Here is a 110,321-nt window from a genome sequence, read left to right on the forward strand (position 1 = left end):
CTTCGACGAGGCCGACGGCGCTTCGGCGGAGGCGGACTACGACCGGCTCGTCGCCCAGTGGCAGTCGTCCCGGGCCGCGGTCGCCGACGCCTCCCTCGACGACGCCTTCGAGGACGAGCTGCGCGGCCCCATGTCCCTGCGCGCCGTCCACCTCCACCTGATCCAGGAGTACGCCCGCCACAACGGCCACGCCGACCTCCTCCGGCAGCGCATCGACGGCGAAACCGGCTGAGCCGCCGCATGCGGCAGCGGCGCGCGTCGAGCGCCGAACGGAGGGCGTGGACGTCACCGCATCCGCTCGATCACGTCCTCGATCGGGGCGGGAGTATGCGTCAGGGTTGAAGGGTCGACTTCGATCGCCGTCTCCCACCACACCGGCACCCACCCGCTGGCGTGCAGGTAGCACCGGCACGAGCTGCACCATTGCCACTGGCTCCCCTGCCCCCACCATGGCAGGCCGGCGATGATCCGCGGGTCGGCTCGATGGCGGTCGAACCAGCGATGCAACGTCGTCGCGCCGCACACCGGGCAGGGGGCCGACAGTGTCTCGCCTTCCTGGGAGGCGTCGAACACGTCTCCCCAGGCGCTCATCAGCGCATCCGGCACGCTACGCCATTGGCGGTCACCGTCACCGGCAGCCACGGACACGCTGCCTCAGGTCCCGGTGAGCGCGAGGCGCCGCTCGGCCTCGTCCTGTGCCAGCCACGGCAGTCCGTCCAGACTTGCCTTCTTCGTGTTGTACGCGGAGACCCACAGGCCCTCGGCCCAGATGCCTGGCACGTCGTGGTCCCAGGCGGTCCACGCGGGTGCCGGCGTGAGTGGGCCGGCCGCCTCCGGTCGCGGTGCGAGGGTGACGAGCCGGGCGAACAGCGCCGCGAACCGCCGCGCGGGCTCGGTGGCGGGCGCTGCCGCTCCCCCGGGCACGAGCGCCTCGGCGCTCACCGCGACGCCGTCCTCGACGACCGGACCGGCGAGGGGTTCGGGTGCGGGGAAGCCCGCCCGCCACAGCGACCGCTGCACCGCCGCGCACGCGTCGAGCCGTGGCGACGCCGGCCGCGTCTTGACGGCCACCGTGCGGGCGTCGGCGAGGCGGACGCCGTACACACGCGACAGATGCCCACCGCTGGACATGACCTCCACGACGGGTGCGCCGAGGTGCCGGCGGCACCATCGGTCGACGTCGAACGGCATCCACCCAAGATACGCGGACGGCAATCTTAAATCTTCCGATCATCTGGAGAGAAAGTTCGGGGATCGGCAGCGAAACATCTAGACATGAGAATGAAAGCCTCATAGATTGGCCGCGCCAGGCATCGGCGTGCCAGGCAACCCGCAGGACATCGACAGTGATGCCCGCCCGTTGCCCGAGTGCCGTCGTCGGCGGCCTGCCGCGCCCCGGGTGGAGCATCCCGCTCTCCCTGGAGGAACCGTGCCCGTCCCGCCCCGGCGCATGCGCATCCCGATCATGGGTGCGCTCGCCTCCACCCTCGTCGCCACGGCGCTGGTCCTGCCCTCGGCCGGCGCCGCCGCCGCGCCGCCGCCACAGGAGCCCGGCGTCACGATGCGCACCTTCGACCTGCAGACGCCGCTGAGCAACCTCTGCACGCTGAAGGCCGCGCAGACGCCGAACGTCGACAAGCTCATGCCGACCGTCGACTGGACCACCTCGGCCCAGTTCGGCCTGGAGGACAACTTCCTCACGCAGGTCATCGGCAACATCAACATCGCCACGGCCGGCAACTACACGTTCCGGCTGATCAGCGACGACGGCTCGCGTCTCGTGGTCGATGACAACGTTGTCACCAACCACGACGGGCTGCACGGCGCGACCGCCAAGGACGGCGCCGTCCAGCTGGGCACCGGCTACCACTCCCTGCGGATCGACTTCTTCGAGGCCGGCGGCGGGCAGCAGCTCACGCTGCAGTGGCAGACGCCGGGCTCGTCGTCGTTCGTGACCGTGCCGAACTCGGTGCTCAGCACCGACGCCGGGGTCGTGCGGGTCACCGCGCCCGGGCGCAAGGAGTGCGAGACGGCCGGCGACTCCCCCGGCGACGGCCTGCCGCTGACCTCGGTCCACCCGAACTTCACGCTGACGAACCTGCGGCCCAGCGGGTTCGAGCCGAAGGTCACCGGCATGGACTGGCTGCCCGACGGGCGCATGGTCATCTCGACCTGGGGCGGCAACGACCAGTCCGGCACCTCCCAGGCGGGCGAGGTCTGGATCCTCGGCAACACGGGCGGGGCGACCTCGCCGGGCAACGTCACCACGAAGCGCATCGGCAGCAACCTCAAGGAGCCGATGGGCCTGAAGGTCGTCGACGGCGTCGTGTACGTGTCGGAGAAGGCGCGGCTCACCCGGCTCGTCGACACCACCGGCGACGAGGTCGCCGACCAGTACCAGACCGTCGCGACCTGGCCGTACGACGGCAACTTCCACGAGTTCGCGTTCGGCCTGCTGTACCAGGACGGCTTCTTCTACGTGAACCTGTCGGTGTCCATCGACTACGGCGGCGCGACGACGAACCCGCAGGGCATCGCCAACCGCGGCACCACGATCAAGATCAACGCCAGCAACGGCCAGGTCACCTACGTCGCGGGCGGGCTGCGCACGCCGCACGGCATCGGCTGGGGGCCGGAGAACAGCATCTTCGTCACCGACAACCAGGGCGGCTACCAGCCCGCGTCGAAGCTGCTGCAGATCAAGCAGGGCCGCTTCTACAACCACTTCCTCAACCCGCAGGGCCCCTTCGACAACGCGCCGATCAGCCAGCCGGTGCTGTGGCTGCCGCAGAACGAGATCGGCAACTCCCCCAGCACCCCGATGCTGATGCAGAGCGGCCTGTACGCCGGGCAGTTCCTCATCGGTGACGTCACGTACGGCGGCCTGCAGCGCGCCTACGTGGAGAAGGTCAACGGCGAGTACCAGGGCGCCCTGTTCCGGCTCACCCAGGGCCTCGAGGCCGGCGTCTCCGAGGTCAACGTCGGCCCGGACGGCGCGGTCTACGTCGGCGGTCTCGGCGCCGGCGGCAACTGGGGGCAGTCCGGCAAGCTGCTGTACGGCCTGCAGAAGCTGACCCCGAACGGCAACAACGTCTTCGACATCCTCGCCACCCGGGCCACGCCGAACGGGTTCGAGCTCGAGTACACGCAGCCCCTGTCGGCCGCCACCGCCACCGCCCTGGCCGGCAAGTACCGGGTGAAGCAGTGGCGCTACGTGCCGACCGCCGCCTACGGCGGCCCGAAGATCGACGAGGAGACCCTGACGGTCTCCTCGGCGACGCTGTCCGCCGACGGCAAGAAGGTCACCCTGGTCGTCAACGGGCTGAAGGCCGGTCGCGTCGTGCACATCCGCTCGCCGAAGCCGTTCGCCGCCGCCAACGGCCAGTCGCTGTGGAGCACCGAGGTCTGGTACACGCTCAACGCGATCCCCGGCCAGGTCCCGCCGGTCAACCTCGCGCTGGGCAAGGCAGCCACCGCCGACAGCTCCTGCGGCACGTCGGAGAACCCGCAGCGGGCCGTCAACGGCACCACCACCAACGGCAACCTCGACAAGTGGTGCTCGCAGGGCGCCACGAAGTGGCTGCAGGTCGACCTCGGCGCGAACCAGAGCGTCAACAAAGTCGTGCTGCAGCACGCCGGTACCGGCGGCGAGAACACGGCGTGGAACACCCGCGACTTCAACGTCCAGGTGAGCACCAACGGCACGGCGTGGACCACGGTCGCGACCGTCACCGGCAACACCGCGAGCACCACCACGCACACCTTCGCCGCGACGCAGGCACGCTACATCCGGCTCAACGTCACCACCCCGGCCAGCGACGGCAACGCCGCGGCACGGATCTACGAGCTGGAGGCGTACGGCGGCACGGCACCGCCGGTGACCGGGAACCTGGCGCTGGGCAAGGCCGCCACGGCCGACAGCTCGTGCGCGACGACGGAGGCCGCGGACAAGGCGGTCAACGGCAGCGTGAACGGCGGCAACGCCGACAAGTGGTGCTCGCTCGGCGCCACGAAGTGGCTGCAGGTCGACCTCGGCGCGAACCAGAGCGTCGGCCGGATCGTGCTCAAGCACGCCGGCGCCGGCGGCGAGAACGGCGCCTGGAACACCCGCGACTTCAACCTGCAGGTGAGCACCAACGGCACCGCGTGGACCACGGTCGCGACGGTCACCGGCAACACCCTCGGCTCCACGACGCACGACTTCACCGCCGTGCAGGCGCGGTACCTCCGGCTGAACATCACGACCCCGGCCAGCGACGGCAACGGCGCCGCACGGATCTACGAGTTCGAGGCGTACGCGTCCGGCGGCGCCAACCCCGGCCGGGTGGTGCTGTTCGACGGCTCGAACATGAACAACTTCGAGGGCTCCGGCGGCGCCGCGGTGACGTGGCCGCTGGGCAACGGCGGGGTCGAGGTGCTCGGCGGCGACATCCGCAGTAAGGAGAGCTTCGGCGACTTCCGGCTGCACGTCGAGTTCTGGCTGCCCGCGCTGCCGCCCGAGGTGACCGGGCAGCAGCGCGCCAACAGCGGCATCTACCTGCAGGACCGCTACGAGCTGCAGGTGCTCGACTCGTTCGGTGACCCGAGCATCGGCATCGACGAGTGTGCGTCGATCTACAACAAGATCGCGCCGACCAGCAACGCCGCGACCGCCCCGCAGACGTGGCAGACGTACGACGTCACGTTCCGCGCGGCCCGGTTCGGCGCGTCGGGCACGAAGACGGAGAACGCCCGGGTCACGGTGGTGTGGAACGGCGTGACCGTGCACAACAACGTGGCGATCGACGGGCCGACCGGCAACGGCGCCGCCGAGGGCCCGTCCGCCGGCAAGATCCGCCTGCAGGACCACGGCGACCCCGGCGCGAACCTGTTCTACCGCAACATCTGGGTCGAGCCCATCGCCTGACCCCGCTCATGCACGAAGGGGGCGGCCCGGTGCCGCCCCCTTCTCATGTCGCCGTGAACACCACCGCGCGGCCCGCCGCGGCGGCGCGGTGGTAGAACGTACGGTCCGGTTGACGCAACCATGTGATTGCTATACGTTTGACGCAACTGAGTGGTTGCTACATGGAGGCGGACATGACATTCCCCGACCGGATCGAGCGCACCCTGCGGCTGGCCCACCCGCCGGAGAAGGTGTGGGCGGCGCTGACGACCGCCGAGGGCCTCGGCACCTGGTTCGGCAACCGGGCCGAGGTCGACCTGCGCGTCGGCGGCACGGCCAGGCTCATCTGGGACAGCGGCGACACCGCCACCCTCACGATCACGCGCGTCGACCCGCCGCACGTCTTCGCCTACACCTGGCCCATCTACGGCCTGCCCCAGGACGATCCGCGCCGCAACCAGGTGGAGTTCACGCTCACGCCCACCGCGGACGGCACCACGTTGACGATGGTCGAGAGCGGCTTCGCGCAGGTGCCGGACGAGACCGTGCACAACACCGCGTACACCGGCAACACCAAGGGCTGGACCAGCGAGCTCGGCGAGCTCGTCGCGTACCTCGATGGACAGGCCTGATCCGGAGGCGGTGGCACAGGAGGTCTTCGTCGCCCTGGCCGACCCGAGCCGGCGGGGGATCCTCGCCGCGCTCGCGGCCGGGGGGCCGGCCACCGCCACCCAGCTCGCCGGGCAGCTGCCGATCACCCGGCAGGCGATCGCCAAGCACCTGGGCCTGCTGGCCGAGGCGGGGCTGGTGGTCGCCGAGCCGGGCGAGCGGCGGCGGGTCCGGTTCCGCCTCGACTCGGCGTCGATGAAGGTGGCCCAGCAGTTCCTCGCCGCCCTGGCGCGGGACTGGGACGGGCCGCTCCTGGCCCTGCGCGACCGGCTCGACGACTGAGCGCCCCACCGGACAAAGACCACATTCGGCACCGAACGGCTTGGGTCGGAATCGTCCCCGGCCATGCGTGCGGGTGACTGGTAACGTCCAGACGTGGATCTGCTACGGGTGGAACACCGTCACGTGGAATTGGCCGATGTTGACTTCTCGGGCCGTTCGTTCGACACGTTCGGTGCCTATGGCGGAACTTTTCTTCGATGTAACTTCTCGGAAACTTCCTTTGAAACGTTCAGCGTCGGCCATCAGAGCCAGACGCGATTCGTCGACTGCGTGTTCCGGCGCACGAGGTTCCCGCTGGGCAACACGTACCTCGGCGACGTGCGCTTCGAGCGCTGCCTGTTCGACAACGCCCGGATCCGGGAGCTTAACACCGAATGCGCGGAGTTCGTGGAATGCGTGTTCCGCGGCCGGGTGTGGCACACCGTATTCAACGGCGCCACCGGCGCCATGGCCGGCACCCCTGGCCGCAGCCGCAACGAATGGCGCGGCAATGACTTCACCGACGCCGAGCTCGTCGACGTGGACTTCCGCGACATTGACCTGCGTGCGCAGCGCTGGCCCGCCGACGGGGCCGAGTACGCGCTGATCGACGACGTCGACTCGCGGGCCGCGGCGGCCGTCGCCGCCATCCAGGCCGCACCCGACGGCACGTGGCCGGAGCCGGCGCTCGCCGTGCAGGCGATCGAGTTCGTGTGCACCGGGCGCCCGCGCGACCCGAACGGGTTCGTGCTGGTGCGGCGCAAGGAGCTCGGCCACCGGCTGCCGCCGAAGGTCCGCGAGCAGCTGTGGACCCTGCTGGTGTCCGGCGCGCCGGGCGTGTCCGGCGTGTCCGGCCGCGCGGACGGCCAGCTCGGGTCCGGCCGCACGGACCAGCTCGGGTCCGGCCGCGCGGACGACCAGCTCGTGTCCGGCTACGCCGACGACCAGGAGTAGAGCGAGCGTCCCTGCGCGACCGCGGACCTGGCCAGCCCGGCGAGCGCGACGAGCCGCGCGGCCTCCCAGTCCTCCAGCAGGTACCGGTCCGCGTAGCCACGGATCTGCCCCTCCTCCAGCCGGGTGAGGGTGTCGACGAGCTCCGCGTTGATCCGCACCGTCCACGGCCCCAGGAACTCCGGGTCGTCGGCCCGGCGCAGCGGCTCGTCCCGGCCGAACTCGCTCGGGTCCCGCCCGTCGATCTCCGCGGCGAACTCCTCGACCTCGAGGATCCAGCCTTTGCAGTCGACGTACGGCCAGTCGTTGCCGGCCGGACCCAGCTCGAGGTCCAGCGCCGCCAGCTCCTGCTCGGTCGCGGCGAAGTAGTCCATCATCACGCCCACGGACCGACATTATCGCGGCCCGTCGATCCCGGCAGCGCTCGGCGCCGCTCACCCGCGAGCTATCCTGCCGGCATGGACGCGCTGCGGCTGCACCATGCGGAGCTGGAGAAGCTGGCCGGCGGGGAGGAGCTGCGGGCCGCCGTCCACTGCCGGACGGCGTTCGGCGGCGAGCGGCCGCGGCGCTCGCGGCACGAGCTGGAGCAGCTGGTGGCCGGCGCCCCGGCCGAGGTGCGGGACGCGGCGGTGGCGGCCCTGCGGGACACGCCGGACGCCGAGCCGGAGCAGGCGTGGGAGCGGGTCGTCGCGGTGCTCGTCGGCGCCGACTCGGTCATCCGGGTCGAGGTCGACAAGGCGATCGGCGGGTATGCGGTCACCGGGCCCGCCGACTCGTGCGCGGTGCAGCTGGACCGGAGCATCGGGGACGCGTCGATGGTCCACTGTGTCGTCACGGACCGGCGGCTGGTCCTCGCCGACATGGACGACGACCTGCGCGGCTTCCGGCTGCGGGCGGCAGTGCCGCGCACCGCGGTCCTGCGGGCCCGGCGCGACGGCAGGTTCCTCCAGCGCGGCCGGGTCGTCGTCGACTTCGCCGACCTGTCACAGCTGGCGCTGCTCACCGGCGTGTTCGGCACAGGCCGCGCCGACGCGCTCGTGGCCGCGCTCGCCGGATAGGGCCGGCCGCCACCAGGCGGAGGCCGCCGCGCATCCGGCGCGACGTCTCGTCCGGATGCCTGCTGCCGGTCGGCGGCGGATGGCGACGGTCGGGCCGAGCACGCGCACGCGGCAGCCGCGCCGGCTCGCAGGACGGCGCCGCCGCCGACAAGCACCACCCACGGGCGTCCACGCGGCATCCCGGGTCACGGGGCAGCAGCGGCAAGGCATCGGCTGCTATAAATGCGGCGTGAAGCGACGGCACATGGGGCTACTCGTCCGGATCGTCCTGGCGGGCGTCCTCCTGCTCGCCGGATGGCAGATGGTGGCGGCCGGCACGAGCACCGCCGCGCAGCGGCAGCAGGAGTCGGCGCAGCGCATCGCGGACTACACGCCGACCTGCGACGGCAAGACGATGCGGCCGCTCGACACGTGCCTGGTCTACGGCGGCACCCGTGACGATGGCGGCACCTACCAGCAGATGGTCGACCGGTACGCGAAGGAGAACTCCCCGGAGGCGATCGCCGGGCAGGACCGGGCGTGGCGGATCCTCGGGTCCGCGGCGCTGCTGCTCGGCGGGCTCGCCCTGCTGTTCTTCGTGCTGTCGCTGGTCGAGGTGGTCCGGTTCGGCGCCGACGAGCCGCTGGCGGTGATCGCCCCCTACCAGACCCGATGCTTCATCTTCGTCGTCGCCGGCGTGATCGCGGCGATCGCGTGGGGCGTGGCGTTCACCTCCGGTGGCACCGGCTCCTGGATCACGGGCGGGGTCGGCACGCTGTTCTGCCTGTTCGCCGGCGCCGGGGTCGTGTCGTCGCTGCGGACGCGCATCGGCCGGAAGCGGTGGGCGAAGCGGCGCGGCTACACGTTCGAGCGGTCCGACCCGGTCCTGGCGCTGCGGCTCGGCTGGTCGCAGTTGCAGCCGGCCGCGGGCGCCGTCGTCACCGGCACGTTCCGCGACCGGGCGTTCCACGTGTTCGACTTCGTCGAGAAGGACCGCCGGCACACGGCGCTCGTGCTCGCCCTGCCGGGTGAGGTGCCGAGCCTCTCGGTGCAGCCGAGGAACTCGGCCGGCGCGCGGCTGACCGGCGCCACCGGTCAGCACTGGGCGGATCACGGTCCGCAGGTCGCTGCCGCCGCGGACAAGCACTACCCGTGGGCGTTCACGGCGAACGGCAGGCTCATCCGGGCGAAGTACGCCGAGTTCCTCAGCCCGACCGGCGCGTCCCTCGACCGGCGGCTCGACGGCCTGCACAAGGTGGGTACCGATCTCGCCGCCCTCACCCCACCGAGAACTTGATCACCCTTGCGCCGGCCGCCGGCCACGCTGACCAGCGGCGCGGCGCGCGATTCTCGTGCCCGAATCGGCCGTTCGATTGACACGCTGGTACGCCGTCCGTACCGTCCGAAACGTACACGTGACAGTGAACGGAAGCCGGTGCAAGCCCGGCACGGTCGCGCCGCTGTAACCACGCAGGTGGGAGTCAGACCCGGGCACGGTCACGACAACGCTCGATGGGACGCGAAATCCCGCAGGAGGCTGCATCATGGCATCGATCTCGGCTCTTCCCACCCCGGCCACCGCACCGGCCCCGATCCCGCTGCGGCAGATCCTGCCGTGGGCCACGTTCGGCGTCGTGCTCGCCGTCGTGCTGCTGTACTTCGTCGGCGCCGAGCAGGGCATCACCTCGGTCGTGTCGGGTTCGACGGTGCACGAGTTCGTCCACGACGGCCGGCACCTGCTCGGCTTCCCCTGCCACTGAGCCGGGGCGCCAGCATGTTGAATGCGCGGACGCTCCTGGTCCGCGGCATGATCACCGGCCTGGTCGCCGGTGTGGCCGCGTTCCTGTTCGCCTACCTGTTCGGCGAGGGCCCGATCAACGACGCGATCGCGTTCGAGGAGGCCCACGCCGCCGACCATGAGCACGGGCCGGTCAGCCGGACCGTGCAGAGCACGCTCGGCCTGGCCACCGCGTCGGTCGTGTACGGCGTCGCGCTCGGCGGCCTGTTCGCCATCGCGGTCGCGGTCACGATCGGGCGCATCGGCCGGCTCAGCGCCCGCGCCACGGCCGCTGTCGTCGCCCTCGCCGGGTTCGTCGGGGTGGCGCTCGTGCCGTTCCTGAAGTACCCGGCCAACCCGCCCGCGACCGGCAACGCGGACACCCTGCAGCAGCGGACCGGCCTGTACTTCCTGATGATCGTCATCGGGGTCGCCGCCGTGCTCGGCGCGATCGTCGTCAGCCGGTCGCTGCAGCCGCGCTTCGGCACGTGGAACGCGACGACCCTCGCGGTCGTCGGCGCCGCGGCCGTCGTGGGGGTCGCGATCGCCCTGCTGCCGGCGGTCAACGAGGTGCCCGACGGGTTCTCCCCGGTGCTGCTGTGGCGGTTCCGGCTCGCGTCGCTCGGCACCCAGGCGGTCACCTGGGCCACGCTCGGCCTGCTGTTCGGCTACCTCACCGAGCGCAGCCAGCGCCCGGTCGTGTCGGACGCGCACCCGGTGGCTGTCTGACCGATTCGGTTCCTTGAAGGCGGCGGAGCGGTGTTCCGTCGCCTTCACCGTTTCCCAGGCCCGCGGCGTCAGCTCTCCCTTCGCCGAGGATGACCCGCACCGGCTCCTGTCAGCGGGCCACTGCGACGCCGCCGCCTCACCCGTTTCGCGGCGGCTTCCGGTGTGCGCGCGGATCCTCCGTCGCCGACGCCCCGATCAACCGGTCGACGGCCACCTTGAAGCAACCTTCGCGGGACAGCGGTAGGCCCGGCGCTGGGCGGCGCCTCCCGGCCTCGGGCCGCGACAGCCCGCTCGCGGATACGCCCGTCCGCGGCGGCAGCGGCTCTCTGGTCAGCCCTCGGCGGCGGCGCACTCCCGCGGCCGCGTGCCGGCCCCGTCGATGAGCCGCTCCACCTCGGCGCGGCGCACGCCCGACCACGGCCGTCGCTGGTGCACACCCGATTGCCGACTTCCGGTCGCCAGTTGCCGGTAGCCCACGAACCAGGCCGCCACGCCGCCGTTCAGCGGCCGTGCGCAAGGGCAGCCCTCGCGTGACCCACCCCACCACCGATCGCTGGTCCTTCCCAAACCAGCCGCACGCCCCCGCCCTCAGCGGCCGCATGCATGGGCGACCTTCGCGGTGCGTGCCTGGTTACCGATTGCCGGATTGCTGGCAATCGGTAAAGAATTCCTGGTCGTGATCGATGCGTCGGCGGTGCCGGCAGAGCACCGACGGGTCCGTGGCCGGCTGGGCTTCAGTGGATGTTGCCGGGGTCCACGTCGCGGGAGGTGCCGCAGGCGGTGCACTGGACGGTGTGCTTCACCCGCAGCGGGATCAGCGGGATGAAGAACAGCGACAGCTTCAGGACGCGCTTGTAGAGCGGGTGGGCGGCGGTGTTGCCGCAGTGAGGGCAGCGCAGGGTCAGGGTGCGCAGGTGGGTCGCGCGCCAGCCCCAGCCGAAGATCAGCACACGGCCATCGTAGCGGCGCGGCGTCGGGTCGTGACGGCGGCGGCCGTGAGGGTGAGGGCGGACAGGCAGGCGAGGAAGAGCATCGCCACGTATGGGTCCTGGACCTCGATGCGGCTGTTCGCGAGGTCGTCCGCGGGGGTCAGGGCGGCCGGGACGAGGTCGGGGATGAGACGGGGCGGGCCGTACACCGACAGCAGCACGACACCGCTGAACACCAGCAGCGGGGCGAGCACGCCGACGGACAGGGCCGCGAGGACGCCGCCGCGGGCGAGGAGGGTGGCGGCGACGCCGCAGCCGATCGTGAACAGGGCGCCGCCGAGGTTGGTGGGCAGCGGCGGGAACGCGACCTGCAGCGCCAGCCAGACCCCGGCGGCGGCGCACGCGGCGGCGACGCCGGCGGACAGGGCGCGGCCGGTGACGGCGGTGCGGGCGGCGGTCAGGGCGAGGAACCCGATCAGGTAGCTGGTCAGGAGCACCGCGAAGACCGGCACGACGGTGCGGGCCTGCTCGTCGGGTGGGCCGTGGTGGCCCGCGGCGGCGGCGAACATCGCGGTCATCGCGGCGACCAGCAGGCAGCCACCGGCCCGGACGGCGCGGGCGGTCCGGCCGGCGGCGACCGGGCCGAGCGCGCGGGCCGCCAGGGCGACGGCGAGCAGCAGCGCGATGACGCCGACGACGCCCCACCGCAGCGGCTGGTACGCGATGCCGGCCGACCACCGCAGCACCCCGGCGAGGACGGTGACCGCCGCGAGCGGGTGGGCGAGCGTCCGCAGCACCGCCGGCTGGCGGAGGACGGCGGCCGCGCACCCGAGGGCGTGGCCGCGCCGGTCGGGGCCGGGCGGGATCGCGGCGGACTCGGCCAGCATGGCGCGGCCCCAGTCGCGGCGGGACGCGGGCAGCAGCCGCACGACGATCGCGAGCAGGGCGGTGCTCACCAGGCGGCCCTCGGCTCGGTCCGGGCAGGCCGGACGGGCGCCGTGGAGGGCGCCGGTTCGAGCGAAGCGGCGGCCGTCACGCCCGCGCCGGTCAGCCGGTACAGGTGGCGCGGCGGCCGTCCGTGCGGCGGGTCGCTCTCCCAGGACGCCTCGAGCAGGCCACGGTCGGAGAGCCTGATGAGGATCGGGTAGAGGGAGCCGGCTTTGAGCCCGACCTCCTGGCCGAGCTCGTAGCCATACCGCCACTGGGCGGGGTCCGCGGCCAGCGCGCGCAGCACCGCCGCGGTCTGTGGGGATGGGCGCCTGGCTCGCTGCACGAGCTAACTCTACCTATGTAGTCAAGCGGCCGCGCGGGCCCGCCGTTCGGCGGCGTGGATCAGGACGGAGCACCACATCCGGTACGGCCTCCAGGCATCCGTCACGCGGGCCAGGTCCTCGTCGGTCGGGGCGGCCGGCAGGTCGTACCGGCGACGCATCCCGGACAGGGTCATCTCGTCGCCCGGCAGCGCGTCCACGAGCCCCGCGCCGCGCATCACGATCGCCGTGGCGAAGAAGTCGCCGACGCCGCGCAGCCGCCGCACGTCGGCGAGCGCCTGCCGGACGGGGAGGCTGCGCAGCCTGGCCCGGTCGAGCAGCCCGTCGAGGGCCGCCGCCGCGACGCCGTGCAGCCGCCGCAGCTTCTCGCCGTCGATGCCCGGGACCTCGGTGATGCGCAGCAGCCGCTGCGGCGACGGGAACGCGTGCACGGTGACGCCGCCGATCTCGAACGCCTCGCCGTGCTCGCGCGCCATCCGCTGCCGGATCGCGCGGCCCTGCTCGATGCGCATCCGGTGGGCGATGATGAACGCGCAGGCGGCCTCGTAGGGTGAGTGGAAGAGCACGGGGCGCAGGTGGGCGTGCTGCCGCTGCAGGGCGCCGATGACCGGGTCGCGCTCGCCGACCTGCGGGTAGCCGCTGCCGTCGACGTCCAGGGACAGCACGACGAGCGCCTGCCGCCACGCCTGCTCGGGCCCCCGCACCTCGCCCTCGACCCTGTCGGGTGCCGTCTGCCGCAGGAGCACGGCGGCGGAGTGGGTCCAGCCCTCGACGGGGAACGCCATGACGATCGTGCGGTCGTCGCCGACCGGCTGGGTCCATCCGCCGAAGTACTGGTTCTGCCTGGCCAGCTCGTAGGGGCCGGTGATGTCTGCGTGCATGCCGCTGAGGTTGCGCCCTTGAACCGGACACATGTTGTCATGTTTCGGCGGATATTCTCGGGCGGTGCGCGCCGATCGGCTGTTGTCCCTGGTCCTGCTGCTGCAGGCCCGCCCGTCCTCTGCGGCGCCGGAGCTGGCCGCGCGGCTCGGCGTGTCCGTGCGCACCGTCCTGCGCGACGTCGCGGCGCTCAGTTCCGCGGGGATTCCGGTGTACGCGGAGCGCGGGCGCGGCGGAGGGATCCGCATGCTGCCGACGTACCGGACGGGCCTCGCGCACCTGAACGCCGCGGAGGGCACCGGACTGGCGGTCGGGCAGTCACGCCTCGCCGGTGAGCTGGGCCTCGGCGACGCCCTCGACACCGCCATCGAGAAGATCATCGGGGCCGGTGGGCAGGCGCTGCGCGGCGGCCTGGCCCAGGGCCGCCGGCACGTGATCGTCGACGTCGACCCGTGGATGCGCTCCGGCGAGGCGGTGCCGCTGCTGCCCGCGATCCACGACGGCCTGCTCCGCGGGCGCTGCCTGTCGCTGGACTACCAGGACAGCGACGGCGCCCGCTCGCAGCGGTCAGTGATCCCCGCCGGCCTGGTGGCGAAGGCGGGCATCTGGTACCTGGTCACGTCGGAGCCGGCGCTGGTACGGGTGTCGCGCGTGCACGCGTGCACGGTGCTGCCCTCACCGGCGGTGCTGCCCGCGGGCTTCGACCTGGACGCGGCCTGGGCCCGGCTGCGCGACCGGGTCGAGGCGCGCCCTCGCCCGCTGGAGGTGCTGGTGTCGGTGTCGCCGGCCGCGGTCGCGCTGGTGCGCCGGGTGCTCGCCCGCCACCTGACCCCCTCCCCCGCGGACTCGCCGGAGCTGCTGCGGCTCGCGTTCGCCGGCGTGCCGCACGCGGTCGGCAGTCTGCTCGGCTTCGGCGCGCAGCTGACGGTGGTGGACCCGCCGGCGGTCCGCACCGCGATGCGGACCGCCGCGCAGGCCGTCGTTGCGCTGTACTCCGACCCTTAGTCCTGGACCGGCAGCTCGCTCAGCAGCGTGAACTCGTACTCGATCTGGCCCGCGTCCGCCCCGTCCTCGGACGCGGCGAGGTAGGACTCGACGCGGAAGCCGAGGTTGAGCACCTCCGCTGCCCGGATGCGCTCGACGAGGTCCTCGGCCGCCGTGAAGTACGTGGTGTAGATGACCGACGGGCCGTCGCTCGGCTCCTCGGCGGTCTCCTCGCTGGTGTCGTCGGCGAGGTCCTCGACGTCGGTGTATGTGTCGGCGGTCGCTGCTTCTGGGGTGATGTCGATGGTCACGGGCGGGAGCCTACGCGCCGCTGTGGTGAGTCTCATCTCGAGCGGAAAAATGTCAGAGGTCGCCTCTATGCTCTGCTCGCTTTGTCACCTCACTGGGGAGCACGACCCACCATGCAGTTGCGCCGCGCCATCCTTGCCCTGGCCCTGTCCACGGCGGTCGCCCTGACCGCTGCCTGCTCCTCCGAGGAGCCCTCGCCCGCCGGCCAGGGCTCGACGGCCGCCGCCGCTTCGGCCGCCGCAGGCTCCGCCGCCGCGGGTTCCACCGGCGCCACCACCGCCGCGGCCGCGCCGTCACAGTCCGTCGACCTGAAGGCCAACACGGAGGCTGTGTGCAAGGGGGTCGTCGCGGCGTACGACAAGGAGAAGGAAGCGGTCGTCACCGTCCTCACCGAGCTGCTCACCGCCGCCGCCAAGGACGACGCGGCCGCGATGGCCACCGCGAAGTCGAAGGGCAAGGTGGTCTTCGACCGGCTGACCGCCTCGGTCAACGCCGAGCTCGACAAGGCCGCCGACCCGCAGGCGAAGGCCGCCCTGCAGAACTTCGTGAAGGCCTTCTCGAAGGTCCTCGAGTCCGACAACCTGGAGAGCGACGCCTTCCAGGCCGAGATGGACAAGGCCGCCGCCGAGGCCACGAAGTACTGCCCCGCCCTGGACGCCTGACGGTCCCCTCCTCCGACCTGGTCCGGCTCCGCCGCGCGGCGCCACCGCTGGCCCCGGCCGGGGCGCCGCACGGCCGGGGCGCCGCACGGCCGGGGCGCCGCACGGCCGGGGCGCCGCACGGCCGGGGCGCCGCACGGCCGGGGCGCCGCACGGCCGGGGCGCATTCCTGACAGCCCCCGATTCGGGCAGCGCCCCGCGCGGAGCAGCCCCTGCGCGGGGCTGTTGTCTTGCCTGCTGAGCGGACGATACCCACCCATTCCGGGCAGCGTTCCGAGCGGCGCCGCCGCTGAACCCGGGCGGCGCCGCCGCTGGAGGCCGGGGCGGCACTGCTACCCGGATGGCGGGCGTCGCCGCCGGGTGTTGTCTCCGGCAGCCAGCCGGACGTTGTCTCAGGCACGAGGCGTCACGTCGCCATCGCGCACGAGTTCCGGCCGATGCGGATCGCTCGTGAGCACTCGACGCACTCACCCCGCTACCGCTCACGCCTCCCTGACTGCGGAGCGCGCCGCGCGGCGTCCGGTGGCCCGCTGGCCTCTGCGCGTGGCGGGCGTGCCGTCGGCAAAGATCGAAGGACGGATCCGGTCGTGGTGGCAGCCACCACTGTCCTTCGATCATGGTGGTCGCGGCACGGTGAGCACGAGCGGCGGGCCGGGGGCGGCGATGAGCATGGCGATGTGGGAGGCTCGGGGCGTGTCGGCTTCGAGAGGGCCTGCGGCATGGTCGATCACGACGTAGCGCTGGCGGCGTTCGCGGAGGAGTTGCGGGCGCTCGGGTGGGTCACTGAACTGCTGGTCGGCGGGTCGCTGGCGACGGGTGACTACGTGGCAGGGGTCAGCGACCTCGACCTCGTCGCAGTCGCTGACGGGCCCGTCGATGACGAGCGGCAGGCCCAGCTGACGGAGCTGCACCGGCGCCTGGATGCCACGGTGGCCGCGGGACTTGATCTCGGTTGTGCCTACGTCGACAGCGGCCGGCGCGAGGACGTCGCCGTCCAGCACCCGACGTGGACGCACGGGATGCTGGTGCAGCGCATCCTGTCGCTGGTGTCCAGGGCCGAACTGGCGCTTCACGGGTTCGCCGTGTTCGGGCGGGCGCCGCAGGCGTTGTTTCCCGCGGTGACCGGGGACGACGTACGGGAGGCAGCCCGTGCGGAGCTGCTCGGCTACTGGTCGTGGGCGTCGCGGCGGCCGTGGATCTTTCTGCAACGAGACATGGTCGACCTGGGGCTGACGTCGATGGCGCGGGGGCGGCACGCGGTGCGGACCGGTGAGCTGTTGACGAAGACCCTGGCGGTGGAGCGGGTGGCGGCGCCGGCGTGGCTGGCCGGGCAGGTGCGGGCCCGTCGCCGCGGGGACGTCGTCGCGTCGCCCCGGCTCCGGGCGGCCTGGCACGCCTGGCGGGACACCCGCCGCACCACCAACACCACCACCGCCGGGTAGCCGTCCTCCAGCAGGGCCTGTCGAGAGGCCTCCGCCGACGCTGTGGTGGCGAACGACGGCTCCTGGTAGCAATGGCTGGTCGGCCCGGCGACGGTCTTCAGGTCAGTGACGGTGGCGGCGCCGGCCAGTGCAGGTTCGGCGCGTCGCCCAGCGGGGCCAGCGTGACTGGGCGGCGCGCCGGGCCACAGGGTGAGGGTCCGCAGGGCCGGGTGAGCCGATCCGGATGGGTGCGATGGTCAGCGTGGTCGTGCCGTTGCTCGCGAGGGCGGCGGGATCCAGCCGGGGCGGCCCGTGGCGCGGCGTACCGTGTCGAACCGTTCGGCGTCGAACACGACCCGGTCCCAGCCGGTCGCCCAGGCGCCCGGCACCGACGCCGAGGTGAGGTCGGCGTTGCCGAGTTCCGCCGGCGTCAGCCACCGCAGGCCGTCCATGACGTCGCCGCCGCCGCCCGCGGCGCCGTACGGGGCGCGCAGGTCGGGAGGCAGCGGGAGCCGAGGGCCGCCTCCGCCGGCCCGTCCGTCCGGTGGGTCATCGACGGCTGGTGGATGCCGGTGCCGTCCGCACCGAAGTAGCGGACCCCTTCGCCGCCGTGGCCGTCGCGCGCGATGGCGGCCGACAGGACCGCTGTGTGCCTGCCGTCGGGCGCCTGCTCGTACATGCGGCGCGCGAACCGCTCGAACGTCGAAGCCCCGCCGGTCGCCCCGGCCGCCGCCATGGCACGAGGTTGTAGGGCTCCACCCGTCCGGGAAGGCGCCGGTCAGCTGTCGGGGTCGAACGCGCCGTCGAACTCGAACGCCGGGTTGGTCACGTCGTTGCCGCGGGTGTCGGTGATGGTGGCCAGGCCGACCAGCTTGGACGGGCCGCCGGCGACGTAGGTGGCGTCGGCGTTGGCCGTGACCTCGAACTTGCCCTCCTGGCGCTGGCCGGCGTCGTCGGTGAACGTGATCATGCAAATCCAGTTGGCGCCGGGCCCGGCGTCGGGCACCTTCGGGCCGCCGCGGTCGCAGGCGGCGTGCGCGTCGGTCGATGCGGCGGTGACGCCGGTCTTGCCGAGGATCGCGGAGCGCTGGACGTACAGGTTGGCGAACGTCGGGGCGATCGCGCGTTCGAGGCGGGCCTTGGTGATGTCCTCGCCGCCGCGGCCGGCGGTGGCCGCGAACACCGCGGCGACGGCGAGCACGGCGGCGGCCGGGGCGGCGAAGCGGGAGCGGATACGGATCATTGCGGTCAGCCTCCGGTGATGTCGCGGCGGCGCAGCGCCAGGTGGCCGATGAGCAGGCACACGGCTGCCCAGCCGGCGGCGACCGCTCCGGCCTGCACGATCGGGCCGGTGAACCGCTGCTGTGTGAACAGGCCGTGCCAGGCCTCGAAGCCCGTGGTGAGCAGCAGCCGCCGGGCCAGGTCGAGGCCGCCGAGCGTGGACAGCAGCTGCATGGCGAAGCCGAGCACGACCGGCGCGGCGACCCCGGCGGTGGGGTTCCGCGTCAGTACCGACAGCAGCAGGGCCAGCGCGGTGAAGCCGAGCAGCGGCGCGATCGCCGTCCCCCAGGCGGCGGCGACCAGGGGCAGCGCGGTCCCGGCCGGGATGAGCTGGCCGGACAGCCCGGGCAGCGGCTGGGTGCCGACGATGAGCAGGCTCCCCGCGATCGTGCTGGCCGCGAGGACGAGCAGCGCGAGGAGGTTGAACCCGGCGGCGGCGAGCGTCTTGGCGGCGAAGATCTGGCCGCGGCTCGCCGAGCGGGTCAGGATGGTCTTCCAGGTGCCGTGGCCGTCCTCGCCGGCGAAGATGTCCCCGGCGACCAGCGAGGCCATCAGCGGCAGCAGCCACTGGTGGGCGAAGGCGAGGATGAGCAGCGCGTCGGCGAAGCCGCTCGCGTGGATGTGCCGGCCGTAGATGGTGTCCGTCGGCGGCTGCTGGCCGGTGAACACGGCCACGACGACCGGCGGGACGACCAGGCAGCCCAGCAGAAGGTACCGGGCGCGGGCCTGCGCGGCGAGCTTCGCGACCTCCCAGCGCAGCACGGTCAGGACGCCGGGCCGGCGGGCCCGCGCATGGTGGCCGGCGGCGTGCGTCGCGATGGCGGCGGTGGGGGTCATCGGCGGGCTCCGGAGATGGCGGCGGCGCGGCTCAGGCCGGCGGTGGGCGCGTCGGGTGCGTGCTCGGTGAGCATGAAGAACAGCGCCTCCAGGGGCGTCTCGGACATGGCCAGGCCGCGCAGCCCGATCCCGGCGCCGACGAGGTCGGCGACGAGCGCGTCGAGCGCGTGCTCGTCGCCGCGGACCGCGAGGCCGCCGGCGGCCGGCTCGACCGCCAGGCCGCGAGCGCTCGCGAGGGCTGCGGCGCGGTCGTCGTCGGTGGTCGTCAGCCGGTGCGCCGGGGCCGGCGCCTGGTCGCGCAGGCCGGCGATGGAGCCGTGGTAGACGACCTGGCCGGCGCGCATGATGGTGACGTCGTCACAGATCTGCTCGACCTCGGCCATGTCGTGGCTGGACAGCAGGACCGTCATGCCGCTTCCGGCGAGGCGTTTGACGAGGGCGCGCATGTCGCGGATGCCGGCGGGATCGAGGCCGTTGGCGGGCTCGTCGAGGACCAGCAGCCGGGGCGCGCGGAGCAGGGCGGCGGCAACGCCGAGGCGCTGGCGCATGCCGAAGGAGTAGCCGCGGACCTTCTCCCGGTCCCGGCCGAGCAGGTCGACGGTGTCGAGGACCTCGTCGACCCGCCGGGTCGCGGCGGCGCCGTCCAGGCCGTCGAGGCCCGCGAGGAGCTGCAGGTTACGCCGTCCGGACAGGCCCGGGTACAGCCTCGGGCTTTCGATGAAGCCGGCCACCCCGTCCAGGGTCCGCACCCCGTCGCGGGGCCAGGAGCGGCCGGCCACGACACCGAGACCCGGTTCACCGGCCCGGACGGGCTGCTCGCCGCGGCCGGCGGCCACTTCGACGCCGTGGTCCTCGACGTGATGCTGCCCGGCCTGGACGGCGTCGCGGTCTGCCGGCGGCTGCGGCAGGCCGGGCACCGGGTGCCGGTGCTGATGCTCACCGCCCGCGGTGAGGTGCCCGACCGGGTGGCCGGCCTCGACGCCGGCGCCGACGACTACCTCACCAAACCGTTCTCGTTCGACGAGCTCCTCGCCCGGCTGCGGGCCCTGCACCGGCGTGCCGCCGACGCGGTCGCGGCCACGCTCACGGCCGGTGACCTCACCCTCGACCCCGCCACCCGGCGGGTCACGCGCGGCGGCACCGAGGTCGAGATGTCGGCCCGGGAGTTCGACATCCTCGCGCTGCTCATGGCGCGGGCCGGGCAGTGCGTCACGCGGTTCCAGATCCTCGACGAGGTGTGGGACGGCGAGGCCGACCTGCGGTCCAACGTCATCGACGTGTACATCGCCACCCTGCGCGGCAAGGTCGACAAGCCGTTCGGGCGGCACGCCATCGAGACCTTGCGCGGCGCCGGCTACCGGCTGCGCCAGGACGGCGGCTGAGATGGCGCCCGGGGCGGTGCGGTGGCGGCGGCTGCCGCTGCGGGTCCGGCTCATCGCCGGGTTCGCGGCGGCCATGCTGGTGGTGCTCACCGGGGCGGGCGCGTTCGTGTACCTGCGGGTGCAGTACGCCCTGGACCGGGGCCTCGACGCCGACCTCGCCGCCGAGAGCACCGCGGTCGCGGCCGCCCTGCACGACGGCACGCTCGGCCCGCGCAACCCCGCGGTCGTCTCCGGCGGCCTCTACGAGATCCTCGACCCTGCCGGCACCGTCCTGCAGGCCAGCCCCGGCCTGGCCGGACGGCCGCTGCTCACCGGTGGGCAGGTCGCGGCCGCGCGGCGCGGGCCGGTCCGCACCGATCACGGCACGCTGCTGCCGATCAGCCGCGAACCGCTGCGCGTCCTGGCCACCCCGCTGTCCACGGACGCGGCGCTGCCGGCCGGGCAGCCGGCCGTCGTGGTGGTCGCCGTGCGCCGGGACCAGCGCGACGAGGCCCTCCGGGAGCTCATCGCCCAGCTCGCGCTCGCGAATCTCGCGGCCCTGGCCGTCGCCTCGTTCGTCGGCTACCGGCTCGCGCGGGCCGCGCTCGACCCGGTCGAGCGGTACCGGGCCCAGGCCGCCCGCATCACCGGCGGCGCCACCGGTGTCCGCCTGGACGTCCCGGCCGGCGACGACGAGCTCACCCGCCTCGGTCGCACCCTCAACGACATGCTCACCGCGCTGGACGCCGCCCTGGAGCGGGAGCGGCGCTTCGTCAGCGACGCCAGCCACGAGCTGCGCACGCCGCTCACCCTGCTCGCCGCCGAGCTTGAGCTCGCTCTCCGGCGGCCGCGCCCCGCCGCCGAGCTGGAGGAGGCGCTGCGCGCCGCCGCAGCGGACACCGCCGGGCTCATCACCCTCGCCGACACTCTCCTGGCCGTCGGCGTCCAGCCCGCGCCCGCGGCGGGCACCCCGCCGACAGACCTCGCCCTCACGGTCGCGCCGATCGTGCAGCGGTACCGCAACGCCGCCGGCCTCACCGACGCCGCGGTGCGCACCGGCCTCAACCCCGCGCCGCCCGTCCGCATCGACCCGGGCCGCGTCGAGCGGATCCTCACCAACCTGCTCGACAACGCCGTGCGCCACGGCGCGACACCGATCACCGTCGCCACCTCCACGGCCGGCGGCTGGGCGCGGCTCACCGTCCACGACACCGGCCCAGGCATGCCCGCCGACTTCCTGCCCCACGCCGCGGAGCGCTTCGCCCGTGCCGACGCCGCCCGCACCACCCCCGGCACCGGCCTCGGCCTGTCCCTCGTCGACGCCATCGTCTCCGCGCACGGCGGCCGGCTGTGGTGGTGCTCCGGCGCCACCCACCACCACCCGCAGCCCACCCCGGTCCCGTGCACCCACCCCGGCACCGGCACCACGATCACCGTGCTGCTCCCCGCGACACCGGAGCCGGGCGTGCACACCTCCTGGCGATCATGATTCGGGTCGCCTGACGTGGGTATGGAACGGGTGTTCGAGAGGAGTAATGTCGTGACCGATCGCAATCCCGAGAAGGACCCCGCGGACTGGGTGACCGGCGACGAGCCGATGACGGGGCCGCAGGAGTCGTACCTGAACACGCTCGCACGCGAGGCCGGCGAGGACGCGCCCGCCGACCTCACGAAGGCCGAGGCGTCGCAGCTGATCGAGGAGCTTCAGGACGCCACCGGCCGCGGCGGACCCGGCCGCAGCTGAGCGCGTCCCTGTCGTTTGTCAGCGGCCGGCGAGGGCGGCCCGGTGGCTGCCGGTGCCGCCCTCACCGCAAGCCCGTGCGCCGGAGCTTGACCGACTGGCCGGCTACGTGAACACGAACACCGGCGGAAAGATCAGCACGACGATCCGCACCCAGGCCGCGCACACCGGCAGGTGGCGGGTCTGCCACAGCTCCAGCGCCGCGAACCGCCCCCGTCACCGCCTTCCCGTTCGACTCGACGTGCCCGGGCCGCTCGAGGCGGTGCAGCGACGGGCACTCGACCGGCGCGGCGGCCAGCGGGGCCGGCCAGATCACCAGACGCCGCCGGGAGGGCGGAGTGCGGTAGCATCGATGACACGCGATGCCATGGGAGCCGGGCAGGTGCTGTTGCACGTCCGTCTTGCCTAGGAAGTGTGCCCTCATGTCGCTGCGTTCCATCATGTACGCCACCCTCGCCGCGTTGCTCGTCGCGGGGTCCTTCATCGTTGCCGGTCCGGCCGTGTCGGCGGCGGCGGCCGTGCGGGTCATGCCGCTCGGCGACTCGATCACCGCCGGGCCGGGGTGCTGGCGGGCCAAGCTGTGGCATCGGCTGCAGACCAGTGGATACACGAACATCGACTTCGTCGGCGGGGTGTCCGACGGCGGCGGGTGCAATCCCGGGTACGCCTACGACTTCGACCACGAAGGGCACGGCGGGTTCTCGGCGACCGGGATCGCCGACAACAACCAGCTGCCGCCGTGGCTGGCCGCGGCCCGGCCCGACGTCGTGCTCATGCACCTCGGCACGAACGACATGTGGGGCGGCTACATCCCGACCGCCACGAAGCTGGCCGCGTTCACGAAGCTGGTCGGCCAGATGCGGGCGCAGAACCCGGCGGTGCGGATCGTGGTCGCGCAGATCATCCCGATGAGCGCGTCGGCGTGCGCGACGTGCCCGGCGGACGTGGTCGCGCTGAACGCGGCGATCCCCGGCTGGGCGGCGGGGCTGACGACCGCCCAGTCGCCGATCGTCGTCGCGGACCTGTGGACCGGGTTCGACGCGGCCACGGACACCGGCGACGGCGTGCACCCCAACGACGCCGGCTTCCAGAAGATGGCCGATCGCTGGTTCCCGGCCGTGACACAGGTCCTCGGGGGCGTCACGGCTTCACCGTCCGCGTCCCGGTCCGCGTCGCCGTCGGCCTCGGCCTCCCGGTCGGTCTCGCCGTCGGCCTCCGGGTCCCGGTCTCCGTCGGCCTCCACCGGTGCTGGGAAGTGCGTCGCCGAGTACAAGCTCGTCTCGCAGTGGAGCGGCGCGTTCCAGGGCGAGGTCACGGTCCGCAACGCGTCCACCGCCGCGTCCACGGGCTGGACGGCCACCCTCACGTTCGGCGCCGGCCAGCAGGTCAGCCAGGCCTGGAACGCCACAGCCACCCAGGTGGGCGCGGTCGCCACGGTACGCGACGCCGCCTACAACGGCGCGCTGCCGGCCGGCGGGTCCGCGTCGTTCGGGTTCATCGCGAGCTGGACCACCACGAACCCCGCCCCGGCGGTCACCTGCGCGCTCGCCTGAGCGGTCCGGCGTCACCAGCGTGCCGGCCCGGGTGTTCCACGGGTCCGGACGAGCCCCCGGGCCGGGCACGCTGCCGGCAGCCGCAGCACCGTCACGGCGATCGAGGAACGGAACCGGAGTTGACGGCCCACCGCTGGGTACCGGAGAGATCATGACCAACAGGAACGACGACTCCGACGTGCGCGCGGAGTTCCGGGACGCGGTCAACATGACGGCCGCCGAGCTGCGCCGCTGGCTCGCCACCGACGAGTCCAGGTCGGTCGGCGTGGCCGGTGGCGGCTCGACGAAGTCCGGCCCGGCCGGCGGCGAGTCGGTCGGGCACGAGTCCGGCACGAGAATCGTCGCGATCCTCGGCAAACGCCAGGCCGACCTCGACGACGAGGACTACGCCCACATGCGCAAGGTGACCGGCTACGTGAAGCGGCACCTGGCGCAGCGCCCGAAGAAGGAGCCCGTCGAGGACTCCCGCTGGCGCCGCTCGCTCATGAACTGGGGGCACGACCCGCTGAAGGACTAACCCGGCCCGCCGATCGTGGGACGTCAGACGTAGGTGAGCGGGCAGCCGTGCCGCAGCGAGTGCTCCGCCGCGTCCCGCGTGCCGTCAGGCCGGGCGGCACGGGAGAGGGTCCCGCCGACGATTCGGAATTGTCCGGTATGCGGCAAGATCTTTCGCGTTCGACCATCGGATGGTCGTGGGCGGCAATACGCTGAACGCGGTGAGAGTGGGTGGCGCGCTCATGGGGTGCGGACCATGGCGCCGCCGGTCACCAGCGGTAGGCCACGTTCACGACGAGCGTGGCCACCACCGTCACGAAGAACACCGCCCAGCCGACGAGCTGCCGCGATCCGACCCGCAGGTGCGCGATCAGCGCTCCGGTGAAGTACAGCACCAGCCCGGCCGCGGCGAGGGTCCCGATGACCGGCACCGCGAACCCCGCGAATAGCCCCAGCGACCCCGCGGCGAGGGTCGCTCCCAGCCGCGGCCCCCACGACCGCGGCAGGCGCTTCATGTCCAGCTGGGCCTTCGGGTAGGCGTGCCCGATGAGGTACGTGACGGCGGCGCTCCCCGAGAAGAGCGCGGCGACGATCGTGAGCGTGACGTAGGTGGCGAACATGCGCTGTCAGACGCGCCGTTGCGCCGGAACGTGACACGCACTGATGTGACCTGCCGCACAGAGGACGACCCCGTGCCGCGTCACACCCGCTGCAGCACCGGCTCCTCGGCGAGCGGATCGGCCTCGGGGACCGGGGGCAGGACCAGGGTGTAGCCGACCTGACGCACGGTGCCGATCATCGACTCGTACTCGCTGCCGAGCTTCGCCCGCAGCCGCCGCACGTGGACGTCGACGGTCCGGTGGCCACCGAAATAGTCGAACCCCCAAACCTCCCGCAGCAACTGGTCCCGCGTGTAGACCCGGCCGGGGTGCCGCGCCAGGAACCGCAGCAGCTCGAACTCCTTGTACGTGAGGTCCAGCGCCCGGCCCTTGAGCTTCGCGGAGTAGGTGTCGGGGTCGATGCGCAGCGCGCCCGCGGCGATCACGCTCGTGGCCGCTTTGGCCGCGACGGCCGCCGCCTGCGTCGCGAGCCGCAGCCGCGCGTCAACCTCGGCCGGGCCGGCGCCTGCCAGCACCACGTCGTCGCAGCCCCAGTCGGCGGCGACGGCGACCAGCCCCGCCTCCTCGACCACGACGATGACCGGCGTCCGCACCCCCGAGCCACGCACCGCCCTGCAGAAGGCCCGCGCCTCCGCCAGCTGCCGACGCGCGTCGACCAGCACCACGTCCGGCTCGGTCCCGGTGACGCACGCCTGCACGTCGTATCCCGCGACCCGCCGCCCGTGCGCCAGCAGGTCCAACGCCGGCAACACCCGCCCCACCGGCTGCATCCCCGTCACCACCAGGATCTCCACGCCCTGCAGCGTCCCCCACCAATGTTTCGGGCCTGTCTCCGAACGCCCGACATGACCGACCCGGGTGTCCGCCGGGTTCTCCCCCGGGGCGACCCGGGCCGTTCCCGCGCGGGCACGACGGCCCGCGCGGCGGAGCCCCTCCGCGGCGGCGGTCGTACGGCCCGTTCCTGACCGTGGTCGGCGCCGCCTGTGGGGAGTGCCCAGACAGGAAGCGCACGGGTAGAGGCATCCGAGCAAGAGGCACCTCCCCAGATGCGCGCAGGTAGAGCGTGCGGGGCCGAGCGTACGGGGGCCGAGCGCGCGGAGTTCCGGAACGTGATTGCCGGTATTGGGAATCCAGTAAGGCCGACGAACGCGGCAGCCGGCAGCGCGACGAAACAGGGCAGCGCGAGGAGCGCGGAGAGGGTGGGTGGGCGCCCGGAACGCATAGACGGATGCGCATGGAGTGTGGAGACTGGACGGGATGGAGCGGATCGGGGTGCGGACCGTCGTCTCGCTGCTCGCGGGCCGTGGGGCGTACCGGGCCGCGCAGCTCGTGGCGACCGTCGCGCTGCTGCCGCTGTGGGGTGCCGAGCGGTACGCGACGTACGCGGGGGCCGTCGCCATCTGTTCGTGGGTCGTCGCGTTGCTCGTCTCCGGGCCTGAGAAGACGGTCCTGAAGTTGCTGCCGCGGGCGCCGCGGACCGGGCCGCTCATCCTCCGCGCCGCCGCCGCGCTGCTGTGGGTGCTGCCGGTGCCGCCGCTCGTCGCGTTCGTGGTCGCCGCGGTCGTGGCGCCGGGCGGGCCGGCCGCGATCTATCTGGGTGTCGCGGCGATGTGCACGATGACCGGGACGTTGCTGCTGCTGGTGGGGCTGCATCGGGCGGTGGGCAGGCCGTGGTACGACGCCCGGGCGTTCTTCCTGATGACCGTCGTGCAGGGCGTGCTGCTCGGCCTGGTCGTGCTCGGGCTCGGGCCGCTCGGGTACGTCGGCGCGATCGTCGGCACCGAGACCGTGCTGTGCGTGCTGCTGCTGGCGCGGCTCGGGCGGCCGGACCTCGCCATCCGGCACCGGCCGGCGTTCCTGCGGCGGATCTGGTGCACGGTGGCGCTGATGGGCGGCCCCGAGGTGTGCATGTACCTGTGCACCAGCGTTCTCGTGGCGCTGCTGACGGTGTCGGCGTGGAGGGAGCAGGTCGGGCCGCTCGTCGCCGTCGACGTCGTCTGGTCCGCCGGGATCAACTTCCTGCTGTACCTGCTGCGCGTCTACACCCCGTGGGCGTCGGTGCGGCTGCTCGGCGCCGGCGGCGCGGCGGGCCGGGACGCGGCCCGGCGGATCACGCGCTGGGTGATCGCCGCCGACCTCGCGTACATCGCCGCCGCGGCGGTACTGGTGTCCGCCACCGACGTCCACCAGGGCGTGGTGCTGTGGGCGGTGCTGTTCGCCGCCCGGACCCCGATGCTGGTGGCGACCATCTTCGCCGGCTACCTGGTGGAGAACTCCGACGCGCGGTCGACCCGGATCACCGGCCTGGCCGCCGCCATGAGCCTGGCCGCGGCGGCGGTCACCGGGCTCTTCGCCGTGCCGTACACCGGCGGCGTCGGCCTGCTGATGGCGCTCGCCGCCGCCGAGATCGCGCAGGCCACGACGATGCACGCCCGGCTGGGCAAGCGCACCCGGGCGGCCAGCCGCCCACCCGTCGAGGAGGACGTCCATGTTGCTGCGTGAGATCGCGTACGTGCCGGTGACACTCCTGCGCCAGTACGGCACCCGTTCAGGCCTGCGGCGGTTCCAGCTGCGCCGGCTGAACCGGTTCCTCGCCCACGCGAACGCGCACGTGCCGTACTACCGTGGCAGGCTGCCGCGGCTCGCCGGCATCGAGGAGCTGGCCGGGGTGCCGTTGCTGACCAAGGCGATCATGCGCGCCACCCCCAACCGGGAGTTCGTCGCGGACGGCGTCGACACGGGCGGGTGCGTGGAGTTCTCCAGCAGCGGCACCACCGGGCAGCGGGTCACGGGCTGGCACGACATGAACGCGCACGACTACCACATGGCCGCGTGCGTCCGGCGGTTCTTCGCGACCCGCCGCTACCTGCCCTGGGACCGGCTCGCGCACCTCAAGCCGTTCCCGATGCCGGGCCGCCTGGTGGAGAAGGTGGGCCTGTTCCGCCGGCACGTCATCCTGACCACGACGCCGCCGGCCGACTGGATCGCCGGGCTGCTGGCGTACCGCCCGAAGGTGCTGATCGGCTACCCGGTGCACCTGCGCGAGCTGGTGCGGACCATGACCGATGAGCAGCGGGCCGCGCTGCGCAAGGACCTGCGGCTGGTGCTGACGGAGTCGGAGCTGCTGGTGCCGGCGTGCCGGGCGCTGCTGGAGGAGCGTCTCGGCGTGCCGGTCCGCGACGAGTACTCCGCGTACGAGACGCTGAACATCTCCTTCGAGTGCCACCGCGGCGGGGCGCACCTGGCCGAGGACCGCGTGCTCGTCGAGATCGTCGGCGAGGACGGCACCGTGCTGCCCGACGGCGAGGAGGGGCAGGTAGTGGTGACCGCGTTCGGCGAGCGCGCGATGCCGCTGGTCCGTTACGCGCTCGGGGACCTCGGCACGATCCAGCCGGACCCGTGCGCGTGCGGCCGCCGGTTCCGCACCTTGAAGCTGACCAGCGGACGGATGAACGACGCCGTGGTCCTGCCGGACGGCCGGAAGGTCTTCGGCGACGTGTTCCTGGCGGTCGCGATGTACGAGCCGGGCGTCGCCGAGATGTTCGTGCGGCAGGACGCGTCCGGGACGATCCGCGTCCATGTGGTGCCGGACGGCACGCGGCCCGCCGACGCCGTGCTGGCCGGCACCGAGCGGACGCTGCGGGAACGGGCCGGCGGCGACCTTCCCCTCCAGATGCGGCTCAGCGACCGGATCCCGCTCACCGCCGGCGGCAAGGGCCAGCTCGTGCAGAGCGACTACGCACCCGCGGTCGCCGTCAACCGGTCGGCCGCGCCCTGACGGAGCGGCACGGGAACCGGCAGCGGCCCTGCGGGCAGCAGCAGGGCATGAACGCACTGACGACCGGGGCGCGGGACGTCTCGCCACCGGATGTGGCGGCCTTGTTCGACGCATACAGTGAGCGTGTCCACCGGTACTGCGCCCACTGGGTCGGCCCGGTCGCCGCCGAGGACCTCGTCGCCGAGGTGTTCCTGGTCGCACACCGGCACCGGGCTCGCCGGCAGCACCTACTCGCTGTGGACGACCACGCTCGTCGACTGAAGCACTTGGCCGGCCGGGGGCCTCGCCGTGAACTCCAGCCGGAGCACGGCGAGGGCCGCGTCCAGGCGGGACCGGGCGGTGGCCAGGTCCGGGCCGGTGACGACGAGGTAGCCGATCTTGTTCGCGGCCTGGTCGAACGGGCGGACGGTCGCACCGGGCTCCGCGTACACCTCGCAGCACGTGACACCGGGCAGCTGCCGGGCCTCGGTGACACCCCCGACCTCGGTGAGGATCGCGTCGCCGGGCAGCGGTGAGGCCAGGATGTGGATGATGCCCGCGTGCCGCTGGGTCGGGGTGAGGTCGAACGGCTCGCCGAGGGCCAGCGAGACCAGGGCGGCGACGGTATCCACGCCGTACATGTGCCGCATCAGCAACGGGAAGGCGTTGCCGCACAGGCGGGCGTTGGCCTCCAGCACCGCGAAGGAGCCGTCGGCGCGGAGGATGACGTCGAAGTTGGCGGGGCCGTCGAGCAGGTCGATCGCGCGGCACAGCCGGCCGGCCGCGGTGACCAGCCGGCCGCGGACGGCGAGGCCGATGGTGGCGGGGGCGGCGTGCCCGCCGACGACGAAGCGCGGGCCGGGCACCATGCGCCTCTCGGTGATGCCGGCGAACGCGACCCGCCCGCCCCGCATGAACACGTCGACGGTGAGGTTGCGGCCCGACACGTACTCCTCGACGAGCAGCGGCCCGCCGGGCGTGGTGAAGCGGGCGGCGTAGTCGAACGCGCCGGGCAGTTCCGAACCGTGTGCGACGAGGGTGATGCCCTTGCTGCCGGAGGTGTCCGGTGGTTTGACGACGACGGGGAAGCCGATGTCGTGCGCGGCGGCGGTCAGGACGGCCCGGTCGGCGCTGCGCCGCCAGCGGTACCCGGGGACGCCGGTGGCCCGCACGACGTCGTGGAAGGCGGCCTTGTCCAGCGACGCGCGGGCCGCGGCGGCGGGGAACCGGAACGGCAGCCCGTAGCGGTGGCTGAGCTCGTGCCAGGTCCACAGGCCGGCCTCACTGGCCGCGGCGACCACAGCGGTCGGGCGGCGCCCGGCGAGCGCGGCGACGATCCCCTCGTGGTCCTTGATGCTGACCGGCAGCCACACGTCGGCGTACGGGTACGCGGGCCGGTCGGTGCGCATGTCGACGCCGATGGTGGGGATGCCGCGGCGGCGGGCCTCGAGGTAGACCGGCAGTTGGTCCTCGCTCGCCCCCAGAATCAGCATCATCACGCGGCCTCCCGTCCAGCGAATCCGGCCACGACGCCGCCGTCGGCCGGACGAGCCGGGGGCGCCGCGGCGTACAGCATGTCTTCCGGTGAGATGGGAATGTTGGCCTCCCGCACGTAGTACAGCGCGGGCCGCACCGAGCCGCGCACCAGACGGTGCACGTAGGCGGCCAGGACCCCGACCGCGGCGAGCAGCACCACCTCCCCCGCCACGACACCCGGCCGCCCCGCGGCGATCACCACCGGCACCGCGCAGGCGACCGCCGCGTACAACCACACCAGGGGCCGCAGCGAGAAGCCGAAGAACAGCTCGGCGCTGTGCGAGAACAGCCGCCACACCGCCCACCGCGACCCGCCGCCCTGCCGCTGCCGGTGCGCGACGTCGACGGTCGCCCAGCGGGCGCCGAGCAGCGGCATCGTGGCGACGAAGTACGGGGTCGCGAGCCGCAGGTCGACGGCGCGGCGGGCGACGGCGGCGCGCACGACGCGGAACACCGACGAGCCGTAGACGAGGTCGACGCCGAAGAGCCGCTGCGCGAGGCGCTGCTGCACAGCGGATGCGAGGCGGCGGAAGAGCGGGTCGTGCCGCTCGCGGCGGATCCCGTACACCACGTCGTAGCCTTCGAGGGCCTTCGCGATGAGCTTCGGCGCCTCGGCCGGCGGTGACTGCAGGTCCGCGTCGAGCTGCACGACCCACTCGCCGCCGGCGTAGCGGAACCCGGCGCCGTGCGCGGCCTCGAGGCCGAAGTTGCGGGAGAAGGACACGTACCGCACCCTCGGGTCCCGCTCGGCGAGGGCCTTCACCTTGGCGAGGGTGCCGTCGGTGGAGCCGTCGTCGACGAACAGGATCTCCAGTCCCGGGTAGCCGGACAGTTCGGCGTCGATGGTCGCGTGGACCTCGTCGACCTGATGCTCCTCGTTGAAGCACGGGATGAACGCGGTCAGCGAAGCGGGTGCCGGCTCACCGGCCCGTTGCCGTGGGATCTCACGCATGCGACCTCCCCGTACACCTCGGACAAGGACCTCAGTCGCGCAGCACGGCCCGCCACGACGGTGGCAGGTTGCGCCGCACCTCGATCGCGTCGAACACCGACGGCTCGCGCGGCCCCTGCCCGCGCACCCACGCCGCCATGGCCGCGAGCCCGGCCTCGAGCGGCACCTCGCCCTCGTCCAGGCCGAAGCACTTGCGCACCTTGGTGTGGTCGGCGTACGCGTGCCGGACCTCGTTGCGGGCGGGCAGGTGCGTGACCCGCAGCGGCACGCCCATCGCGTCGGCGGTGGCGCGGGCGAGGGCGTTGAGCGAGTAGACGCTGTCGCCGCCGATGTTGAACGTCTCGTTGTAGGCGGCCGGGGTGGTCACGGACCGGGCGACGACCGGCGCGACGTCGCTGATGTGGGTGAAGGCGCGGACCTGCTCGCCGTCGCCGAACACGGTGAACGGCTCACCCCGCAGCGCCTGGTTCATGAAGATGCCGATGACGTTGCGGTACCGGTCGCCGATGTTCTGGTGCTCGCCGTAGACGTTGTGCGGCCGGAAGATGACGAACGGCAGCCCGAACATGTCGTGGGTGACCCGCAGCTCCTGCTCGACCGCGAGCTTCGCGATCCCGTACGGGTCCTCCGGCGCCGGCACCAGGTCCTCGCTCATCGGCACCTGGTTGCTGCCGTAGACGGCGATCGACGAGGTGAACACGAAGCAGCGGACGGTGCCGGCGTTGACGGCGGCGTTGATGAGGGTGACGCTGCCGAGCACGTTGTTGGTGTAGTTGAACCGCTTGATGAAGTGGCTGAGCCCTTCGGCGGCGTACGCGGCGAAGTGGAACACGTAGTCGAACCCGAACTCGGCGAACAGCGCGTCGACGACGGCCGGGTCGCAGACGCTGCCGCGCCGGAACACGGCGCCGTCGGGGACGTTGTACGGCGATCCGCCGCTGAGGTCGTCGAGGACGACGACGCGGTGGCCGCCGGCGAGCAGGGAACGGGTCACGTTCGCGCCGATGAACCCGGCGCCCCCGGTGACCAGCGACGTCGCTGTCGCCATGGCACGTCTCCTCACACGCTGGTGGACTGCGTCGCCGGCGCCTGCGCGTCGCCCCTCGCCCGTCCGCGGCGGAACCACCGGTCGGGCGCGGTCAGCACGAGGATCACGAGGACGACGTGGACGGCGATGAAGGCGTACGCCTCGTACTTCGTCGGCGGGTGGCCGAGGAACACCGTCATGTGCGACGCCCAGGTCCACACGTCGGGGATCGTCGCCCACCGCGGGTCGGTGTGGTCGTTGACCGTCAGGAACGCCAGGTCCTCAAGGCCGGAGACCATGATGAGCAGCATCGCGTAGGCGATCCGGCGGGCGTTGCCGGGCGTGCCGCCGCCGAGCCGGTACGCCAGGGTGAGCGCCATGATGACGATCGGCGTCAGCACGAGAATGTGGTAGTAGACGGTCGGGAAGTCGTCCAGGTAGAAGAAGATCTTCGGCACGAAGTAGAGGAAGAACACGCAGAACGCGGCCGGGATCAGGATCCGCACCAGGTGCAGCCGCCGGGCCAGCTCGACGTCGAGCCGGGCGATCGCCTCCGCGGCGAAGACGAACGGCAGCAGCTTGAACAGGAAGATCCCGAGTGACTTGACCTCGCGGTCGTGCGGCAGGACGAACCACACGACGGCGGCGCTGGCGGCGGCGAGCAGCACCAGGACGAGAAACGCCGCATTACGGCGGAGGACCTGAGTCATCGGCGGTTGCTCCCCGGTCGGGTGAGGGACGCGTGGCCCGAACAGCCCGAAGCATACGTGAGCGTCATTGCCGCAGCCGCGATGATATTGACGTAAAACAATGATCGAGGGATCTGGAAAGGGGGTCATGAAACGGGTTAAGGAGCGTTCAGGTGTGCAAAAGCGGCAGCACGACCCGCACGAGGGTGCCGCCGCCGGCGGGGCTGTCGACCCGGATCGTGCCGCCGAGCGCCTCGACGCGGTCGGCGAGCCCGACGAGCCCTGATCCGCGGTCCGGATCCGCGCCGCCGACGCCGTCGTCGCGCACCGTCAGGTCGAGCCGGTCGTCCCGCACCGCCCCCCTCACCTCGATGCGTGTGGCGCGCGCGTGCTTCGCGGCGTTGGCGAGGGCCTCGGCGACCACGTAGTACGCGGCGACCTCCATCGGCGCGGGCAGCCGGTCGGCCAGGTCGAGGTCGAGGTCGACGGGGACCGCCGACCGCCGGGCGAGCGCCTTCAGCGCCGGCCTCAGGCCGCCCTCGGTCAGGATCGCCGGGTGGACACCTCGCGAGATCTCCCGGATGTCGTCCACGGTGCCGTTGATCCCCTCCGCCACCTCCGCCAGCTCCGCGCGCAGCTCGGGCAGCCCCGCCGACACGGTGTGCTGGATCCGGCGGACGTCGAGGCCGAGCGACAGCAGCCGCTGCTGGACGCCGTCGTGCAGGTTGCGTTCGATGCGCCGGCGGGCCTCGTCGGTGGCGAGCACCACCCGCGTCCGCGACGCGGCGAGGTCGTCGTGGGCCTGGGCGTTGGCGACGGCGGTGCCGATGAGGTCGGTGGCCGCCGCGAGGCGCTCCTCGGCGTCCGGCAGCATCTGCTGGTCCCCCAACGCGAACACCGTCACCGCGCCCCACAGGCGGCCGGCGACATTGATCGGGGCGCTGATGGACGCATGCGCACCAAGTTCGCGCGCGTGGACGGCGAGCGGTGCCGTCGCTCCCTCGAAGCTCTTCATCTGGGCGGTCCGCCCGGTGCGCTGGACGACGCCGGTGGCGGTGTCACCCTCCAGGGACACGCGCGTGCCGATCGGCACCTCCGGGTCCGGCCTACCCCAGGCCGCCATGACGGTCGCGGTGCCGTCGGCCTCGAACCGCACGATCCGCGCCGCGCCCGAGCCGACGAGCCGCCCCAGCTCCTCCACGACCGCCGCCAGCACCTCGTCTGGGGTGCCGCCGCGGGCGACGAGGGTGGCGACCCGCCGCAGCGCCGACTGCGTCCCGACGCTGTGCTGCAATGCCTCGGCCATCACGTTGAACGACCGCTCCAGCCGTCCGATCTCCGCCTTGCCGGCCTCCGGCATGCGGGCACCCAGGTCGCCGCCGGCGAGCCGGTCGGCCATCGCGGCGGCCCGGCGGATCGGCTGCACCAGCAGGCGGGTCTGGTAGAACCCGACGAGCGCGATGATGAGCGCCGACCCGGCGATACCCACGATGATCGCGACCATCTCCCGGCTCGCTGTCGTCTCGGCCTTCGCGTCGCTGGCCCTGATGGCGTCCGCCTCCGTCGTCCGCAGCGCGTCGAGGTCGGCGTGGAGCTGCGCGATGCGGCGGTCTCCTTCCAGCAGCACCGGTGCCGCCCTGGCGGCGGCGTCGCCGCGTTGCGCCGCCTCCACTGCGGGCCGCGAGACCTCGTCGGCGAACGCCGTGCTGGTCCGCGCGATCTGCCGGGTCTGCTTCCGCTGGGTCTCGGTGACGGCGAGCCCCTCGAGGCGCTGGTTCGCGTCGACCACGGCGGTGTGCGCCGCCTGCCATCTGGCGAGGAACTGGCCGTCGCCGGACAGCGCGTAGGACTCCTGGGCCGCGCGGAGTTCGATGGTCTGCCGGTTGACCTCATCGGCGGCGGCGAACAGCGCGTGCGACTGCCGGGACACCCGGGCCGTCTCCCGGTGCTCGCCGATCGACACCAGCAGCGTGGCGAACGCTCCGCCGACGAACACCAGCAGCACGCACGTCGCCAGCACCATCCGGCGGATGAGCCCACCCGTCGCCCCACCCATGTCCACTCCTGCCCGCTGCGATGCCCTCCACTCCTGCCCGCTGCGGTGCCGCTCACGCCTTGACGGGCCGGCCAGGTTTACGGGCTGTCACGTGGGTAGGCGACCACCCCGGGAGCACGGCGCGGGCCGCGACAACCGCCTCACCGCGACAACCGCCTCACCGTGACAACCGCTTCACCCGCGATCGACCGGTGAGACGGCTCAGGTGGGGACGTCGATCATGCGCTCGATGACGGCGCCGGCGCCGCCGCGGGCGGCCGCGGTGAAGCCGAGGTTCGACGCGACGAAGTGGCAGCGGGCGGCCGGCGACGCCATGGCGAGGCGGGTGAGCTGGGCCTGCGCGGCCGGGATCAGGTGGTCGGCCAGGTCGGCGAAGTAGCCGCCGAGCACGACCACCCGCGGGTTGAACAGGTTGACCAGGATCGCGCCGCCGTGGCCGAGCCAGCGGCCGATCCCGGCGACCGCCTCCAGGGCCGCCGGGTCGCGCGCGTCGAGCCGGCGGCGCACCTCCGCGATGCGTTCGCGCGGATCCGGGACCGGGCCGTCGCCGAGGCCGTACGCGAACTCGGGCGTGATCCGGCGGACCAGCTCGGCGAGGCCGACCTTGGTCTCCCAGCAGCCGGTCCGGCCGCAGCCGCACGGGTCGCCGACGGGCTCGACGGGCAGGTGGCCGATCTCGCCGGAGAAGCCGTCGGCGCCGCGCAGCAGCCGGCCGTCGACGATCGCCCCGCCGCCGACGCCGACCGAGCCGGTCAGGTAGACGAGGTCGGCGGTGCCTGCGGCGACCCCCCAGGTGTACTCGGCCAGGGCCGCCAGGTTCGCGTCGTTGTCGACCCCGACCTGCAGCGCGGGGTCGAGGCCGGCGGCGAGACGGGACACGATGGGCACGTCGTGCCAGCCGAGGTTCGGCGCCACGACCACCACGCCGCGCGCGACGTCGACGAGGCCCGGGACCGCGACGGTCAGCCCGACCGGGATCACGCCGTGGCCGGCGAGCTCGGCGAGGGTACGGTCGGCGGCCGCGGCCAGGTCGTCCAGGCACCCCTCGACGTCGCGGCGCCGGGCGTCGAACCCGACCCGCCGCTCGACGACGGTCCGGCCGGTGAGGTCGCAGGCGTGGACCGCCAGGTAGTCGACGTTGATCTCGATGCCGACCGCGCCGAGCTCCGGCGACAGCGCCACCACCCGCCCGGGCCGGCCGGCGGTGCCGGAGCGTTCCAGCCCGGTCTCGCGCACCAGCCGCCGGCTCAGCAGCTCCTCCACGAGGCTCGACACGGTCGTCTTGTGCAGCCCGGTGGCCGCGGCGATCGCCGCGCGCGACCGCGGCCCGTTGGCGCGGATGTGGCGCAGCGTCCGGCTCAGGTTGGCGCGGCGCACCGCCAGCTGATCCGTCGTCTCATACGCCGGGCCCACGCCCCCAAGGTCCATGGCCACCATCGTGCCCCACCGGTGCCCAACCGGACCCCCGGGTCGGTGACGGCGCAACCGGAACGGCCGGGCCGCAGAACGGCACTGTCGGTATAGCGTCTGACTACTGTCGACGCATTGACGCTCGTGATTGCGTTCGCGGTGTTCTGTCCATTCCTTTCCCGCCAGGAGGAGGGTCACCATGCGCAGGAAGCCACCCGCCCTGCTCATCGCCCTGGTCACCGCGCTCGCCGCCGTCTTCGGCGCCGTTTCTCCCGCCGCCGCTGCGCTGCCCGACGCCGTCGGGTTCGTGCTGTGGAACGGCGCCGCCACCGTCCCATCGGGCACCTGGCCGGCGGCGACCACCGTCACCCCCGGTCCGGCCGGCGTCTACACGATCAAGTTCCCCGGCCAGGCCGCCAAGGGCGGCGTCGTCCACGTCACCGCGATCAACTCCGGGCCCCGCTTCTGCCAGGCGGTCAAGTGGGGCCCGTCCGGCACCGACGAGATCGTCGTCGTGCTGTGCTCCCAGCCCGGCGGCGCCCTCACACCGACGGCCTTCACCGCCGTGTTCGACAGCAGCTCCGCCCCGGTCAGCAGCGCGATCAACGGCCGGTTCGGCTACGTCGACTGGAACGACGCCACCGGGACCATGGTCGACCAGTTCAACTCCGCCGGCGCCGTCAACGGCGTCACCCCGCTCGGCGGCGGCGTCTACGAGGTCAAGCTGCCCGGCCTCAGCACCGCCGGCCCGATCGACGGCAGCCTCCAGGTGACGGCCGTCAACAGCACCCCGGCGCGGTGCAAGGTGCGCAACTGGACGTCGAGCCCCGCCGGTCAGGTCGCGTACGTCGCCTGCTTCACGTCGACCGGTGCGCCGTTCAAGACCCGGTTCACGCTGTCCTACCAGTACAACCAGTCGCTGTGGGGCGCGGGCTGGCCGCCGCGCTACTTCGGCTACCTGTGGTTCCGCCCGCCGGTCGGCCCGCCGACGACGAACTTCAACTCGCAGGCCGGCCTCGGCGTCAACACGCTCATGGGAGCCGGCGTCGGGCTGTCGCTCGTCACGTTCCCGCGGCTGATCGGGGTGCCGGACACCGTCCAGGTGACGGCGTCCGGCGGCACCTCGGAGTTCTGCAACCTGCTCGCGCCGTGGGTGCACAGCGCCACGGACACGATCGTGCGTGACGTCGCCTGCTACACCAGCGGCGGTGCCCGGGTGGACACCGGCTTCCTCATCAGCGCGAACTCGGCCGTGTGACACGGGGCGCCCGCCCCGGTCGTCGTTCAGGCCGCGGGCGGGGCGGGCGCCAGCCCGGTGCAGCGCCGCAGGTCGGTGAAGCGCTTGGTCGCCGCGGCAGCCGATGTACCGGTGAGCGGCCTCGGCTGGCCGTTGCCGGACACGACGGCGGGGAGCAGGTCGGCGCCGACCACGTCCCGGCCGCGCACCCGCACCTTGAGCACGCCGGTGTCGGCGGACCCCACGTACCAGACGAAGTTCCCGAGCCCGTAGGCGACGTAGGTCCGCCCGAGCCACCCGTCGCCCTGCAGCACGTGGGCGTGCGCCCCGATGATCATGTCGGCGCCGGCCCCGGCGAGCGCGGCGGCGAAGGTCTTCTGGTCGGCGTTCGGGCACGACTCGCGTTCCGTGCCCCAGTGGTTGAACACGACCACGACGTCGGCCCGCTCGCGCGCGGCCTTGACGGCGGCGACGGCCCGCGGCACGTCCCACGCGAGGGCGATCCCGGGCGTCGCGGGCCCCGCCTTCCAGCTCTCCGCGAGGGTGTGGATCTGGCTGAACCCGAGGATCGCCACCCGCACCCCGCGCGCCGTCAGGATCAGCGGCGCGTACGCATCGTCGATCGTCCGCCCGCCCCCGAACACCGGCATCCCCTTGGCGGCGGCGCCGTCCAGCGTGTCCGCGAACCCGACCCTGCCGTAGTCGAGGGCGTGGTTGTTCGCGATCGACACGGCGTCGATCCCGGCGGCCTTGACCGCGTCGTACGCCGTGACGGGCGCCCTGAAGTGGAACTCCTTCGGCTCCGGCGTCCCCCGGGTGGTGACCGCGGTCTCCAGGTTGACCACGGCGAGGTCGGCGGCGGACAGCACCTCGGCCATGGGCCCGACCGCGGTCGCCGGGTCCTTCAGCAGGCCGGCGGTCCGCTCGGTGAAGTGCACGTCCCCGCCGAACGCGAGCGCCAGCTCCACCGGCACCGCCGCCGACCCAGGCGGCGACCCAGGCGGCGACGCGGATGCGGGCCCGGACGGCGACGCCGGCGCGGACTCCCCCGACGGCCCGGGCGACGGCGGCGCGGGCGGCGGTGCCGCGCCGCACCCGGCGAGCAGCACCGACCCGGCGAGCACCGCCGCCACCACGACCACCGCCTTCACGGCGCTCAGCGTACGAGCCCGGCGCCCGCCCCGTCAGCCCGCGACACCGGCCGCTCCCCCGGCGTCGGCGGCGCCCGTCCGGACCGCCGGCGGGACGGTCCACCACTGGTCGGGGCGGTCGACGACGGAGGCTGTGAGGCCGTCGCGCTCGACGCGGGCGAGCCGGAGCAGGAACGCGGCGATGCCGGCCGAGCCCTGCATCCAGGTCGGGTTCGGCGGGAGCAGCGGCGGGTCCTGGCGGTGCTCGATGAAGCGCCAGCAGGCGCCCGTCTCGTCGTGCACGGCGCGCTCCACCAGGGCGTCGGCCATCGTACGGGCGGCGGCGAGCAGCGAGGCGTCGAAGGACTGCGCGGCGTCGAGGAGGATATCGCCGACGCCGGCGGTGCCGCAGCAGCGGCCGTCGTTGTCCCAGAAGCCGGGGCGCAGGCGGGCCGGGACGCCGGAGGCGAGGACGGAGTGCAGGCAGCGGCGGCGCAGATCACCGACCGGAAAGCCGCCGACCTCGGCGACGCCGGCGAGGGCGAGGGCCGGGAAGAGCTGTGAGGTGCCCGCCGGGCCGTGGCACCAGTTGTACGTGACCGGCTCCACCTCGCGCTGCGACGGCGGGATCGTGTGCGGGACGGCGAAGCCGTCGCCGGCCAGATCGGCGATCGCGACCAGGTGCTCCCCGCCCCGCCGCGCCGCGTCGACGAAGTCCGCCCGGCCCAGCGCCCGGCCGGCCACGGCGAGCGCCGCGGCGACACCGGCGGTGCCGTGCGAGAAGTTGGGGCTGCTGGAGCGGTACCCCGGCCACATCCGCCAGTCGAGTCCGTGCGCCGTCGGCTCGGCGGCCCGCAGCAGGGCCTCGCCGCCCGTGGTCATGATCCCGGCGGCCAGGTCACCGCCGGCCCACGCGGCCGCGTGCACGATTCCGGCGGTGCCCATGACGACGTCGGTGAGCGGCGCGCGGGAATCCGGCCTGATGTCGAACGTGGTCTCCCACCCGTCCGGGGTGCGCAGGTGGGTGAGGCGCTCCAGCGCGGCCCGCTCCGAGCCGGGCGCGAGCAGGCGCAGCGCGGCGACGTCGCCGGCCAGGCCGTCGTACAGCGACGGCTCGACCCGGGTCGCGGCGAGTCCCGTCAGGCGGGTGACGATCGCGTCCGCCAGCGCCGTCTCGGCCTCGGTCAGCGGCCGGTGCAGGCGCAGTTCGGCGAGGACCGGCGCCAGGCCGGGCAGGCCCGCGTACACCGTGTCGCGGTCGCTCGCCGGTCCGGGCAGCACCGGACCGTCGTCGTCGGCGCCGACCTGGCCGAGGGTCCAGGCCCAGGCCGCCTCGCCGAGCTCTTGGTAGGAGGTCGGGTAGGAGGTCACGTCACACCGCCAGCGAGTCGATGAGGCGGTCGAGGACCGCGCCGATGTCCGCGCGGGCCCGCACCGGGTCCGCGGCCTGCGACAGGTGGAGCGCCGCCTCGTCGAGGGCGCCGATGAGCACGTGCGACAGCGGCTCCGGTGGCTGCTCGGCGATCCGCCCGACCGAGATCGCGCAGCCGGCCAGGCTCTGCACGAGGCCCATCCCGTGCCGGAGGCTGATCTCCCGCCGGAGCGCCCAGCCGAGGACCGACGGCGCCTCGATCAGCACGATGCGCCGCACCTCGGGCTCGGCGCACGCGTCCAGCCACGTCGCCGCGCCGAGCCGCATGAGCGCTGTGCCATGCACTGAACATATCGCGCGGAGACGCCGTGCCCGCCGTCGAGGTCCCGGGCGGTCGCACGTTCCTGCCCCTCGACGAGCCCGACCTGGTCGCGGCCGAGATCGCCCTCGCCGCCTGACGGCGGTCCTGACGACGATATGGTGCAGCGATGCATCGCACCGCGCTGGTCACCGGGGCATCGTCGGGCATCGGGAAGGCCACCGCCGCCGCCCTCGCGGCGCGCGGCTACCGGGTCATCGGCACCAGCCGTCATCCCTCGTCCGTGCAGGCCCCGGCGGGCGTCGAGGTTCTGCCGCTCGACCTGGAGGACGACGCGTCCATCGAGGCTCTCGCCACCGCCGCCGGCCAGGTCGACGTGCTGGTCAACAACGCCGGGGAGAGCCAGTCCGGCCCGTTCGAGGACCTTCCCACCGACGCGCTGCGCCGGCTGTTCCAGGTCAACGTGCTCGGGCCGGTCCGGCTCACCCAGCTGCTCCTGCCCGGCATGCGGTCGCGCCGGCACGGCCGGGTCGTGATGGTCGGGTCGATGCTCGCGTCGTTCCCCCTGGCGTACCGCTCGTCGTACGTGGCGTCGAAGGCCGCCCTGAAAGGCTTCGCGGAGGGGGCGCGGCACGAGTACTCGCCGTTCGGCGTCTGGGTGACGACCGTCGAGCCCGGCTCGATCAGCACCGGCATCAGCGAGCGCCGCACGAAGTACGTCGCCGACGACTCCCCGCACCGCGCGGACTTCGAGCGGATGCTCGCCGCCCTCGACCGCAACGAACGCAAGGGCACGCCGGCCGGGCAGGTCGCCGCCACCATCGTCAAGGCCGTCGAGGCACCCCGGCCGAAGGCGTTCTACGCGGTCGGCAGCAACGCCCCGGTCGTCTTCCCGCTGCGCCGCCTCCTGCCGTCGTCGCTCGTCTCGAAGGCCACCCACCGCCGCCACGACCTGCGCCGTTAACGCAGCTGCGGCAGCACCTGCAGGGCCAGGCGCTCCACCTGCTCGTCCCGGCCCGGCCCGGGCACCTTCAGGTTGAGCACCGTGAAGCCCATCGCGACGAGCGCCCGCAGCCGGTCTGCGGTGTCGTCGCCGGCCCGCACCTCGACGTTGAGGGCGCAGGTGACGTCCTCGGGTGAACGCCCCGCCCGCTCCGCCGCGGCCAGGACCCGGGCCCGCATGGCGGGCAGCGCGTCGAGCGGGGCGTACCCCAGCGACGGCATCCATCCGTCCGCCAGCCGCCCCGTCACGTCGAGCGCCCTGGGGCCGAACGTCCCGAGCCAGATCGGGATGCGCCGGGCCGGCTTCGGCTCCATCGGCGCCGCGTCGACGTGGTGGATCCGGCCGGTGTACGTCGTGGCGGGCCCGGTCCACAGCCCGCGGATGATCTCGATCGCCTCGGCGAGGCCGTCGACCTTGTCGCGGGGCGACGGCACGTCGATGCCGAACGCGCGGAACTCCTCGTCGGACGCGCCGCCGCCGAGCCCCAGGATCAGCCGGCCGCGGCTGAGCCGGTCAAGGGTCTCGGCCATCTTGGCGACCATGGCGGGCCGCCGGTACGGCACGCCGAGCACCCTGGGCATCACCCCGATCCGCTCGGTGTGCGCCGCCATCCACGCGAGCATCGTCCAGCTCTCGTGGCTCGGATCGGTGCCGCTCGGATGGTCGGACGTGGACACGAAGTCGAACCCGAGCGCCTCGGCTCCGCGGGCCGCCGCGACCGGGTCGACCTCCGTCGACGCCGGCACGTCGACCCCCACCAGAATGCTTGACATGTCATGCACGCTAGCGCGCGTTCGTTTGACACGTCAAGCAGATGACCTAGGCTTGACGCCATGACGGAACCACGCTGGCTCACCGACGCCGAGATGCACACCTGGCGCGGGTACCGCCGGATGCGCGGCCTCCTCGACCTCCAGCTGACCCGCGACCTCGGCGCCGACTCGGGCCTGTCCGACGCCGACTACGACGTGCTCACCGCGGTCTCCGAGGCCCCCGGCCGGCGCCTCCCCCTCGGCGAGCTGGCCGCCTCGATCCGCTGGTCGACGAGCCGCCTGTCACACCAGGTCAGCCGCATGGAGCAGCGCGGCCTGGTCGCCCGCGGCCCCTCCACCGCCGACGGCCGCAGCGCCACCGTCATCCTCACCGACCACGGTTGGTCCACGGTCCAGGCGGCCGCGGTCCATCACGTCGCCTCGGTCCGCCGCCACTTCATCGACGTCCTGGACGAGTCCGACATCGCCGCCCTGGGCCGTATCGCCGACAAGGTCCTCGCCCACCTCACCGAGGCGACTCCGCCGACCCCACCCCGCCGGCGCAGACCCGCCGGCGCAGACCCGCCGGCGGGTCAGCCGCGGAGCCGGGTCCTGAGGGCGGCGAGCCGGCCGGGTGACAGGCCGTGGGCCAGCAGGTAGTTCCCGGCGCCGGACCAGCGGTCGTCGACGAGGTCAAGCACCGCCTGGATCGACTCGGGTTCGCACTCGCCCGGGGAGTTCCAGCACACCGACGAGAACGTGTAGTCGGAGACGATGACGTCGTCGGGCACGCCGGCGACGCGGAGCAGCAGGGCGACGAGCATGCCGGTGCGGTCCTGGCCCGCCTGGCAGTGCACGAGGACCGCGCCGGGTGGCGCGTCGGCGACGGCGGCGACCGCGGTGACGATGCGCCGGGCGTCTCCGGCGATGCGGCAGCGGTACAGCTCGTCGATGCCGGCCAGGTCCGACAGGTCGTCGGCGGGGTCGTCGTCGGGGTCGGTGAACGGGACCAGGCGGTACATCGGGTCCGCGGCCAGGACGTTCGGCCGCAGGGCCGCCTCGTCGGCGCTGCGGAGGTCGATGATGCGGGTGACGCCGTGCGCCCGCAGCGCGGCCACGCCCTCGGGGGTCAGCTCGTGCGGCGAGTCGGCGCGGACCACGGCGCCGTGCCGGACCTGCCCGCCGTCCGCGGTCGGCAGGCCGCCGAGGTCGCGGGCGTTGCGCAGCCCGGGCCACGTCAGCGGAGTGAACCTCATGACGCCAGCGCCACGAGGGCGGCCGCGACGAGCACCAGCAGCGCGGCGGCCGCGAGGAGCCACCGCCGGCGGGCCCGCTGACGGCACCGGCGCCGATTCCGTGCCGCTGCCCTCGCCGCGGCGCGCGACGCGCGCCTCGCGGACGGCCGTGCGGCGGCCTTCCCCGGCGCCGCCTCGGACACGGGGACGGGCACCGGTGCGGCCTCCGGCACCGGCACGACATGCGACACGACCGCGACACCGCCGGGTACCGGCGCAGCCTCGGATATGGATGCGGCTTCGGGTACCGGCGCGACCTCAGGTGCCGGAGCGGGCCGGGGTGCGGGCACGCGGATCGTCTCGGCGTTCGCGCGGGCGATGAGCTTCCCGACGCGGACGCTGGCCGCCCGCAGCCGGGCGGCCCGCTTCGGCGCCAGCTTCCGGCCGGCGATGATGCCGCAGGCCTGGGCGACCGCCACGACGAGGACCGGGTTGCTGATGAGGTCGCGGTGGCCCAGCATCAGCGCCGCGACCATGTTCCGGTCCACCCGCAGCCCCGGTGCGAGCTTGTGGGCGCGGACGACCTCGGCGATGTGCCGGCGCGTGCTCTTCCAACGCCGCCGCCCGCGGGGACGCTTCCGGGCGCTGCGGTCCGCGGTCCGGGCGGCCTCCGCCACCAGGACGGCGACCAGCGAGTGCACCGCCTCGTCGGCCTCCTGCCAGCGCGGCGTCAGCGCCTCGGTCAATCCGCCGTCCGTTGCCGTTGAGTGCTCCTTGGCGCTCATGCGGCAGTCCTGTCTTGCGACTGGACGGTCCCGGTCTGATCCGCTGGTGCGGTGCCGGGTTGACGCTTCTTCGCCTCCTGCCCACCGGGGTGGGTCTTACGGCTGGCTCCACGTCCTGCCACCGGGCCACTCCCGGCGGAGTCCTCCTGCGCCGCCACCATGATGGTGGCATGCGCGGCAAGGTTGCGTGCGGCGTTGACATCCCGGTCCAGAGACGTACCGCAGACAGCACAGGTGAATGTCCGCTCATGGATGGGCAGCTTGGCTTTCACCACACCACACCGTGAACACGTCTTGCTCGACGGAAACCAACGGTCGGCCACAAGCAACCGACCACCATTCCACACCGTCTTGTACGCGAGCTGCCGGCGGATCTCACCGAAGCCGGCATCAGCGATGCGCTGGGCCAGGCGCCGATTCGCCAGCATCCCAACAACGTTGAGGTCCTCCACTACCACCGTGCCGAAAGTTCGGGCCAGCCGGGTGGTGAGCTGGTGCAGGCCGTCCCGGCGCAGGTTCGCCACCCGGGCGTGCGCCCGGCCCAACCGCGCGGACGCCCGCAACCACCGCTTCGACGGCTTCCGCCCGGCCCGCCGGTCCGGTCCCCGCTTCCGGGACAACACCCGACCAAGGGCCCGCAACCGCACCCGCACCGCGTCAAGGTGACGCGGGTTCGCGACGAGTTCACCGGTGGACAGCACCGCCAGATGACGGATGCCGACGTCCACACCCACCACGCTGCCCGGCCGCGCCGGAACCCGTTCAACACGGTCGATGGTGACGGTGAACGCGACGAACCAGCGGCCGCCGTCACGGCGCACGGTCGCCGACATGATCCGCGCGGTGCCGTTGTCGATCCGGCGGGCGAGTTTCCGCGCCGACTCGTGCAGCTTCAACCGGCCCGACCGTGGCAGCACCACGTGCTTACGGTCCGGCTCCACCCGGATCGCACCGGTCGTGAACCGCACCGACGGCGTCGACCGATGCTTCGCCTTGAACCGCGGAAAGCCGACCGGACGCCCGGCACGCACACCACGGCGGGAATCACTCCACTGCTTCAGGCCGCGGGCGAGGGCGTCCAGGCCCGTGTTGAACGCCTCCTTCGACACGTCGCGCCACCACGGCGCCACCAGACCCTTCTCCGCATTCCATACCCTGCGCAACGCCGGCAACGACCAACCCATCGCCGGCGTCAACAGTTCGTCGGCGATGCTGTAGGACCGCTCTGCCGACCGCTGATCCAACACCGCCTTTACCCGGCCGAGGGCCCAGTTGTACGCCTTACGAGCCGCGCCCGCATGATCGAAGAGGGCTCGTTCCTGACCCGGGGTGAGGTCCAGCGCGAACCGGTACGCCTGCACCGTCTGCACCAACCCCACCTTCCGTCCCCGACCGAGTCGCCCGCAGTATTCATCGCGGGTACGACACTTCCGGCGACCCAACGAACGGAATGGCACCCAACGGCACTCAACGAACGCAGTAGGGCATGCAACCGACAATAGTTGACAACCCTAAGTGCGAGCCCGTCGTGGAGTGCAACTTACCCGGTGGCGGCGGCGGGCCAAACGCGGCGGCCGGAGATCCACGTCTGCGTGACGCGGGTCGCGGGGTCGAACGGGTCGCCGTCGCAGATCGCCAGGTCCGCGGTCTCCCCCGCGGCGAGGCCACCGGCGCCGGGCGCGCCGAGCGACGCGGCCGCCGTGACGGTCAGCGCCCGCACCGCCTCCGACGGGGTCAGCGCCTGGGCCGGCTGGATGGGGCGCCGCACCGCGAGCCGGAGGTTGCCGAGCGGGTCCAGCGGCCCCGCCGGGTGGTCGGAGGCGAGGGTCAGCGGCACGCCGGCGTCGAGCAGCGACCGCCCGCCGACGACCGTCAGGAAGCGGTCGGTGCCGCCGTCGACGATCTGCGGGCCGAACGTGGTGAGGAAGCCGGGCTGCACCGTCGCCCACGCCCCGCTCGCCGCGACCAGGTCGACGGCCGCCGGGTCGAGCAGGACCAGGTGGTCGATGACGGCAGCGCCGGCGGGGGCGCCCACGGCGCGCAGGGCGGTCGCGGCCTGACGCACGGCGAGGTTGCCGAGCGCGTGCATCCGCGGCCGCAGACCGGCCGAAAGGTATGCGGACAGCAGGTCGGCGAGCTCCCGGTCCGAGTAGCGCAGATACTCCAGTCGCAGCGTCCGCCCATGTACTGCCGTGCGCCGCCGCATCGCGTCGCGCAGCGGGCCCGGGTGCCGGGCGGCGACGGTCTCCTTGACGGCTTGCCAGGTCAGCCTGCCGAGCGCGCGGGCCGGCATGCACACGGCGCACCGGTCGCCGCCGTCGAGGAACAGCTTCGCCTCGCGCCCGCTCGCCCCGTAGTCGCCGTCCGGCGCGACCGACGGCCCTTCCAGGGGGCTGAGCAGCCCCGCGCCGGCACCGACCGCCCACGACAGCCGCGGCGAGCCGGCGGCCGCGAGGCCCAGCATCCGCTCGTGGTGGTGGGGCGGCACGTACGCCTCGTGCGCGTGCGTGATGCCCAGCGACACGCACCTGTCGAGGGCCAGGCGGGTCAGCGCCGCAGGGTCGCCGGGGGCGGAGGCGAGCGCGCGGGCGAGGGCCTCGCCGTACGCCTGCTCCCAGAGCTCCCCGGTCGGCCGGCCCCGGCGGTCGAGGCTCACGTCGCCGTCCTGGGCCCGCCGGGTGGTGATGCCGAGCGCCCGCATCGCCTGGGAGGAGACGGCGCCGCGGTGGACGTCGACGCCACTGACCAATATCTGACGGCCGGGCGCGACGGCGTCGAGCTCGGCGGCCGTCGGCAGGCGCCGCTGCGGCCACCGGAACGGCCGGGCGTTCCAAACCAGCAGCCAGGGCGCGTGCGGGTCGGCCGCGGCCGCCGCCCCGATCGCGGTGAGCGCCGCGGGCAGCGAGGTCCAGGCGGAGCCGTCGACGCCGAGCGTCTGCCACCCGACAACGGTGGCGTGCAGGTGCGTGTCGACGAACCCGGGCAGAATGTGACACCCTGCGACGTCGATCATGGTGTCCGCCGGCGGGGGTGGCGTGTCCCGCGTGCCCAGGGCGGTGATCCGGTCGCCGGCGACCAGCAGCCAGCCAGGCTGCGGGGTGCAGGTCGGGCCGGCCCAGATCGTCGCTCCGGTCATGAGTGTCCCGGCCATGTGGCAACAATACTTACCCGGATGCGAGTAGGACGGCTCAGGCGCCAGGACGGCCGCCGGCCGAGGATGTAGACGGTTGAGGAGGAAGGGAACAGTCGTGACGTTCGTGCGGCAATGGGTGCTTCGGGTCAGCAGCTTCGGGCTGACCTGGCTGTACGCGATCTACCGGGTGCACCCGGCGGTGTGGCGGCTGATGGCCCGCAACTACCGGCCGTGGATGGCCCGGTTCGCCCGGCTGCACGCGTGGATGACGTGCCAGTTCGCCGCGATCGACGTGCCCGCGTACGGCGACTTCCTGCGCCGCAACGACTGGCAGTTCCGCTGGTTCGACCTGACGTCCTACCCGCCGACCGCGAAGCTGACCTACGTGAAGGCGTACCCGGAGGAGCAGCGCTGCTGGCACGGCCGGATCGAGATCGCCGGCAGCGTCGTCGACGAGTCGTCGGGGTCGTCGGGCCAGCCGTACAACTGGATCCGCAGCAAGAAAGAGCTCGGGACGGTGCACAAGAACCTCGCCGGCTACACCACGCTGGTGTTCCCGTCGAAGCGGCGGTTCGTCATCAACGCCTACTCGATGGGCGCGTGGGCGACCGGCACCAACACCGGCATCGCCATGGCCCGGGTCGCGATGGTGAAGAACACCGGCCCCGACCTCGACAAGATCATCGACACGCTGCGGCACTTCGGGCCCGGTTTCGACTACGTCATCACCGCCTACCCGCCGTTCCTGAAGCACCTGCAGGACAAGATGGACGCGGTCGGCTTCGACTGGGCGCCCTACAAGCTGTCCGCGCTGGTCGGCGGCGAGGGCATGACCGAGGCCCTGCGCGACTACCTGGAGCAGCGCTTCACGAAGGTGCGCTCCGGCTACGGCGCCAGCGACCTGACGATCGGCATGGGCGGCGAGACCGACCTGACGGTGTGGCTGCGCCGCCGGCTGCGCACCGACCAGCGGCTGCGGGACGCGCTGCTCGGCGCCGACGAGCACCGGCTGCCGATGATCTTCCAGTACAACCCGCTCGAGACCTATCTGGAGACCACCGCCGACGGCGAGATCCTGTGCACCATCAACACGACCGCGGTGCTCAACCCGAAGGTGCGCTACAACATCGGCGACGAGGGCAAGCTGATGTCGTTCAACGAGCTGAGCGCCATCGTCGGCGAGGACCCGTCGGCGATGACAGCGATGCGGCGCGCCTTCGAGGGCGACCGGATGAAGCTGCCGCTGCTGTTCCTGTTCGGACGCAAGGACAGCACCATCTCGTACATGGGCGCGAACATCTATCCGCAGGACGTCGAGAACGGCCTGTACCAGGACAACCCCCTCGCCCACCGGATCCAGGGCTTCTGCCTGACCCTCGAGGAGCACAGCGACCTGGAGAGCCGCCCGGCGGTCAACATCCAGCTCCGGGAAGGCGTACAGCTGACACAGCCGGAGCTCGACGAGCTCGCCGACGTGTGCCGGCGCGGGGTGCTGCGCTACCTTGCCGAGGTCAGCCGCGACTTCGCCGAGTCCCTCGCCGAGGACCCGACCGCCGCCGACCTGCGCGTCCGTGTCCACGAGCACGGCGCCGGCCCGTTCGCCGCCAGCAACGGCAAGATCAAGAACGTCTACCTGGCCAGGAGCGCAGCATGAGGACCACCGACTTCTCCAAGGTGCCGCCGGTCGGGCAGGCGACCGCGATGTTCGTCGGCGCCACCCGCTACCGCGGCCCGCACTCGATCTTCATCCTCACCTTCACCTGGTTCAAGATGGTGCGCCAGATGAAGCGGCTGCCCGGGTACTGCTGGCACACCGTCTACTGGCAGTGGCCGTTCACGCTCGGCACCATCGCGTTCTTCCGCGACCGGGACGCGCTGCTGCAGTTCGCCCGCACCAAGCACCACCGCGACCTCATGTGCTGGATCACCGACAACGGCACCCGCAACGCCACCGGCGGCTACATCCGGCTCTACAACGCCGAGGAGAGCGGCTACACCAACGGCGTCTGGCGCGCCGAGGGCAATACGATGGCGCACATCGAGACCTACACGCCGCTGTCCCGCGAGACGGACGGCCCTGCCGTGCACCGGCCGGCGTCGTGACCGTCCACATCGAACCGGTCACCGGCCGGGCCGGGCTGCGCGCGTTCTGCGACCTGCCGCTGCGGCTGCACCCGCGGGACCGGTACGTGCCCCTTGCGGACTCGGTCATCGCGGGTTTCACCGGCGACGGTGCCGAGCTGTTCCTCGCCCGCGACGACTCGGGCGCCGTGGTCGGCCGCACCTGCCTCCATCGCAACGCGAAGTTCGACGCGAAGCTCGGCCGGCGGCACCAGCTCTTCGGCCTGACCGAGTTCGCCGGCGATGCCGCGGCCTCGGCGCTGTTCGAACTGGTCGCGGAGCGCGGCCGCGACACCGAGGCGCTGTTCGGGCCGGTCGGGCTGCTGCCCAACCAGACCGGCGGCGTCATCACGTCGGGCTTCGACGAGCGTGGCTTCATCGACTCCGCCTGGAACCCGCCGCACTACCCCGACTCGTACGAGCGGCACGGCTTCACCCGCCGCTTCGAGGCCGACACGTGGTTGTGCGACATCGGCGCCGGCGGCGAGTTCGCCTTCGACGACGCGCGGATCGCCGCCGAGGAGCTCGTCGTGCGGCACGGCTCCCGCCGCCGGTTCAAGGCGCAGCTGCCGATCCTGCGGGAGATGCTCAACGCGTCGTTCGCGCAGCTCGGCTACTACACCGAGATCGACGCCGACGAGCTGGCGAAGCAGACCGACGGCCTGTCGTTCCTGCTCGACGAGGCGCTGCTGCTGTGGCTGGAGAAGGCCGGCCGCCCCGTCGCGTTCATCGTCACCGTGCCCGACGTGTCGGAGTTCTTCATGAAGGTCGGCGGCCGGCTCGGCGTGCTCAACCAGCTGCGGCTGCTCGCCACCCGCGACCGCTACCGCCGCGACGCGGTCCTCATCATCAAGGGCACCGTCCCCGGCGAGCAGGGCCGCGGCTACCTGACGCTGCTGTCCCGCGAGCTGTACCGGGGGCTGCGGGCCGGCGGCTACCGGACGCTGCGCAGCACGTACGTGGAGCGCGACAACCCGGCGTCCGCGGCGCAGTACCGGCGGATGGGCGGCCGCCCGCTGCACGGTTACACCTTCTATGAACGGGCGGTCACATGAGCTGGGTGTCATCGTTCCGCGCGCTCGAGGACGACTGCCGGCGGGCGCCGAGCGCGCACAACACGCAGCCGTGGGTCCTGCGGTACGGCGGCGACTCGGTCGACGTGCACTGGGACCCGGCGCGGGCGCTGCCGGACTCGGACCCGACGCGGCGGGACATGTTCCTCTCGCTCGGCGCGTTCATCGAGACGTGCCTGATCGTCGCGGCCGACGCCGGCCTGCCGGTGCGGGCTTCGGTGTCCGTCGACCACGCCTCGCTGCGCGCCGCCCGCCTGCTGCCGGATTCCGCGGTGTACGAGACGCCCTTCACCCTCGCCTCCGTGCGGCAGCGCGGCTGCGCGCGGGGCGGGTACGCGCCCGGAACCCTGGACACCGCGACGCTCGCCGCGCTGGCCGCGCTCGGCGCCGACCTGCGGCAACTGCCCAGCCGTTCGCTCGTCAAGCCCCTCGCGGCGGCGGACCGGTGGATGTTCGGCACGCCCGCCGTCGTCGCCGAGCTGCGTGAGTGGATGCGCCTGTCGCCGAAGCACCCCCGGTACCGGCTCGACGGCCTCACGGATCGCGCCATGGCGCTGTCCCGCGTCGAGGCGTCCGGGCTGGCCGTGATGATCGGGCCGCGCGGCTACCGGGTCACCCGCCGGCTCGGCGGCCCGGCGCTGCTGGCCGCCGCGTCGAAGGGCCTGCTGCGGTACGACGGCAGCGTCCTCGTCCTCGTCGGCAGCGCCGTCACTCCGGAGGCGGTCATCGAGCACGGGCGCGCCCTCGTGCGGGTGTGGCTGGCGCTGTCGGAGCGCGGCCTCGCCGTCCACCCGCTGAGCCAGCTCCTGGACTGCACGGCCACCGGCACCCGGCTCGCCGAGCGTCTCGGCCTCGCGCCCGACGAGGCACCCCTGGCCGTGTTCCGCACCGGCCGCCCGCTCCAGCCGCCGGTCCGCTCGGCCCGCATCCCGTCGCCGTGACCCGGTCGGTCCCGTACGTCGTCGCTGACGTCCATGCCGCCCGGCGTCACACGCCGTCGTGCCAGGAGCGCCAGAGGGCGGCGTAGGGGCCGCCCGCGGCGACGAGCTCGTCGTGGGTGCCGAGTTCGATGATCCGGCCGTCCTCCATCACCGCGACCCGGTCGGCGTCGTGCGCCGTCTGCAGGCGGTGCGCGATCGCGATGACGGTCCGCTCGTGCAGCACGGCGGCGAGGGCCCGCTCCGCCGTCCGGGCGGCCGTCGGGTCCAGCAGCGCGGTGGCCTCGTCGAGGATCACGGTGTGCGGGTCCGCCAGTAGCACCCGCGCCAACGCGACCTGCTGGGCCTGGGCGCCGTCGAGGGGGTGCAGCGCCAGGTCGCGGTCGAGGTCGTCGGCCCAGTCGGCGCCGACGGTCTTCAGCGCCTCGCGGAGGTCCTCGTCGGGGGCGGCGACGATGAGGTTGTCGCGCAGCGACTCGCGGAACACGTGGTGCTCCTGCGTGACGAGCACGACCTGCCGGCGCAGCTCGTCCGGGGGAAGGTCGGCGATCGGGACGCCGCCGACGGTGACGGTGCCGGCGGTGGGGCGGTCCACGCCCGCGACGAGCATGCCCAGGGTCGACTTCCCGGCGCCGGACAGGCCGACGATCGCGAGCCGCTCACCGGGGCGGATGGTGAGGTCGACGCCGTGCAGGACGTCGTGGCCGGGCTCGTACGCGTACCGCACGCCCCGCACCTCGATCCGGTCGTCCCGTGGCGCTTCCGCCGCGGCCGGGGCCTGCTCCGGGATCGCGGCGAGGCCTTCGACCCGGGCGAACGAGGCGCTGCTGCTCTGCAGCTGCTCGATCCAGATGAGGATGCTGTCCAGCGGGCCGACGAGCTGCCGCAGGTACAGGACGGCCGCGACGACCGTGCCGAGGCTGACCCGGCCCTCGATGGACAGCATGCCGCCGAGCAGCAGCACGAGGACCCCGGGCACCGCGTACGACGTCTCCACCAGCGGGAAGAACACCGTCCGCAGCGCGAGCGTCGCCAGGCGGGTCCGGTGGGTCTCGGCGATCGCGGCGTGCCCGGCGGCGAGGCGGCGCTCCCCCAGCCCGAACGCCTCGATCGTGCGGGCGCCGGTCGTGGTCGCGGTCAGCTCGTCGGCGAGCACCGAGTTGGCCGCCCCCTCCGCGAGGTACGCGGTGCGGGCCCGCCGCAGGTACCACCGCGTGACGAACCAGATCCCCGACAGCCCGAGCACGCCGACCACACCGAGCAGCGGGTCGAGCAGCAGCAGCGCCGAGCAGATGAACACGATCTGCACGGCGCCGACGGTCATGCTCGGCAGCACGTCGCGGAGCGTCGACGCGACGGCGTCGATGTCGGTGGTGCCCCGCGCGGCGAGGTCACCGGCCGGCACCCGCTCGACGACGGCCGCCGGCAGGGCGAGGGCGCGCCGGAGGAATGCCTCCCGGATGCGGTACGCCGTGCGCTCGCCGAACCGGTACGCGATCGCCAGCGCGGACCGGGTGAGCAGCATCTGCGCGACGGCACACGCCAGCACCGCGACCGCGAGCCCGTCGACGGCGCCGCCCTTGCCGGTCACCGTGTCGACGATCCGGCCGAGCAGCCACGGCGCGCCGAGCCCGGCGACCGCCGCGAGGGAGTTGAGCACGAGGATCGCGACGACGGACGGCCGGTCGGCCGCGAGCAGCCGCAGCGCCGCCCGCCCGACCATCCGCTGGTCGGCGATCGGCAGGGTCGCCGCCACGCCGCCCGCACCCCGCGCCGTCATGCGTCGCCGCCGAACGCGCGGCTGACCAGGGCCCGGTAGCCGGGTTCGGCGGCCAGCAGCGCGCGGTGCGTGCCGGACGCGGCGACCCTGCCGCCGACGAGGTAGTGCACCACGTCGGCGTGGTCCAGCAGCACCGGCGACGTGGTGGCCACGACGGTGCCGCGCCCGGCCCGCGCGGCCGTGAACCGCTCCGCGATGGCCGCCTCGGTGTGCGCGTCGACCGCCGACGTCGGCTCGACGACCAGCAGCAGCTCCGGGTCGGCGTGGACGGCGCGGGCCAGCCGCACCCGCTGCCGCTGCCCGCCGGACAGGTTCCGCCCGCCCCACTCGACCCTGCGGTCCAGCTCGGCGGCGACGTCGTGCGCGACCGCGGTCCGGATCGCCGCGCGCACCAGGTTGTCGTCGGGCTCGTCCCGCCCGGCGACCACCTCCCGCAGCGGCCCCGCGAACAGGTCCGCGTCGTGCTCGGCGACCAGGATCCGGGCCCGCACCTCGGCCTGCGCGATCTCGGCGAGCCGCCGGTCTCCCCAGGTGGCGCCGGTCGGCCCGTACCGCCCGAGCCGGTCGATCACCGCCGCCGCCTCCTCCGGCCGCGCCCCGGCGAGCGCGGTCAGCCGGTCCGGCTCCACGACCACCCCGGACTCCGGGTCCCGCAGCGTGGCCGGCCCGTCCGGCGCCGCCGTCCCGCCCGCGTCGTCGACGGGCAGCTTCAGGAAGTCCACCACCCGCCGGGCCGCGACGAGGCCCCGCGCCGCGTCGGACGCACAGAAGATCATCACATCGACGGGGATCACGAGCATGGCGGTGTACCCGTAGACCGCGACCAGCTCGCCGACCGTGAGCTCCCCCGCCGCGGCCTGCCGGGCGGCGAGCCACACGACGACCCCGAGGAACACCACCGGCAGCCCGCCGCCGAGCGCCCCGATCCAGCTGGACGGGCCACCGACCCGGTACCCCTGGTCCCGCAGCCGCGCGGACTCGGCCTGGTAACGCCCGTGGTAGATGTCCTTGCCGCCGAGCCCGTTGAGGATCCGCAGCCCGCCCAGCACGTCGACCAGCCGCGCGTTGAGCTCGCCCTGTCGGTCCCGGTACCGCAGCCCGGCCCGCTGCGTGCGCCGCAGCAACGGCCCGACGAGCAGCACGAGCACCGGCACCCCGGCGAGCACCACCACGGCAAGCGTCCCCGACGTCCGGGCCAGCAGCACCGCCACCACCGTGTAGGCCAGCGTCGACGCCACCCCGACCCCACCGACGTTCATCGCCCGCCCGATCGTCCACACGTCGGAGATGCCGATCGTGACGACCTCCCCCGCCGTGACCCCGCGCGGCAACGCCGCCCCCAGCCGCGTCGCGTGCGTCATGATCAGATCCGCAGTCCGCAGCGCCGCCGTCATCCGCAGCTTCGTCATGCTCCGATGCCGCATGATCCCCAGCCCCGCGCTCGCCACTCCCACCACCAGCACCGCCCCGGCCCACCCGGCCAGCACCGCCGGCCGGCGCGACTGCAACCCCCTGTCGATCGCCTGCGAGATCAGGAACGGCGTGAACGCCATGCTCATGAACCACAACGCCCCGAACATCGCCCCGAGCGCGACCCTGCCCCTGATCTGCCACCCGAGCCGGACCAGAAACCCCGCGGACCCCCCGACCTCCACCCCTTCCATGCTGCCCCATACCCGCGCGCGACGTCCCTCCCGAACTGTTCGCCGTCTGCGGATTTTTCGATGTCCCCGGCAAGCCCAGGGAATCCGAGATGTGTCGTACCCCGCTGCGATGATGGCCGCCACGCCGCAGGAGTCGCGCGCCGTCGAGGACGCCGTCGGCGCCGCGCTGCCGGCGCTGTTCCGCCGCTGCTGTCTGGAGCTGGGCAACGGAGGGTTCGGCCCCAACAGTGCGATACCTACCGTTTCCGTCACCACGGCGGGAGGAAGCAGCGGCGCTGTCGAGCGCACCGATGCGCCGCCTACACTGGCTCGTAGCCAAGGGACCGGTGCCGGAGGCCGGGTGTCGATGGCCAGCGGCGATCTCGGGATGTGCCGGCAGCTCTCCGAAAGGGGTCGCGTGGTGCTCGTGGCCGGGGGGCTGGTCCTGACGGTGGTCGGGCTCGTGGCCGCGACGAACTACAAGGGGCTGGTCACGAAGCACGTCGCGCTGTCGTCGCGATTGGTGGCACCGTTCAGCCCGTTCCGCCGCGGTGTCCCCGACGAACGGCTGGCTCGCCGGGAGGCCCGCACGGTGCTTCTCGAGCGAATGCTCGGTGCGGTGCTGTTCTTGTGGGGTTTGGGCGCCATCGTCAGCACACTCTGGCATTGGGCTGTCGGCTGAGACCTGATCGCGCGACGTCGGACCCGGGCGACGGGGCGCGGACGACCGGCGGTCAGGACGGGGCGACAAGGTCGCGTTGGGTGGCCAGGAGCCGGGTCATCTCGGCGGCGGGCATGGGGCGGGCCAGGTGGCAGCCCTGGCCCAGGGTGTCGCCCAGGGGAAGGCGCGCAGCAGGCTGAGGGACGACTCGCCGGTGCCGAAGTCGTCGAGGGCGAGACGGACACCGAGGGCGGGCAGCCCGGTCAGGCCGTCGTGGGTGGCGTCGTGCTCGAGGCGTTCCTGGGAGGCTCGCTTGTCGGCGAGCAGCCGCGCGTTCTCCCGGAACGCGACGAACTGCCGGACGGTGACGAGCCCTGTCACCAGTACAGACGCCGCGATCACCAACTGGTCGGCCGTGGTCAGCTCGCCGGGGATGACGGCGATGAGCGGCACGTCGACCGCGGCGACGGTCAGGTAGGGCAGCCACGCCCCGGCGCGGCCAGGTCCGCCGGCGGTGTGCTGCCACTGGCGGCGCACGGCGAGGGTGCCGAGGACCGCCGCGAACGGCATGACCACCGCCTGGTCCGCCACGGACCCGGCGTCGCCGCCGTGGATGAGCAGCAGCGCGACGACGGCACCGGTCAGGCCGGTCGAGCCGATCAGGCGCAGCGCGGACCGGTCGATCGGGCCGCCGCGGATGTAGGCGACCTTGGTGATGCCTCCGGCGGCGAGCACGAGCGACAGCCCCAGCAGGACGACCGTCTGGGTGCTCCACGGCGTGGTCGCCGTCATCACCGGGGCCAGGCCGACGTGGAACAGGACGGTGCCGCAGCCGAGGAAGGCGATCGCGCGGTCCAGCCACTGCCGCCAGCGTTCGCCGGCGCTCGTGATGCCGAGCGGGACCCGTGCCATCGCCCACATGGCGGCGAGGAAGCCGGCGCCGGCGAGGACGGCCGCCGGGACCGGCATCGGCGGCAGGATCGACGTGTCGCGGAACCCGGCGACGGCGAGGACGGTGTACCCGGCGGCGACGAGTCCGAACGCGACCAGCATCAGCCGCCAGAACCGGCGGCCCGGCCGGCGACTGAATGTCCGCACCCGAGTCGCGCCGCGACGGCAACCCGGCGGAACGCGTCCCCCGGCCGGCCCGGCGATGCCATGATGATCGTACCGACGACGCGGCGGGGACAGGGGGAACCGATGCGCGGCACCTACATCGGGCGGGACCGGATGCTCATCGATCTGGCCTACGGCGGCATGCTCGTCGTCCCCGCCGACGATTACAGCCTCATGCCGGCGCTGACCACGTGGGGCGCGATCGAGCCGCCACTGACGAAGTTCCTCGCCAACAACCTGAAGCCGGGTCAGACGATCGTCGACGTCGGCGCGAACGTCGGCTACTTCACGGTGCTGGCGGCGAAGCTCGTCGGCACCGGCGGCCGGATCATCGCGTTCGAGGCCAACCCGACGACCGCGGAGCTGCTCAAGGACAACCTGGCGATGAACTGGCTGACCGACCACGACATCGTGGTGCGGACCGAGGCGGCGTACTCGGAGAACACGTCGGTCAAGTTCCACGCGTCGGCGAAGTTCGTCGGTGACTCGTCCATCCAGGAGCGGCCCACGCACGCGCACCGCCTCGACGACATCACGATGATCGAGGTGCCGGCGGTGCGGCTCGACGACGCGCTCAAGGACGTCCCGGTCGTCGACCTGCTGAAGATCGACATCGAGGGCGGCGAGTACCACGCGTTCATGGGCATGATGCAGCTCATCCGAGACAAGCGGATCCGGCGCATCGTCTTCGAGTGGAACGCCATCATGCTCGGCGCCGACACCGGACGCTTCGCCGCCGTGCTGCGCACGATCCGCGACGACCTCGGCGGCACCTTCCACGCCCTGGACCAGGACGGCCGGCCGTCCCCGGTGACGATCGAGGAGCTGGAGAAGGTGCCGTTCTACCCGTTCGCGGTCATCGAGCTGTGACCGGTCGTCGAGCGTTGAGCGGTCGTCGAGTGTTGCGCGGTCAGGCGACCTCGTAGGTCAGCTGGACCCGGTCGAGCCGGCCCGCCCGCAGGTCCTCGTCGGGGAGCACGAACGCCAGCCGGACCAGCTCACCCCACGCGGTGCCCTCCTCGCCCTCCAGCTGGAGCAGCGGCCGGCTGCCGGGCCGCGGGTGCGGGTGGTAGCCGTCGCCGAGCCAGCCCAGGACCTGGTGCGGGGTGTGTTCCGGGGCGAGCGCCCGGATGACGTCGATCAGCGCCGGGCCATGCTCGTGCAGCAGGGCGCGCACGGCCGGGTCGCCGAACTCCGGCACGGACCGGACCGTCCACGCACCCAGCGGTTGCGGCGGAATGACCTCCGCGTGCTGTGGCGCCTCCGGTACCGGCGGGCCCTCGGGCACGTGGAGCACCCTGCCGGCGTCGGGCTCGTCGCGCCCGACCGCGGCGAAGCACAGCAGCAGGCCGTCGCGGAGCAGCGTCCACTCCTCACCCAGCAGGTCGGCGAGGGCGGCGCAGCGCAGCTGGGCGAGGAGGGTGAGCGGCTCGCCGCCGACCGCCGGCCACGCGACGCCGGGCGGCAGGTGCGGCAGGCCGCCGTAGTTGCCGGCGTACCGGCCGCCGTCGGCGATCTCGTCGTCCTCGCCCTCCCAGTCCTCGAGCACCGCCAGCTCCAGCGCCGGCCGGGCGAGGGCCAGCACGGCGTCCCGGAGGCCCTCAAGATCCACGCGGACAGTCTGCCATCCGGCGGTCAGCGGCCGCAGGCCGGGCGGTACGCCACCGACGGCAGGTGCGCCGCCCACTCCTGCCGGGTCAGCGCGCGACCGGCGCAGACCTGGGACCGCGCGGCGGCGACGTCGAACGACCAGCTGACGACCCGGCCGTCCGCGGCGCCCGAGACGAGCGTGCCGGCCGCGGTGAACGCGAGTCCGCGCACCCGCGCGGTGTGCCCGGTCAGGGTGGCGAGCGGCCGCCGGCCGGCGACGTCCCGGACGATGACGGAGTGGTCGTCGCCCGCGGACGCGAGCCGGCGGCCGTCCCCGGTCGAAGGCGAGCACCTGCACCGGCGCCGTGTGTCCACTGAGGACGGCGAGCTCGCGGCCGGTCGCCGTGTCCCAGAGTTCGACGGTCCGGCTGTCGCCTGCCGTCGCGAGCAGGCCGCCGTCGCGAGCAGGCCGCCGTCCGGGCTGACGGCGATGTCCTGCACGGCGCTCTGGCCGGTGTCGACCCGGCTCAGCTGGCGTCCGGTCGCGGTGTCCCACACGTTGACGAAGCCACCGGCGCTCGCGCCGATGAGCCGGCGGCCGTCGGGCGTGAACACCAGCGACGTGACGATCCGCTGGTCGAGCGGGGCGGTGCGGTCGACCGGCGCGCCGCCGTCCCGCACGTCCCACAGCGAGGGGCCGAGGGTCGCCGCGGCGAGGAACCCGCCGGTGGCGTCGAAGGCGAGGTCGGTGGAGACGCCCGAGCCGTTGGCGCGCAGCGGCGCCGTCGCGGGCCGGCCCAGCCGGATGTCCCAGATGGTGACGGTGTTGGTACGGGTGATGCCGGCGAGCACCTGCCCGCCGGGTGGAACGCGACGGTCTGCACCTCGTCGCCGAGTCCACTCAGGACGGTCAGCGCCTTCCCGTCGGTGTCCCACAGCCCCACCGTCCCGTCGCTGCCGGCGGGGCCGGCCTTGACGTCGTGCACTCGTGCGGTGAACCCGCCGAACCGCCGGGCGGCGAGGTCGTGCAGGACGATCGTGCCGTTGAAGCCGGCGGAGGCGAGGTACGTGCCGTCGCGGCTCAGCGCGACGGTGACCGTCTCGGTGCGGCCGCGGTCCTGCAGCGTCTCGAGGCGTTCGCGCCGCCGCAGGTCCCAGACGGTGATGGCGCCGTTCTCGGCGGCGACGGTGCCCACGGCCACGTTCCACACCTTGGGCGCGTGACCGTCGGCGGAGGCGAGCAGCGTCCCGTCGTGGCTGAACGTCAGCGACCCGATGGCGGGTCCCTGTCCACCGAGGACGGTCCTGCCGCCGGTACCGACGTGGAACAGCGCGATGGTGTTGCCCTTGGCGACGGCGACGGTGGCGCCGTCGGGGCTGAACGCCATCGCCGAGCCGAGGTTGTCGTCGTCGAAGCGGTGCACCGGCCGCCCGGTGGCGACGTCCCAGATGATGACGGAGCCCTTGGCGCCATCGATCCCGACTGAGGCGAGGCGCGCCCCGTCGCCGTTGAACGCGACGTTCGCCGCCCGCCCCGAGTGGCCGGTCAGTGTGCCGGTGCGGGTGCCGCGGGCGGGGTCCCACAGGCCGATCGTGCCGTCGCCCGCGGCGGAGGCGAGCAGCGAGCGGCCGGGGTCGAACGCGACGGCGTAGATCGACGGCCCGCCGACGTTGAGCTCGAGCCGCCGGGGCGTCACGGCGGCGCTGAGCACGGCGCCGCGGGTCTCGGTCGTCGAGTGCAGGCGCTCGGCCTCGACCGCCAGCAGGCCGGCGAGTTCCGGGTCGGTGGCCAGCAAGGACCGGGACCGCAGCGACACCTCCTCGGCCGGCGCCGCCACCTGCTGCCGGCGCGCGTCCTGGCGCTGGCGGATCGCGACGGCACCGCCGAGCACGGCGAGCACCAGCAGCACGGCCATGCCGGCGACGAGCCGCTTGAGCCGGCGCGCCTGCCGCCGGGCGCCGGCCTGCTCCCGCTCAGCCAGGTCGTTGCTGGCCTCGAGGAACGCCGGCTCCAGCTGGTTGAGCCCGGGCAGGCCCTGCGCGGCGGCGAGCTGCGCGCCCCGGCACAGGGCGCCGCTGTCACCGTCGAGGGTCCGTCAGGTGTGGGCCGCGTCGGTGAGCCGCCGGTGCGCGACGAGGGCGGCGCGGTCGTCGGTGAGCCAGCGGTGCAGCCGCGGCCAGGCCCGGATCAGGGCCTCGTGCGCGACCTCGACGGTGCCGTCGCCGAGGACGACCAGGCGGGCGTCGGCGAGCTCGGCCAGGACCCTGGCGGTGACGGCCGGGTCGGCGACGCCGTCGAGCTCCGCGCGGACGATCGGCCGGCGGGTGTCCTCGGTGCCGTCGCCGAGCGCGGTGAGCCGCAGGAGGATCCGGCGGGCGGCCGCCGGCCCGGCCGGGTCGAGGCCGGCGTGGACGCGCTCCGCGGTCTGCGCGATCGCGCGAGCCATTCGCCGGGGTCGCCGCCGCACGCCTCGGCAATGGCGACGGTGACCTCCCGCGACGGCAGGCGGTCGCCCTTCGCCGCCTCGGCGAGCGTGCTGGCCGAGTAGTGGGCGCGGCGGGCCAGGACCCGGTGGCGTCGTGCCCCCGCCCGCAGGTCCCGCGGGCGGGGGCAGCGACCTCAGCAGGTGCGTTGCGGGCTCAGCAGGGGCCGTTGCAGGCCAGGACCTTGAGCCGGTCGAGGGCGCCGTTCCACTGGTTCGAGTCGCCGGCGAACGGGCCGGTGCTCGAGTACTGCCAGAACGACCACGTCGGCGCGCCGGCGGGCAGGGTGCCGGGGCTGCTGCTGTATCGGGCGAGCCACAGCGGGGAGTTGGCCCAGAAGCCGCTGTAGTTGCCGGTGCAGGTGACCCACCAGTCGGTCGTCGTGTAGATGGTCGCCCAGCGGCCGGTCCTGGTGTGGTACTGGTTGAGGAACGCGCGGATCCAGCTCACCATGCTCGCCTGCGACAGCCCGTAACACGTCGCGCCGTAGGGGTTGTACTCGATGTCCAGCGCGCCGGGCAGCGTCTTGCCGTCCTTGGACCAGCCCCCGCCGTGCGCGACGAAGTAGTCGGCCTGCGCGGCCCCGCCGCCGCCGTTCGGGATCGCGAAGTGGTAGGCGCCCCGGATCATGCCGATGTTGTACGAGCCGTTGTACTGCTGGGCGAAGTACGGGTTCGTGTAGTACGTGCCCTCGGTCGCCTTGACGTACGCGAACCGCGAGCCGGCGTTCCACTGCGCCGCCCAGTTGACGTTGCCTTGGTGGCCCGAGACGTCCTGGCCGTAGGTGACGGTGGCGGCCGAGGCCGGGCCGCCGGTGAGGACCGTGGTGACGAGAGCGGCCGCCAGGGACAGTGCCGCGAGGGCTCTCTTGGACACAATGCGCCTCCTTGCTCCGGGGGTGTGGCAGATAGCTTCGCCGATTAGCTCACGGTGGTGGGAAACTTTCAATAGGCAGCCATCGAAATTTATGGCGAAGAACTTCGATGGACGCAGCACCGTGAGCAGGTGTAATGTGCCGCGATGCAGGAAGGTTACAAACTTCGATGGATCCGGTAAGTTAGCACCGACGCTCTCGGGAGGCTCCTGCCATGGCCCGTCTCACCCGTCGCGGCGCCCTGCGCGGCGCCGTCCTGCTCGGCGGCGCCGCGGCGCTGCTGACCGTCGCCGACCCTTCCGCCGGTGCGGCGCTGGCAGCGCCCGACCAGCCGTCGATCGACAGCTGCGGCGCCTGGGGCGCCCGCCCGCCGGCCGGCCCGCTCACCATCGTCCAGCACCGACCGAACAAGATCATCGTGCACCACACGGCGCTGGCCAACTCGGCCGACACCTCACGCGCGCAGGCCTTCGCCGCCTCCCGCGAGATCCAGGACCTGCACATGGACGCCAACGGCTGGATCGACAGCGGGCAGCACTTCACCAACAGCCGTGGCGGCTGGCTCACCGAGGGCCGCCACGGCAGCCTGTACGCGCTGCTGCACAGCCAGACCATGGTGCAGGGCGCCCACTGCGTCGGCCAGAACGACCAGGCCATCGGCATCGAGAACGAGGGCACCTACCTCACCGAACAACCCCCGGCCGCGCTGTGGTCGAGCCTGATCGCCTTCTGCGCGTTCACCTGCCGCCAGTACGCGATCCCCGCCACCGAGATCTACGGCCACAAGGACTTCAACAACACCCAGTGCCCGGGCCTGCTGCACGGCCGCCTGCCTGAACTCCGCTCCGCCGTGGCCGCCCGCCTCTGACCCCGTCGCCACGGGACCGCGAGTGAAGGCGGGGGCATCGAGGCGGTGTCACGCCGCGGCGGCCACGGCCTCCGCGGCGAGGGCGGTCACCGCGGCGAAGTCGCCGGCGGCGATCGACGCGCGGGGCACCATCCAGCTGCCGCCGACGGCCAGCACCGAGGGCACGCCGAGGTAGTCACGCACGTTCGACGCGTCGATCCCGCCCGTCGGCACGAAGCGGACCTGGGCGAACGGGGCGGCGAGCGCGGCCACCGCCCGGGCGCCGCCGGACGTGCCGGCGGGGAAGAACTTCAGCACGTCGACGCCCAGCTCCAGCGCCGCCATGATCTCGGTCGCCGTGGTGGCGCCGGGCAGGGCGGGCACGTTGTGGAAACGACACCGGTTCACGACCGCGGCGCTGAGACCCGGGGAGACGACGAACGTGGCGCCCGCCGCCACGGCCGCGTCGACCTGGGCCGGGGTGGTGACCGTGCCGGCGCCGACCGTGACGCCGCCGTGCTTCGCCATCCGGGCGATCGCCGCGGCGGCCGCGGCCGTGCGGAACGTGACTTCGGCGATCGGCAGGCCGCCGGCCACCAGGGCGTCGGCCAGGGGTTCCGCGGCGGCCGGGTCGTCCAGCACGACCACGGGGACGATCCGGTTGCCGCCGACGACATCGACAATGCTGCTCATGAGGCGAGGTCCTTCGCGAGGATTCGGGTGGGTACGTCGGCCGCGCCGGTGACGCCGAGCCTGGCCAGGGCGGCCACGCCGAGGACGGTGGCCTCCGGCTCGGCGACGAAGCGCAGCCGGCGCGCGGTGGCGTCCTGACGCAGCCGGCGCCAGGGAGCCCAGCCGGCGGCGACACCCGCGACGGTCACGTCCGCGATCCGGGTGCCGCCGAGGGCACCGAGACGGGTGGTGGTGGCGTCGGCCTCGACGGCCAGGCCCTTGAGGAGGCTGGCCATCGCCTGGGCCCGGGTGACGTCCATCGGCAGGGCGGCCGGGCGTACCGTGCGCGCGTCCGAGTCGATGGCGGCCGGACCGACGGCGTCCAGGGCCGCGTCGACCTCGGACCACATGACATCGTCGGGCTGCTCGGCGTACAGCATCCGCCGCCACGACTGGTAGAAGCGGCCGGACGGGGTGGCGCGGTGCAGGTACCGCAGCCCGCCCGCGACGAAGACGCCCACGTCGATCCCGGCGTCGACCCGCTCGGGCAGGGCGTCGACGAGCAGCACCTGCGCCTCCGACGTGCCCGCCGAGACGTAGACGTCGCCGGGCTTGCGCACGCCGGAGCCGAATGCCCCGCACATGTGGTCGTGGCCGCCGGTGACGACGGCGACACCCCGGGGCAGGACCCCGGCGCCGGAGGTGTGCCCGACGACCGTGGCGCTGCCGGTGAGGGCGGGCAGGCGCAGGGCACCCAGGCCGAGGGAGGGCAGGGCCGTCTCGTCCAGGCTGCCGGCCCGCACGTCGAGCAGGCCGGTGCGGGAGGCGTGCGAGACGTTGAGGAACACCGGCGCGGACGGGTCGGCCAGAAGGTCCCGGGCGACGAAGTCGGCGAGGGAGGTGAACGTGCGGGCGCCGCCGAGCAGGCCGGCGCGGTCCAGCCAGAGCAGCTTGAAGACGGAGAACGTGTCGTCGACGCCGGCCCAGGCCTCGCCCGCGTGCGGCTTGGCCTCGCGGCCGTGGCCGGCGAACCACGCCGGCACCGGGGCGGTGACCTCGCCGCCGGCGCCGAGCATCACGACCTCCTCGCCGACGGAGCCGACGCCGATGCCGGCGACGGCCTGCGGGCGGACGGCCGGGTCGTCCAGCAGCTGCCGCAGCAGCCCGGCCACCGCCGCGGTGAGCCGGGCGGCGTCGCGCCGCCCGCCCCACGCGTCGTCGCTGACCTCGGTCGGCGCCGAGTACAGCGCGATGAGCCGTCCGGCTTCGGCGTCGTAGCAGCCGACCTTCGTCCGGGTGGTGCCGATGTCGACACCGAGAAACAAGCTCATTTGGAGACCGTCACGCGTTCGCGGAGGGTGGCGACCAGGTCCGGGTCGACGTCCGGGGCGAGCGAGGCCGCATTGGCCGCGCCCATCGCCGCCGCCAGGGTCAGGGCCGCTTCCGGCGTCTCGCCGCGGCCGAGTGCCACCGCGAGCCCGGCCAGGAACGAGTCCCCGGAGCCGGTGGCGTTGACCGTGTCGACCGCCGGGCTGTCCGCGGTGAGCTGCTCGCCGGGGCCGACCCAGACGGCGCCGCTGGCGCCGCTGGTGACCACGATGGTGGCGCCGGTCGCGGCGTGCAGCTCGCGCGCGGCGGCGAGCAGGTCGGCCGGGTCGGACAGATCGCGGCCCAGGATGCCGGCCAGCTCGTGGGCGTTGGGCTTGATCACCAGCCGGCCGTCGCGCGTACCGTGGCTGCCGGCGTCGTCGATGACCCGGGCGAGGGCGTCGCCGTGGGCGTCGACGAGGGCCGTCGCGCCGTGGCTCAGGGCCGCGCGGGCGACGACGGCGTGCAGGTCGGGCGCGCACCCGGGCGGCAGGCTGCCCGTGGAGACGACCACGTCGCCCGGCACGACCGCGGCGGCCAGGCCCGCGGCGAGCTGGTCCTGCTCGCCGCGGGTGACCTGGGGACCGCGCTCGTTGAGCACCGTCGAGCGCCCGGTGGTCCGCTCGATGACGACCGGCGTCACCCGGGTCTCGCCGCCGATCTCGATGTGCCGGTCGGCGACGCCCATCTCCTCGCAGCCGCGGCGGATGACCTGGCCGACGAAGCCGCCGACGAAGCCGTGGGCGGCGACCGTGGCCCCGAGGCGCCGGGCGCCCCGGCACACGATCATGCCCTTGCCGCCGGGGAGGCTCCGCACGTCCACGACCCGGTTGACCTCGAACGGCGCGAAGTGCTCGACGACCTGCAGCCGGTCGAGGGCCGGGTTGGGGCAGACCACGTGCAGGGTGAAGCCGGTCACTATTCGCCGTCGATCTGGTACAGCGCGAACAGTTCCTCGTCGGAGGCCCCGAGGACCTCCTGCTCCCGCTCGCGGAACGTCTCCGCGGTGACCCGGACGAGCTCGTCGAGCTTGTCGGCCTGCGGCGGCAGGTTCATCGCCGCGTACGGGTTGCCACCGGCGCCGAGCGGCTCGGCCGAGCAGTAGTTGTCGCCGCGCTGGTAGCCGATCGCGTACAACGCCATGATGATGACGTCGAGGTCGAGCAGGCCGTGGCCGAGGGCGCGCCGGTTGGTGTCGGCCAGGTGCAGGTTGAGCATCCGGTGGCCGTGGTCGAGCAGCGTGGCGCCGATGTGCAGCTCGCCGCTGAGCATGTGGTAGGTGTCGCCGTTGATGTGCGAGATCGCCGGGTGGTCGACGAGGTCGAGCAGCCGCAGCGCCTGCTCGAAGGTGTGCACGACGCTCGTCTCCTCGGGCCGGATCGGCTCGACGGCACCGCGGATGCCGGCCCGGGCGAAGTCGTCGGCGACGTGGCGCATGGTGCTCGCCGAGCGCTCCAGCTCGTAGGAGTCGAACGCGGCCGGGCGCCCGACCGAGCCCGCGCCGAAGAGCAGGTACGTCCCGCCGACGGCCTGGGTGAAGGCGGCCTGCCGGCGGAAGTACTCCACGGCCCGGGCGCGCACGTGCGGCTTGTTGTGCGCGAACTCCTGGTCGGGGGTGACCATGCCGCAGATGCCCGAGACGGTGATGCCGTGGTCGCCGAGGGTCTTGAGGGTGGCGTCGGGCTTGTAGCCGAAGTCGTCGGAGTACAGGTTGCCGTGCAGCTCGATGTACCGCACGCCGTACTTCGCCAGCCGCTCCGCCGACACCCCGAGCTCCTCGGTGCCGAAGCCCCAGTTGCTCCAGCCGAACTTCAGCCGCGGCTCGTCGGCGGTGTGGGAGCGGCGCGCCTCGACGAACGCCTTGACGACCCGCTGGTCGTGGACGCGGAAGGGTTGAGGCTTCATGTTCAGGGTCCTTTCGAGAACGGAACCGGCTCAGCGGCCGGACAGGAAGCGCTGGCGCAGCGCGGCCGGGCTCAGGTGGCGCAGGTTGCCCTGCCGGCCCTGGTCGAACAGCGCGGCCAGGACGATGACCAGGCCGATGCTGAGCTGCTGCAGGAACGGCGAGAGGGCGAGCAGGATGAACGCGTTGCGCAGGACGCCGAGCAGGCAGGCGCCGAGGAACGCGCCGATGATGGAGCCGCGGCCGCCGGAGAGGCTGGCCCCGCCGATGACCGCGGCGGCGATGACGTCGAGCTCGTAGCCCGTGCCGGCCTGCGCCTCGGCGACGCCGACCTGGGTGGAGAAGATGATGCCGGCCAGGCCCGCGAGCAGGCCGATGAGCACGAACGTGAGGATGCGGGTGCGCCCGACCGGGATGCCGCCGGTGCGGGCGGCGGCGTCGTTGTCGCCGATCGCCGTGACCCGCAGGCCGAAGACGGTGCGGGTGAGCAGCAGCTGGCCGAGGAGGACCAGCACGATGAAGATGATGACGCTGACCGGCACGCCGCCGAACACCCGGCCCTGCCCGATGAACGACAGCTCGGAAGGCATCGACTGGGGCAGGCCGCCGGTGACGAGCTGGGTGAGGCCGCGGGCGATGGACAGCATGCCGAGGGTCACGATGAACGAGCTGACCCGGCCGATGACCACGACGGTGCCGACGAGCAGGCCGCAGACGCCGCCGACGGCGATGCCGGCGAGCATGGCGATCCACGGGTTGGCGCCGCTGCCGTAGACGGAGCCGGCGGTGACCGCGGACAGCGCCAGCACGGAGCCGACCGACAGGTCGATCTCCTTGGCGATGAGCACGAACGTCTGGCCGACGGCGATGACGCCGACCACGACGACGGTCTGCAGGACGTTGTACAGGTTGTCCGTGCGCAGGAAGTTGCTGTTGATGAGGCTGACGACGAAGCCCAGCAGGATGATCACGCCGAGCAGGCCGGTCTCCTGCCGCTTGAAGACCGTGCGCGCGACGTCCTTCGCGGAGCGGCTGCGCGGCGGGGCCGGTGCGGTGACGGTTGGGGCAGACATGCTCATCCTTCGGTCGATCCCATGGCGGCGGCCACGATGGGCTGCGGTCCTGCGGTGTTGGGGGCGTCGAGGGTCAGCCGGCCCTGGCGGACCACCACGACGCGGTCGGCCAGCTCCACGACCTCCTCGAGCTCGGAGGAGATGAACCACACGGCGAGGCCCTCGGTGTGGGCCAGCTCGCGCAGGGTCGCGTAGATCTCGGCCTTCGTGCCGACGTCCACGCCGCGGGTCGGCTCGTCGAGGATCAGCACCCGTGGCTTGGCGGCCAGCGCGCGGGCCAGCAGCACCTTCTGCTGGTTGCCGCCGGACAGCGAGGTGATCGGCGCCTCGGTGGAGGCCGTCTTCACCCCGAAGCGGCGGGTGAGCTCGCGCGCCGCGGCGTTGGTGCGCCGGGCCGAGACGAAGCCGAGCGGCCCGAGCGTGGACAGAATGCGGACGGTGAGGTTGTAGCCGACCGTCTGGGCGTGGAAGACCTCGGTGCGCCGCTCTTCGGCGACGTAGGCGATGCCGAGCTTCTGGGCCCGCCCGGGGCCGGAGATGCGGACCGGGCGGCCGCCGACCAGGACCCGGCCGCCGCTGATGCGCCGCGCGCCGATGACCGCCTCGGCGATCTCGGTGCGCCCGGCACCGACCAGGCCGGACATGCCGAGGATCTCGCCGCGGCGCAGCGCGAAGCTCACGTCGGCGAAGCCCTCGCCCGAGAGGTTGGCGAGCTCCAGCGCGACCTCGGCGTCCCGGGCGTGCGCGACGGCGTCGCGGCGCTCCGCGACGGTCTCGGCGACCACGGCCCGCTTGCGCTCGCCGGCCATGAGCGCCACGGCCCGCTGCTCGTTGATCTCGGTCGGGTCGCCGGCCGCGACGAACGTGCCGTCACGCAGCACGATGACGTGGTCGACGATCGAGAACACCTCGGCGAGACGGTGGCTGACCAGCACCACCGCCACGCCGTCGGCGCGCAGCCGCCGCACGACGCTGAACAGCCGCTCCGACTCCTCGTGGGTGAGGCTGGAGTTGGGCTCGTCGAGGAAGAGCACCTTGGGCCGGCGGGACAGGGCCCGCACGATGTCCACCATCTGCCGGGAGGCGGCCGACAGCTCGCGGCACAGCGTCGCGGGGTCCGGCAGGTAGTCGGTCATGCCCAGGTCGTGCAGCAGTTCGCGGGCCCGGGCGACGTTCTCGCCCCGGCGGGCGGCCGCGTAGGCGGGCCGCTCGCCGAGGTCGTAGAGGAACAGGTTGTCGGCGATGGTGAGCTCGCTGATGAGCAGCGGCTCCTGGTGCACGACGACGACGCCGGCGGCGATCGCCTCGAGCGGCGAGCCGAAGCTCACCTCCTGCCCGGCGAGGGTGAGCCGCCCGCGATCGGGGCGCATCTCGCCGGAGCAGAGCCGGATGAGGGTGGACTTGCCCGCGCCGTTCTCGCCGAGCAGCCCGGTGACCTGCCCGGCCGGGAAGGCCAGCGACACGTCGCGCACGGCCCGGACGGCGCCGAACGATTTCGCCAGGCCGGCGACCGCGAGGGCCGCCGGCTTCTCAGTGCTCGTCATGCTTGCCACAACCTTCAGGTGCTGCCGGTCAGGACGCGCCCGGCGTGCCCAGCGGCACGGAGGACGGGTCGTGCTGGGCCAGGTTGTCCTTGGTCACGAACGGAGCCTCGGCCTCCTGGGCGACCTGGTCCGGGTTCTTGCCGGTGACGACGGCGTTGTACAGCTGGATGGCGACGTTGTAGCCCTGGCCGAACGCGTCCTGGCCGATCACGCCGTACATCGAGCCGTTCTTGATCGCGTCGATGTTCTCGGTGGTGATGTCGAAGCCGATGACCTTGACCGTGTCCTGCTTCTTGGCGGCGGCGACGGCCTGCGCGGCGCCGAACGGGCCGCCGGCGGTGGCGTAGATGCCGACCAGGTCCGAGTTGGACTGCAGGTAGTTCTGCGCGGCCGTGAAGGTGTTGGAGGCGGAGTCCTTGGCCTCCACGCCCTGCCCGACGAGGGTCAGGCTGGAGCCCTGCAGGCCGTCGACGAAGCCCTTACGGCGCTGCTCGGAGCCCGGGGCGGTGAACTGGCTGACGATGACGCCGACCTTGCCGGCCTTGCCACCGGTCGCCTTGATCATCTCCTTGGCCGCGGTCTGGCCGGCCTTGTACTGCTCCTGCGCGTAGTTGACCGTGCCGCCGGAGGAGCCGACGCAGTCGAACAGCGTGTTGTACGCGCCGAGCTTGGCGCCCTTGGCCGACAGCGTCTTGATGTCGGCGCAGTTGCCCTCGCCGGCGATGAAGAAGCCGATGCCCTTGTACCCCTGCGCGTCGGCGCCCTTGATGGCGCTCGACACCGTCTGCACGTCGATGTTGTCGCCGGCGACGATCCAGTCGACCTTGCCGTTGCGGGAGCTGAGCACCCGGTTGGCGTAGTCCGCTCCCGACTTCACCGACACCCAGTACGGGTTGTTCGCGAAGCCGATCATCGCCACCTTGACCTGGCTGCTGGGCTTCTGATCGGTCGGCGCGGGCCGGCCGCTGATGACGTCGGACGGGCCGGAGGCGGCCTTGCTGTCGTCGCCGCCACCGCATGCGGCGGCGAGCATCGCGACGGCCACCAGCACGGCGGTGCCGCGCGTGAGCGACCGGATCCCGGTGCGTAGGTTCATCGTTCCTCCAAGGGGTGTGTTCTCCATGCGGCCGTGCGGGGCCTTGGGATGCGGTGTTTCGGGGGTAGTGGTTCAGCCGCCGGCGAGGCGGACCTCGGTGCCCAGGGCCCGGATCTCCTCGACGACGGCGGGACTGAGGCCGCTGTCGGTCACGACGAGGTCGATGTCCTCGATCGCGCCGTAGCGGCAGGCGGCCTGGAGGCCGAACTTGGTGTTGTCGGTGAGCAGCACCGACTTCTGCGCGGAGGCGAGGATGGCCGCCTTGACGGCCGCCTCGGCCGGATCGGGTGTGGAGAGACCCCACGCCAGGTCGATCGCGTTGGCGCCGACGAACGCGGCGTCGAAGCGCAGCGCGGCCAGACGCTCCAGGGCCCAGGTGTCGACCTCGGCGTAGCTCGCCGGGCGCACCCGGCCGCCGATCGTCATCACCGTCGAGTGACCCAGGTCGGTCAGGGCGAGGGCGATCTGCAGGGCGTTGGTGACGATGAGCAGGTCACCGCGGTCCGGCAGGAGCGCGGCGAGGTGGCCCGTGGTGGAGCCGGCCTCGATGAAGATGGCGCCGAAGGGCGGGATCTCCTTGGCCGCGGCGCGGGCGATGGCGATCTTCTCGTCGCGCCGCTCGGCGATCCGGCTGGAGACGCGCCCCTCGGCGGCGAGCGTCGCGCGGGCCACGGCGCCGCCGTGCACCCGCCGCAGGTCGCCCGCGGCCTCCAGCGCCGACAGGTCGCGGCGGATGGTCTCGGCGTTGACCGAGAAGCGGCTCGACAGCTCGGCTGCCTGCACGCGCCCGCTGCTGCGGACGATCTCGGTGATCTCGCGCCGGCGCTCGGCTGCCTGCATCGCGCCACCTCCCTTCCCTGCCGTCCACCTGCCGTCCGCACGGAGTGACCTGTGGACTTCCGTGTGGGGGTTGTGGGTGAACCCACATCACTTGTGGAGTCACACTACATCCGGCCCGGAAGTTGTCAACGCAAGATTTTCCGATCGTTACGCACGCGTGTCCGCGTCGTCCGTTTGAATGAGCGCTTTTGTCCGTTCCATTGGCCTTCTGCCACATGGCAGGTCTCGATATTCTGGAACTTCACTACATCTGGGGTGGCTTTGTGTAACGGATTCAACTTCCCCGTGACACGGTCTTGTAAGTTTGCTACAAACTGAAGCCAGCAAGCATCACGTACGACAGAGGAGCACGGTGAGCGAAGTGCGCAGCGGCCCCGAGCTGGTCGTCACGCCGGACGGGCTGACGAACCGCACGGGCCGGTACGAGAAGCGGCTGGCCGACCTCGAAGGCCTCTTTGCCGACGCCGGGGCGTTCGCCGCCCGCCTGGCCCAGGAGGCCGACCGGGTCATCTACCACGTCGACGAGTTCCGCCCGTCCGAGGCGGCCGGCGACCTCATCACCGGCATCTCCACGCTCTCGCCGGGCAAGGTCGGCGACGAGTTCCACATGACCCGTGGGCACATCCACGCCAAGCACGACCGGACCGAGATCTACCACTGCGTGGCCGGGCACGGCCTCATGCTGATGGAGACGCTCGACGGGCAGACCGTCGTCACCGAGCTGCGGCCGGGCGTCATCGCCTACGTCCCGCCGGTGCACATCCACCGCAGCGTCAACGTCGGCGACACCGATCTGGTCACCGTCTTCTGCTACCCGGCCGACGCCGGGCAGGACTACGGCATCATCGCCCGCGCCGGCGGCATGCGGCACCTGGCCGTCGGCGAGGCCGGGGACTGGCGCTTGAAGGAGAACCCCAACTATGTCGCCCGATGAGCTGACCGGCCGCGCCCTGGCCCGCATGGTCGACATCAGCGCGGTCCAGGCCCAGCACGGCCGCGCCGACGTCGAGGCCCTTGCCCGGCACGCCCTCGCGGGCGACTTCGTGGCCGCGCACGTGCTGCCGTCCTGGCTGCCGGTGCTGCGCCCGCTGCTGGCCGGGTCCACCACCAACGCCGGCTCGCCGGTCGGGTTCCCCTCCGGCGGCTCGGCCACCCCGATCAAGGTCGCCGAGGCAGGGTGGCTGATCGAGGCCGGCGTGCAGGAGATGGACGTCGTCATGAACGTCGGACTGGTGCGCTCGGGCGAGCTCGCCGCGGCCGGCCGGGACGTGGCGGCGGTGCTGTCGGCGGTCGGGGGCGCGGTGCCCGTGAAGGTCATCCTGGAGGTCGGGCTGCTCGACGAGGGGCAGCTTCGCGACGCCGCTCGCGCCGCCCTGGACGCCGGGGCCGCCTCGCTCAAGACCGGCACCGGCTGGCAGGGCGTGGCCACCACCCCGCGGCACGTCGAGATCATTCGCGCGGTCGCCGGCCCCGGGCCCGAGATCAAGGCATCCGGCGGCGTCCGCTCGCTGGAGCAGATCCGCGCGCTGCTCGCCGCCGGCGCCACCCGCTTCGGCATCAACACCGCCGTCGCCGTGCAGCTCGTTGCCGAGGCCGGTGCCTGATGCCCACCGTCCTCACCCCCGCCACCCTGGTCCCGGCCACCGCGCCGACCATGTACTTCGTCGGCGTCACCACCGGCTCCTCCGCCATCCACCGCGTCTTCGCCGCCTGGCGCCCCCTGCTCGGCCTCGACGGAGTCGAGCTGACCGGCATCGACGTCCCCGTCGGCGCGCCCGCCGCCGACTACCGCGCGGTCGTGGCCCACCTGCGCGACGACCCCCTCTCCCGCGGCGCCCTGGTCACCACCCACAAGCTCGACCTCTACGCCGCCACCCGGGACCAGCTGCGCGGCGTCAACGGCGACGCCGCGCGGCTGCACGAGGTCAGCGCCCTCGTCGCCGGCGACGGCCGCATCGACGGACTGGCGCTGGACACCATCACCAGCGAGCTGTCACTGCACGCGATCGTGCCCGCCCTCGCCGGGCGCGACGTGCTCGTCATGGGCGCGGGCGGCGCCGCCCTCGCGCTGTGCGACTACTTCGCCCACCGGGCCGGCCCCGACGCCCCCGCACGGGTGGTGGTCACCGACATCGCCGACGAGCGCCTGGCGGCCATCGTCAAGGCGACCGCCGGGGGCGACCCGGGCATCGCCTGGCAGTCCCGGCTGCTGGCCCGCGGCGACAACCACGACGCGCTGCTGGCCGAGCTGGCCCCCGGCGCGCTCGTGGTCAACGCGACCGGGATGGGCAAGGACCGGCCCGGCTCGCCGCTCAGCGACGCGGCCGTCTTCCCGCACGGCGGGGCGGTCTGGGAGTTCAACTACCGCGGCGAGCTGGACTTCCTGCGCCAGGCCCGGGCCCGCGCCGCCGCCGACGCGCTCACCGTCGAGGACGGGTGGCGGTACTTCGTGCACGGCTGGACCCGCGCCATCGACGCCGTCTTCGACCTCGGCCTGCCGACGGAGGGCGCCGGCTTCGACCGGCTCTACGACGCGGCGCAGGAGGTCCGGTGACCCTGCTGGCCCGCTGGCTCGGCCAGGCCGGGTTCGTGCTCACCGCGGGGGCGGCGCACCTCGCTATCGACCCGTATCTGTCCGACTCGCTCGCCGGGAAGTACGCCGGGCGCCTGTTTCCGCACATCCGCATGCGCCCCGCCCCGCTCGCCCCGCAGCAGCTGCCGCCGCTGGTCGCCGTGGTGTGCACCCACGCGCACACCGACCACATGGACCCCGCGACCCTGACCCCGCTCATGGCAGACCAGCCGCGGCTGCGCCTGGTCTGCCCGCGCGCCGTCGCCGGCGAGGCCCTGCGCCGCAGCGGCGCGGACGCGTCCCGGCTGGACCCGCTGCGCGCAGGCGAGCAGACCGGTTACGGCCCGTTCGCGGTCAGCGCGGTGCCCTCCGCCCACGAGGAGCGCGAGTTCGACGAGCACGGCGACGACCGGTTCCTCGGCTACGTCATCGACGCCGCCGGCACCAGGGTCTACCACTCCGGCGACTGCGTGCCCTGGGACGGCCTGGCCGAATGGCTGGGGAACATGGCCGTCGACGTGGCGCTGCTGCCGGTCAACGGGCGCGACGCGTACCGCCGCGACAACGGCGTGCCCGGCAACTTCACCTTCGAGGAGGCCGTGCGGCTGTGCGCCGCCGCCGGGATCGGCACCCTCGTCCCACATCATTGGGGCATGTTCGCCTTCAATACCGCTGATCCTGCCGAATTCGACTTCGGCCTCGCCGGGCGCCTCGGCGTCACCGTCCAGCTGCCGGTGCACAGCGCCACGATGGTCCTGCGGGGGCGTCGATGAACGGCCCGGCCGGCGGCCCCGTCCTCGTACGGATCAACCAGCACCTCGACCAGCTGCGCCGTTCCGAGCGCAAGGTCGCCGACGTGGTGCTGGCCAACCCGCGCGGCGTGGTGCAGATGACCCTGGCCGAGCTCGCCGAGGCGGCCGCGGTCAGCCAGCCCACGATCGTGCGCTTCGCCAACGCCATCGGCTGCGACGGCTTCCACGACTTCCGCATCCAGCTGGCGCAGAGCGTCGCCCTCGGCGTGCCGGCCACCCAGTCGGTCATCGAGGCCCAGGACGACACCGCCACCACGGTCGGCAAGATCTTCGACTTCTCCATCACCTCGCTGGACCACGTGCGCCGCCACCTCGATCTCGACGCGATCGGCCGGGCCGTGGACACCCTCGCCTCCTGCTCGCACATCGTGTTCATCGGCCTCGGCGCGTCCGGGATCGTGGCGATGGACGCCGAGCAGAAGTTCCCGCTCTTCGGTGTGCCGTGCTCGGCCCAGATCGACACCCACCAGCAGTTCCTGGCCGCCTCGACCAGCCGGCCCGGCACCGCGTTCGTGGCCATCTCCAACACCGGCCGCACCGTGTCCATCCTCGACACCGTGCGCGTCGCGCGGGAGCGCGGCGCCACCGTCATCGGCATCACCGGCGGCCCGTCGCCGCTGGCCGAGCTGTCCAACATCGCCATCGTCGTCGAGTCGCTGGACAACACCGACGTCTACACGCCGACGATCTCGCGCCTGGCCCAGCTCGTCGTCGTCGACATCCTCGCCACGATGGTGCTGCTGCGCCGCGAGGAGTCCGCGCTGGAGGACATCCGCACCATGAAGACGCGGCTGTCCCGGATGCGATCGGGGATGCCGCGCGCATGACGACACCTGATGTGGTCCTCGCCTTCGACCTCGGCACCGGCGGCTGCAAGGCCGCCCTCGTCGACGCCGCCGCGCGCGTGCTCGCCACCGCGTTCGTCGCCTACCCGACCGCCTATCCGGCCCCGGGCCGCCACGAGCAGCGCCCGGCCGACTGGTGGGCCGCCCTGGCCGCGGCGACGAGCCGGCTGCCGCTGTCCGGGCGCCGGGTCCGGGCCGTGGCACTGTCGGGTCACAGCCTGGCGATGGTGCCGGTCGACGCGGACGGCGCGCCGCTGCTGGAGTCCGTGCCCATCTGGTCGGACGTGCGCGGCGAGGCCGCCGCGACGGCCTTCTTCGGGCACCTGGCCGAGCACGACTGGTACGCGTCCACGGGCAACGGCTTCCCCGCCGGCATGTACACCGTGTTCAAGGCGGCCTGGCTGCGGTCCGGGACAGCGCTGGGCCCCCGGGTCGCGCGCATCCTGGGCAGCAAGGACTGGATCAACGCCCGGCTCACCGGCGTGCAGGCCACCGACCCCAGCTACGCCTCCGGGTCGGGCGCCTACGACCTGCTGACCCGCGCCCTGCGCCCGGACGTGTTCGCGGCGCTCGGCGTGCCGGCCGGCTGGTGGCCCGACATCGTCGCCTCCACCGCGGTCGTCGGCACCGTCACCGCGGCGGCCGCCGCCGAGACCGGCATCCCCGCCGGGGTGCCCGTCGTGGCCGGCGGCGTCGACAACTCCTGCATGGCCCTCGGCGCCGGGCTGGACCACCCCGGCGCCGCGTACCTGTCCCTGGGCTCGTCCAACTGGGTCACCGTCGCCGGCGCCGAGCCGGTCCTCGACGCCGTGCAGCGGCCGTTCGTCTTCGACCACGTGCTGCCCGGCCTCTACGTCTCGGCGCTGTCCACGTTCGGCGGCGGCAGCAGCCTCACCTGGCTGGCCGGCCTGCTCGGGCGGGACGGCGACCTCGACGCGCTGCTGGCCGAGGCGGCCGCGGCGCCCATCGGCGCCGCCGGCCTGACCTGCGTGCCGACGCTCGCCGGCGGGACCGTCGCGGAAGGCGGCCCCTCCGTGCGCGGCGCGCTCCTCGGGCTCGACCTCGGCCACACCCAGGGCCATGTCGCCCGCGCCGTCGTGGAGGGCATCGGCTTCAGCCTGGCCGACGCCGCCGCGGTGATGCTCGCCGGCGCGCCGCCCGGCGCCCCGATCACCGCCGTCGGCGGCGGTGCCCGCGGCGCCCTCCTGCTCCAGGTCCTCGCCGACCTGCTCGACCGGCCCGTCACCCGCCCCGCCGACGCCCAGCACTGCGCGGCGCTCGGCGCGGCGGCCCTGGGCTGGCTCGGCATCGGCGCCTGGGAGTCGACCGCCCCGCTGGCCGCCGGCACCGAGGCCGGCGAGGCCGACGTCGTCGCCCCGCGCGCCGGTGCGGCCGCCGACTACGCCCTGCCCCGGGCCCGCTTCCACGCCGCCCGCGCGGCCGTGCGGGCCCAGTCCGAAGTCACATAACGCTCTTGGAGTTCCACCATGTCCCTCGCTGATCCACGCCCCATCCTCGCCGTCGCCCGCGCCAGCGGGTACGGCGTCGGCGCCTTCAACACCACCCTGCTCGAACACGCCGAGGCGCTCGTCGCCGGCGCCGAGGCGGCCGAGGCGCCGCTCATCATGCAGATCAGCGAGAACGCGGTCCGCTACCACGGATCCCTGCGCCCGCTCGCCCTGGCCGCCCGGGCCCTCGCGGAGGCCGCGACGGTGCCGGTCGTGCTGCACCTGGACCACGCCGAGGACGTCGACCTGGTCCACGAGGCGGTCGACCTGGGCTTCACCTCGGTCATGTTCGACGGTTCCCGGCTCGACGACGCGCGCAACCGGGCCGTCACGGGCGAGGTCGTGGCCTTCTGCCACGCCGCCGGGGTCGCGGTCGAGGCCGAGCTGGGCGAGGTCGGCGGCAAGGACGGCGTGCACGCCCCCGGGGCGCGCACCGACCCCGGCGACGCCGCCGCGTTCGTGGCCGACACGGGCGTGGACTCCCTGGCCGTCGCCGTCGGCACCTCGCACGCCATGGCGACCCGCGACGCCGTCGTGGACGTGGAGCTGGTCGCGGCGATCGCGGCCCGGGTGCCGGTGCCCCTCGTGCTGCACGGCTCCTCCGGCGTCGACGACGAGACGCTGGCCCGGGTGGTGACCGCCGGCATGACGAAGGTCAACATCGCCACCCACCTGAACAAGTGCTTCACCGCCGTGGTCCGCGCCCGCCTGGAGGCCGACCCGAAGCTGATGGACGCCCGCAAGTACGTGGCCCCCGCCCGCGACGTCATGGCCGCCGAGGTCACCCGCCTCATCCGCGTGCTCAACCCCGTCGCGCCGGTCGTGGCCGCATGAAGGTCCTGGTCACGCCCCGCAGCATGTCGGCGGCGGGCTCGCCCGCACTGGACCGGCTCAGCGCCGCCGGCTACGAGATCGTCACCCCGTCGCCCGGGCGCCAGCCCACCACCGAGGAGCTGCTCGACGCGGTGCCCGGCGTGGTCGGCTGGGTCGCCGGCGTGGAGCCGATCGGCGCCGAGGTCCTGGCCCGCGCCGACCGCCTCCGCGTCATCAGCCGCAACGGGGCCGGCAGCGACGCGATCGACGCGCGCGCCGCGGAGGCGCACGGCGTGCGGGTCATCACCGCCCGGGGCGCCAACGCGCAGGGCGTCGCCGAGCTGGCCCTGGCGCTGACCCTGATGGGCCTGCGCGGCCTGCCGCAGGCGGCCGAAGCGCTGCGCTCGGGCACGTGGCAGCGCAGCACGGGCCGGGAGGCGGCCGGGCGCAGCCTGGGCATCGTCGGCTACGGCGCGATCGGGCGCCGCCTCGCCGGGCTGGCCCGCGGTCTCGGCATGACCGTGACGGCCCACGACCCGTTCGTCGACACCGCGGATGTACCGCTGGTGGCCCTCGACGAGCTGCTGCGCACGAGCGAGGTCGTGTCCCTGCACGTGCCCCCGTCCCCGGACGGGCCGCTGCTCGGCGCGGCCGAGCTGGCCCTGCTGCGCGACGACGTGGTGCTGCTCAACACGGCCCGCTCGACGCTGGTCGACGAGGCCGCCCTGCTGGCCGAGCTGCGCGCCGGGCGGATCGCGCTCTACTCGGTCGACGCCTTCGACCGCGAGCCGCCGGAGCCCTCCGAGCTGCTGCGCCAGCCCCGGGTGGTGCCGACGCCGCACCTGGGCGCGGCCACGGCCGAGAGTTCACGCCGCGCGGCCGAGGCCGCGGTGGACAACCTCCTCGCCGCCCTGGCCGCGTAGCCGCCGATCAGCTCTGGCCGCGTAGCCGCCGATCGGCTCTGGTCGCGCCGCCGTGCGTGACCAGAGCCGATCGTCGCCGCCGTCGCAGGTGTACCGCGAGATGTCCGCGTCTTTGACGGTCCCGGTTCCAGCGTCAGCATCTCGCCGTGGCGCATGGGGAGGTGCGATGAAACTCTGGTACGGGCCCCCGGCCCTTCGACTCTTCGTGGGCATCTGTTTCCTGGTGTTCGGCGCGATCGGCATGCTCGTCCTGATGGCGTCGTTCGTTCCGGCATGGCAGGCGACGCACGGTGGTGGCCGGACCGGAACCTTCACGCTCACCGAGTTCGAGGGGTGCGACCGGTTCGAGCCACCGGTGCAGCGGTGCGGCTGGTTCGGCGATTTCGTCAGCGATGACGGCGCCGAAGTCCGCAGCCGGCAGCGGTTGGCCGGAGGGCTGCCGAAGGGTGCGCAGGCCGGGGAGACGCTGCCCGCCCGGGCCGTCGGAGGCCCCGGGCTGATCTACCAGCTCGACGACACCAAGGGATTGGGACAGACGGTCAGCTTCCTCGCCGGATTCACGGTGATCTTCGTCGTCGGCCTGGTCCTGAGCCGGCCGTGGCGGTTCCGAGCGTGGCTTCGGTCGAGGTCCAGCCGACCTGTGCGGGCTTGACCGGGTGGCCGCCATTGGCGGGCTGTCGACGTGCCGATGCCGGTTCGGGACCTCGGGTACCGTGCCGGGGTGATCGAGGAGTTGATCCGCAGGGCCGGTTCGGGGGACCGCGACGCGGTCGCGGAGCTGGAGGCGATCGCCGACGACGTCGCCGGCCCGAAGCGCCTGGTGCCGTATCACGGGTTGTTGCTGGACGTCGGCGTGGTGTCGGCGCCGAAGCTGTACTGGTTTGCCGAAGCCGGCCTCGTCGCCCGCATCGTCGAGCAGGTCGACGCCGGGCAGGCACCCGAGCGGCTCAGCCAGCTGCTGCTGATCCTCACGAACACCTGCCATGTGCTCGCAGAGGCGGCGATGCGCCGCTGGGCGGTTCAGCCGCCGACCGAGCCCGCCGACGTGTACGTCCAGGCGCTGCGCGACGCGAACGAAGGCGGCTGGTTCGTCGACCACGAAGCCAACCGGCGGGACCTGTGCGGCACCGTCGCGTACGAATGGATCCTGCGCCCCTCGGAACAGCCTGCCGACACGCCGGCCTGCCCGTGGTGCTCGTCGATGCTGTGGACCGTCGCCGACCTGGACACCGCCGACCCCCTGATCGGTGCGGCGCTGGCACACACCGGTTGGACCGGCCGCCTCGTGGTGCGCACGTGCCCGGAGTGCTCCTTCATTGTGCCGCTGTACAGCCAGGTGACCTGGTACCTGCACGTCCACGCGCCGTGCGGCTTCGCCGCCGTCAACTACCAGCAGAGCTGACCGCGGGCACGCGCCCAGACCCAGGCGGTGACGGCCTCGGCGAGGGCGCCGAGGCGCCCGAAGAAGCCGCGGTTCCGCCGCACGGCGGACGATCCAAGCTTGAGGACATCACGTCAATGGGGATCGTGACCGCGATGCTGATGTCGCAGCGCACCTGGCCGGTCCCTGATGGCCTGCTTGTCGTGCCCGACGACCGCTCGGACCTCGCCGGGCCGCCCGGCGAGTTCCCGCGCGAGCGGGGTTCGCCGCCACTGGCGACGCGGTGGTGTTCGGTGTCGAACACATGCAGGTCGCCGACGTCACCGTCCGGGTCTTGGTCGGCGCGTCGATGCCGCCGGGGGCGGTCGGAGCCGTGGCGTCTCCGCAGGCGGAAAATCAGTGCCGTGACCTGTGTCGGGACTGGGATCTTGGTGGGGTGAGTCAGTACTTTCAGGTCGGCGACCTCGTGCTGTGGAATCCGGCCCATGCGGTCGCGAAGCTGTTCGCCCGCATGACCGAGGCGATGGTGCCGGTCGCCGGGTGCCCCTCAGGCGTTGGACCGGACGTAGGGCGGGATGAGTACGAGGTCGACCCGGACGCGTTCGCGGCGTTCGTGGACGCGCTCACCGCGCGGTACCTGGCGACGAACCACCCTGTCCTCACGACGATGCTGGAGGGTTACCTGCCCGCCGCGCTCGTGATGGTCCAGCGCAGCGGCCGTGACGTGCCGGCGCTCGAACTGCCGGTGGTGCGGGACAACCGGGACATCTCACTCAACCGCGATGCGTTCGACCCGGACGGCGACCGGCTGCGCCTCCTGCGGCTGGCCGAGCAGCACGCGCAGGCGATGCCACGGTAGAGCCGTCGCGCTGCGGCGGGCGGTCAGCCGGCGTACCAGTCGAACAGGGTCCAGCCGGGCGGCGACTGCTCCGGGAAGTACCGCGCGTCGGTGGCGAGGTAGGCGACGCCCGCGTACAGGTACGCGATGAGGAGCAGCCACTGGACCGACCCGAGCGTCTTGATCGGCACCGATGCAGCATACGGCCCGGCACACCAGAAGCGCCGAAGCCGTCAGGGCAGTTCCATCGGGCCGAGGGTGTTCACCGGGGAGTGCGGGCGTTGGCCGGTCAGGACGCGGACGGCTTCCTCGGTGGCGACGGTGCGGACCGTACGCAGGGACTGTTCGGAGTAGTAGGCGGCGTGCGGGGTGACGATGGCGTTCGGGAGGTGCAGGAGCGGGTTGTCCGGCTGCCAGTCGCGCTGCTTGGCCGGCTCCTCCTCCAGGTCGTCGAGGGCGGCCGCGGCGATGGTGTGGTTGGTGAGGGCGTGGGCGAGGGCGGTGTCGGAGACGATCGGGCCGCGGGCGGTGTTGACGAGGATGGCGGTCGGCTTCATGCGGGCGAGGGTCGCCTCGTCGAAGAGGTGGTGGGTGTGCGGGGTCAGCGGGGCCTGGATGACCAGGTAGTCGGAGTCGGCGACGAGCTCGTCGAAGGAGACCGGGCGGACCCCGGCGGCACGCAGGGTGTCGGCGTCCACGAACGGGTCGTGGCTGACGAGGTCGACGCCGAACGGGCGGGCGCGCTCGGCGATCAGCTGGGCGATGGCGCCGAAGCCCAGGATGCCGAAGACGCGGCCGCGCAGGCGCCAGATCGGGGCGCCGGACTGCCATTGCCAGGTGCCGGCGCGGGTGGCGTTGGCGTACGAGACGATGTTGCGGACAACGGACAGCCACAGGGCGATGGCGTGGTCGGCGACCTCGTCGGCGCACCAGTCGTTGGGGGCGTTGGTGACCTGGATGCCGAGGCGGGTGGCGGCGTCGACGTCCACGATGTCGACGCCGGTGCCGTAGCGGGCGATGACCCGGCAGTTGGGCAGGTGCTGCATCGCGGTCGCGCCGATGTGGGCGTACTGGGTGAGGATGCCGTCGGCGGACCGGCCGTAGCGGATGACCTCCTCCTCGGTCTTGCACTGGCGCGATTCCAGGCGGAAGCCGGCCGAGGAGGCGATGTCGCGCTCGATCGAGACGTCGCCGAAGTCGGAGTCCGCGATCATGATCGTGCCCGTCGCGCCGGAGCCACCGGGGCCGGGGCCGTAGTCAGTGGGAGTCACGGGGCAGTCCTTTCGTGTGCACGATGTCCTGGTACTCGACGGCGAAGTCCAGGCAGCTACCGGTGTCCATCTGGCCGGTGTACGCCCGGAAGAGCTCCTGCCAGGGCGTCTGGTCGACGCGTGGCGGCGGGATGTAGGCGTTCCAGCGCTCGGTGATCTCCGCGTCGGTGAGCGCGACGTCCAGCCGGTGGTTGGGGATGTCGAGGGTGACGCGGTCGCCCGTGCGCAGGATCGCCAGGTTGCCGCCGATGGCGGCCTCGGGGCTGGCGTTGAGGATCGACGGGGCGTCGGACGTGCCGCTCTGCCGGCCGTCGCCGAGCGTCGCGAGCGCCCGGACACCCCGCAGGATGAGAGCGGCGGGCGGCTGCATGTTCACCACCTCGGCGGAGCCGGGGTAGCCGATCGGCCCGGTGTTGCGCACGACGAGCAGGCTGCCCTCGTCGATGTCCAGCGACGGGTCGTCGATGCGCCGGTGGTAGTCCTCGGGCCCTTCGAAGACGACCGCGCGCCACGTCACCGTGGGTGCGGGCAGGAAGGCCGAGGACGCCACCGACATCTTCATCATCGCCGAGCGGAAGAGGTTGCCGTGCAGCACGAGGAAGCCGCCGCGCGGCGAGAACGCGTCGTCCACCGAGGTGGCGACCACCGCCGGGTCCGTGGAGCCGGAGGCGTTCTCGGCGATCGTCCGGCCGTTCACCGTCAGCACGTCGGGGTGCAGCCGCCCGGCGGCGAGCAGTGTCCGGATCACGGCCGGCACGCCGCCGGCGCGGTGGAAGTCCTCGCCGAGGTACGTGCCGGCCGGCGCGCAGTTGACGAGGACCGGCACGCTGCCGCCGACGGCCTCCCAGTCGTCGTTCGACAGGGAGATCCCGGTGTGGCGGGCGATCGCGTTGAGGTGGATGGGGCAGTTCGTCGAGCCGGCGATGGCGGCGGTGACGACGATCGCGTTCTCGAACGCCTCCCGGGTCATGATGGAGCGTGGCGTGACGTCGTTCCTGACGAGGTCCACCGCGCGGTGCCCGGTGTCGTACGCGATCTGTCCCCGCTCCCGGTGCGGTGCCGGGATCGCGGCGCAGCCGGGCAGTGACATGCCGAGCGCCTCGGCGATGCTGTTCATCGACAGGGCGGTGCCCATCGTGTTGCAGTGCCCGACGCTCGGCGCGGAGCACGCCACCCGGTCCATGAACTCGGCGTAGTCGATCTTCCCGGCGGCGAGGAGGCGGCGCGACTGCCAGATGACGAGGCCCGACCCCGCGCGTTCGTCGCCGATGTACCCGTTGAGCATCGGCCCGCCCGAGAGCACGATCGCGGGCAGGTTGACGGTGCCGGCCGCCATGAGGCACGCCGCGGTCGTCTTGTCGCAGCCGGTGGTGAGCACGACCCCGTCGAGCGGGTACCCGTACAGGATCTCGACCAGGCCCAGGTAGGCGAGGTTGCGGTCGAGGGCGGCGGTGGGGCGTTTGCCGGTCTCCTGCAGCGGATGCACCGGGAACTCCAGGGGGATGCCGCCGGCGTCGCGGATCCCGTCGCGGACCCGGCCGGCCAGCTCGACGTGGTGCCGGTTGCACGGCACCAGGTCGCTGCCGGTCTGCGCGATGCCGATGATCGGCCGGCCCGACTGGAGCTCGGCGCGGGTGAGGCCGAAGTTGAGGTACCGCTCCAGGTACAGCGCGGTCATGTCGGGGTTGGCGGGGTTGTCCCACCACTGCCGGCTCCGCAGTTCCACGGTCACACCCCACCGGAGAAGGCCGGATACTCCGACAGCGGCACGAGGTCTTTGGCCCAGGCCTCCAGCACGGGCGTGACCACCCGCCACGACTGCTCGGCCTCGTCGGCGCGGATGGACAGGGCCGGGTCGCCGTTGAGCACGTCGAGCAGCAGCCGCCCGTACGGTGGCAGGTCCGCGGGCGCGGGCGTGGCGGCGAGGGTGAGCGGGGTGAGCACGTCGCCGCTGGTCGTGGTGCCCGTCAGGTGCAGCGACACGGATTCCGGCTCGAGGCCGAAGCGCAGCACGTTGGGCGTCGCCTGGGCGTCGCCGGCGAAGGGCAGGTGCGGCACGGCCCGGAAGTGGATCGCGACCTCCTGCCGGTCGGTGCGCAGCGCCTTGCCGGTTCGCAGCCGGAAGGTCGTGTCGCGCCAGCGCCAGTTGTCGATCTCCAGCAGCACCTCCGCGAACGTCTCGGTGCGGTGCAGCGGGTCGACGCCCGGCTCGTCGACGTAGGCGGGCACTCCCCCACCGGCGGTGTACCGGGCCCGCCGCGACCGTTCGGCGGCGTCGTGCAGGGTCAGCGGGCGGATCGAGCGCAGCACGTCCATCTTGCGGTCGCGCAGGTCCCGGTCGCCGAGGCTGATCGGCGGCTCCATCGCGACCAGGCACAGCAGCTGCAGCAGGTGGTTCTGCAGCATGTCCTTGAGGGCGCCGACGCCGTCGTAGTAGCCGGCCCGGCCCTCGAGGGTGAGGGACTCGTCCCAGATGATGTCGACGCGCTCGATGTGGGCGCTGCTCCACAGCGGTTCGAGGACCCGGTTGGCCAGCCTGACCCCGAGCAGGTTCAGGACCGTGCCCATCGCCAGGAAGTGGTCGACGCGGAAGATGCTGCGCTCCGGGTACAGCCGCGACAACAGCCCATTGAGCTCGATGGCGTCGGCGAGGCTCTCCCCGAACGGCTTCTCCAGCACGACGGTGCTGCCGCTCGCGGTCCCGGCCGCGTGCAGCGCCGACACCGTGGCCGGGAAGATGGACGGAGGCAGCGCCAGGTACGCGGCGATCGGCCGGTCGTGCGGGATCACGGGGGCGAGCGCGGCGGGGTCGGTGACGTCGGCCCGGTGGTAGCGGCAGCCGGCCACCACCTCGCGCCTGCGCTCCGCCGAGAGGTCGGGGGCGTGCCGGTCCAGTTGCGCGGCCGCCCACGCGTGGAAGGCGTCGCCGGTCATGTCTTCCCGCCCGACGGCGGTGACCCGGAACCCGTCGCCGAGGTGCCCGCCGGCCCGCAGCGCACCGAGGGCGGGCAGCAGGAACCGGGCGGTCAGGTCCCCGGTCGCGCCCAGGATCACCAGATCGTCGATGCGCACGGACATCAGGAGGCCCCCGCCATGGCTCGGGAAAGGTTGACCCCGCTGGCGATCACGCCGATGTGGCTGAACGCCTGCGGGAAGTTGCCGGCGAACTCGCCGGTCGCCGGGTCGATCTGCTCGGGCAGCAGGCCGAGCGGGCTGGCCCTGTCGCACAGCGACGCGTAGAGCGACGAGGCCTCCTCCAGGCGTCCCTGGCCGGTGAGGTTGTCGACGAGCCAGAAGCTGCACAGCAGGAACGCGCCCTCGTCGCCCGGGATGCCGTCCGGGGACTCGTCGTGGCGATACCGGTGCAGCAGCCCGCCGCCGGCGCCGAGCCGCTCGGTGACGGCCTTCGTGGTCGCCACCATCCGCGGGTGGTCGGCCTGGATCACCCGCCGCAGCGGCAGGGCGAGCAGGCTCGCGTCGACCCCGCCGCCGTCGCCCAGGTGCTCGGTGATGGTCTGCGCGCGGTCGTCCCACGCGTCCTCGACGATCGCGCGGCGGATCTCCTTCGCGGTCGCCCGCCACTGCGGTGCCGGACCGGGCAGGTCGAGCCGCTCGGCCATGGCGACCGCCCGCTCGAGCGCCACCTGGCACATGGCCGCGGAGTAGGTGTAGACGTGCCCCTCGCTGCGAACCTCCCAGATGCCCTGGTCGGGCTGCCGCCACGAGCGTGCGGCGGCGTCGGCGAGGCCGGCGAGACCGTGCCACAGCCCGGGCTCGACCAGGCCGCCGGCCCGGGACCACTGGTCGGCGCAGTCGAGGATCTCGCCGTAGACGTCGTGCTGGCGCTGGTCGGCGGCGCCGTTGCCCCAGCGGACCGGCGCCGAGTCGCGGTAGCCGCGCAGGCCCGGGTCGACCCGTTCGTCGGGCACCGGCCCGCCGTCCGGCGTGTACATGATCCTCGGCCGGCGGCTCTGCTCGAACGCGTCCAGGACCCAGCCGAGGAACGCGTCGGCCTCCCCGCCGAAGCCGATGCGGCGCATCGCGAAGACGGCGAACGCGGCGTCGCGGATCCAGGTGTACCGGTAGTCCCAGTTGCGCACGCCGCCGATCGGCGCCGGCAGCGACGACGTCGGCGCCGCCACGATCGAGCCGTTGACCCAATGGTCGCACAGTTTGAGCGTGATGGCGGCCCTGCGGACCAGGGCCTCCTGCGGCCCGTCGTAGGCGAAGCCGGTCATCCAGCGCCGCCACGCCGCGGCCGTCTGCCGGAGGCTCTCGCCGGCGTCGATACGGTGGTGGCGGTGGACCCGCCCCCACGACAGCACCAGCTCCATCCGTTCGCCGTGGCGCATGGTGTACCGGTTGCGCAGCCCGCCGCTGAGCGGGTGGCTGGACCGCAGGTGCAGCCGCACGCCGGGCAGCAGCGCCGCCTGGATCTCCAGACCGCCGAGCGCGGCCCGGGCGGTGGCTCCGCCGTGCGGCTCCAGGTCGACCCGCAGCTCGGCCGTGCCGTCCAGCACCTCGACGAGCCGCACCAGCTCACCCCGGCCGGCGGGCGTGTCGTCGTCGAGGTCCGCCCCGTTGCGCAGGGCGAGTGCGTCCGTCAGCCGCACCAGCCCGGTCGCGGTCCGCAGCTCGGTCACCAGGACGCCGGTGTCGGCCTGGTACCGCTGCCGCGCCTCGACCACACCGTCCGGCGCCACCTCGAACCGCCCGCCACCGGTGCGGTCCAGCAGCCCGCAGAACAGCGGATCCGAGTCGAACCCGGGCACGCACAGCCAGACGACGCGGCCGTCCAGCCCGACGAGCGCGGCGGTCTCGCCGTCCCCGATCAGCCCGAGATCCTCCAGCGCCGGAAATCCGTCCCGCGGGCGCACCGGCCGAAACGCCGGCTCCGTATCCACCATGTCCTGCCCTCCACGGCTGCGTGGTTCCGGCGCCGCACTACCCGCCCGCGACGACCCGTAACGTCACGGGTAGGCGGGGAGAGCGGCGTCGGTGGCCAGGCGCTTCGTGCCGCTGACCATGGACCGCTGCACCGCTGCGGTGGCGAAGAGCCGGTTGCGCAGGGCGAGGCCCCAGCCGGTGGCGGGGGCCAGGAACTTGCCGGGGTTGGCGCCCTTCTGCCACCGGCCCGCGTATGCGCGCATGCGCTGCTCGTAGGCGGCGAACGCGGTCCGGTGGTCGCCCCGGGCGGCGGCGAGCTCGCCGGCGAGGACGTGGGCGCCGACGAGGCCGGTGCCCACCCCCATGCCGCCGAGGGTGACACCCCAGGCGGCGTCGCCGAGCAGCGCGATCCGCCCGTGCGTCCAGCTCGGGGCGCTGATCCGGGCGATGGCGTCGAAGTACAGGTCGGGGGCGTCCGGCAGCGTGTCGAGCAGGGCCGGCACGTGCCAGGGCAGGCCGGCGAAGGTGTGCGCGACGAGCTTCTTCTGCGCGTCCTGGTCGTGCCAGTCGACGTCCGCGCCGCCGTCTGCGTCACCCGTACGGAAGATCACCAGAGCCGTGGCGCGCGAAGGGTCGTGCGGGTCGACGGTGATGCTCGCCGTCCGGCCGGGCACGGTGAAGTAGCGGCTCGCTCCGGGTGGCCCGAACGTGTTCGGCAGCTCCCATCCGGCGATGTGGTAGCCGAGCGGGCGGACGAAGCGCTCCTCGGGTCCGAACGCCAACCGGCGGACGGCCGAGTGCATCCCGTCGGCCCCGACGACCAGGTCGAAGACGCGGGTGCCGGCGGCGCGGAACCGGGCCCGCACCTCGGACCCCGTGTCGTGCAGGTCGGTGACGGTGTCGCCGAACAGGTACTCGACCCGGTCCAGGCCGCGGTCGTACAGGGCGCGCGACAGGTCCCGCCGGTACACCTCCAGCTCGCCGCCGGAGAACGTGGCCGGCAGCGTGAAGATCTCCCGGTCGTCCTCGTCGACGCAGGTCATGGCGCTGCCGTGGGTCTGGCGGGCGCGCAGCTCGGCAAGGACGCCGAGCCGCTCCAGCACGGCCAGGTGGGTCGGGCCGCGGAAGTCGACGGCGAAGCCGCTGCGGCGCAGCCGGGGTGCGACCTCCACGACGGTGACCCGTGCGCCGTGCTCGGCGAGCCGGAGGGCGAGGGCGGGTCCGGCCACCCCGGCGCCGCTGACCAGCACACGGAGGGAACGGAGCGCGGTTGCGGACATGACATTCTCCAAACTGTGTCCGTCGGATACAGATTATGCTAGACACAGTTCCGAGTGGAAGGCAACCATGCGAGATCTGGTGAGGCTGCTGTGGGAGCCGGCGGAGGCGCCCCGGCGGGGGCCGAGGCCGACGTTGACGGTGGAGACCATCGCCCGCGCGGGGATCGCCGCGGCCGACGCCGACGGGCTGGCCGCGACCACGATGCAGCGCGTCGCCGAGAGCCTGGGCGTGACGAAGATGGCGCTGTACCGGTACGTCCCGGGCAAGACCGAGTTGGTGGCCCTGATGCTCGACGCCGCCATCGGCGCGCCGCCGGACCCGGTGCCGGGCGCGACCTGGCGGGAAATTCTCGACGCCTGGGCGAAGGCGCTGTTCGCGCGGTTCTGCGAGCATCCCTGGGCCTTGGAGGCCGCCGTGGGCGCGCGCGTGATGGGCCCATGCGAGCTGACCTGGCTGGAGCGTGCGGTCGCCGCCCTGACCGGCACGGGGCTGCACGGCGGCGAGATGCTCGACGTGGCGGCCACGCTCAGCGGCCACGTCCGCAACCTGGCCCAGCAGATGTCGGCGGCGACCGCGCCGGAAGCCCTGGAGAGCGAGCTGGGCGGGCCGATGATGGCCGTGCTCGCCGGGCGTCAGGACCGGTTCCCGGCGGTGACCGCCGCCTTCGCCTCGATGCGGACGACCGGCGGGCAGGATCAGGCGCTCGACTTCGGGCTCGCCCGCATCCTCGACGGCGTCGGCCTGCTCATCGACACCCGCCGGAGCTGATCGACGGACCGGACGGCTCACCGGCGCGGTCCTCGATCAGCGCCGGTGAGGAGCCGTTCTCGATCAGCGCCGGTGAGGAGCCGTCGAGCCGTCCCGTCACCAGCCGGACGACCCCTACGCGAGGTGACTGATCCGACCGCCGGTGGTCGGGTGCTGCTCGTACGCGCTCTCGGCGTGGATGGCCAGGTCGAGGCCGCCGCGCTCGTGCTCCGGCGCGACCCGGAAGCCGACGGTGCGGTCGACGGCCTTCGCGACGAGCCACGTGACGGCGAACGCGTAGACGGCGACGACCAGCACCGCGAGCGCCTGCCGGCCCAGCAGCCCGACGCCGCCGCCGAACACCAGGCCGTCCGGGTCGCCGGTGACCGTCGCGGTCGCGAGGACCCCGATGAGCACCATGCCGATGAGGCCGCCGACGCCGTGCACCCCGACGACGTCCAGCGAGTCGTCGTAGCCCAACTTGTACTTCAGGCCGACGGCGTAGCAGCAGGCCACGCCCGCGACGAGGCCGATGATCAGGGCGCCGAGCGGGTTGACGGATCCGCACGACGGGGTGATCCCGACCAGGCCGGCGACCGCACCCGAGGCCGCGCCGAGCGTGGTCGGGTGGCCGTCGCGCCAGCGTTCCACGATCAGCCAGCCGCCGACGGCGGCGGCGCCGGCGACCTGCGTGTTGAAGAACGCGGTCGAGGCGACGCCGCCGGTGGTCAGCGCGGAGCCGGCGTTGAACCCGAACCAGCCGAACCACAGCAGGCCCGCCCCGAGGATCACCAGCGGGAGACTGTGCGGTCGCATCGCTTCGGTGCGGAAGCCCAGGCGCGGCCCGAGCACGAGCGCGAGGGCGAGCGCGGACACACCGGAGTTGACCTCCACGACGGTGCCGCCGGCCAGGTCCAGGATGCGCAGGTGGGTGGCGATCCAGCCACCGCCGAACACCCAGTGCGCGATCGGCACGTACACCAGCAGCACCCACAGCGCGACGAACCCCACCCAGGCGCCGAACCTGGCACGGTCGGCGATCGCCCCGCTCAGCAGGGCCGCGGTGATGATGGCGAACATCAGCTGGAACCCGGCGAACGCCATGGTCGGCACCGAGCCGGTGCGGTCGGTGGGGCCGATCCCGGCCATGCCCACGTGGTCGAGGGACCCGATGAGACCGCCGGCGGAGTCCTTGCCGAACGCGAGCGAGTAGCCGGCGACGACCCACACGACGGTGACGACCGCGAGGCAGGCGAACGACATCATGAGCATGTTGAGGGCGCTCTTGATGCGCACCATGCCGCCGTAGAACAGCGCCAGCCCCGGCACCATCAGCAACACCAGCGCCGCGCTCACCAGCAACCAGGCGGTGTCGCCCGCGCTGAACCCCTCCGGCATCGACGGACCCTCTCTCTTTCCGGGTGTGGTCCGTGATCGCCGTTGATCGCGTGGCATGCAGCGTCGCGGTCATCGGTTTCGCCCGTTGTACGTCCGCGTTTCGAGCATGTTTCCGGCGTCACACCCCGGACGTGCCCGCCGGGCCGGCTCTGGACGGCGCGGTCATCGGCGTCCCGCTGAGGCCTGCCCGTCGCCGCTCTCAGCGCCGCCCGCGTGCACCGGTCCACCCCGGTCCGACCGTGCCGGCGGCACGGATGGCTCCTTCCGGCGGCGGGCCACCCCGCGCTGGACCCACAGACGGCCCGCGACCCCGGCACCGGCGACGCTCGCGACGGCGAGGCCGCACGAGAACGCCCGCTGCACGGTCGTGAAGTCGTCGGAGAGCATGGTGCCGGCCGCCACGACGACCTGCGCGCCGAACGCCACCACGGCGGACGTGCCGACGATCGCCTCCGCCGTGAACTGCGGGTCGAGCACCCGGTGCAGGGTCGGGTGCCGCACTCCGACCTCGATGGTGCCGCGGTCCGCCGCCAGATGCGTCCGCTCCCCGTCGGTGAGGGCGAACAGGGACGCCCGGATGCGTGCGATGTCCCGGTCGTACGCCCGCAGCGCCATGCCGAACTTCCGCACGCTGACGAGGATCAGCAGGCTGACCATGCCCAGCACCCAGGCCATGGACGCCACCCCGATGGCCACGTCCGGCCAGTTCGTCATCTGCGCGCCGACCGCCACGAAGAACCCGATGATCGCGACCAGCAGCGTGAAGTAGTACCCCAGGAACTGGTTGCGCTCCTGCTCGATGTGCCGGTAGTGCAGCCAGTGCTGCTGCCCCTCGTACATGAGTACATCCGTCAACAGGCGCTCGCGCTCGAAATCGCTCAGACTCACTGCGCCAGCGTCGGATGCCGGCCGCCGATGATCATCACCCCTCGCGGGTGAGCGGTCCGCATCCGCCGCGCCAAGACGGACGTGGATCGCCGGCCGGGGCCGGCAACCCGACCGCACCGGGGGCGCAACCGGTCGACGATCAATCGGGCACGCAGGAGGCCGATACGGCGCTCATGACCCACCGCAACCGCTTCCTGGCACTGCTCCTGCTCGCGACGCAGGCGGTGCTCCTCGGGATCGGGATCGGTGCGGGGCCGGCCGCGGCGGCAGGGTCCGGCGCGGTCGTCACGGACCCCGGGTGCCTCACGACGGTCGCGGCGCGCACCGACGACGGATCGTCGGGGGCCGTGCCGCTCGGGTTCCCGGTCAACTTCTTCGGCACGACGTACGACAGCATGTACGTCAACAACAACGGCGACGTCACGTTCGGCAGCCCCTACACGGGATTCTCGGGGCTGGACCTCGCCGCGTTCGGCAGCCCGATCATCGCCGTCGCGTTCTTCGACGTCGACACCCGGGCGGCCGGGACGAAGCCGGTGTCGTACGGCCCGATCACGTACGCCGGACGGCCCGCCTACTGCGTGAACTGGGTCGACGTCGGCTACTTCAACAACGGCGGGGACCGGCTCAACAGCTCGCAGCTGGTCCTCGTCGACCGGTCGGACACCGGCGCGGGGAACTTCGACATCGTCATGAACTACGACCGGCTGGCGTACGAGCCGGCCGGCGGGCTGACCGTCGGCTACTCCAACGGCACCTTCACATACGTGTACCCGGGCTCGGGGGTCGCCGGCGCCCTGGTCGACGCCAACAGCAGCACCGGGTTGGTGCACAACTCCAACGGGCGGTACGTGCACCGGGTCCGGGGCGGGCAGCCGAGCGCGCCCGGCGCGCAGACCATCGACTTCCCGGCGCCCGGCGACGTCGTGTACGGGGTCGCGCCGTTCACCGCGGGCGCGGCCGCCTCCTCGGACCTGCCGGTCACCCTCACCGCGTCCGGCGCGTGCACCGTGGCCGGCGACACCGTGACCGTCACCGCCGTCGGCGCCTGCACGCTGACCGCGAACCAGGCCGGCGACGGCACGTACACCGCGGCGCCGCCCGTGACCCGGGTGTTCCAGGTGGCCAAGGCGTCGGTGCCGGTGTCCCTCGCCGGGCTCGCCCAGACGTACGACGGCACCGGGCGCACGGTCACCGCGTCCGCCGACCCTGACCCCGGCACCGGCACGATGGCCGTCACCTACGACGGCGCACCCACCGCCCCGGTGCACGCCGGCAGCTATGCGGTGCAGGCGACGTACACGTCGGCGACGCACACCGGCGCCGCCTCCGGCACGCTCGTGGTCGCCAAGGCACCGCAGACCATCACGTTCCCGGAGCTCACCGGCCGCAGCTACGGCGGCGGCCCCGTCCGCCTCGCCGCGTCGACCGAGGCCGGGCTGCCCGTCCGGTACGACGCCGGCGGCCCCTGCACCATGGACGGCGTGACCCTGTCGGTCACCGGCGTCGGCCAGTGCACGGTCACCGCGACGCAGCCCGGCGACGCCGACCGCCTCGCCGCCGCACCGGTCGCGCGGTCGTTCGCCGTGGCCAAGGGCGCCGCCACGATCACGATCGGCGGGCTGTCGCAGGTGTACAGCGGCGCGCCGCGGGCGGTGACCGCCACCGTCGAGCCGTCCGCCGCCGGAGCCGTCGCCGTCACGTACGACGGGTCCAGCACGCCGCCGACCGCCGCCGGCACCTACCGGGTCGTCGCCACCGTCGACGGCGCCCACTACCAGGGCACGCTCACGGCGACGCTGACCGTCGCGAAGGCCCCGCAGACCGTCGACTTCGCCGTGCTCGACGCCGCGACGTTCGGCGACGCGCCGCGCCCGCTGCGGGCCACCGCCTCGTCGGCGCTGCCGGTCCGGTTCACCGCCACCGGCGGCTGCGAGGTGCGCGAGGGCCGGCTCGCCTTCGTGCGGGGCGGCGGGTGCGCCGTCACCGCGCACCAGGACGGCGACGCGAACCGGCTGGCCGCGCCCGCCGTGGTCCGCTCCGTCGAGGTCGCCCGCGCCGTGCAGGCCGTGACCCTGACCGCGCCGCGGCGGCTCACCGTCGGCGGCGCGGCCGGCGCCGTCACCGCCACGTCCACCGCCGGGCTGCCCGTCCAGATCACCGTCGCCGGCCCCTGCGCGCTGAGCACCGGGCTGGCCCCCGTCCACACCGGCACCTGCACCGTGACCGCCGCCCAGCCGGGCGACGAGTCGCGCCTGCCTGCGACCGCCGCGACCGCCACCACGACCGTCTCGCCCGGCGCGGCGACCCTGCACGTGCGGGGGCTGTCGCAGGTCTCCGACGGCGGCCCGCGGGCCGTGCGGGTGAGCACGACCCCGGCCGGGCTGACCGGCACCGCCGTCACCTACGATGCCCGCGCCCGCATCCCGTCGGCGCCGGGCACGTACCGGGTCGTGGCCACGCTCGACAACCCCGACTGGGTCGCGGCCGCCGTCGTCGCGACGCTGACCGTCGCCCAGCCCGCAGCGGTGCCGGTGGTCGATCCGGCGACCGGGTCCCGGCCCTCGCTCGCGCCCAACGCCACGATGTCCACTGTGGATGGTGTACCGGCGGCCGTCGCCCTCGTGCCCGCGACCGGCGGCGGCGTCACGCTCACGGGCAGCGGCTTCACCGCCTCCGTCGCCGCGGTCGGCGCGGACAGCGCACGGCAGCCGCTGGACGCCGACGGGAAGCTCGTGGTGGACCGCAAACACCACGTCTCGGTGTCCATGACGGGGTTCGCGCCGAAGACCCGCACCGACGTGTGGCTGTTCTCCGACCCCGTGCTGATCGGGCAGGTGACCACCGACGAGCGCGGCGCCGTGGCCGCGGAGCTGCCGGTGCCGGCGACGCTGCCCACGGGCCGGCACACCCTGCAGGTCAACGGCGTCGCCGCCGGCGGCGCGCAGCGGACCCTGAGCGTCGGGCTGCTGCTCGTCGACACCCCCGTGCCGGCGGCGGCACCGTCCGCGCCGGTCACCGCCGCGCCGGCCCAGGGTGATCGGCCCGCGCTCGCGGCGCCCGCGCTGCCGGCCGCCGCCGACGTGCTCGCGCAGTTCCCCGCCTACCTTCCGGCGGCGCACGCGGACGCGGTCGTCAACACGGCGGTCGCCGGCTTCACGCTGCTGGCCATCACCGCCGGCGCCGGCAGCGTGGCGGTCGCGGGCGGCGGCACCGTCCGCACGAAGTCGGAGTCCCGCAAGGCCGGCAAGATCGCCTCCGGCTCGTCCAAGCACTTCAAGGAGAAGTGGGACGGCAGCGGCCGCGGCGACAAGTCGTCCACCTGGCGGCTGCTGCCGACCGCCTGGCTCGACCGGCGCAGCCTCGACCTGCCGCAGCGGGTCGCGCCCAGGTCGCCGCTGCTGGCCAGGATCCTCACCGACGGCTCCTACCTGCGGGCGATGCTCGGCGGTGCCTGGTGGGCGGTGCCGGCCACCGGCGCGGTGCTCGGCGTCGTCGCCGGCGTGCAGAGCCACGGCGCGCCGCTGCCGTCCGCCGGCCTCATGCTGGCGCTCGTCGTGCTCGGCATCCTCGACGCGTTCGCCGGGCTCGCCGCGGCCGTCGCGTTCGGCACGGTCGTCGTCGCCGCGGGCGGGGTCTCCTCGACCGACACGCTGCGGCTGCTGCTCGGCGTGAGCGCGCTGTGGTTCGCGATCGCGCTGCTCGCCGGCGTCGTCCGCCCGTTCCGCCGGCCGCGGCCGCAGCGGGCGCTGGACTGGTGGACCCGCGGCGGCGACGTGCTCATCGCGTCGCTCACCGGCGGCTGGGCGATGCAGAAGAGCATCGGCGCGCTGAACGGCCTCGCCGGCCACGTGCTGCCGATCGCCGGGTCCGCGAACCGGATCGCGCTCGCGGCGCTCGTCGCGATCGTCGTGCGGATCGGGCTGGAGAGCGTCGCCGGCTGGGCGTACCCGTCGCGGCTCGGCGCCGTCCGCCCGGAGAAGCTGCCGAAGCCCGGGAAGGCGCAGCGGCTCGCCGCGATCGGCCTGCGCACCGCAGTGTTCGTCTTCGTGGCCGTCCCGTTCCTGGGCATGCCGTGGCAGCTGTGGGCGGGTGCCGCGCTGTTCCTCGTGCCGCAGGTGCTCAGTGTGTACGAGGACGCGTTCCCGAACAAGCCGAAGCTCTTCCGCTTCCTGCCGAAGCGCGTCGTCAAGACGGTCTTCATGATGCTCGTCGGCACCGTCTCCGGCCTGGCTCTCGCCTGGCTCCTCGACGACCCGGCGGCGCGGATCGTCAACGGCTTCGTCCTGCTGTCGCTGCCGGGCCTGGTGTTCTCGCTCGTCGAGCTGTTCGGCCGCGAGGGCGAGGAGCGCGAGCAGACCTGGCGCCGCGAGCTCGCCGGCGGCGCGGTCGTCGCCGTCGGTATCGCGGCCGCCCTCGGCGTGTTCTCGTAAGGGGTGTCTCAGATGCTCCGGTCGCGGCGCAGCACGTACAGCGGACGGGGCCGGAGCCGGCCCGGGTCGAGCAGGCACGGCCGGCCACGTCGGACCGGACGATCAGCGCCGCTGCCGGGCGATCGCCTCGGCGCTGATCGGCGTGAACAGATTCACCAGCGTCCCGTCGGGGTCGCGCAACAGCAGTGACCGGTTGCCCCACGGCATCGTGGTGGGCTCCTGAACGAACTCACCGATCATGCCCCGCAGCCGGGCGAACTCGGCGTCCACATCGTCCACCCGAAACTCGATGATCGCCGTGCGGTTGGCGGACGGCTCGGCCGAGCCTTCGCCGAAGAGCTTGACCGTGGCGGCGCTACCGATCGCAAGGGTCGCCCCCGGCAAGGCGACCTCGGCGAAATCGGGCGTGTACCGGCGGGCGGCCTGCCCGGTGACCTGCTCGTAGAAGTCCGCGAGACGGCCGACGTCGCCGGTGATGATACGGACCGACGCAAAGATCATGACGTTCTCCCTGTCGTGCGCTGAAGCGTGAAGCAGAGGCTACGAGCAATACCGGGCATGTTCCGCCCGGTATCTGGAAGAATCCTGATCCATGCCGCGACCGACCGCGCGGGTGCTCGCCCTCCTGGAGATCCTGCAGGGCGGCGGCACCCACACCGCTCTCGAGCTGGCCAGGCGCCTCGACGTCGACGAGCGCACCGTGCGCCGCTACGCCGAGCACCTGCTCGATCTCGACGTGCCGGTCGAGTCGGTACGTGGACGCTACGGCGGCTACCGGCTGGCGCCCGGATTCCGGATGCCCCCGCTGATGCTGACCGACGAGGAAGCGCTTGCCGTCCTCCTCGGCCTGGCGGCGGGCCGCCGGGCCGGCCTCGCGACCACGTCGAGGGAGGCCGCCGAAGCCGCAGCGGCCAAGATTCGCAGGGTGCTGCCCAAGGCACTCGCCGCGCGGCTGGACGCGCTGTTCGCGACCACCGACTTCACCGCATCTGAGCGCGAGACGACCACGCCGGAGACCTCCGTCATGCTGCGGCTGGCGGAGGCGGCCGGGCAGCGCCGACCCGCGGTGATCGCCTACTTCGACCGCGGCGGCCGGCGCAGCGAGCGCACTGTGCACCCCTACGGCATCGTCGCGCACTCCGGGCGTTGGTACGTCACCGGCCCCGACTCGGCCTCGGGGGAACTGCGCACGTTCCGGCTCGACCGGATCACGCAGGTGCGCCTGGCGCAGGGCACGTTCACGGTGCCCGACGGCTTCCGGCCCGCCGACGTGGTCCGCGCGACCCTGGCCGGCACCCCCTGGCGCCACCAGGTCGCCATAGCGGTGCGGGGCACGGCCGACGAGGTACACACCCGGCTGCCGCGGGGCATCGCCACCATCGAACCGGACGCCGGCCACGGCGCGGACTGGGTGCTGGTCCGGCTCCGGGCGCAGCGGCTCGACTGGCTTCCCGGCGTCCTGGCCGAGCTCGGACTGCCGTTCCTCGTGCACGAGCCGGCCGAGCTCCGCGACGTCATCAGCGCCTGGGCCCACCGCGTCGCGGGCTGCGCGACCGCGACGACACCGCAGGAGGCGACTGCCGCGACTGAGACACCTCTACGCTGGGCCCGGTGACCTTCCATCCCGTGCCCGCACCGCGCCCGACGCTCACCCACGCCGACTGTGTGGTCTCCACGCCGCTCGGGTACCGCCCACTGCACCTCGACCTGCACGTGCCGCCCGGCGACGGCCCGTTTCCCGTGGTGCTCTGGATCCACGGCGGCGGCTGGATGACCGGCAGCCGCGTGTGGACGGTCGACCAGCGGTTCCACGAGCGGATGGTGGCCCGCGGCTACGCCGTCGCCGACGTCGACTACCGGCTGGCGCTGGAGGCCACCTACCCGGCGCAGCAGGCCGACATCGAGGCCGCCGTCCGCTGGCTGCGCCACCACGCCGCCGCGCTGCGCCTGGACCCGGCCCGCTTCGCCCTGCTCGGCGAGTCGGCCGGTGGTCAGCTCGCGGCGGTCGCGGGCCTCACCGGCACCGGCGACACCGCGATCCAGGCCGTCATCCTCTGGTACGCCCCGGCCGACCTCTCCACGTTCCCGCGCCAGGACGACCCGTTCATGTTCCCGGCGATTCTGCTCGGCGGCGCCCTGCAGGAGCGGCAGGCGTTCGCCCGGCTCGCGAGCCCGCTGCACAACATCCACCCGGCCGCGCCGCCGTTCCTGCTCGTCCACGGCACCGAGGACGAGACCGTCCCGTTCGCGGAGGCCACCGGTTTCGCCGAGGCGCTGCGCGCCCAGGGCGTCCGCTGCGACGTCCTGCCCGTCGAAGGCGCCGGGCACGTCTTCACCGGCGCCACCGTCGAGGTCGGCGCCCTCACCGAGGCCGGCGCGGACTTCCTCGACGACGTCCTGCGCTGACCGCGGGCCCGCAGCGGCCGGCCCAGCGCATCGGCGCACTCGTGGTCGCCGTCGGCGGCCTCCCGGCGCAGCAGGTCCAGATGACCGTGCCCCGCGAGCGCCTTCACGACGTCCCGCGGCAGCCCGTCCTCGAGCCGGCGGCGGCCGTCGGGTCCGGCGGTGTCCACACCGACGCACCGTGATGATGAAGCGTTGCGTGGGGACGGACCGGGCGGGTACCAGGAGAACCGTGCGTGATCAACGTGGACGGCCCCGGGTGGTCGTCGTGACTGGAGCGTCGAGCGGGATCGGTCATGCGGCGGCGCTGGCGTTCGCGGCCGCGGGTGACCGGCTGGTGCTCGCGGCGCGGGCGCGGCCCGGCCTCGACAAGGTCGCGGCGGAGTGCCGGGCGGCCGGGGCGGAGGTCCGGGTGGTCACCGCCGACGTGACGCGGCCCGGGAGCCTCGACGCGGTGGCGGACGCGGCCGTCGGCGAGTTCGGCGGCATCGACGTGTGGGTGCACACGGCGGCGGTCATGGCGTACGGGCGGCTCGAGGACGTGCCCGCCGAGATCTTCGACCGGGTGGTGGAGACCGACCTGCTCGGCTCCGCGGCGGTCGCCCGGGCCGCCCTCCCCCGGTTCCGGGCGCAGGGGCACGGGATACTGGTGTTCGGGGGGTCGCTGCTGGGCACGATCGCCGCGCCGTACATGAGCGCGTACATCGCCAGCAAGTGGGGGCTGCGGGCGCTGGTGCGGGTGCTGCGGCTGGAGACCCGCGACGCGCCCGGGATCCACGTGTGCCTGGTCGCGCCCGGGGCGGTCAACACCCCGGTCTACCGCAACGCCGCCAACTTCGCCGGGCGGATCGGGCGGCCGCCGCCACCGGTGGACCCGCCCGAGAAGGTGGCCCGCGCGATCCTGCGCTGCGCCGAGCACCCCCGCGCGACGGTCAACGTCGGCACCGCCGGCACGGTCGTCAGGCTCGGCTTCACGCTGTTTCCGCGTCTGTACGACACGCTGGTCGGACCGCTGATGCGCCGCGGCGGCCTGTCGCGGGAGCCCGTCGCGCCGCACCCCGGCAACGTCCTGGCGCCGCTGCCGCCGTCCGGGCACAGCCTGCACGGCCCGTGGAAGCCGCGCCGGGCGCTGCGCACGGCCTCGGCGCTCGGCGCCGCCGCCCTGGCCGCCGTCGCGATCCGGGGGCTGGCGCGGGGCAGGGCCGGCCGGTGAGCTTGGCCGCGCTCGTACAGCGGGCGCCGATGCCGGCCGTCGCGGTGGCGGTGTTCACCCGGGACGCGCAGCTCGCCGAGGTCGTCCACGGCTGCGCCGACCTGGAGACCGGCCGGCCCGCCACCCGGGACGACTGGTGGGACCTGGCGAGCCTCACGAAGGTCCTCGTGACGGTCCCGGCGGTCCTCGACCTGGTGGCCCGCCGGCGGATCGGGCTGGACGAGCCGCTGGGCACCGTGTGGCCGGACGCGCGCCACGCGCCGTTCGCCGGTGCGACGGTCGCGCAGCTGCTCAGCTACGACGCCGGGCTGCCCGCCACCGTCCCGTTCTTCGAGGCAGGCACCGATGTCGTGGCGGCCGCGCTCGGGACGCGCCCCACCGGTTCCGGGGCCGTGTACAGCGACGTGAGCTTCATCGTGCTCGGCGCGATGGTCGAGGCGCTCACCGGCAGGTCCCTGGCGGAGGCCGCGGCACGGCACGGGCTGCGGTACGCGCCGCTGCCCGGCCCCGCGGTCGCCACCGAACGGTGCGCCTGGCGGGGGCGGCTGATCTGCGGCGAGGTCCACGACGAGAACGCCGCGGCGATGGGTGGCGTCGCCGGGCACGCCGGCGCGTTCGGAACGATCGGCCAGGTCGCCCGGGTCGGCCAGGACTGGCTGTGCGAGCGGGTGAGCACCCCGGTGCTGCACCGGTCGGTCCGCGAGTGCTGGTCGGAAGGCGGCGACGGGGAACGCTTCGGCCTCGGCTGGTGGCTGGCGCCCACCCGCGGCCTGGGCGGGCCACGCGCGGGCGCGGACGGCTACGGCATGTCGGGGTTCGTCGGCAACCGGATCTGGCTCGAACCCGGCCGTGGCTACGGCGTCGTGGTGCTGAGCAACCGCGTCCATCCGGTCCGCACCCCGCGCGAGCCGTTCGCCGCCTGGTGCGCCGAACTCCTGACCACGGTCGCCGATGCGATGCGATCGTTCGGGACGATACGTTCTCATTGACATGCGTCGCTCAGTATCGGTAGCGTGACGCACGGGAATTGCATCTTGCAGTGGTCGTTAAATGCGCGTGAACACGCCATTTCGTCATGCGTGGAAACGGAGCGAAACGTTTACATGACCGACGATGAGCAGCATGACCACGGAATGTCCGGGCCGGTCTTCGCCGTTGGCGGGCCGTCCGCATATGACGAAGTGGTGCGGTTCACGGATGCGGTAAAGGCGCTCCGCCCGCTACCGGAAATACCGCACCCCGATTTCCTGCTGTTCCAGACGCTGCATCTCACCGCGGAACTGCTCTGGTACAACATGCATTTCGACATCGTCCGCGCCGCCGACGATCTGCGCGGCGGGGATTACCGGTCCGCGCACCGCCTGGTGCGCCGCGCGACGGAGTTGCAGCGGCTGACGGTGACACATCTCAGCCAGGTCCGGTCCGGCATTCCGCAGACCGAGTTCCTGCAGATCCGGGCGAGTCTCCCCGATGGCGGAAGCGGCCTGGACTCACCCGGCATGCGCAATCTCCACAAGGCGTGCCGGCACCTGTGGCGCTGCTTCACCGCGGCCATGGAGTCCGACGGCGTGGCGTCGGAGGCGGAGCTGCTGGAGGCCGACGCGACCCACCCGCACCTGCGGACCGTCGCGCTGGAGATGCTGGAGCTCGACGACGCGATGCTCGGCTGGCAGCAGGAGCACCAGCGGATGGTGTGGGCGCGCCTCGGCGGCCACCCGACCCTGGACGGCGGGCCGCGCGACGGGCCCGTCAGCCTCACCGGGCGGTCCGTCGGCGTGCTCGACCGGTTCGTCGCGCACATGCGCTTCCCCCGGCTGTGGCAGGCGGTGCAGGACTACCACGAGTCGATGGCCAAGCATCAGGCGTACGGAGGGACCCACCGATGACCGGCACCGTCTGGCAGCCGCCGCAGGATCTGCCGTTCCACTGGCACGTGTACGACGTCGGGCACCTGCTCCCCGATGGCTGGGCCGCGGCGCTGCTCGACGTGGCCCGCGAGCACGCCGTCCGGCGCGTCTTCCGGCCGACCATGTCCACGGCCCGGGAGGTCGCCGGCGCCGAGATCCCGATGCACAGCGTCGACGGCGAGGTGCTGCGCCGGGCCGCGCCGTGGACGTTTGATCTGTACAGCGGCTGGTTCAAACAGCTCGGCGAGCGGACCGCGGAGGAGAAGCTGGAGGAGACCAGCAGCGACAACCGCGCGCTGAGCCTCAACATCCAGCAGGGGATCACGATGCGGTACCCGTGCCACGTCGACAGCAACCCCATGCAGGGGCTGCTGTACCTGACGTCGTGCACCGAGGAGACCGGCGGCGGCCTCGTCGTCGCCCGCGACCGCGCGGCCCGGGACGTCGCCGGCGTCGACGCGGACGCCATGCGGATCTACCCGTCGGCGGGCCAGCTGTACTTCTTCGACGCGCGCCGGCACGCCCACTACGTCGAGCCGCTGCGCCGCGACGACGCCGTCCGCGCCGTGCTCACGATGAACTACTACTCGCCGTCGTGCCCGGAGACGGTGCGCCCCTCCGGGCTCGACGAGCAGCTGTTCGGCCGCTGAGTCAGGCGCTCATGACCGGGTCCGGTTCCGGCAGCGTCGTCTCCCTCAGGCCGATCCGCCGGTGCAGGCGGCGCAGCGGGCCCGGGGCCCACCAGTTCCACCGCCCGAGCAGCGTCATCGTCGCCGGCACGAGCAGGCAGCGCACCACGGTCGCGTCGATGAGGACGGCGGTCGTGAGGCCCACGCCGATCTGCTCGATGCTGCCCATCTGCGCCGCGGCGAAGCAGCCGAAGACGATCACCATGAGCAGCGCGGCGGAGGTGATGACCCGGCCGGTGTGCTGCAGCCCGCGGCGGACGGCGGTGTCGGTGTCGTCGCCGCCGTCGACGTACTCCTTGATCCGGCCGAGGAGGAACACCTCGTAGTCCATGGACAGGGCGAACGCGAACGCGAACAGGATGACCACGACGAACGGGTCGAGCCCGCCGACGGTGAGCGTGCCGAGCACCCCGGCGAGCCGGCCGTGCTCGAACACGGCGACCATGACGCCGAGGGTCGCGCCGAGGGACACGACGTTGGCGAGGATCGCCTTCACCGGCACGACCAGCGAACCCGTCATCGCGAACAGCAGCACGAGCATGGCGGTGAGCGTGATGCCCAGCGCGAGCGGCAGGTCGTCGATGATGAGGCCGACGAGGTCCACCAGTACCGCGGCGTCACCGGTCACCCAGGACTGGACCCCGGCGGGCCGGTCGGCGCGCAGCCGCCGCACGAGCTCCTGGGCGGCGTCGTCCTGTGCCCCGCCGCGCAGGGTCAGCTCGACGGCGGCGAGACCGGCGCCGACGGGCTTCGCCGGCTGGACCTTGCCGACGGCCGGGTCGCCGGACCAGCGGGCGGCGTACGCGTCGAGCTCCGCAGCGCCCGTGCGGGCGACGACCGTGACCGTCGGGGCGAACGACCGGCCGAACCGGGTCTTGAGCTCGTCGGCGACCCGCACCGACTCGACGCTGCGCGGGAAGCCTTCGAGGCCGGGCAGCTTCACGGTCGCCGACAGCAGCGGCAGGCCGGCGGCGAGCAGCAGCGCCGCGGTGACCACGGCGACGACTGCCGCCCGGCGCTGCACCAGCGCGGCGAGGGCGGCGAAGAACCCGCGTCCGGCCTCGTCCCCGTGCGTGGCGGCCTTCTGGCGGGCGGGTTTGAGCCGCTTGCGGGCCAGGCCGATGAGCGCCGCCGTGAACGTCAGCGACACCAGCATCGCGACCAGCGCGATCGACACACCGGCGGCACCGAGCGCGGTCAGCTGCCGCACCGAGAAGGCGAGGAGGCCGGCGAGCGCGGCGGCGACGGTGAGGGCGCTGAAGAAGATGGTGCGCCCGGCGGTCGCCCAGGCCCGGCCGATCGCTTCCTCAGGCGGGAACCCGGCGGCGAGCTCCTCGCGGTAGCGGGCCACGAGCAGCAGTCCGTAGTCGACGGACAGGCCCAGCCCGAGCAGCGACGCCACGGTCAGCGCGTTGGAGTCCACGTCGGTGACCGTGGTGAACGCGTACAGGACGGGGAAGACAGCGGCGACGGACACGACCGCGGCGAGCACCGGCACCCCGGCCGCGATGAGCCCGCCGAACACGATGACGAGCACGACCAGCGTCAGCGGCAGCGACAGCAGCTCGGCGCGGCTGCGGTCCTCGTCGAGGGTCCGCCCGGCGTCGCGGCTGATCGTCGCGGACCCGCCGACCCGGACGGCGGCGCCCGCGCGCAGCTCGCCGCCGAGCCGGTCGAGCTCGGCCTCGACCTTGTCGACGGCGGCGTTGCGGGTCGGCTTGTCGACCTTCTCCAGCGTGGCCACGACGAGCAGCGCCCGGCCGTCCGCCGACACCGCCGTCGCCTCGACCTTCCGCACGTGCTCGACCCCGCGCAGCCGCCCGGCGGCCGCGTCGACGGCGGCCCGGACGTCCGCCGCCTTCGGGTCGACGGCGTCCACCAGGCCGACGACCTGCCCGGAGGAGTCCTCGGCGGTGCCGATCAGGTCGTACGCCTCGATCGACTCGACCTTCTTGCGCACGCTGTTGGTCTCGGAGAGCGCGTCCAGCAACGGCCCCGCGGCGAGCACGCCCCCGACGACCGCGACCAGCCACACCCCGAGCACCCACCACCGCCGCCGGAAACACCAGCCGCCCAGCCCCGCCATGAAACCCATGGTGCAGAAACCTGCCAGACCGCGCGGAAGGTTGCTCGGGCGGGGTCGGGGACCGGCGCACGGCATCCGCGGCCTTCGCCTGGACGAGGGCCGCGGGCGGTCGCGTCTATTCGTTGGGGTAGACCAGGCCGATCTGGCGGCGGATCTCGTCGAGGGTCCGCATGATCGTCAGGGTCTCGTCGAGGGGCAGCAGCGGCGACTCGGTGGCGCCCGCCGTCAGCAGGTCGGCGAAGTGGGCCGCCTGGTAGACCAGGCCCTCGTGGCCGGTGATCGAGGGTGGGGCGGACTCGCGGGTGTCGCCGGTGAGGTCGGTGAGGCGCACGGTCTGCGGCTGGTAGAACGGCCCGGCGAGTTCGATCCGGGCGGCGGTGCCCGAGATGCTCGCCGTGGTCGGCGAGGCGGCCGTCTGGGTGGTGGAGACGATCCCGTGCGCGCTGCCGGTCCGCAGCACCGCGGAGACCTGGGCGTCGACGCCGGTCGTCGTCATGGTGCCGGTCGCCTGGATCTCCTCGGGAGCGCCGAGGACGAACGAGGTGAACGAGACCGGGTAGATGCCGAGGTCGAGCAGGGCGCCGCCGGCCAGGGCCGGGTTGAGCAGCCGGTGCGTGGGCCCGATCTCGAAGTGCTGGCCGTGGTCGCCGATCACCGTCTGCACCTCGCCGAGCGCGCCGTCGGCGATCAGCTGCCGGACGACGTCGTAGTGCGGCAGGAAGCGGCTCCACATCGCCTCCATGAGCAGCAGGTTGCTGCTACGGGCCAGCTCGACGAGCTCCGCCGCCTGGGCGGCGTTCTGCGTGAACGCCTTCTCGACCAGGACCGGCTTGCCCGCGAGCAGCGCCAGGCGGGTCTGCTCGTGGTGGTGGCTGTGCGGCGACGCGACGTAGACGGCGTCGATGTCGGCGTCGGCGACGAGCGCGTCGTAGGAGCCGTAGGCGCGGCCGCCGCCGTGCCGCGCCATGAACTCCTCGGCGCGCTGCAGTGAGCTGGAGCCGGCGGCGACCACCCGCGACCTCGAGTGCCGGTGGACGGCGCCCGCGAACTGGTCGGCGATCCATCCGGGCGCGATGACGCCCCACTTGATCGGGGGTGCGTCCGAAGGGTCCGCGGTGCGTGCGGTGGGCAGTGCAGTGCTCACGGTCGTCCTTACGTCGGTGCGGCGGTCAACCCGAAACTACACGACGTTGATCACGGCTCGGCGCGATAGCGTTGGCGGCCGTCCGCCGACCGGAGGAGCGTCGATGCCCGCCATGCCGCCCAGCGCGGAGACCGTGCGCGCGTGGCTGCGGCATCGCCGGTACGGTGTGCCGCCCGCCATGATCGACGCGGCGACCGGGCACCGGCAAGCCGGGGACTGGCGCCGGGCCTGCACCGCCGCGCACGTGACGCCTGACATCGACCTGCGCGCCGTCGCACGGGAGCACGGCCTCGCGGTCGCCGCCACGGTCGAGGACGACCTGCGGCACCTGGCACCCGACCTGCTGCGCTGGCACGAGCCGCTTCCCGGGCACCTCCCCTGGCCGGCCACCAGACGACCCGTCCCGATGACCCGGCTCGCCGGCGGGCTCGGCATCCTGCTGGCCCAGAGGCTCCGCAGCGGCGGCCGGGCGCAGTTCCACCTACGCTTCGGTGACGTCTCCCCCGCCGCCGCACTGGTCGACCGGCACCTGTGGGACGTCCGGCGGGCGCCCGGGCTGCGCGCGCTGTGCGGGCCGGAGCCGGTCAGCACCGACGCGGTCTGCCCGCACAGCACCGGCCGGCAGCGGGAGGCCGCCGCGGCCGCCGGGATCGACGCCACCGGGCTGGCCGAGCCGGCGTCGTCGGACCTCGGCCTGGCGAGCCACCCACTGGACTGGTCGCGGCTGGTGCCCGCCGCCCGGGCCCTGCTGGACCGGGTCCGCAGCCGCGCCGGGATGGTCGACCTGGGCGACGGCTGGCTGGACCTCAGGCAGCGCCCCACGATCGTCGCCGGGCCCGCACCCCGAGACGCGCCACCGCTGCAGGTCTCGGACTGGCAGGTGCCGCTCGACGCCGAGCTCCTCCGGCACGGCCTCATCGATCCCGGCGCCCTGCACCCGCTCGTCCACGACGCCCTCCTGCCCGGCCGTCCGCCGTCGCCGCCGCGGTACGGGCCGCCGGTGCCCACCGTCGTGACGGTGCCGTGCGGCGGGCAGGACCACCGGCTGGCCGCCCGCGACGGGCAGTGGCACCCGCTGGACCACGACGAGCGGGACCTCGCGCGCGAGGCCGCCCTCGCCGCGCTCGGCGGGCCGCCGGCCGAGGGCTGCGCCGGTGTGCTGCTGTGCTGGCGGACCGGTCGCCCGCCGGCCGACGGGCTGCCGCCGCCGGTGCAGGACCTGCACGACGAGCTCTGGCAGCGGGTGGAGTACGGCGACACCGACGGCGTCCTGTGGCTGCTCGGTGCGGGCTTCCCGCCGGCCGCGGGCCGGGGTGGTGCCACGCTCCTGCACGTCCTGCTCAGGCTCGACCACCCGCGGATGCTGCTCCACCTGCTCACGCTCGGCCTGGACGTGAACGCGCGGACGCTCGCCGGCGACACGCCGCTGCACGCCGCGGCGAGGTCGTCGTCCGCCGCCGCCGTCGACCTGATCGAGGCGTTGCTGCGGGCCGGCGCCGACCGGCGGGCGGTGAACGACCGCGGTGAGCGCCCCGCCGACCTGGCCCGCGGCCCCGAGGCGGCGGCCCTGCTGCAGGTCTGAAGGCACGCTTCCCGTCTGGCCAAGGGGCACCGGGGTGACTATCTTCGTGGTCCATGACGGCTGGCGACGGAGACGCCGAACCGCTGCGCGTGCCACCGTGGCTCGCCGGGCTCGGCGCCGATCCGGACCGTCCCGCCGGCGCCTTCCGCCCCGACCCGGACGACGCTCCCGACCCGGCTGACACCGCCGCTCCTGTTCCCACGATCCAGGACGACCGCGTCCCTGCAGATGAGACGCCGGGCGGCGCCGCGGACTGGGCCGCGGCACCCGGCCGCGACGGCTGGCACGTCGCCGAGGAGCCGTCGGAGCTCCGCGGGCTGTGGGTGTCCTGGCGGTCGCGGCTGATCGTGGCCGGCGTCGCCGCGGCCGTGTCGCTGCTGGTCATCCTGCTGGTGTCGGTGCTGTTCGGCGACGCGGACCCCGGCCGCCGGACCGCCACCCCGGCCGGCACCGCGCCCTCGCGGCCGCCGGCCCCGCCGCCCACCGACGCGCCGTCGATGTCCCCCACGCCGGCGGCCACCACCTCGGCGCCGCGGCCGGCGCCGCCGTCGGCGACCGCCGTACGGACGACGGCGGAGCCGCCGAAGTTCGGGCCGGTCACGTACGAGGCCGAGGCGCCCGGCAACACCCTCGGCGGCTCGGCGTGGGTGGACCGCTACCCCGGCGCCTCCGGCGGCTCGATCGTGCGCAACCTCGGCGACTGGGGCAGCCGCGACGGCGACGGCGTGCTCCGCTTCGCCACCGTCGACGTCCCGGTCGCCGGCACGTACACGCTGAAGCTCTTCCACGTGAACATCGACAACGAACGCACCCGGACGGCCGTCGTCACGGTCGCCGGCAGCGACCCGCAGCGGGTCACGCTCACCGGCGGATCGACGTGCTGCACCGCGTCGACGCTCAAGGTCCAATTGCGCAAGGGCGGCAACACGATCTCGGTCGGCAACCCGGACGGCCACGCCCCGTCGGTCGACCGGATCGTGCTCAGCCTGCCCTGAACCGGGACGCACGTGCCGATATCGACCCCCGTCTTGACTGACCATCGTTGATGTGTCTACCGTCCTAACACGCTTTTAACAAAGTTTCCTAACTGTTGGTGAGGTGAACGTGAAACGATCCCTTCGCCAGGTCCTCCTGGTCGGGGCCGTCGTCGCCGCCGTGGCCGGAGCGACCGCTGTCGTGCCACTGGTTCAGGCAAACGCCGCCGCCGCATGCGCCCCCGCATGGAGCGCCTCGGCCGTCTACGTCAAGGACAACGTCGTCTCGTACCAGAGCCACAACTACACCGCCAAGTGGTGGACCACCAACGAGGTGCCGACCGCCAGCGGCCAGTGGGGCGTGTGGGCCGACAACGGGGTCTGCGGTGGCGGGACCGATCCCACCACCGCGCCGCCGACCTCGAAGCCGCCGACGTCGCAGCCGCCCACCTCGCAGCCCCCGCCGCCGCCCGGCGGCAAGAACGTCGTCGGCTACTTCGCCGAGTGGGGCGTCTACGCCCGCAACTACCACGTGAAGAACATCGTCACCAGTGGCTCAGCGTCGAAGCTGACCCACATCCTGTACGCCTTCGGCAACACCAGCGGCGGGCAGTGCTCCATCGGTGACTCCTACGCCGACTACGACAAGGCGTACACGGCGGCCGACTCGGTCGACGGCGTCGCCGACACCTGGGACACCGGCGCGCTGCGCGGCAACTTCAACCAGCTGCGCAAGCTCAAGCGGCTGTACCCGAACATCAAGGTGATCTGGTCGTTCGGCGGCTGGACCTGGTCCGGCGGCTTCACGCAGGCGGCGGCGAACCCGACCGGCTTCGCGAACTCCTGCTACAACCTGGTCAAGGACTCCCGCTGGGCCGACGTCTTCGACGGCATCGACATCGACTGGGAGTACCCGAACGCCTGTGGCCTGAGCTGCGACGCCAGCGGCCCGGCCAGCTACAACAACGTCATCACGGCGCTGCGCAACAAGTTCGGGCAGAGCTTCCTGATCACCTCGGCGATCTCGGCGGACGGCTCCAACGGCGGCAAGCTCGACGCGGCCGACTACGCCTCCGGCATCTCCAAGCTGAACCTGGTCTTCCCGATGACCTACGACTACTACGGCGCCTTCAGCCCGCAGGGACCGACGGCACCGCACTCGCCGCTGAACTCCTACTCGGGCATCCCGACGCAGGGCTTCTGGTCCGACGCGGCGATCCAGAAGCTCAAGTCCAAGGGCGTTCCGGCCAGCAAGATGCTGCTCGGCATCGGCTTCTACGGCCGCGGCTGGACCGGCGTCACCCAGGCCGGCCCCGGCGGCACCGCGACCGGCCCGGCGCCCGGCACGTACGAGCAGGGCATCGAGGACTACAAGGTCCTGAAGAACTCCTGCCCGGCCACCGGCACCGTGGGCGGCACGGCCTACGCCAAGTGCGGCAGCAACTGGTGGGGCTACGACACCCCGGCCACCATCGCGGGGAAGATGACCTACGCCAAGCAGCAGGGCCTCGGCGGAGCCTTCTTCTGGGAGTTCTCCGGCGACACCAGCAACGGCGAGCTCATCACCGCCATCAAGAACGGTCTCGCCTGACACCGATGAACGGTCTCACCTGACCCGGTGAGACGTCGCGCCGCCGCAGCCGGTCCCGGGCTGCGGCGGCGCGGCCGTTCCGGCGGGCCGCACCGGGGCGGCGGGCTACTCCGGGCCGGCGGGCTTCTCCAGCGCGCGGATCTCGACCCACAGCGCCCGCAGCCGCTCGACCTCCCGGTCGCTGCGCCCGAACACCTCGAGCATGTCGTCGACGTGGTGCCACTTCGGCGACCGCTCACCGATCCCGTTCAACACCCGGAACACGGTCGACTTCGAGATCCCGACCTGTCCCGCGATCACACTGTACGAAGGTTCCCCGGCCTCCCGATGCGCTTCCATCAGCTCCTCGGCCAGCCGCCTGCGCAGTGCCCCCAACCTGACGCCGTCGTCCATCATCCAAGCATGCCGATGAATGCCGCCCCGGTAAAGCGCGACCGCGGGGCACGGCGGTGACGGAGAGCGCATGATGGGACCATGGTGTTCCGTCGATCGCTCAGGCAGGACCGGGTTCAGCACGCATTGGCCGCCGCGGTGTACGAGGGCGACCGCCGGGCCCGGGAGCGGGTCGAGCGGTGGTGGGCGGCCGGCGGGGACGAGCGGGAGAAGGTGTGGCGCGGGGCCTGGTTCCTGCTCAGCGCGGCGTCGTTCCGGTTCGGCAACCACGAGCGGCCGGCGCGGGTCGCCCCGGTGCTGGAGTTCCTGCTGGAGCCGGACCCCACGGCGGGCTACCGGCCGCAGGTCCGGCTGACCGCGTGCCTGCCGCAGACCGCCGAGGACCCGCCGAGCGGCGCGTACATGGGCGACCCGTATGTCCAGCACATCGTCGAGGCCGCCCTCGGGTTCCCTGACGAGCGGCTGCGGCAACGGCTGGCCGACCTGCTGGCGGGCACCGACCAGCCCGGACTGCTGGACGCGCTGGAGGTCGCGGTCCGGCCGTACGCGCGGCCGGGCCCCCGGTTCGTCGGCACCGCGCCGGCCGGACGGGACGCGCGGCAGGACATGTGGCTCGGCGAGAAGGGGGCGCTGCTACGCATCGTCCTCGCCAACCCCGAGCTGCCCCGCCCGCCCACCGACCCCGGCGACGTCGACCTGGCCCTGATCGCGGTGCTGAAGCAGCGGCCGGACCTGCTGCCGGCGTTCGACCAGGGGGCGCTCGCCGCTCGCCTCGTCGAGTACGCCGGCACCGACCTGCCCGAGGACGCCCTCGACCTGTGCCGCCGCGCGCTGCGCGGGTTCACGTCGCCGGAAGCCGTCGCGATGGTGTGCGAGCAGGCGGTCCTCGGCAACCCTGCGGCGGTCGCCGCGGCCCGCGACGCCGGCTACCGGCACGCCTGGACGTCCGGCCTGCTGCTGCTCACCCGCCAGTTCGACGCCTACCGCGAGCACGACCCCGACGGGCGGGTCCTGCAGCTGGCGTGCGCCCTCGACACACCGGCGGTCAAGGAGGACGTCGTCGTCGGCCGGGTGCTG

General features: G+C 73.4%; 109 protein-coding genes, 1 pseudogene and 1 riboswitch (2 of these 111 cut by a window edge). Of the genes and pseudogenes, 52 read left to right on the plus strand and 58 right to left on the minus strand.

The annotated features are described in order from the left end of the window. Window positions 1–232, plus strand: partial view of a DinB family protein gene (locus ACFY3L_RS04450; protein ID WP_389318612.1) — the end only. Its footprint begins 284 nt before the window's first position; 232 of the gene's 516 nt are visible here — the last part of the coding sequence; its start codon lies off the left edge, out of view; the stop codon is at window positions 230–232. 53 nt (window positions 233–285) lie between these two features. Here the strand turns inward: ACFY3L_RS04450 and ACFY3L_RS04455 are convergent, their stop codons facing one another. Together ACFY3L_RS04455 and ACFY3L_RS04460 are read right to left on the minus strand one after the other, a co-directional pair. Further along, entirely contained in the window at window positions 286–642 is a 357-nt protein-coding gene (locus tag ACFY3L_RS04455) for a hypothetical protein (protein ID WP_389318613.1), read from the minus strand. Window positions 643–654: 12 nt separating this feature from the next. After that, a complete protein-coding gene (locus ACFY3L_RS04460; protein WP_389318615.1) occupies window positions 655–1,191 on the minus strand; it encodes a hypothetical protein in 537 nt (178 codons plus the stop codon). 238 nt (window positions 1,192–1,429) lie between these two features. Between ACFY3L_RS04460 and ACFY3L_RS04465 the strand changes: the two genes are divergently transcribed. From ACFY3L_RS04465 to ACFY3L_RS04480, 4 genes are all read left to right on the plus strand, one after another. Then, window positions 1,430–4,906, plus strand: coding sequence for a discoidin domain-containing protein (locus tag ACFY3L_RS04465; protein ID WP_389318617.1), 3,477 nt, complete (start codon window positions 1,430–1,432; stop codon window positions 4,904–4,906). A 173-nt stretch (window positions 4,907–5,079) separates the two neighbouring features. Next, on the plus strand, window positions 5,080–5,517 hold the full coding sequence (locus tag ACFY3L_RS04470; RefSeq protein ID WP_389318619.1) for an SRPBCC domain-containing protein: 438 nt from the start codon (window positions 5,080–5,082) through the stop codon (window positions 5,515–5,517). Then, window positions 5,504–5,836, plus strand: coding sequence for an ArsR/SmtB family transcription factor (locus ACFY3L_RS04475; protein WP_389318621.1), 333 nt, complete (start codon window positions 5,504–5,506; stop codon window positions 5,834–5,836). Before ACFY3L_RS04470 ends, ACFY3L_RS04475 begins: the two co-directional genes overlap by 14 nt. 270 nt (window positions 5,837–6,106) lie before the next feature. After that, window positions 6,107–6,769: a hypothetical protein gene (locus ACFY3L_RS04480; protein ID WP_389318623.1), complete on the plus strand. Its 663-nt coding sequence runs from the start codon at window positions 6,107–6,109 to the stop codon at window positions 6,767–6,769. Here the strand turns inward: ACFY3L_RS04480 and ACFY3L_RS04485 are convergent. Further along, complete coding sequence (locus tag ACFY3L_RS04485; RefSeq protein ID WP_389318625.1) at window positions 6,748–7,152, minus strand: hypothetical protein; 405 nt, start codon at window positions 7,150–7,152, stop codon at window positions 6,748–6,750. The genes ACFY3L_RS04480 and ACFY3L_RS04485 overlap by 22 nt on opposite strands. Window positions 7,153–7,224: 72 nt before the next feature. Here ACFY3L_RS04485 and ACFY3L_RS04490 point away from each other — a divergent pair, with 72 nt between their 5' ends. The 4 genes from ACFY3L_RS04490 (at window position 7,225) to ACFY3L_RS04505 (ending at window position 10,309) form a co-directional block, all read left to right on the plus strand. Continuing rightward, entirely contained in the window at window positions 7,225–7,824 is a 600-nt protein-coding gene (locus ACFY3L_RS04490) for a hypothetical protein (RefSeq protein WP_389318627.1), read from the plus strand. Between the two features lie 229 nt (window positions 7,825–8,053). Then, complete coding sequence (locus ACFY3L_RS04495) at window positions 8,054–9,100, plus strand: hypothetical protein (RefSeq protein WP_389318628.1); 1,047 nt, start codon at window positions 8,054–8,056, stop codon at window positions 9,098–9,100. Window positions 9,101–9,179: 79 nt separating this feature from the next. Further along, a riboswitch (cobalamin riboswitch) is annotated at window positions 9,180–9,311 on the plus strand. A gap of 36 nt (window positions 9,312–9,347) precedes the next feature. After that, the gene (locus ACFY3L_RS04500; protein ID WP_344505090.1) at window positions 9,348–9,563 is read left to right on the plus strand and encodes a CbtB domain-containing protein; all 216 of its coding nucleotides are present in this window, start codon (window positions 9,348–9,350) and stop codon (window positions 9,561–9,563) included. 14 nt (window positions 9,564–9,577) lie between these two features. Further along, window positions 9,578–10,309: a CbtA family protein gene (locus ACFY3L_RS04505; RefSeq protein WP_389318630.1), complete on the plus strand. Its 732-nt coding sequence runs from the start codon at window positions 9,578–9,580 to the stop codon at window positions 10,307–10,309. Window positions 10,310–11,043: 734 nt separating this feature from the next. Here the strand turns inward: ACFY3L_RS04505 and ACFY3L_RS04510 are convergent. The 4 genes from ACFY3L_RS04510 to ACFY3L_RS04525 are packed head-to-tail and all read right to left on the minus strand — an operon-like array spanning window position 11,044 to window position 13,390. Continuing rightward, window positions 11,044–11,259, minus strand: coding sequence for a zinc-ribbon domain-containing protein (locus ACFY3L_RS04510; RefSeq protein ID WP_389318632.1), 216 nt, complete (start codon window positions 11,257–11,259; stop codon window positions 11,044–11,046). Further along, entirely contained in the window at window positions 11,253–12,194 is a 942-nt protein-coding gene (locus ACFY3L_RS04515; protein ID WP_389318633.1) for a hypothetical protein, read from the minus strand. Before ACFY3L_RS04515 ends, ACFY3L_RS04510 begins: the two co-directional genes overlap by 7 nt. Then, window positions 12,191–12,511, minus strand: a complete 321-nt coding sequence (locus ACFY3L_RS04520; RefSeq protein WP_389318635.1) for a PadR family transcriptional regulator — start codon at window positions 12,509–12,511, stop codon at window positions 12,191–12,193. Before ACFY3L_RS04520 ends, ACFY3L_RS04515 begins: the two co-directional genes overlap by 4 nt. Before the next feature lie 21 nt (window positions 12,512–12,532). Then, window positions 12,533–13,390: a DNA-3-methyladenine glycosylase family protein gene (locus ACFY3L_RS04525; RefSeq protein WP_389318637.1), complete on the minus strand. Its 858-nt coding sequence runs from the start codon at window positions 13,388–13,390 to the stop codon at window positions 12,533–12,535. Window positions 13,391–13,454: 64 nt separating this feature from the next. On the opposite strand from ACFY3L_RS04525, the gene ACFY3L_RS04530 reads away from it, so the two are divergent. Continuing rightward, window positions 13,455–14,393 (plus strand): helix-turn-helix transcriptional regulator, encoded by a 939-nt coding sequence (locus ACFY3L_RS04530; RefSeq protein ID WP_389318639.1) that lies wholly within the window; start codon window positions 13,455–13,457, stop codon window positions 14,391–14,393. Here the strand turns inward: ACFY3L_RS04530 and ACFY3L_RS04535 are convergent. Beyond that, window positions 14,390–14,683, minus strand: a complete 294-nt coding sequence (locus ACFY3L_RS04535; protein WP_389318641.1) for a hypothetical protein — start codon at window positions 14,681–14,683, stop codon at window positions 14,390–14,392. The two genes, ACFY3L_RS04530 and ACFY3L_RS04535, sit on opposite strands and share 4 nt — an antisense overlap. Before the next feature lie 111 nt (window positions 14,684–14,794). Between ACFY3L_RS04535 and ACFY3L_RS04540 the strand changes: the two genes are divergently transcribed. Continuing rightward, window positions 14,795–15,343: a hypothetical protein gene (locus tag ACFY3L_RS04540; RefSeq protein WP_389318643.1), complete on the plus strand. Its 549-nt coding sequence runs from the start codon at window positions 14,795–14,797 to the stop codon at window positions 15,341–15,343. A gap of 716 nt (window positions 15,344–16,059) precedes the next feature. Next, window positions 16,060–16,782 carry a nucleotidyltransferase domain-containing protein gene (locus tag ACFY3L_RS04545; protein WP_389318645.1) on the plus strand — a complete coding sequence of 241 codons (723 nt, stop codon included), beginning with the start codon at window positions 16,060–16,062 and terminating at the stop codon, window positions 16,780–16,782. 236 nt (window positions 16,783–17,018) lie between these two features. Here the strand turns inward: ACFY3L_RS04545 and ACFY3L_RS04550 are convergent, their stop codons facing one another. Genes ACFY3L_RS04550 through ACFY3L_RS04570 form a run of 5 tightly spaced genes read right to left on the minus strand, consistent with a single transcriptional unit; the run spans window position 17,019 to window position 19,715 of the window. Then, the gene (locus ACFY3L_RS04550; protein WP_389318647.1) at window positions 17,019–17,213 is read right to left on the minus strand and encodes a hypothetical protein; all 195 of its coding nucleotides are present in this window, start codon (window positions 17,211–17,213) and stop codon (window positions 17,019–17,021) included. Then, window positions 17,192–17,497, minus strand: coding sequence for a hypothetical protein (locus ACFY3L_RS04555; RefSeq protein ID WP_389318648.1), 306 nt, complete (start codon window positions 17,495–17,497; stop codon window positions 17,192–17,194). Before ACFY3L_RS04555 ends, ACFY3L_RS04550 begins: the two co-directional genes overlap by 22 nt. Window positions 17,498–17,539: 42 nt before the next feature. Beyond that, the gene (locus tag ACFY3L_RS04560) at window positions 17,540–18,004 is read right to left on the minus strand and encodes a hypothetical protein (protein ID WP_389318650.1); all 465 of its coding nucleotides are present in this window, start codon (window positions 18,002–18,004) and stop codon (window positions 17,540–17,542) included. A 5-nt stretch (window positions 18,005–18,009) separates the two neighbouring features. Then, complete coding sequence (locus tag ACFY3L_RS04565; RefSeq protein ID WP_389318652.1) at window positions 18,010–18,879, minus strand: ABC transporter permease; 870 nt, start codon at window positions 18,877–18,879, stop codon at window positions 18,010–18,012. Next, window positions 18,876–19,715, minus strand: a complete 840-nt coding sequence (locus ACFY3L_RS04570; RefSeq protein WP_389318654.1) for an ABC transporter ATP-binding protein — start codon at window positions 19,713–19,715, stop codon at window positions 18,876–18,878. The genes ACFY3L_RS04565 and ACFY3L_RS04570 overlap by 4 nt, the downstream gene beginning before the upstream one ends. A 9-nt stretch (window positions 19,716–19,724) precedes the next feature. On the opposite strand from ACFY3L_RS04570, the gene ACFY3L_RS04575 reads away from it, so the two are divergent. From ACFY3L_RS04575 to ACFY3L_RS04595, 5 genes are all read left to right on the plus strand, one after another. Beyond that, the gene (locus tag ACFY3L_RS04575; protein WP_389318655.1) at window positions 19,725–20,261 is read left to right on the plus strand and encodes a response regulator transcription factor; all 537 of its coding nucleotides are present in this window, start codon (window positions 19,725–19,727) and stop codon (window positions 20,259–20,261) included. Between the two features lies 1 nt (window position 20,262). Beyond that, complete coding sequence (locus ACFY3L_RS04580) at window positions 20,263–21,729, plus strand: ATP-binding protein (RefSeq protein ID WP_389318657.1); 1,467 nt, start codon at window positions 20,263–20,265, stop codon at window positions 21,727–21,729. A 51-nt stretch (window positions 21,730–21,780) separates the two neighbouring features. Next, complete coding sequence (locus ACFY3L_RS04585; RefSeq protein WP_389318659.1) at window positions 21,781–21,984, plus strand: DUF3072 domain-containing protein; 204 nt, start codon at window positions 21,781–21,783, stop codon at window positions 21,982–21,984. 419 nt (window positions 21,985–22,403) lie between these two features. Beyond that, window positions 22,404–23,534 carry a cellulose binding domain-containing protein gene (locus tag ACFY3L_RS04590; protein ID WP_389318661.1) on the plus strand — a complete coding sequence of 377 codons (1,131 nt, stop codon included), beginning with the start codon at window positions 22,404–22,406 and terminating at the stop codon, window positions 23,532–23,534. A 151-nt stretch (window positions 23,535–23,685) separates the two neighbouring features. Continuing rightward, a complete protein-coding gene (locus tag ACFY3L_RS04595; protein WP_389318663.1) occupies window positions 23,686–24,051 on the plus strand; it encodes a DUF3140 domain-containing protein in 366 nt (121 codons plus the stop codon). Window positions 24,052–24,298: 247 nt separating this feature from the next. Here the strand turns inward: ACFY3L_RS04595 and ACFY3L_RS04600 are convergent, their stop codons facing one another. Together ACFY3L_RS04600 and ACFY3L_RS04605 are read right to left on the minus strand one after the other, a co-directional pair. Beyond that, entirely contained in the window at window positions 24,299–24,649 is a 351-nt protein-coding gene (locus ACFY3L_RS04600; RefSeq protein WP_389318664.1) for a DoxX family protein, read from the minus strand. 80 nt (window positions 24,650–24,729) lie between these two features. After that, window positions 24,730–25,443, minus strand: a complete 714-nt coding sequence (locus ACFY3L_RS04605) for a winged-helix domain-containing protein (protein ID WP_389318666.1) — start codon at window positions 25,441–25,443, stop codon at window positions 24,730–24,732. A gap of 463 nt (window positions 25,444–25,906) precedes the next feature. On the opposite strand from ACFY3L_RS04605, the gene ACFY3L_RS04610 reads away from it, so the two are divergent. Together ACFY3L_RS04610 and ACFY3L_RS04615 are read left to right on the plus strand one after the other, a co-directional pair. Next, window positions 25,907–27,151: a hypothetical protein gene (locus ACFY3L_RS04610; RefSeq protein WP_389318668.1), complete on the plus strand. Its 1,245-nt coding sequence runs from the start codon at window positions 25,907–25,909 to the stop codon at window positions 27,149–27,151. After that, window positions 27,138–28,427: a phenylacetate--CoA ligase family protein gene (locus ACFY3L_RS04615; protein WP_389318670.1), complete on the plus strand. Its 1,290-nt coding sequence runs from the start codon at window positions 27,138–27,140 to the stop codon at window positions 28,425–28,427. The genes ACFY3L_RS04610 and ACFY3L_RS04615 overlap by 14 nt, the downstream gene beginning before the upstream one ends. A 227-nt stretch (window positions 28,428–28,654) precedes the next feature. Here the strand turns inward: ACFY3L_RS04615 and ACFY3L_RS04620 are convergent, their stop codons facing one another. The 6 genes from ACFY3L_RS04620 to ACFY3L_RS04645 form a co-directional block, all read right to left on the minus strand. Further along, a complete protein-coding gene (locus ACFY3L_RS04620; RefSeq protein ID WP_389318672.1) occupies window positions 28,655–29,902 on the minus strand; it encodes an ATP-grasp domain-containing protein in 1,248 nt (415 codons plus the stop codon). Further along, window positions 29,902–30,894, minus strand: coding sequence for a glycosyltransferase family 2 protein (locus tag ACFY3L_RS04625; RefSeq protein ID WP_389318673.1), 993 nt, complete (start codon window positions 30,892–30,894; stop codon window positions 29,902–29,904). The genes ACFY3L_RS04620 and ACFY3L_RS04625 overlap by 1 nt, the downstream gene beginning before the upstream one ends. Window positions 30,895–30,925: 31 nt before the next feature. Beyond that, a complete protein-coding gene (locus ACFY3L_RS04630; protein ID WP_389318675.1) occupies window positions 30,926–31,942 on the minus strand; it encodes an NAD-dependent epimerase/dehydratase family protein in 1,017 nt (338 codons plus the stop codon). A gap of 11 nt (window positions 31,943–31,953) precedes the next feature. Further along, window positions 31,954–32,631, minus strand: coding sequence for a hypothetical protein (locus ACFY3L_RS04635; RefSeq protein ID WP_389318677.1), 678 nt, complete (start codon window positions 32,629–32,631; stop codon window positions 31,954–31,956). Between the two features lie 148 nt (window positions 32,632–32,779). After that, window positions 32,780–34,666 (minus strand): HAMP domain-containing protein, encoded by a 1,887-nt coding sequence (locus ACFY3L_RS04640; protein ID WP_389318679.1) that lies wholly within the window; start codon window positions 34,664–34,666, stop codon window positions 32,780–32,782. A gap of 201 nt (window positions 34,667–34,867) precedes the next feature. Further along, the gene (locus ACFY3L_RS04645) at window positions 34,868–36,094 is read right to left on the minus strand and encodes an ROK family protein (protein WP_389318681.1); all 1,227 of its coding nucleotides are present in this window, start codon (window positions 36,092–36,094) and stop codon (window positions 34,868–34,870) included. A 181-nt stretch (window positions 36,095–36,275) separates the two neighbouring features. On the opposite strand from ACFY3L_RS04645, the gene ACFY3L_RS04650 reads away from it, so the two are divergent. Beyond that, a complete protein-coding gene (locus tag ACFY3L_RS04650) occupies window positions 36,276–37,334 on the plus strand; it encodes a hypothetical protein (RefSeq protein WP_389318683.1) in 1,059 nt (352 codons plus the stop codon). A 26-nt stretch (window positions 37,335–37,360) separates the two neighbouring features. On the opposite strand, the gene ACFY3L_RS04655 is transcribed toward ACFY3L_RS04650, so the two are convergent. From ACFY3L_RS04655 to ACFY3L_RS04665, 3 genes are read right to left on the minus strand one after another with little or no spacing between them, the layout of a single operon-like run. Then, a complete protein-coding gene (locus tag ACFY3L_RS04655) occupies window positions 37,361–38,464 on the minus strand; it encodes a CapA family protein (RefSeq protein ID WP_389318685.1) in 1,104 nt (367 codons plus the stop codon). Between the two features lie 33 nt (window positions 38,465–38,497). Beyond that, entirely contained in the window at window positions 38,498–39,814 is a 1,317-nt protein-coding gene (locus ACFY3L_RS04660; RefSeq protein ID WP_389318687.1) for a lanthionine synthetase LanC family protein, read from the minus strand. Between the two features lies 1 nt (window position 39,815). Beyond that, window positions 39,816–40,160 (minus strand): hypothetical protein, encoded by a 345-nt coding sequence (locus tag ACFY3L_RS04665; RefSeq protein ID WP_389318689.1) that lies wholly within the window; start codon window positions 40,158–40,160, stop codon window positions 39,816–39,818. A 143-nt stretch (window positions 40,161–40,303) separates the two neighbouring features. On the opposite strand from ACFY3L_RS04665, the gene ACFY3L_RS04670 reads away from it, so the two are divergent. Next, window positions 40,304–41,098: an SDR family oxidoreductase gene (locus tag ACFY3L_RS04670; protein WP_389318690.1), complete on the plus strand. Its 795-nt coding sequence runs from the start codon at window positions 40,304–40,306 to the stop codon at window positions 41,096–41,098. Here the strand turns inward: ACFY3L_RS04670 and ACFY3L_RS04675 are convergent. Then, window positions 41,095–41,910 carry an LLM class flavin-dependent oxidoreductase gene (locus tag ACFY3L_RS04675; RefSeq protein WP_389318691.1) on the minus strand — a complete coding sequence of 272 codons (816 nt, stop codon included), beginning with the start codon at window positions 41,908–41,910 and terminating at the stop codon, window positions 41,095–41,097. The two genes, ACFY3L_RS04670 and ACFY3L_RS04675, sit on opposite strands and share 4 nt — an antisense overlap. Before the next feature lie 60 nt (window positions 41,911–41,970). On the opposite strand from ACFY3L_RS04675, the gene ACFY3L_RS04680 reads away from it, so the two are divergent. After that, window positions 41,971–42,549 (plus strand): MarR family winged helix-turn-helix transcriptional regulator, encoded by a 579-nt coding sequence (locus ACFY3L_RS04680; protein ID WP_389318693.1) that lies wholly within the window; start codon window positions 41,971–41,973, stop codon window positions 42,547–42,549. Here the strand turns inward: ACFY3L_RS04680 and ACFY3L_RS04685 are convergent. From ACFY3L_RS04685 to ACFY3L_RS04700, 4 genes are all read right to left on the minus strand, one after another. Next, complete coding sequence (locus ACFY3L_RS04685; protein WP_389318695.1) at window positions 42,483–43,145, minus strand: tyrosine-protein phosphatase; 663 nt, start codon at window positions 43,143–43,145, stop codon at window positions 42,483–42,485. The two genes, ACFY3L_RS04680 and ACFY3L_RS04685, sit on opposite strands and share 67 nt — an antisense overlap. After that, the gene (locus ACFY3L_RS04690) at window positions 43,142–43,909 is read right to left on the minus strand and encodes a hypothetical protein (protein ID WP_389318697.1); all 768 of its coding nucleotides are present in this window, start codon (window positions 43,907–43,909) and stop codon (window positions 43,142–43,144) included. The genes ACFY3L_RS04685 and ACFY3L_RS04690 overlap by 4 nt, the downstream gene beginning before the upstream one ends. Then, on the minus strand, window positions 43,906–45,279 hold the full coding sequence (gene tnpB, locus ACFY3L_RS04695) for an IS607 family element RNA-guided endonuclease TnpB (RefSeq protein ID WP_389318698.1): 1,374 nt from the start codon (window positions 45,277–45,279) through the stop codon (window positions 43,906–43,908). Before tnpB ends, ACFY3L_RS04690 begins: the two co-directional genes overlap by 4 nt. A 170-nt stretch (window positions 45,280–45,449) precedes the next feature. Next, complete coding sequence (locus tag ACFY3L_RS04700; RefSeq protein WP_389318700.1) at window positions 45,450–47,060, minus strand: amidohydrolase family protein; 1,611 nt, start codon at window positions 47,058–47,060, stop codon at window positions 45,450–45,452. A gap of 97 nt (window positions 47,061–47,157) precedes the next feature. Between ACFY3L_RS04700 and ACFY3L_RS04705 the strand changes: the two genes are divergently transcribed. From ACFY3L_RS04705 to ACFY3L_RS04720, 4 genes are read left to right on the plus strand one after another with little or no spacing between them, the layout of a single operon-like run. Beyond that, a complete protein-coding gene (locus tag ACFY3L_RS04705) occupies window positions 47,158–48,696 on the plus strand; it encodes a phenylacetate--CoA ligase family protein (protein WP_389318702.1) in 1,539 nt (512 codons plus the stop codon). Continuing rightward, the gene (locus ACFY3L_RS04710; protein WP_344505158.1) at window positions 48,693–49,145 is read left to right on the plus strand and encodes a DUF4188 domain-containing protein; all 453 of its coding nucleotides are present in this window, start codon (window positions 48,693–48,695) and stop codon (window positions 49,143–49,145) included. The genes ACFY3L_RS04705 and ACFY3L_RS04710 overlap by 4 nt, the downstream gene beginning before the upstream one ends. Then, on the plus strand, window positions 49,142–50,218 hold the full coding sequence (locus ACFY3L_RS04715; RefSeq protein ID WP_389318704.1) for a GNAT family N-acetyltransferase: 1,077 nt from the start codon (window positions 49,142–49,144) through the stop codon (window positions 50,216–50,218). Before ACFY3L_RS04710 ends, ACFY3L_RS04715 begins: the two co-directional genes overlap by 4 nt. Further along, entirely contained in the window at window positions 50,215–51,177 is a 963-nt protein-coding gene (locus ACFY3L_RS04720) for a hypothetical protein (RefSeq protein WP_389318705.1), read from the plus strand. The genes ACFY3L_RS04715 and ACFY3L_RS04720 overlap by 4 nt, the downstream gene beginning before the upstream one ends. 46 nt (window positions 51,178–51,223) lie before the next feature. Here the strand turns inward: ACFY3L_RS04720 and ACFY3L_RS04725 are convergent, their stop codons facing one another. After that, a complete protein-coding gene (locus ACFY3L_RS04725) occupies window positions 51,224–52,954 on the minus strand; it encodes an ABC transporter ATP-binding protein (protein WP_389318707.1) in 1,731 nt (576 codons plus the stop codon). Further along, complete coding sequence (locus tag ACFY3L_RS04730; RefSeq protein WP_389319161.1) at window positions 52,951–54,534, minus strand: ABC transporter transmembrane domain-containing protein; 1,584 nt, start codon at window positions 54,532–54,534, stop codon at window positions 52,951–52,953. Before ACFY3L_RS04730 ends, ACFY3L_RS04725 begins: the two co-directional genes overlap by 4 nt. A gap of 193 nt (window positions 54,535–54,727) precedes the next feature. Between ACFY3L_RS04730 and ACFY3L_RS04735 the strand changes: the two genes are divergently transcribed. Then, window positions 54,728–55,279, plus strand: coding sequence for a hypothetical protein (locus ACFY3L_RS04735; protein WP_389318709.1), 552 nt, complete (start codon window positions 54,728–54,730; stop codon window positions 55,277–55,279). A 96-nt stretch (window positions 55,280–55,375) separates the two neighbouring features. Here the strand turns inward: ACFY3L_RS04735 and ACFY3L_RS04740 are convergent, their stop codons facing one another. Further along, window positions 55,376–56,356, minus strand: coding sequence for a hypothetical protein (locus ACFY3L_RS04740; RefSeq protein ID WP_389318711.1), 981 nt, complete (start codon window positions 56,354–56,356; stop codon window positions 55,376–55,378). Window positions 56,357–56,458: 102 nt separating this feature from the next. Here ACFY3L_RS04740 and ACFY3L_RS04745 point away from each other — a divergent pair, with 102 nt between their 5' ends. Beyond that, window positions 56,459–57,244, plus strand: a complete 786-nt coding sequence (locus tag ACFY3L_RS04745) for an FkbM family methyltransferase (protein WP_389318713.1) — start codon at window positions 56,459–56,461, stop codon at window positions 57,242–57,244. A gap of 40 nt (window positions 57,245–57,284) precedes the next feature. On the opposite strand, the gene ACFY3L_RS04750 is transcribed toward ACFY3L_RS04745, so the two are convergent. The 6 genes and pseudogenes from ACFY3L_RS04750 to ACFY3L_RS04775 form a co-directional block, all read right to left on the minus strand. Continuing rightward, window positions 57,285–57,986, minus strand: coding sequence for a DUF1963 domain-containing protein (locus ACFY3L_RS04750; RefSeq protein WP_389318714.1), 702 nt, complete (start codon window positions 57,984–57,986; stop codon window positions 57,285–57,287). A 23-nt stretch (window positions 57,987–58,009) separates the two neighbouring features. Further along, complete coding sequence (locus tag ACFY3L_RS04755; RefSeq protein WP_389318716.1) at window positions 58,010–58,579, minus strand: WD40 repeat domain-containing protein; 570 nt, start codon at window positions 58,577–58,579, stop codon at window positions 58,010–58,012. Beyond that, complete coding sequence (locus ACFY3L_RS04760) at window positions 58,492–59,880, minus strand: WD40 repeat domain-containing protein (RefSeq protein ID WP_389318718.1); 1,389 nt, start codon at window positions 59,878–59,880, stop codon at window positions 58,492–58,494. The genes ACFY3L_RS04755 and ACFY3L_RS04760 overlap by 88 nt, the downstream gene beginning before the upstream one ends. A gap of 180 nt (window positions 59,881–60,060) precedes the next feature. Beyond that, window positions 60,061–60,411, minus strand: coding sequence for a hypothetical protein (locus ACFY3L_RS04765; RefSeq protein ID WP_389318720.1), 351 nt, complete (start codon window positions 60,409–60,411; stop codon window positions 60,061–60,063). A 59-nt stretch (window positions 60,412–60,470) separates the two neighbouring features. Continuing rightward, window positions 60,471–60,560 (minus strand): annotated as a pseudogene (locus tag ACFY3L_RS04770) (XRE family transcriptional regulator); the annotation flags it as partial. A 44-nt stretch (window positions 60,561–60,604) separates the two neighbouring features. Then, the gene (locus ACFY3L_RS04775) at window positions 60,605–61,324 is read right to left on the minus strand and encodes a lysozyme (RefSeq protein ID WP_389318721.1); all 720 of its coding nucleotides are present in this window, start codon (window positions 61,322–61,324) and stop codon (window positions 60,605–60,607) included. Window positions 61,325–61,536: 212 nt separating this feature from the next. Between ACFY3L_RS04775 and ACFY3L_RS04780 the strand changes: the two genes are divergently transcribed. Continuing rightward, window positions 61,537–62,190: a peptidoglycan recognition family protein gene (locus ACFY3L_RS04780; protein ID WP_389318723.1), complete on the plus strand. Its 654-nt coding sequence runs from the start codon at window positions 61,537–61,539 to the stop codon at window positions 62,188–62,190. Between the two features lie 48 nt (window positions 62,191–62,238). Here the strand turns inward: ACFY3L_RS04780 and eda are convergent, their stop codons facing one another. The 8 genes from eda to ACFY3L_RS04820 all read right to left on the minus strand — a co-directional run bounded on the left by eda (window position 62,239) and on the right by ACFY3L_RS04820 (window position 70,665). Beyond that, on the minus strand, window positions 62,239–62,862 hold the full coding sequence (gene eda / locus ACFY3L_RS04785) for a bifunctional 4-hydroxy-2-oxoglutarate aldolase/2-dehydro-3-deoxy-phosphogluconate aldolase (protein ID WP_389318725.1): 624 nt from the start codon (window positions 62,860–62,862) through the stop codon (window positions 62,239–62,241). Further along, a complete protein-coding gene (locus ACFY3L_RS04790) occupies window positions 62,859–64,172 on the minus strand; it encodes an L-fuculokinase (protein ID WP_389318727.1) in 1,314 nt (437 codons plus the stop codon). Before ACFY3L_RS04790 ends, eda begins: the two co-directional genes overlap by 4 nt. Beyond that, window positions 64,169–65,128 carry a 1-phosphofructokinase family hexose kinase gene (locus tag ACFY3L_RS04795; protein WP_389318729.1) on the minus strand — a complete coding sequence of 320 codons (960 nt, stop codon included), beginning with the start codon at window positions 65,126–65,128 and terminating at the stop codon, window positions 64,169–64,171. The genes ACFY3L_RS04790 and ACFY3L_RS04795 overlap by 4 nt, the downstream gene beginning before the upstream one ends. Next, on the minus strand, window positions 65,128–66,114 hold the full coding sequence (locus ACFY3L_RS04800; protein WP_389318731.1) for a sugar phosphate isomerase/epimerase family protein: 987 nt from the start codon (window positions 66,112–66,114) through the stop codon (window positions 65,128–65,130). Before ACFY3L_RS04800 ends, ACFY3L_RS04795 begins: the two co-directional genes overlap by 1 nt. Window positions 66,115–66,144: 30 nt before the next feature. Continuing rightward, window positions 66,145–67,185 carry an ABC transporter permease gene (locus tag ACFY3L_RS04805; RefSeq protein WP_389318733.1) on the minus strand — a complete coding sequence of 347 codons (1,041 nt, stop codon included), beginning with the start codon at window positions 67,183–67,185 and terminating at the stop codon, window positions 66,145–66,147. 2 nt (window positions 67,186–67,187) lie between these two features. Then, window positions 67,188–68,729: a sugar ABC transporter ATP-binding protein gene (locus ACFY3L_RS04810; RefSeq protein ID WP_389318735.1), complete on the minus strand. Its 1,542-nt coding sequence runs from the start codon at window positions 68,727–68,729 to the stop codon at window positions 67,188–67,190. A 28-nt stretch (window positions 68,730–68,757) separates the two neighbouring features. Then, window positions 68,758–69,825, minus strand: a complete 1,068-nt coding sequence (locus ACFY3L_RS04815; RefSeq protein ID WP_389318737.1) for a sugar ABC transporter substrate-binding protein — start codon at window positions 69,823–69,825, stop codon at window positions 68,758–68,760. Between the two features lie 72 nt (window positions 69,826–69,897). Further along, window positions 69,898–70,665, minus strand: coding sequence for a DeoR/GlpR family DNA-binding transcription regulator (locus ACFY3L_RS04820; RefSeq protein ID WP_389318739.1), 768 nt, complete (start codon window positions 70,663–70,665; stop codon window positions 69,898–69,900). A 352-nt stretch (window positions 70,666–71,017) separates the two neighbouring features. On the opposite strand from ACFY3L_RS04820, the gene ACFY3L_RS04825 reads away from it, so the two are divergent. The 11 genes from ACFY3L_RS04825 to ACFY3L_RS04875 all read left to right on the plus strand — a co-directional run bounded on the left by ACFY3L_RS04825 (window position 71,018) and on the right by ACFY3L_RS04875 (window position 80,378). Further along, a complete protein-coding gene (locus ACFY3L_RS04825; protein ID WP_389318741.1) occupies window positions 71,018–71,599 on the plus strand; it encodes a glucose-6-phosphate isomerase family protein in 582 nt (193 codons plus the stop codon). Then, on the plus strand, window positions 71,586–72,269 hold the full coding sequence (gene deoC, locus ACFY3L_RS04830; RefSeq protein ID WP_389318743.1) for a deoxyribose-phosphate aldolase: 684 nt from the start codon (window positions 71,586–71,588) through the stop codon (window positions 72,267–72,269). Before ACFY3L_RS04825 ends, deoC begins: the two co-directional genes overlap by 14 nt. Continuing rightward, window positions 72,269–73,219: a hypothetical protein gene (locus ACFY3L_RS04835; protein ID WP_389318745.1), complete on the plus strand. Its 951-nt coding sequence runs from the start codon at window positions 72,269–72,271 to the stop codon at window positions 73,217–73,219. Before deoC ends, ACFY3L_RS04835 begins: the two co-directional genes overlap by 1 nt. Further along, window positions 73,216–74,010, plus strand: a complete 795-nt coding sequence (locus tag ACFY3L_RS04840; protein ID WP_389318747.1) for an MBL fold metallo-hydrolase — start codon at window positions 73,216–73,218, stop codon at window positions 74,008–74,010. Before ACFY3L_RS04835 ends, ACFY3L_RS04840 begins: the two co-directional genes overlap by 4 nt. After that, window positions 74,007–74,876, plus strand: coding sequence for an SIS domain-containing protein (locus tag ACFY3L_RS04845; protein WP_389318748.1), 870 nt, complete (start codon window positions 74,007–74,009; stop codon window positions 74,874–74,876). The genes ACFY3L_RS04840 and ACFY3L_RS04845 overlap by 4 nt, the downstream gene beginning before the upstream one ends. Beyond that, window positions 74,873–76,363, plus strand: a complete 1,491-nt coding sequence (locus ACFY3L_RS04850; RefSeq protein ID WP_389318750.1) for an FGGY family carbohydrate kinase — start codon at window positions 74,873–74,875, stop codon at window positions 76,361–76,363. Before ACFY3L_RS04845 ends, ACFY3L_RS04850 begins: the two co-directional genes overlap by 4 nt. Window positions 76,364–76,381: 18 nt before the next feature. Then, on the plus strand, window positions 76,382–77,236 hold the full coding sequence (locus ACFY3L_RS04855; protein ID WP_389318752.1) for a ketose-bisphosphate aldolase: 855 nt from the start codon (window positions 76,382–76,384) through the stop codon (window positions 77,234–77,236). After that, window positions 77,233–78,138 carry an NAD(P)-dependent oxidoreductase gene (locus ACFY3L_RS04860; RefSeq protein WP_389318754.1) on the plus strand — a complete coding sequence of 302 codons (906 nt, stop codon included), beginning with the start codon at window positions 77,233–77,235 and terminating at the stop codon, window positions 78,136–78,138. Before ACFY3L_RS04855 ends, ACFY3L_RS04860 begins: the two co-directional genes overlap by 4 nt. Window positions 78,139–78,304: 166 nt before the next feature. After that, window positions 78,305–78,790, plus strand: a complete 486-nt coding sequence (locus ACFY3L_RS04865) for a hypothetical protein (protein WP_389318756.1) — start codon at window positions 78,305–78,307, stop codon at window positions 78,788–78,790. A gap of 69 nt (window positions 78,791–78,859) precedes the next feature. Beyond that, complete coding sequence (locus ACFY3L_RS04870) at window positions 78,860–79,540, plus strand: hypothetical protein (RefSeq protein ID WP_389318757.1); 681 nt, start codon at window positions 78,860–78,862, stop codon at window positions 79,538–79,540. Between the two features lie 283 nt (window positions 79,541–79,823). Beyond that, complete coding sequence (locus ACFY3L_RS04875; protein WP_389318759.1) at window positions 79,824–80,378, plus strand: DUF6086 family protein; 555 nt, start codon at window positions 79,824–79,826, stop codon at window positions 80,376–80,378. A gap of 23 nt (window positions 80,379–80,401) precedes the next feature. Here the strand turns inward: ACFY3L_RS04875 and ACFY3L_RS04880 are convergent, their stop codons facing one another. The 6 genes from ACFY3L_RS04880 to ACFY3L_RS04905 form a co-directional block, all read right to left on the minus strand. Beyond that, window positions 80,402–80,548 carry a hypothetical protein gene (locus ACFY3L_RS04880; RefSeq protein WP_389318761.1) on the minus strand — a complete coding sequence of 49 codons (147 nt, stop codon included), beginning with the start codon at window positions 80,546–80,548 and terminating at the stop codon, window positions 80,402–80,404. A gap of 42 nt (window positions 80,549–80,590) precedes the next feature. Then, the gene (locus ACFY3L_RS04885; protein WP_389318762.1) at window positions 80,591–81,628 is read right to left on the minus strand and encodes a C-terminal binding protein; all 1,038 of its coding nucleotides are present in this window, start codon (window positions 81,626–81,628) and stop codon (window positions 80,591–80,593) included. Beyond that, window positions 81,615–83,354 (minus strand): IlvD/Edd family dehydratase, encoded by a 1,740-nt coding sequence (locus ACFY3L_RS04890; RefSeq protein WP_389318764.1) that lies wholly within the window; start codon window positions 83,352–83,354, stop codon window positions 81,615–81,617. The genes ACFY3L_RS04885 and ACFY3L_RS04890 overlap by 14 nt, the downstream gene beginning before the upstream one ends. Before the next feature lie 2 nt (window positions 83,355–83,356). Then, window positions 83,357–84,700, minus strand: a complete 1,344-nt coding sequence (locus ACFY3L_RS04895; protein WP_389318766.1) for a glucose-6-phosphate dehydrogenase — start codon at window positions 84,698–84,700, stop codon at window positions 83,357–83,359. A gap of 5 nt (window positions 84,701–84,705) precedes the next feature. Then, window positions 84,706–86,535: a glycoside hydrolase family 15 protein gene (locus tag ACFY3L_RS04900; protein WP_389318768.1), complete on the minus strand. Its 1,830-nt coding sequence runs from the start codon at window positions 86,533–86,535 to the stop codon at window positions 84,706–84,708. 63 nt (window positions 86,536–86,598) lie between these two features. After that, window positions 86,599–87,795, minus strand: coding sequence for an FAD-dependent monooxygenase (locus tag ACFY3L_RS04905; RefSeq protein WP_389318770.1), 1,197 nt, complete (start codon window positions 87,793–87,795; stop codon window positions 86,599–86,601). 67 nt (window positions 87,796–87,862) lie between these two features. On the opposite strand from ACFY3L_RS04905, the gene ACFY3L_RS04910 reads away from it, so the two are divergent. After that, window positions 87,863–88,564, plus strand: coding sequence for a TetR/AcrR family transcriptional regulator (locus tag ACFY3L_RS04910; protein ID WP_389318771.1), 702 nt, complete (start codon window positions 87,863–87,865; stop codon window positions 88,562–88,564). Window positions 88,565–88,678: 114 nt separating this feature from the next. On the opposite strand, the gene ACFY3L_RS04915 is transcribed toward ACFY3L_RS04910, so the two are convergent. Both ACFY3L_RS04915 and ACFY3L_RS04920 read right to left on the minus strand, forming a co-directional pair. Continuing rightward, complete coding sequence (locus tag ACFY3L_RS04915; RefSeq protein ID WP_389318773.1) at window positions 88,679–89,941, minus strand: ammonium transporter; 1,263 nt, start codon at window positions 89,939–89,941, stop codon at window positions 88,679–88,681. 162 nt (window positions 89,942–90,103) lie between these two features. Next, window positions 90,104–90,829, minus strand: a complete 726-nt coding sequence (locus tag ACFY3L_RS04920; RefSeq protein WP_389318775.1) for a hypothetical protein — start codon at window positions 90,827–90,829, stop codon at window positions 90,104–90,106. Between the two features lie 173 nt (window positions 90,830–91,002). On the opposite strand from ACFY3L_RS04920, the gene ACFY3L_RS04925 reads away from it, so the two are divergent. Next, window positions 91,003–95,262 (plus strand): MBG domain-containing protein, encoded by a 4,260-nt coding sequence (locus ACFY3L_RS04925; RefSeq protein ID WP_389318777.1) that lies wholly within the window; start codon window positions 91,003–91,005, stop codon window positions 95,260–95,262. A gap of 102 nt (window positions 95,263–95,364) precedes the next feature. On the opposite strand, the gene ACFY3L_RS04930 is transcribed toward ACFY3L_RS04925, so the two are convergent. Continuing rightward, a complete protein-coding gene (locus ACFY3L_RS04930; protein WP_389318779.1) occupies window positions 95,365–95,763 on the minus strand; it encodes a VOC family protein in 399 nt (132 codons plus the stop codon). A gap of 91 nt (window positions 95,764–95,854) precedes the next feature. Between ACFY3L_RS04930 and ACFY3L_RS04935 the strand changes: the two genes are divergently transcribed. The 6 genes from ACFY3L_RS04935 to ACFY3L_RS04960 all read left to right on the plus strand — a co-directional run bounded on the left by ACFY3L_RS04935 (window position 95,855) and on the right by ACFY3L_RS04960 (window position 101,435). After that, window positions 95,855–96,877, plus strand: a complete 1,023-nt coding sequence (locus ACFY3L_RS04935; RefSeq protein ID WP_389318781.1) for a helix-turn-helix transcriptional regulator — start codon at window positions 95,855–95,857, stop codon at window positions 96,875–96,877. Then, complete coding sequence (locus ACFY3L_RS04940) at window positions 96,874–97,668, plus strand: alpha/beta hydrolase fold domain-containing protein (protein ID WP_389318783.1); 795 nt, start codon at window positions 96,874–96,876, stop codon at window positions 97,666–97,668. The genes ACFY3L_RS04935 and ACFY3L_RS04940 overlap by 4 nt, the downstream gene beginning before the upstream one ends. Window positions 97,669–97,933: 265 nt before the next feature. Continuing rightward, window positions 97,934–98,878, plus strand: a complete 945-nt coding sequence (locus tag ACFY3L_RS04945) for an SDR family NAD(P)-dependent oxidoreductase (RefSeq protein ID WP_389318785.1) — start codon at window positions 97,934–97,936, stop codon at window positions 98,876–98,878. After that, the gene (locus ACFY3L_RS04950; RefSeq protein WP_389318786.1) at window positions 98,875–99,867 is read left to right on the plus strand and encodes a serine hydrolase domain-containing protein; all 993 of its coding nucleotides are present in this window, start codon (window positions 98,875–98,877) and stop codon (window positions 99,865–99,867) included. The genes ACFY3L_RS04945 and ACFY3L_RS04950 overlap by 4 nt, the downstream gene beginning before the upstream one ends. A gap of 24 nt (window positions 99,868–99,891) precedes the next feature. After that, a complete protein-coding gene (locus tag ACFY3L_RS04955) occupies window positions 99,892–100,764 on the plus strand; it encodes a hypothetical protein (protein WP_389318788.1) in 873 nt (290 codons plus the stop codon). Next, window positions 100,761–101,435 carry a 2OG-Fe(II) oxygenase gene (locus ACFY3L_RS04960; RefSeq protein WP_389318790.1) on the plus strand — a complete coding sequence of 225 codons (675 nt, stop codon included), beginning with the start codon at window positions 100,761–100,763 and terminating at the stop codon, window positions 101,433–101,435. Before ACFY3L_RS04955 ends, ACFY3L_RS04960 begins: the two co-directional genes overlap by 4 nt. A 1-nt stretch (window position 101,436) precedes the next feature. Here the strand turns inward: ACFY3L_RS04960 and ACFY3L_RS04965 are convergent, their stop codons facing one another. Both ACFY3L_RS04965 and ACFY3L_RS04970 read right to left on the minus strand, forming a co-directional pair. After that, complete coding sequence (locus ACFY3L_RS04965) at window positions 101,437–103,560, minus strand: MMPL family transporter (RefSeq protein ID WP_389318792.1); 2,124 nt, start codon at window positions 103,558–103,560, stop codon at window positions 101,437–101,439. Window positions 103,561–103,675: 115 nt separating this feature from the next. Further along, window positions 103,676–104,704 (minus strand): Gfo/Idh/MocA family protein, encoded by a 1,029-nt coding sequence (locus ACFY3L_RS04970; protein WP_389318794.1) that lies wholly within the window; start codon window positions 104,702–104,704, stop codon window positions 103,676–103,678. A 103-nt stretch (window positions 104,705–104,807) separates the two neighbouring features. Between ACFY3L_RS04970 and ACFY3L_RS04975 the strand changes: the two genes are divergently transcribed. The 3 genes from ACFY3L_RS04975 (at window position 104,808) to ACFY3L_RS04985 (ending at window position 108,851) form a co-directional block, all read left to right on the plus strand. Further along, window positions 104,808–106,286, plus strand: coding sequence for a hypothetical protein (locus tag ACFY3L_RS04975; RefSeq protein ID WP_389318796.1), 1,479 nt, complete (start codon window positions 104,808–104,810; stop codon window positions 106,284–106,286). Window positions 106,287–106,339: 53 nt separating this feature from the next. After that, window positions 106,340–107,281: a hypothetical protein gene (locus tag ACFY3L_RS04980; protein WP_389318798.1), complete on the plus strand. Its 942-nt coding sequence runs from the start codon at window positions 106,340–106,342 to the stop codon at window positions 107,279–107,281. Window positions 107,282–107,390: 109 nt separating this feature from the next. Beyond that, window positions 107,391–108,851, plus strand: a complete 1,461-nt coding sequence (locus ACFY3L_RS04985) for a glycosyl hydrolase family 18 protein (protein ID WP_389318799.1) — start codon at window positions 107,391–107,393, stop codon at window positions 108,849–108,851. Between the two features lie 105 nt (window positions 108,852–108,956). On the opposite strand, the gene ACFY3L_RS04990 is transcribed toward ACFY3L_RS04985, so the two are convergent. Then, window positions 108,957–109,244, minus strand: coding sequence for a helix-turn-helix domain-containing protein (locus tag ACFY3L_RS04990; protein WP_389318801.1), 288 nt, complete (start codon window positions 109,242–109,244; stop codon window positions 108,957–108,959). Window positions 109,245–109,325: 81 nt separating this feature from the next. Between ACFY3L_RS04990 and ACFY3L_RS04995 the strand changes: the two genes are divergently transcribed. Beyond that, window positions 109,326–110,321, plus strand: the 5' portion of a protein-coding gene (locus tag ACFY3L_RS04995) for a hypothetical protein (protein ID WP_389318803.1). The gene runs 474 nt beyond the window's last position; only the first 996 of its 1,470 coding nucleotides appear in the window; the start codon lies at window positions 109,326–109,328; the stop codon falls past the right edge of the window.

The organism is Dactylosporangium sp. NPDC000521 (assembly GCF_042898305.1).
Classification (GTDB): domain Bacteria; phylum Actinomycetota; class Actinomycetes; order Mycobacteriales; family Micromonosporaceae; genus Dactylosporangium.

What these genes read in the sequence shown, in the direction of transcription:
- ACFY3L_RS04675 (WP_389318691.1), bottom strand. Translation starts at nt 41,910, where the DNA reads ATGTCAAGCATTCTGGTGGGGGTCGACGTGCCGGCGTCGACGGAGGTC.
- ACFY3L_RS04565 (WP_389318652.1), bottom strand. Translation starts at nt 18,879, where the DNA reads ATGACCCCCACCGCCGCCATCGCGACGCACGCCGCCGGCCACCATGCG.
- ACFY3L_RS04910 (WP_389318771.1), top strand. Translation starts at nt 87,863, where the DNA reads ATGCGAGATCTGGTGAGGCTGCTGTGGGAGCCGGCGGAGGCGCCCCGG.
- eda (WP_389318725.1), bottom strand. Translation starts at nt 62,862, where the DNA reads ATGAGCAGCATTGTCGATGTCGTCGGCGGCAACCGGATCGTCCCCGTG.
- ACFY3L_RS04745 (WP_389318713.1), top strand. Translation starts at nt 56,459, where the DNA reads ATGCGCGGCACCTACATCGGGCGGGACCGGATGCTCATCGATCTGGCC.
- ACFY3L_RS04595 (WP_389318663.1), top strand. Translation starts at nt 23,686, where the DNA reads ATGACCAACAGGAACGACGACTCCGACGTGCGCGCGGAGTTCCGGGAC.
- ACFY3L_RS04610 (WP_389318668.1), top strand. Translation starts at nt 25,907, where the DNA reads ATGGAGCGGATCGGGGTGCGGACCGTCGTCTCGCTGCTCGCGGGCCGT.
- ACFY3L_RS04765 (WP_389318720.1), bottom strand. Translation starts at nt 60,411, where the DNA reads ATGGCTCGCGCGATCGCGCAGACCGCGGAGCGCGTCCACGCCGGCCTC.
- ACFY3L_RS04525 (WP_389318637.1), bottom strand. Translation starts at nt 13,390, where the DNA reads ATGCACGCAGACATCACCGGCCCCTACGAGCTGGCCAGGCAGAACCAG.
- ACFY3L_RS04475 (WP_389318621.1), top strand. Translation starts at nt 5,504, where the DNA reads ATGGACAGGCCTGATCCGGAGGCGGTGGCACAGGAGGTCTTCGTCGCC.
- ACFY3L_RS04600 (WP_389318664.1), bottom strand. Translation starts at nt 24,649, where the DNA reads ATGTTCGCCACCTACGTCACGCTCACGATCGTCGCCGCGCTCTTCTCG.
- ACFY3L_RS04815 (WP_389318737.1), bottom strand. Translation starts at nt 69,825, where the DNA reads ATGAACCTACGCACCGGGATCCGGTCGCTCACGCGCGGCACCGCCGTG.
- ACFY3L_RS04805 (WP_389318733.1), bottom strand. Translation starts at nt 67,185, where the DNA reads ATGTCTGCCCCAACCGTCACCGCACCGGCCCCGCCGCGCAGCCGCTCC.
- ACFY3L_RS04650 (WP_389318683.1), top strand. Translation starts at nt 36,276, where the DNA reads ATGCGCAGGAAGCCACCCGCCCTGCTCATCGCCCTGGTCACCGCGCTC.
- ACFY3L_RS04635 (WP_389318677.1), bottom strand. Translation starts at nt 32,631, where the DNA reads ATGACTCAGGTCCTCCGCCGTAATGCGGCGTTTCTCGTCCTGGTGCTG.
- ACFY3L_RS04810 (WP_389318735.1), bottom strand. Translation starts at nt 68,729, where the DNA reads ATGACGAGCACTGAGAAGCCGGCGGCCCTCGCGGTCGCCGGCCTGGCG.
- ACFY3L_RS04845 (WP_389318748.1), top strand. Translation starts at nt 74,007, where the DNA reads ATGAACGGCCCGGCCGGCGGCCCCGTCCTCGTACGGATCAACCAGCAC.
- ACFY3L_RS04710 (WP_344505158.1), top strand. Translation starts at nt 48,693, where the DNA reads ATGAGGACCACCGACTTCTCCAAGGTGCCGCCGGTCGGGCAGGCGACC.
- ACFY3L_RS04550 (WP_389318647.1), bottom strand. Translation starts at nt 17,213, where the DNA reads ATGGACGGCCTGCGGTGGCTGACGCCGGCGGAACTCGGCAACGCCGAC.
- ACFY3L_RS04930 (WP_389318779.1), bottom strand. Translation starts at nt 95,763, where the DNA reads ATGATCTTTGCGTCGGTCCGTATCATCACCGGCGACGTCGGCCGTCTC.
- ACFY3L_RS04460 (WP_389318615.1), bottom strand. Translation starts at nt 1,191, where the DNA reads ATGCCGTTCGACGTCGACCGATGGTGCCGCCGGCACCTCGGCGCACCC.
- ACFY3L_RS04900 (WP_389318768.1), bottom strand. Translation starts at nt 86,535, where the DNA reads ATGGTGGATACGGAGCCGGCGTTTCGGCCGGTGCGCCCGCGGGACGGA.
- ACFY3L_RS04960 (WP_389318790.1), top strand. Translation starts at nt 100,761, where the DNA reads ATGACCGGCACCGTCTGGCAGCCGCCGCAGGATCTGCCGTTCCACTGG.
- ACFY3L_RS04560 (WP_389318650.1), bottom strand. Translation starts at nt 18,004, where the DNA reads ATGATCCGTATCCGCTCCCGCTTCGCCGCCCCGGCCGCCGCCGTGCTC.
- ACFY3L_RS04760 (WP_389318718.1), bottom strand. Translation starts at nt 59,880, where the DNA reads ATGGCCGTGCTGCTGGTGCTCGCCGTGCTCGGCGGTGCCGTCGCGATC.
- ACFY3L_RS04925 (WP_389318777.1), top strand. Translation starts at nt 91,003, where the DNA reads ATGACCCACCGCAACCGCTTCCTGGCACTGCTCCTGCTCGCGACGCAG.
- ACFY3L_RS04905 (WP_389318770.1), bottom strand. Translation starts at nt 87,795, where the DNA reads ATGTCCGCAACCGCGCTCCGTTCCCTCCGTGTGCTGGTCAGCGGCGCC.
- ACFY3L_RS04975 (WP_389318796.1), top strand. Translation starts at nt 104,808, where the DNA reads ATGCCCGCCATGCCGCCCAGCGCGGAGACCGTGCGCGCGTGGCTGCGG.
- ACFY3L_RS04790 (WP_389318727.1), bottom strand. Translation starts at nt 64,172, where the DNA reads ATGAGCTTGTTTCTCGGTGTCGACATCGGCACCACCCGGACGAAGGTC.
- ACFY3L_RS04690 (WP_389318697.1), bottom strand. Translation starts at nt 43,909, where the DNA reads ATGAGCGCCAAGGAGCACTCAACGGCAACGGACGGCGGATTGACCGAG.
- ACFY3L_RS04490 (WP_389318627.1), top strand. Translation starts at nt 7,225, where the DNA reads ATGGACGCGCTGCGGCTGCACCATGCGGAGCTGGAGAAGCTGGCCGGC.
- ACFY3L_RS04685 (WP_389318695.1), bottom strand. Translation starts at nt 43,145, where the DNA reads ATGAGGTTCACTCCGCTGACGTGGCCCGGGCTGCGCAACGCCCGCGAC.
- ACFY3L_RS04545 (WP_389318645.1), top strand. Translation starts at nt 16,060, where the DNA reads ATGGTCGATCACGACGTAGCGCTGGCGGCGTTCGCGGAGGAGTTGCGG.
- ACFY3L_RS04990 (WP_389318801.1), bottom strand. Translation starts at nt 109,244, where the DNA reads ATGGACGACGGCGTCAGGTTGGGGGCACTGCGCAGGCGGCTGGCCGAG.
- ACFY3L_RS04725 (WP_389318707.1), bottom strand. Translation starts at nt 52,954, where the DNA reads ATGACGGCGCGGGGTGCGGGCGGCGTGGCGGCGACCCTGCCGATCGCC.
- ACFY3L_RS04505 (WP_389318630.1), top strand. Translation starts at nt 9,578, where the DNA reads ATGTTGAATGCGCGGACGCTCCTGGTCCGCGGCATGATCACCGGCCTG.
- ACFY3L_RS04555 (WP_389318648.1), bottom strand. Translation starts at nt 17,497, where the DNA reads ATGGCGGCGGCCGGGGCGACCGGCGGGGCTTCGACGTTCGAGCGGTTC.
- ACFY3L_RS04680 (WP_389318693.1), top strand. Translation starts at nt 41,971, where the DNA reads ATGACGGAACCACGCTGGCTCACCGACGCCGAGATGCACACCTGGCGC.
- ACFY3L_RS04800 (WP_389318731.1), bottom strand. Translation starts at nt 66,114, where the DNA reads ATGAAGCCTCAACCCTTCCGCGTCCACGACCAGCGGGTCGTCAAGGCG.
- ACFY3L_RS04855 (WP_389318752.1), top strand. Translation starts at nt 76,382, where the DNA reads ATGTCCCTCGCTGATCCACGCCCCATCCTCGCCGTCGCCCGCGCCAGC.
- ACFY3L_RS04470 (WP_389318619.1), top strand. Translation starts at nt 5,080, where the DNA reads ATGACATTCCCCGACCGGATCGAGCGCACCCTGCGGCTGGCCCACCCG.
- ACFY3L_RS04700 (WP_389318700.1), bottom strand. Translation starts at nt 47,060, where the DNA reads ATGGCCGGGACACTCATGACCGGAGCGACGATCTGGGCCGGCCCGACC.
- ACFY3L_RS04620 (WP_389318672.1), bottom strand. Translation starts at nt 29,902, where the DNA reads ATGATGCTGATTCTGGGGGCGAGCGAGGACCAACTGCCGGTCTACCTC.
- ACFY3L_RS04865 (WP_389318756.1), top strand. Translation starts at nt 78,305, where the DNA reads ATGAAACTCTGGTACGGGCCCCCGGCCCTTCGACTCTTCGTGGGCATC.
- ACFY3L_RS04730 (WP_389319161.1), bottom strand. Translation starts at nt 54,534, where the DNA reads ATGTTCGGGGCGTTGTGGTTCATGAGCATGGCGTTCACGCCGTTCCTG.
- ACFY3L_RS04580 (WP_389318657.1), top strand. Translation starts at nt 20,263, where the DNA reads ATGGCGCCCGGGGCGGTGCGGTGGCGGCGGCTGCCGCTGCGGGTCCGG.
- ACFY3L_RS04980 (WP_389318798.1), top strand. Translation starts at nt 106,340, where the DNA reads ATGACGGCTGGCGACGGAGACGCCGAACCGCTGCGCGTGCCACCGTGG.
- ACFY3L_RS04640 (WP_389318679.1), bottom strand. Translation starts at nt 34,666, where the DNA reads ATGGGTGGGGCGACGGGTGGGCTCATCCGCCGGATGGTGCTGGCGACG.
- ACFY3L_RS04935 (WP_389318781.1), top strand. Translation starts at nt 95,855, where the DNA reads ATGCCGCGACCGACCGCGCGGGTGCTCGCCCTCCTGGAGATCCTGCAG.
- ACFY3L_RS04835 (WP_389318745.1), top strand. Translation starts at nt 72,269, where the DNA reads ATGCCCACCGTCCTCACCCCCGCCACCCTGGTCCCGGCCACCGCGCCG.
- ACFY3L_RS04820 (WP_389318739.1), bottom strand. Translation starts at nt 70,665, where the DNA reads ATGCAGGCAGCCGAGCGCCGGCGCGAGATCACCGAGATCGTCCGCAGC.
- ACFY3L_RS04915 (WP_389318773.1), bottom strand. Translation starts at nt 89,941, where the DNA reads ATGCCGGAGGGGTTCAGCGCGGGCGACACCGCCTGGTTGCTGGTGAGC.
- ACFY3L_RS04720 (WP_389318705.1), top strand. Translation starts at nt 50,215, where the DNA reads ATGAGCTGGGTGTCATCGTTCCGCGCGCTCGAGGACGACTGCCGGCGG.
- ACFY3L_RS04645 (WP_389318681.1), bottom strand. Translation starts at nt 36,094, where the DNA reads ATGGACCTTGGGGGCGTGGGCCCGGCGTATGAGACGACGGATCAGCTG.
- ACFY3L_RS04850 (WP_389318750.1), top strand. Translation starts at nt 74,873, where the DNA reads ATGACGACACCTGATGTGGTCCTCGCCTTCGACCTCGGCACCGGCGGC.
- ACFY3L_RS04735 (WP_389318709.1), top strand. Translation starts at nt 54,728, where the DNA reads ATGATGGCCGCCACGCCGCAGGAGTCGCGCGCCGTCGAGGACGCCGTC.
- deoC (WP_389318743.1), top strand. Translation starts at nt 71,586, where the DNA reads ATGTCGCCCGATGAGCTGACCGGCCGCGCCCTGGCCCGCATGGTCGAC.
- ACFY3L_RS04615 (WP_389318670.1), top strand. Translation starts at nt 27,138, where the DNA reads ATGTTGCTGCGTGAGATCGCGTACGTGCCGGTGACACTCCTGCGCCAG.
- ACFY3L_RS04670 (WP_389318690.1), top strand. Translation starts at nt 40,304, where the DNA reads ATGCATCGCACCGCGCTGGTCACCGGGGCATCGTCGGGCATCGGGAAG.
- ACFY3L_RS04630 (WP_389318675.1), bottom strand. Translation starts at nt 31,942, where the DNA reads ATGGCGACAGCGACGTCGCTGGTCACCGGGGGCGCCGGGTTCATCGGC.
- ACFY3L_RS04590 (WP_389318661.1), top strand. Translation starts at nt 22,404, where the DNA reads ATGTCGCTGCGTTCCATCATGTACGCCACCCTCGCCGCGTTGCTCGTC.
- ACFY3L_RS04780 (WP_389318723.1), top strand. Translation starts at nt 61,537, where the DNA reads ATGGCCCGTCTCACCCGTCGCGGCGCCCTGCGCGGCGCCGTCCTGCTC.
- ACFY3L_RS04540 (WP_389318643.1), top strand. Translation starts at nt 14,795, where the DNA reads ATGCAGTTGCGCCGCGCCATCCTTGCCCTGGCCCTGTCCACGGCGGTC.
- ACFY3L_RS04965 (WP_389318792.1), bottom strand. Translation starts at nt 103,560, where the DNA reads ATGGCGGGGCTGGGCGGCTGGTGTTTCCGGCGGCGGTGGTGGGTGCTC.
- ACFY3L_RS04500 (WP_344505090.1), top strand. Translation starts at nt 9,348, where the DNA reads ATGGCATCGATCTCGGCTCTTCCCACCCCGGCCACCGCACCGGCCCCG.
- ACFY3L_RS04875 (WP_389318759.1), top strand. Translation starts at nt 79,824, where the DNA reads ATGCAGGTCGCCGACGTCACCGTCCGGGTCTTGGTCGGCGCGTCGATG.
- ACFY3L_RS04625 (WP_389318673.1), bottom strand. Translation starts at nt 30,894, where the DNA reads ATGCGTGAGATCCCACGGCAACGGGCCGGTGAGCCGGCACCCGCTTCG.
- ACFY3L_RS04860 (WP_389318754.1), top strand. Translation starts at nt 77,233, where the DNA reads ATGAAGGTCCTGGTCACGCCCCGCAGCATGTCGGCGGCGGGCTCGCCC.